This window comes from Lacibacter sp. (genome assembly GCF_057361365.1).
In genome coordinates, this window is the sequence record NZ_JBMQSG010000009.1 from 1 (window position 1) to 115343 (window position 115343).

Consider the following 115343-nt stretch of genomic DNA (forward strand, 5'->3'; position numbering starts at 1 on the left):
ATCCCCATTTGAATCAACAACAAATTGAAGAATACCTCATCAATTATTATGGTGTTGAACAAATACTCTGGATCGATGAAGGTATTGTGGGCGATGACACAGACGGTCATATTGATGACACAGTTCGTTTTGTAAATGAAGACACCGTATTAACAGTGGTTGAAGAAAATAAAGCCGATGAAAACTATGATCTTCTTCAACACAATTTAAAGCAACTTCAAAGCATGCGTTTACTGAACGGCAAACAATTGAATATTGTAGAGTTGCCGATGCCTGATGAATTGGTGTATGATGATCAACGACTCCCCTGCTCTTATGCAAATTTTTATATCTCCAATAAACATGTGATCGTTCCAACTTTCCGTTCTGCAAAAGATGACAAGGCTTTGCAGATCATTCAACAATGTTTTCCTGAACGAGAAGTAGTAGGTATTGATTCAACAGAGATTATCTGGGGACTCGGAAGTTTTCATTGCTTAAGTCAACAGGAGCCTGCATTATAATTATAAACCTAATTTCTATTATAAAGGAAACAATGTGTAATCGTTGTTTCCTTTTCTATTTAATAGTTGTGGCTAACATAGTCCCCCTATTTACACAGAACCAAATCTGGAACATCTGTGAAATCAGTGAGAAACAAATCTTCAAAAACGAAAAACCTCCCGTAAATACGAGAGGTTAATCGATTGCCCACTATAGAAAGAGCGGGCCTGCCATATATAAAAAAGGAAACTAAATAATATTAGGTCCTTCCTTAAAAACTTACTACGGCAGCTAAAATAAATGAACCCGTACTTTTTTGCGATGGAGCTAAAGGAGAATCGCTGTTCTTGAAATAGATCGGATTTTTTGCAGCATCTAATCTAAATTCAGGAATGATAGAGAGTCCAGGAACAGGTTTGATGTTGAATGAAAGCGTACCTGCGGTTACCGGACTTCCGCTTAAGTATCCTGTAACATCGTCTTCATCAGAAAAATGTTCTCCTCTAAGTGAAATACCAAATTTATCGGTAGGGTCGAAATTAACATACAATGCGGTACCCCACCATGATACATTAGAACCAGCTGCTGCAGGATCAACTGTTTTGTAAGCTGCATCCAGACCAAGTCCGAATTTGCTGCTAACTGGTGCCAACACCGTTAAACCAATTTGGTTAACATTGTTATCGCCCAAATCTTTACCACCAACATAATTGAGGTATGCGCTTACTACATCAGATGTTTTGCTCACTTGCGCAATAATGTTCTTTTTCGCAAATGGAGCAGAGATATAATCAGTTGGGTTTGCAACACCAACCATTAAACCAAAGCCGCCGCCTAATGTGAAATCAACTTTTAAACCTGTATGTGAGAAGGGGCCGTAAGAGAACAAATGGCTCATACTATAGTTACGGTTCAGTTGTGGATCGAGCAATTCGTAACCCATATGAGTTGCCCATTTACCCATGGTGAACTTTACTTTATCTGAAGGGGCGTAAGTAACATAAGCTTGCTTAATTGCAGCCAAAACTCCTGTTTCGTTATAAGAGAACTCGGTTGCACGTGTACCAAAACCAAGATCGGCAACAGCTCCAATTTTTCCCTTTGTGTAATCAAACTTTACAGAGGCCATACCCAACTCAAAAGAGTTATGTGAGTTCGTAAAGCTGGTGAAGTTATTGATAGAAGGAACATCTTTTGCGTTGTTAAAATTATAACGGTAGTAACCATCTACTGAGCCGGTAATTTTCAGTGTGCCTTGTGTAGAATCCTGGGCGTTTGCAGTTAGAAATAATGACGAACATACGATAGCGAATGCAGAAATTTTTCTTAACATTGTATATTGCTTTTAAGTGTTAATAAGGGTACAGCAGATATATTGCGTCAACAATACATCATGATGCTGTACCTTTTTTTTGGTTTGTGATTATTATACTATTTAAGGAAGAATATTAGTCTGCGGTATTTGCAACTTCTTCTTCTTTCATTGAACCGTTCTTAGATACCAACAACGTACCTTGTAAATATTTCTCGTTGTGTTGTGTTGCATCAAGACCAAGTTCTTCTTCTTCTTCAGTTACACGCAAAGGAAGAATGAAGTTGATGAATTTGAAGATGATGAATGAAGCTGTAAAACTGAATGCAACAACAATTCCTAATGCCTTTAATTGAGTAAAGAAGAATTCAGGATTGCCATAGAACAAACCGTCGTTACCGGCTGCGTTCACAGTTTTAGTTGCAAACAAACCTGTCATGATCATACCCACCATACCACCAATGCCATGGCAAGGGAATACGTCGAGCGTATCATCGAGACTTGATTTTTGTTTGTAATAAACAGCAATATTAGAAATAATGGCTGCTACTGCGCCAATGAAGATACTTTGTGGAACGGCAACAAAACCTGCTGCTGGTGTAATGGCAACAAGACCAACTACTGCACCAATACAGAAACCGAGTACTGATGGTTTTTTACCACGCACAACATCAAAGAACATCCAGCTTAAACCAGCTGCCGCAGCTGCGGTATTTGTTGTAGCAAAAGCAGATACTGCAAGACCGTTTGCACCTAATGCAGAACCTGCATTAAATCCAAACCATCCGAACCATAAAAGGCCTGTACCAATTAAAACGTAAGGAACGTTTGCTGGTGGAATCTCTTTATTTTCAATATGTGATTTTCTACGCTTCAACACTAATGCACCGGCAAGGGCAGCACAACCCGCTGAAATGTGCACGACAGTACCACCGGCAAAATCAAGAACACCCCATTTGAATAGGAAGCCATCAGGATGCCAGCTCCAGTGTGCCAATGGCGCATATACCAATAAGCTGAATAAAACGGTGAACAGGATGTAAGATGTGAAACGGATACGCTCTGCCACAGCACCTACTACCAGACCTGGTGTGATGATCGCAAACATCATTTGGAATAATGCAAACAATGCCAGCGGAATGCTTGGCGCTAAACTCCATGGTGCACCTGACACCACATCTTTAAAGAAAAGGAATGTTGTAGGGTCGCCAATGAAACCGCCTTTCGATTGACCGAAGGCAAGGCTGAACCCAACTACTACCCAAAGAACACCAACGACGCCTGCTGCTACCACACTTTTGATCATGGTAGAGATCACGTTTTTGCGGTGTACCATCCCGCCATAAAAGAAGGCCAGGCCTGGTGTCATTAAAAATACTAATGCTGTTGCTACAATAATCCAGGCAATGTCTGCCCCGTTGTAGACACCTGCTTTGTCTTCAAATGCTGAAACCGCAGGAATAAAGAGAGCTGCGATGGCCACTGCCGCCAAAATAAGGAAGGGGGCAATTTGCCTTGGGGTTACTTTTTTAATCATGGTCGATCGATTTTTGGTTTAGATATTAATTAATTTTTTAATTAATTATTATAAAACTAAACTACATATAAAAAAGAATAGCAACGGTTAGTTTTTTTCACATTTTATTTTTTATTATATTTACTGAATGACAATAAAAAAACAGGTGCAAATTTTTGTATTTCAACAACTTGCACCTGTTTATATGGTTTGGACGTCATTAAACGCCCTTTATAAATTAACTAACTTAGCACAGAAAAAGTGGCGGTTTGGTCTTTTGTTTCTAATAAAGACGTCCCGGAAAGGAATTCATCCACCTTTCTTGCACATTCTCTTCCTTCACTAATTGCCCAAACAACAAGTGACTGACCCCGACGCATATCGCCTGCGGCAAACACTTTGTTGATGTTGGTTTTATATTCCTTCTCTGTTGCTTTTACGTTTTTGCGATCATCTAACTCTACATCTAAATGTTCAAGTAACCCATCGTATTGAGGATTTACAAAACCCATTGCCAGTAAAGCCAATTCACATGGAATTGTACGTTCGCTGCCCTCTCTTTCCACAAAAGATGAAGGACGGCCATCTTCACTGCTTTTCCATTCAAGGTCAACGATCTTTAATGCTTTGAGATTTCCGTTTTCGTCACCAATAAATTCTTTTGTAGCGATGGCCCATTTACGATCGGCACCTTCTTCATGTGAAGAGGATGTTTTCAACGTCATTGGATATGTTGGCCAGGGCATAAATTGTGTGCGATCTTTTGGCGGGGTTGGCATTAATTCAAACTGTGTAACAGATGTTGCTTTATGACGATTACTGGTACCAACACAATCACTGCCAGTATCGCCACCACCAATTACCACAACATTTTTACCTGTTGCAAATACATCAGCAGGAAGAATATTGCTTTCAATTGCAGCATTCGCTAATGGATCAAGATTTGCATTGCGTTTATTCTGCTGTTTCAGGAATTGCATAGCGAAATAAACACCGTTCAATTCACGGCCTGGCACATTCAGATCACGTGGCACGGTTGAACCGCCAGCTAAAACTATAGCGTGATATTCACGCAGAAGATCATTCACACTTACATTCACACCTACGTTCGCATTGCACTTGAATGTTACTCCCTCATCTTCCAATACTTTCAAGCGACGATCGATCACCCACTTTTCCAATTTGAAATCGGGGATACCATAACGCAACAAACCACCTGCCTGGTCATCACGTTCAAATACGGTTACTGTATGCCCTGCATAATTCAATTGTGCAGCAGCAGCAAGTCCGGCAGGGCCACTACCAACTACTGCTACTTTTTTACCTGTACGTTTGTTGATCTTTTTTGGTTGAACAAAACCTTTATCAAAAGCGATTTCAATGATATGTTTTTCAATTTCCTCAATCGCAATAGCAGGTTGATTGATACCTAACACACATGCGGTTTCGCATGGTGCAGGACAGATCCTTCCTGTAAACTCAGGGAAATTATTTGTTGATGAAAGAATATCGTATGCTTCCTTCCATTCTTTGCGATATACTGCATCATTGAATTCAGGAATAACATTACCTAAAGGACAACCATTATGACAGAAAGGAACACCACAATCCATGCAGCGTGCACTTTGCTGGTTCAGTTTTTCATCGGGATAACGATTGACAAACTCATTGTAATCATTTACCCTTTCTTCCACACTTCTTTTTGTTGGAAGCTCCCTTGTAAATTCTAAAAACCCGGTTGGCTTACCCATGAGAACTTTTATTTTTTCCGTTTCTTAGTTAGTAATAATTATTTGCCTACTGTGATCGTTTGCTTATTCTTCAGCACTACTTTCTTATAATCACTTGGGAACACTTTTACAAAATGCTGCAATTGATTTTCAAAATCATCCAATACAAATTTTGCAACGGTACTGCCTGTGTATTCAAAATGTTTGCTGATCATTTGCTTTAACTCTGCAACATCGTCCTCGTCATTCACCGGATCAAGATCAACCATTTCCTTATTACAGTTAATTGCAAACTTCCCTTTTACATCATACAAATAAGCAATACCGCCGCTCATACCTGCAGCGAAGTTGCGGCCTGTATCTCCAAGGATTACCACTCTGCCACCAGTCATGTATTCGCAACCATGGTCACCAACACTTTCTACAACCACACTTGCACCTGAGTTACGCACTGCGAAACGCTCACCGGCTTTACCACGGATAAATGCTTCACCATCTGTTGCACCATAGAATGCAACGTTACCGATGATGATATTTTCTTCAGGTGTATAGGTAGAATCTTTTGAAGGATACACCACTAATATTGCACCACTCAATCCTTTACCGAAATAATCATTTGCATCACCTTCCAGTTCAAGTGTTACACCTTTGGTATTGAAAGCACCAAAGCTTTGACCAGCTGTACCTGTGAATTTGAAATGAATGGTATCAGCGGGTAATCCTTCTGCACGATATTTCTTCGTGATCTCGTTTGATAAGATTGTGCCAGCAGTACGATCTGTATTTTTTATTTCGAAGGAAGCATTTACTTTTTCCTTCGATTCCAATGCTGGTTTTGCAGCAGCTAACAATTTCCAATCAAGCACATCTGCTAAACCATGATCCTGTTCTTCTGTGCAATACAAACCTGTGAATTCAGAAGCTGGTTCTTTATATAAGATAGGTGACAGATCAAGTTTGCTGAATTTCCAGTGATTGATATTCTCTCTCATCTGCAAACAATCAACCTGGCCCACCATTTCATTCACGGTTTTGAAACCAAGTTCCGCCATGATCTCTCTTAACTCCTGCACCATGAAACGGAAGAAATTAACCACATGATCTGCATTGCCGGTAAAGCGCTTACGTAATTCAGGGTCTTGTGTTGCCACACCAACAGGACAAGTATTCAAATGACACTTACGCATCATGATACAACCTTCAACCACAAGCGCTGCTGTCGCAACACCCCACTCTTCTGCACCGAGTAATGCAGCAATGGCAATATCACGACCGGTTTTCATTTGACCATCGGCCTGCACCACCACACGGCTACGTAATTTATTTTTTACAAGTGTTTGATGTGCTTCAGCCAAACCAAGTTCCCAGGGAAGACCAGCATGTTTGATAGAAGAAATTGGCGATGCACCTGTACCACCATCATGTCCGCTGATCAACACTACATCAGCTTTCGCTTTTGTAACACCGGCAGCAATGGTACCAACACCTGCTTTACTTACCAGCTTCACATTAATACGTGCAGCACGGTTTGCATTCTTCAGATCAAAAATTAATTGTGCAAGATCTTCAATAGAATAAATATCGTGATGCGGAGGCGGAGAGATCAAACCAACACCAGGTGTTGAGTGACGTGTTTTACCGATCCAGTCATCAACTTTATGACCGGGCAACTGTCCACCTTCACCAGGCTTAGCACCCTGCGCCATTTTAATTTGTAATTCATCAGCTTCAGTGAGATATAAACTTGTTACACCGAAACGTGCAGATGCAACTTGCTTTATAGCCGAACGCATACTATCACCATTTGGCAACAGATCATAACGACGTTCATCTTCACCACCTTCACCGGTATTGCTCTTACCACCTAAGCGGTTCATCGCAATAGCCAATGTTGTATGCGCTTCCCATGAAATAGAACCAAAACTCATGGCACCTGTTGCAAAGCGTTTGTAAATAGCTTCAGCTGATTCTACTTCATCAATGCTGATAGCAGGACGATTGCGCTTAAACTCAAACATACTTCTGAGTGTTGCCGCTTTTTCGCTCTGATCATTTACATGCTTTGTATATTTTTTAAACGTTGCATAGTCATTCATCTTGGTTGCATATTGCAACAAGTGAATGGTGGTTGGGTTGAACAAATGGAACTCGCCTTTACGCTTCCACTGATAAACACCCCCAACAGGCAAACGATCAACAGGCACATCTTTTTTGCTGAAAGCAAAGTAATGTTTCACCAATGCTTCTTTTGCAATTTCTTCAAGACCGATACCTTGTATACGACTTGTTGCACCTGTGAAATATTTATCAACCACTTCCTGGTTCAAACCAAGAATTTCTAATATTTGTGCACCTTGATATGACTGCAATGTTGAGATACCCATCTTCGAGAATACTTTCAACAAACCATCACACACTGCTTTTACATAATTCTTACGCAACATTTCCCACTCAAGATCAGTTTCAAGTGATCCATTCACTTTCATATTGCGGATAGATGCCAATGCTAAATATGGATTGATAGCAGTTGCACCAAATGCAAGTAAACATGCAAAGTGATGAACTTCCCACACATCACCTGCTTCTACAACAATGCCCACCTGTCCACGTAATCCTTTACGGATAAGATGATGATGCACTGCAGCAGTTGCCAATAATGAAGGAATTGCAGCATGATCACTATCAACAGCACGATCACAAAGAATCAATACTTCAAATCCATCATTCACTGAATCTTCTGCATAACGACAGATACGATCAAGACCATCTTTTAATGAACCTGGTTTACCATCTGCACGGAAATAGATCTGGATTGTTTTTGCCTGGAACTTACCGGTATCAATACTCCTGATTTTTTCAAGATCGCTGCTGGTAAGTACCGGTTGCTTTAACGCAACAGTATGACAATGCATCGGATCTTCTTCTAACAAATTACCGTTGTTACCAACGAATGCAGCAAGACTCATAACCATGCGTTCACGAATAGGATCGATTGGCGGGTTTGTTACCTGTGCAAATAATTGTTTGAAGTAAGAAGTTAAATGCTGTGGCTGATCACTAAGTACTGCCAATGGCGTATCAGTTCCCATTGAACCAATTGGTTCTTTACCATCAATGGCCATTGGCTTAATGATGGTATCAATATCTTCAGTTGAATAACCAAACGCCTTTTGATACTTGTGAATGTTTTCATCGCTAAGATGAGTAAACGCTACACGTGGCTCCGGTAATTCTTCAAGACGAATTTTATTTTGATTCAACCAATCTGCATAAGGTTTTTGTGAGCAGATGGTTTGTTTCAATTCTTCATCACTAATAATGCGGCCTTGCTCCATATCCACCACAAACATTTTGCCCGGATGCAGGCGGCCTTTCTTTACAATGGTTTTTGGATCAACCCATACAGCTCCTGTTTCACTTGCCATGATCACACGATCATCAGAAGTAATGCAATAACGTGAAGGACGAAGACCGTTACGATCTAAAGTAGCGCCAATGATCTTACCATCAGTAAATGAAATAGAAGCAGGACCATCCCATGGTTCCATGATAGAAGCATGGTATTCATAGAATGCTTTCTTCACAGGATCCATCTGATCATTTGCATCCCATGCTTCAGGGATCAACATCATCATTACGTGCGGTAATGAACGACCTGTCATTGCAAGCAATTCGATCATGTTATCCAAACATGCTGAATCCGATTGTCCGCCGGAAACGATTGGCAATAACATCTCCATTTCTTCTTTTGTGAAGTTGGGAGATGAAAAACCATGCTCGCTCGACTTTAACCAGTTGAGGTTTCCCTGTAATGTATTGATCTCACCATTATGCGCAATAAAGCGGAATGGCTGAGCCAATTTCCACGAAGGGAAAGTATTTGTTGCAAAACGGCTATGTACCAAACCGAATGCACTCACCACACGTTTGTTGTTGAGATCAGGAAAATAACCACGAACCTGTCCGCTGGTTAATTGTCCTTTATAAACAACCGTTTTATATGAGAGTGATGCAATGTAAAAACCAATTGCATCTTTTTTAACCGTACTGTTAATTAAATGCGTTACATGATTACGTAACACAAACAACTTGCGTTCAAACTCATCAGGATTTGTAATATGATCGGGACATGCAACAAATACATGTTCCATCTCCGGTTCAACACTTAATGCAGTTGGACCAATGCCATCAGGATTTACAGGCACTTTACGGTACGTCAAAATTTCCAATCCAAGCTTCTCAGCTGTGCGGTTGAAAATATCACGACACTCTTCACGGAGTTTTATTTCTTTTGGGAAAAACAAAACACCCACACCGTACTTTCCAAATGAAGGAAGATGAACGCCAAGTTTCAAACATTCTTCAAAGAAAAATTCATGTGGAGTCTGGATCATAATACCTGCACCATCGCCTGTATTATTTTCACAACCACACGCACCACGATGCTCCATGTTTTCCAACACAGTTAATGCATCACTGATATGCTGATGTGATTTGTAGCCTTTGATACTAGCTACGAAGCCGATACCACAAGCATCGTGTTCAAATGCCGGGTTATATAAACCTTGGTTGCCTGCCATTCTACATGCAAGTTTTGATGAAAAAAATATTATTCAAGTCAGGTTTTGAAACCTGATAATAGCAAGCAATCGCTTAAAATTACCAAATAAATCAACTAACACCTGTTGTATGAACTGCCATATTTTTAACAGAAAGATCACACGAGATATCCAAACAGGTTATCGTTTTTATTCAGTTCAGTAAAATTAATCTGGTATTTTTTCATATTGGTTATGAGCGCATCATAGTCCGTCCTGCTCCGCAGCTCCACTCCCACCAATGCCGGACCTGTTTCTTTATTATGCTTCTGCATGTACTCAAAACGTGTAATGTCATCATTTTCACCAAGTACAAGATTTACAAATTCTTTTAATGCACCGGGTCGTTGTGCAAATCGTATGAGGAAATAATGTTTTAACCCCTCATATTGCAAGCTTCTTTCTTTGATCTCCTGCATGCGGTCGATATCGTTATTACTACCGCTAACTACGCAAACAACCGTTTTACCTTTTATCTCTTCTGCAAAATGATCCAATGCAGCTATACTTAAAGCGCCTGCGGGCTCAACCACAATGGCATCTTCGTTATACAATCTTAAGATAGTAGAACAGATCTTTCCTTCGGGCACAAGATGCATATCATCCAGTACATCTTTACAAATGTTGAATGTTATATTACCTACACGCTTTACTGCTGCACCATCTACAAAACGATCGATGTTTTCAACAGTTACAGGATGGCCTGCCTTTAATGCTTCTTTCATTGAAGGAGCACCTTCAGGTTCAAGCCCTACAATTTTTGTTTTGGGTGAATAGGTTTTGAAATACGAACCAATGCCCGCACTCAATCCTCCTCCACCAACCGGAATAAAGATGTAATCGATATCACTTTGCTCTTCCAGCATTTCAACACCAACGGTACCCTGCCCTTCGATGATGCGCAGATCATCGAAGGGAGGAATAAACGTCATACCGTTTTCTTCTGTATATATTTTTGCTGCCGCAGCACAATCATCAAACGTGTCGCCCACCAAACGTACTTCAATAAAATCTTCACCAAACATTTTTGTTTGGTTGATCTTTTGATTAGGCGTTATCACGGGCATAAACACAACACCTTTTGTATTCAACTTTTTACAACTGAAAGCAAAACCTTGTGCATGATTACCTGCACTTGCACAAACGACACCATTCTGCAATACTTCTGCGGGCAGGCTGCTCATCATATTATAAGCACCACGCAATTTGTAACTGCGTACAACCTGCAGGTCTTCCCGTTTGAGATATACTTTACAATCGTATCGCTTCGAGAGATTGCGGTTTAACTGCAACGGCGTTTTATGCACTACTTTTTTAATACGCAGTGCTGCACCGGTGAAATCAAGCTTAGTATCGTTGAGCGTTGAATGCATGTTATGCAGGCGTGTTGATCACTTTCATATCAGTCATTGCTTTACGCAACACCGTTCCTATTTTTTCAACTGGGTGTGAACGAAGCACTTCATTAACAGCGATTAGTTCTTTGTTATCAACGCCAGCATCTATACCATCGTTGAAATTTTTACCGATCACATCTGTATCGATCTTCTTCATAAAATCTGTCAGCATTGGTTTCGCTGCATGATCGAACAGGTAGCAACCATATTCTGCTGTATCAGAAATTACACGGTTCATTTCAAACAACTTCTTACGTGCAATTGTGTTTGCGATCAATGGCGTTTCATGCAATGATTCGTAGTAAGCAGATTCTGCTTTGATACCTGAAGCCACCATTGTTTCAAATGCGAGTTCAACACCTGCACGAACAAATGCTACGAGTAATAATCCATTATCGAAATATTCCTGTTCAGAAATTTTAGCTGATGTTGGTGCAGTTTTTTCAAATGCAGTTTCACCAGTTGCTTTGCGCCAGTTCAACAGGTTCTTATCATCATCAGCCCAGTCTTTCATCATAGTTGATGAGAATTCACCGCTTATGATATCGTCCTGGTGCTTCTGGAACAACGGGCGCCAGATATCTTTGATTTCATTTGACAGTTCAAATGCTTTGATCTTAGCAGGATTTGATAAACGATCCATCATTGCTGTAACACCACCGTGCTTCAACGCTTCGGTTACAACTTCCCAACCATATTGAATAAGTTTTGCTGCATAAGATGGTTCAATTCCTTTCTCTACCATTTTATCGAACGCAAGAATAGAACCTGTTTGCAATACACCACACAAAATGGTTTGCTCACCCATGAGATCAGATTTTACTTCGGCAACAAATGATGAACGTAAAACACCTGCACGATGACCACCAGTTGCTGCAGCGTATGCTTTTGCCTGTATCAATCCTTTTCCTTCAGGATCATTTTCAGGATGCACAGCAATAAGCGTTGGTACACCAAAGCCACGCTTGTATTCTTCACGTACTTCCGTACCAGGACATTTAGGTGCCACCATGATCACAGTAATATCTTTACGGATCTGTGTTCCTTCTTCCACAATATTAAAACCATGAGAATAAGACAAAGTAGAACCTTGTTTCATCAATGGCATAATTGCTTTAATTACTGAAGTATGTTGCTTATCGGGAGTAAGATTCAACACCAGGTCAGCAGAAGGAATTAACTCTTCATAAGTGCCAACATTAAAACCATTCTCAGTTGCATTTTTCCATGAAGCACGTTTTTCTGCAATTGCTTCTTTACGCAAGGTGTAAGAAATATCCAATCCAGAATCACGCATGTTCAAGCCCTGGTTCAAACCTTGTGCACCGCAACCAACGATGACGATCTTTTTTCCCAATAATGCATTCACACCATCCGCAAACTCGCTACGGTCCATAAATTCACATACACCAAGCTGGTTCAACTGTTCCCTGAGCGGAAGTGTGTTAAAGTAATTTGCCATTTTCTGTTCTTATTTTTTGTTTGATTTTAAATGTTTATTTTTTTGATAGATTTTTCCTGATCGCCATTGCATAACCCAGATGTAATGCATCATGCACCATCACAAACCGAACTGCATCATCAATACTATTTAATGCATAACCGTATGAAGTGGTGTAAGGCGTGTATTGCACAAACACATTTTCAGCCAGGCCTCTTTCGAGTTCATCAATGCAAAACACAGCGTACTCTTTAAACTGATCAATTGTTTCCTTGCTGATAAACCCTTCCGGCCTTGTGCCTTTGTTAAACGGTGCTGTTAATTCAGCCGGCACATCCGGTTCAACGCCTGATAGCCTATTACACAACCCTTGCTGAGCCGTTACAATATGGGCAAAATTCCAGGCAATATTATTATTCATGCCCGAAGGAATTTCGTTCAACTCCTCAATGGATAAACCGTTTACAAGATCAATGAAACGTGTCCTGGTTTGTCGTATCAATTCAAATTGTTCTTTCATTTAATTACATTGTAAATACTTCTTCGTTCTTATCCAGGTATTCGTTCTCTATTACTTCTTCGCTTGGTTCACGGTATTCAAACTCTTTCAGTTTTTTATGGAAGCCATCACTTGCCTTAATGATCGCTACTCGTGCACTACGCACAAATTCAATTAACCCGTACGGCTCAAGTACTTTTATGAAAGCATCTGTTTCGTCACGCTGTCCGCTTACTTCAAACACAGTGTAATCTTTACGTATTACAACTGCCTTCGCACCATATTGACTCAACAGGCGTTCTACCTTTACTTCTTCTGCAATAATTTCTGTTGGCACTTTGTATAGTGCAAGCTCCTGCCAAATGATCTCTTCATTAGTGTTGTAATATGCTTTCAACACTTCCACCTGCTTTTCGATCTGGCGGCAGAGTTTACGTACCACTTCTTCTGTTTCGTTGATCACAATCGTGAAACGATGCACACTGTCTACTTCGCTGGGCGATGTATTTAAACTGTCAATATTGATCTTCCGTTTTGAAAAGAGAATGGCGATACGGTTCAATAAACCGATCTGGTTCTCAGTGTATACCGTTATGGTGAATTCCTGCTTTTGCATATACTTTGTTTTTACTAAACCGTCTGCGGGTTTGCAACCTGCTGGCGGGGTTCTTTAGATTTCTTCTTTGCTTAATACGATTTCCGATACGCCTCTTCCCTGCGGTACCATTGGGAATACATTGTTTTCTTTACCAACCATTACTTCCAGCAAATAGCTGCCTTCATGATCGATCATTGTTTTCAATGCAGTTTTTAATTCTGAACGTTCGCTGATGCGTTGCCCATCAATATAATATCCCTTTGCCACAGCTACAAAATCAGGACTGGTGATATCAACAAACGAATAACGTTTCTCATGGAACAGTTGCTGCCATTGGCGCACCATGCCTAAGAACTGGTTATTTAATATCAGGATCTTTACGTTAGGTTTAAATTGCATGATGGTTCCCAACTCCTGTATCGTCATTTGAAAACCACCGTCACCAATAATGGCAATAGTTGTTCTCAATGGATCGCCGTATGCCGCACCAATTGCTGCAGGTAACGCATAACCCATTGTGCCCAAACCACCACTGGTAATATTACTTTTCGTTTGATTCATTTGTGCATAACGGCAGGCCACCATCTGGTGCTGACCAACATCAGTTACAATAATGGCATTGCCATCCGTTAATTCGTTCAATGCTTTGATCACTTCACCCATCGTAAGAATATCTGTTGATGGATTCATCTCCGGTTCAATGCACAATGATTTTTCTTTTTCCATACAGTCATGGAACTTCTGCAACCATTGCGGATATACTTTACTTTCAACCAATGCCGTTAGCATTGGTAATGTTTCTCTACAATCGCCCCAAACAGGAACAGTTGTTTTTACATTCTTATCAATTTCAGCAGGATCAATATCAAGATGAATCACTTTTGCTTGCTTGGCATATTTATCTAAACGACCGGTTACACGATCATCGAAACGCATACCAACAGCGATCAATACATCACATTCATTCGTCAATAAATTCGGACCATAGTTTCCATGCATACCCAACATACCCACGCCCAACGGATGATCTGTTGGAATTGCACTCATGCCCATGATGGTCCAAGCAGCAGGAATACCTGACTTCTCAATAAAGGCTTTGAATTCTTTTTCTGCTTTGCCAAGAATAACACCTTGACCAAAAATTACAAAAGGACGTTCGGCTTCATTGATCAGCTTTGCTGCTTCTTCAATATATTTTTTGCGTACGATCGGTTTTGGACGATAGCTGCGGATATGTTCACACTTTTTGTAGCCTTCATAATCGAATAACTGCATCTGTGCATTTTTAGTGATATCGATCAACACAGGACCGGGACGGCCACTACCAGCGATATAAAACGCTTTTGCTAAAGCTGCTGGAATTTCACTTGCATCAGTTACCTGGTGATTCCATTTTGTAACAGGAGTAGTAATATTGATCACATCTGTTTCCTGGAATGCATCTGTACCAAGCAAGTGAGCAAACACTTGACCGGTGATACATACCAATGGTGTAGAGTCGATCATTGCATCAGCCAAACCTGTTACAAGATTTGTTGCACCGGGACCACTTGTTGCAAACACAACACCGGTTTTACCACTTGCCCTTGCAAAACCCTGTGCTGCGTGAATAGCACCTTGTTCGTGACGAACAAGAATATGTTCTAAACGATCATTGTAATCATACAATGCGTCATAGATCGGCATAATAGCACCACCGGGATAACCGAAGATGGTCTTTACGTTTTCATTGAGCAACGCATCTAACACGGCTACACTTCCGGATACACTCCCCACCAAACCTGAGGCTTTCGAACTCTCCGATTTACTTTGAATATCTTTCTCTTTTATCGTCAACTCTGTTGTATTTGACATAACACGCTTTTTCGATTTTTAATGCTGTTTCATAAGCCCCTTTAGGGGTTGGGGTTTTAAGCCTCGTCTGTTACGCAACCTTGTGAAGCATCCTTCACACACATTGCATATTTATATAAGACACCTTTCTTTTCTTTTAATGCGGGCTGCTTCCAGTTCTTGCGTCTTTCTGCTATCACTTCGTCAGCTACTTTTAAGTTGATCTTATTGCTAGTTGCATCCAGTTCAATGATATCATCGTCCTGCACCAATGCAATCAAACCTCCTTCAAATGCTTCAGGAGTGATGTGTCCGACGACGAAGCCATGCGAACCACCGCTGAATCTTCCATCAGTGATCAATGCAACATCTTTACCCAAACCTGCACCTGTAATGGCTGAAGTTGGTTTCAACATTTCCGGCATACCGGGCGCACCTTTCGGTCCTTCGTAACGAATCACTACTACATCACCTTTCTTCACTCTTCCGCTTGCAATACCTGCTACTAAATCTTTTTCACCATCAAACACTCTTGCCGGTCCTTCAAAACGTTCACCTTCTTTACCACTGATCTTTGCAACACTACCTTTTTCAGCAAGATTACCATACAGAATTTGCAGGTGACCAGTTACTTTCAATGGTTGCTCTAAAGGAAAAATGATCTTTTGTGTTTCAAAGTTTATTTCTGTAATGTCCGCTAAGTTCTCCGCAACTGTTTTACCTGTTACAGTTAAACAATCGCCATGTAGCAAGCCTTTGTTCAACAAATATTTCATAACAGCAGGCACACCACCATGTGCATGTAACTCCTGCATCAAATATTTTCCACTTGGTTTAAAATCAGCCAACACAGGTGTATTATCACTGATGCGTTGGAAATCATCCTGCGTTAAATCAACATCCACACTTTTTGCCATAGCGATCAAATGCAACACAGCATTTGTACTTCCACCGAAGATCATAATCGTTACGATTGCATTTTCAAATGCCTTCTTCGTCATGATATCTCTTGGCTTAATATCTTTTTCTAATAATACTTTGATTGCTCTTCCTGCATCCAGGCACTCATTCTTTTTTTCATCGCTGATTGCAGGGTTTGATGAAGAATAGGGTAAACTCATCCCTAATGCTTCAATAGCCGATGCCATCGTGTTCGCAGTATACATACCACCGCATGCACCAGCACCCGGACAACTATGTTTTACCACTTCTTTAAAATCTTCAGGGGTAATACTGCCTGCTAATTTTTTTCCTAATGCTTCAAACGCAGAAATGATGTTGAGCTCCTCGCCTTTGTGATGTCCCGGAGCAATTGTTCCGCCATACACCATAATTGAAGGACGATTCAAACGACCCATTGCCATGATAGCACCCGGCATATTTTTATCACAGCCCGGTAATGCGATCAATCCATCATAATAAAATCCGCCGCACACACTTTCAATACTGTCTGCAATTAAATCACGACTCACCAACGAATAACGCATACCATCGGTACCATTACTGATACCATCGCTGATGCCGATTGTATTAAAGATCAAACCAACTAAATCATTCTTCCACACACCTTCTTTCACCACTTTTGCAAGATCATTCAGGTGCATGTTACAAGTGTTACCATCGTAACCCATACTTGCAATACCCACCTGTGCTTTTTTCAGATCATCTTCTGTTAAGCCAATACCATACAACATGGCTTGTGCAGCCGGTTGTGTTTCATCTTGTGTTAATACTTTCGAATACTTGTTTAATTCAGCCATTTTATTTTTTGTTGTCGTCTGTTATTATTCTATTTAGCTATTGTTGCGTCGCACTCTTGTACTACCTTAATTCTATTTTTCTTCTATGCTACTGCTTCGTGTTGCTTTGCGTCTTCCTGTCTTTGTGGTTTAAAATTTTCTACCACTAAATTCTTATACGCCTGTTGAATTTTTCTGCTCACACTATCACTCCATTTCAATGGAAACTTGTGATCATCCAAACTGTCGAACCCAATCACTTCTGCTGCAGTACCACAATAAAAAACAGCATCTGCATTTTTCAACTCATCGATTGTAAACACCTTTTCTTCTACTTGAATTCCCAGCTCCTCACATAATTCAAACACTGTTGCTCTTGTTATGCCGGGAAGAATATTTCCTTTTGCAGGTGTAAAGAGTTTACCATCTTTCTCATAAAACAAATTGGCGCCCGGCGCTTCTGCAACATTGCCATTCATATCGAGCAACAATGCTTCATCAAAACCTTTTGCTTTTGCTTCATGGCTGGCGAGTAATGAGTTTACATAATGACCTGCAGCTTTCGCTTCGATCTTGAATGCCTTCGGATTCGGACGTTCAAATGAACTGGTCATGATCCGCAACAACTTATCACCAAGAAACGGTTGCATGGCCCATACTTCAATGACAAGGAACGATTTTTCATTCTGCACAAAACTCATATTGGCCGGTGCATAAACCACGGGGCGTATATAAGCATCCTGCAGATCATTCAACTTCAACACTTCATAAGTAACGGCTGTCAATTCTTCCGTTGACCAGTGGTAAGGAAGGTTCACTGCTTCGGCTGATCGTTGCAAACGGTCGTAGTGTTCTTTGGCTTTAAAGATCTTCGTTTCGCCATTCTCTGTTCTGTAAGAACGAATACCTTCAAACACACTGTAACCATAATGAAAACTCTGGCTATAGAGATCCATTTTTGCTTCTGCTGCTTTTACATACTCACCGTTGAGATACAAGATCGTTTCACTGTTGTAATAAGTTGCCATACACTGTTTTTGTTTTTTAGCGGTAATAAAAAAACCCGCCTCTTTTGGAGGCGGGTTGTTATGTTTAATTCGTTTTGTCAGTTACATACAACTAGCACCTCCGTTGATAGCAGGAATAATAATGACTACCACAATGACGATTGTGTTTACAAGTAGTAGATTATTTAATTTGCTTTTCAACATAGTGCGTTGTTCGAAAAACGAATATACCGCCTAATTGAAAATAAACAAAGAACTTTTTTGACCTCACCCTCGTTCCCTCTCCAAAAGAGAGGGAGGCCAAACTCTATTTTTTAATTTAGTAGTTGTAATTAAACATTTAAACTGAATTTCTTTACTCTGCATCTACATCAACCGCTTCATAAACTACAACCATTTAAAATCTCCAAACTCTAAAGCCCCTCCTTCGGAGGGGTTTGGGGAGGTCTTATATTATCGTTGACTTACGCAACTCAATATTCTCTTGCTTTACCGTACCCGGAATTTTACCAGCAACATATTCACTGATGAGATCACCAATGGTACTGGTGAAATAAAAATTCATTGGGTCAATATCTTTTGTTACGAAGTTGTGTTGTAATGTCCAGTCGATTGCTTCACGAATTACGTGTGCTTCATCTGTCAATCCAAAATGATCAAGCATCATTGCAGCCGATAAAATAGAACCGATGGGATTGGCAATATCTTTTCCTGCTGCTTTTGGAAAAGAACCGTGTATTGGTTCAAATAACGCTGTGCTGTTGCCAACCGATGCAGAAGGCAACATACCCATTGATCCGTTGAGTACACTTGCTTCATCGCTGATGATATCGCCAAACATATTCTCAGTTAAGATCACATCAAATTGTTTGGGATTCAAGATCAGCTGCACGGCTGCATTATCAACATACATGTATTCAGCAGTTACATCGGGGTACTGTGCTGCAATTTCCTTTACCACTTTGCGCCAGAGACGTGAAGTTTCAAGCACATTCGATTTATCAAGTAGTGTTACTTTTTTCTTACGCCCCTGCGCATGTTTAAATGCGAGGTGTGCAATACGTTCTACTTCGGATCGTGTATAAACACATTCATCGCTTGCACTGTTTCCATCTTCACTGGTGCGTTTGCTGCCAAAATAAATACCGCCTGTCAGTTCACGAAAGATCACCAGGTCAACACCTTCGAGGTGCGATGCTTTGAACGGAGATAAATGCTGCAAACCGCTGTATGTAATTACAGGACGGATATTTGCAAACAAACCCAACGCCTGGCGGATACCAAATAAACCTTGCTCCGGACGAACTTTTGCAGAAGGATCATTATCGTATTTCGGATCGCCCACTGCACCAAACAAAACAGCATCACTATCCAGACAAATATCAATTGTTTCAGATGGCAATGCAGTTCCTGTTTTGTCGATTGCAACAGCTCCAACCAACGCTTCTTTATAATGAAAAATATGTCCGTATTCCTGCGCAATTGCATCCAATACTTTTATGGATTGGGCCGTTACTTCCGGACCAATTCCATCTCCGTTTAATATCGCTATCTTCTTTTCCATGATCAGGTGGTAGTGTTTTCGTAGTTTATTTTTTAGTTTTCAGATGGTTGACCGGATACGCTATTTATGCCAAATGCTCATCCTCTTCGGAAAGAGATGAGCATTTGATTATGCTGTGATAACAATTTGTTCTGCCAATTTCTTCAAATCAGCATCTTCTACTTCCTTCTTCGAATCGGCAAGCGCCACAAAACGCTCATACAATTCATCTACCTGGTTGCGATCAAAACTGTAGCCGAGGTTTTTGAAACGATAAGCCAAAGCACTTCTTCCACTACGTGCCGTCAATACAATTTTTGATGTATCGGCACCAACTTCTTCCGGCGCAATAATTTCATACGTTGTCGCTTCTTTCAAAAATCCATCCTGGTGAATACCTGATGAATGTGAGAATGCATTGTCACCAACTACAGCTTTGTTTGGCTGCACCACCATACGCATGGTGTCGCTCACCAAACGGCTCATTGGTAATAATTGCTTCGGATCAACATTGGTATACAATCCTAGTTCAGGATGTTTGCGAATGGCCATCACCACTTCTTCCAATGAAGTGTTACCTGCACGCTCACCAATACCGTTAATGGTACACTCGATCTGACGTGCACCGGCAATAGCACCTGCAATGGAGTTGGCAGTGGCTAAACCAAGATCGTTATGACAATGGCAGGAAAGAATAGCTTTATCGATATTGCTCACGTTGTTCATTAAGTAAGCCATCTTTTCTGCATACTGGTGTGGCAAACAAAATCCTGTTGTATCAGGAACATTCACGACTGTTGCACCTGCAGCAATTACAGCTTCTGTAAGTTTTGCCAAAAACTGCAGGTCTGCACGACCTGCATCTTCGGCATAAAATTCTACATCGGGCACATAATTGCGGGCAAGTCTTACGGCGTTAACGGCTCGTTCTAAAATCTCCTCCCTGGTGGAGTTGAATTTGTATTTTATATGATTATCGGATGATCCGATACCTGTATGAATGCGTGGACGAACTGCAGGCTTCAATGCCTCTGCAGCCACTTCAATATCTTTCTGCACTGCACGGGTTAAACCGCACACGGTGGCGTTCTTAATTACTTTCGATATCTGGTTAACGCTTTCAAAATCGCCGGGACTGGAAATAGGAAAGCCGGCTTCTATAATATCAACACCTAAGGCTTCTAACTTTAATGCAAGCTCAATCTTCTCTTTCGTATTTAACTTGCAACCTGGTACCTGCTCTCCGTCTCTAAGAGTGGTATCAAAAATGAACACTTGTTTGTCGGCCATAACAATCTTTAATAGTGTAAAAAAAGCAGGCTCAATTACTTCTTTCTTTGTCTCGGGAGCAGAAGTAACCTGCCTGCTTCATAAAATTATTTCAGATGGAAGGGGTTGGCAAACCTTATTTCATGTATTTTACGACAGATAAGTACGTCCCTTTTACCGAAAACCCTTGACAGGCAAGGATTTCAGCAGAAACGAATTACGATGCCCAACAGATCGACGGATACGACCTTTCAACTCATAAAATCGCTTGAAAAGAGCGAAAAGCGCAATTTTAAGCTTTATGTGAAGCGAAACTCAGCTGACCCCAACCTTAAGATCATTCAGCTGTTTGATGCCATGGACAAAATGGATGACTACGATGAGACCACTCTTTTGCGCAAAAACCCCAGCCTTGCGAAGCAGCAGCTGAGCAATTTAAAGGCTCATTTATACAAGTCGATCCTGAGCAGCCTGCGGCTGATAAAACAGGAAGATAATATCACCATTCAGCTGAATGAGCAGATGGATTTTGCCCGCATACTTTATAATAAAGGCCTCTACCTGCAAAGTCTGAAAGTGCTGGATAAGATGAAGGAGCAGGCGAGGCAATATGAGCAGATCACTTATATGGCCCAGATCCTGTTTTTTGAAAAGAAGATCGAGGCGCTTTATATCACCCGCAGTATGCAGAACAGGGCTGATAAGTTGTCGAAAGAATCAACCGTTGTTGAAGAACAGTTGACCAGCGTTTCACAGCTTTCGAATTTATCGTTGCAGCTGTATAGCTGGTATATTAAAAATGGTGTGGCCCGGAATGAGAAAGAAGGCGATGAAGCAAAAGAATATTTTGAAAAACACTTGCCGAAGAATGCCGATAAGCTGACGGGGTTTTATGAGCAGTTGTATTTATTCCAATCGCATTGCTGGGTAGCATTTATTCGCCAGGACTATTTGCTGTATTACCGATACACACAAAAGTGGGTTGACCTGTTTGAGAAATATCCCGCCATGATCGAAGCGGAAACGGCACACTATATTAAAGGCATGCACAACTTAATGAGTGCGCATTTCGATTTGAGCAATGAAGCGAAGCTGATTGAAAGCATTGAACAGCTGGAAAAATTTTCGCACAGGAAAGTTGCACAGCAAAATGAAAACTACCGCATACTTTGTTTTGTGTACCTCTCCATTGCCAAGATCAATAAACATTTTTTAGAAGGAACATTTACACAAGGGTTACGTTTGGTGCCGGGAATTGAAGAAAAGCTGGATGAATTCGGTTTGTATCTCGACAGGCATCGTGTACTTACTTTCTATTACAAAATAGCCTGTTTGTATTTCGGCAGTGGTAATAACGAAAAAGCGATTGAATATCTTAACAAGATCATTAACTGGAAAGTTGACCTCCGTACCGATCTGCAATGCTATGCACGGTTGCTGCACCTCATCGCTCATTTTGAATTAGGTAATTATGACTTGTTAGAATACCTCATTAAATCGGTGTACCGCTTTATGGGTAAAATGGAAAACCTCAGTGGTGTTGAAGAAGAAATGTTTCGCTTCCTGCGCAATGCATTACAACTATCACCCGGAAAAATTAAACCTGCATTTCAAAACCTGCTCGACAACATACGTAAATATGAAGGCAACCGTTTTGAAACAAGAGCATTTGTTTACCTTGATGTAGTGAGTTGGCTCGAAAGTAAAATTGAAAATGTGCCGGTGCAGGATATCATCCACACAAAATATAAGCGACAGAAGAAAACAATTGTTCAACAATAATTGTCAGCACTTACTTATGAAACATACACTTGCCTTATTCTCTTTTTGTGTCTTTCTTTTTTTACAAGGTCATGCACAACGCATCGATCCCAAAAAGATTGAGATCGTTCGTGACAGTTTTGGTGTACCACACATTTTTGCAAAGACGGATGCTGAAGTTGCTTATGGTTTGGCATGGGCACATGCCGAAGATGATTTCAATAGTATACAGGATGTAGTGTTACCTGCAAAAGGATTGATGGGTAAGGTGCAAGGCAAAGCAGGTGCTGCTGCCGATTATGCATTTGCCTTATTCCGTTGCATGGAAATTACCGAAGAGAAATGGCACACACTCACTCCTGCTTTTTTAAAATTGATCGATGGCTATGTGCAGGGTATTAATGATTATGCAAAAGCACATCCCGATGAAGTGCTGCACAAAAAAATATTTCCCGTTACTGCCAAAGAATATATTGCTTCATCGGTGCTGGCACTAACAGCTTTTAATGGTGCCGATAAAGCTTTGATGTCGATCTTTAACAATGTTGTTGAAACAGACCCGGAGTTGAATAAGAAAGGAAGCAATGCAATGGCTGTGCATTCTTCAAAAACTAATACAGGTGAAGCATTTTTATTGATCAATGCACACCAGCCCAACACGGGATCGCAGGCATTTTACGAAGCGCATATCAACAGCGAAGAAGGATTGAATGTACATGGTGGATTACTTGCAGGCGGGACATGTATTTTACATGGAGTAAATGAAAATTTGGGTTGGGCACACACAGTTAATTATGTTGACCGTGTTGATGTTTTTCAGTTAGAAATAAATCCTGCAAATGAAAAGCAATACAAGTTTGATAACGAATGGATCGATCTTGAAGAGAAAACAATTACACTGCATATTAAAGGAATACCAGTTGGCGTGAAGCGGAAAGTTTACTGGAGTAAGTATGGCGCAACGATGAAAAATAAACAAGGTTTCTTCTCGATTCGTTTGGGTGCCAATATGGATATCCGTGCATTGGAACAATGGTATTATATGGATAAAGCAAAAAACTTCACAGAATTTTATACAGCGATAAAAGATCAGCGTTTATCGATGTTCAACATTACTTATGCCGATAAACACGATACCATTTTTTATGTGAACAATGGATTGGTGCCGGTGCGAAATCCTGCACCGAAATATCATTGGAAATTGACAGTGCCAGGCAATACTTCAACTACATTATGGACATCATTCAGAAAATTCAGTGAACTGCCGCAGTATATCAATCCGAAAAGCGGCTATTTATTCAACACTAATCACTCTTCATTTTTTGCCACAGCAGCAACAGATAACTTACCTGCAACAAAATTTCCTGCAAGTGATGGTTGGGAAACCTGGCAGAACAACCGCAGCATACGTGTGCTGCAGCAAATGCCTGCTGCACAACTTGATTATACAACCTTCAAGAAAATAAAGTTTGATAAACAGCTGCCTGCAGTATTACATTATCCGCACAATATTGATACGCTGTTCCTGTTAAGTGAAACAGCATATCCGCAATACGCATCGCTAATCCAGACATTAAAACGCTGGGACAAACAAGGTACAGCCGATAGCAAAGGCGCTGCGGTGTTTTTGTTAAGCTATCTGCATCTGGCCAAAAAGTTAGGTGCAGGTGCTGCACGCACACTCACCACTGCAGAAGCAGTTGAAACCTATGCCTACGTGTATGAGTACATGATGAAACATTTCAACCGTACCGATCTTGCATTGGGCGATATACAAAAACTTGTGCGTGGCGATAAGGAATGGCCGCTCTGGGGTTTCCCCGATCTTCTCTCTCCGCAATGGACAGCCAATTATAAAGACGGCAAATTAAAATCAGTTGGTGGCGATGGACTCATCATGTTCATCCGCTTTGCAAAAGATGCACTACCGCAAATTGAAACAGTAAACATGTATGGTGCTTCAGCTAAAAAAGGCAACAAACATTTTGATGACCAGGTTGAACTATACATCAATCAACAAACAAAACGCATGACGTTGAAGAAGGAAGAAGTGTATAAAATGGCGGAGAGGGTGTATCATCCGGGAGAATAAAGTTACGGGAGAAAATCCCAACAGATTCCTCCTTCGTCGGAAAGACAGGTTTATTGAGCTTTGTACAACAGCTCATCTTTTTCACTAATCCCAACCTTCCTGTCATCCTGAGGCACGAAGGATCTGTTCAACATTCATTCATCAATTCCCACTGCTGTCCTTCTTCGGTACAATTTTATAATCAGCATCAGTTATACCTTTTACGCCTCTTCCCTTCTTTGTTGAATCAGGAACATTAGTTTTCGGCGGCGACACATTCGGTGGCGTAAACACAGGTGCAGTATTCGTAATTACTTTATTACTGTCGGGTTGCTGCACAGGTAATGTTACAGGAGCAATACTGTTACTGTCAACAGGCAAACCTGTGGATGTGTTTGCCGGAACAGTTGTATTGTTTACAGGTGCTATCGTATTGATTGTACCCGGCGAATTATTGCCTACAGGATTATCGTTGTTGTTAGGTGATGTTACAGGAGTGGTGATTGTTGGTTGATCGTTCGAGGTTGTTGTTTGTTTACGGTTGTTGAAGAAATAAATAAATACAATTGCAACAGCAGCAATCATGAATCCACGGTTGAGCCATGTACGTGGACCACTCGTTGGTGCAGGTGGCGGATTGGTTGAACCATCATCCGTCGGCAGATCAATATCGAGCTGTGCTTCGATACGTGCCCAGATAGCATCCACCATATCCGGTGCAGTTAACTGCTCAAGCTTTTCGGTAATGGTTAATTCGTATGTTGCTTTTTGATTCATCCGCTATGTTGTGCGACTGAGTTGTTGTTGTAATTTTTTCCGGGCTTCGCTGAGGTGCCATTTCGATGTGCCCTCGCTGATGTTTAGTTGTTCGGCTATCTCCCGGTGATTATAGCCTTCCACGGCATACAACACAAACACTGCATGTGTTGCGGGTGGTAACTGGTGAATGAGTTTCATAATTTCATCGGCACCCATGCGTTCCAACACCGTATTACTGATCTGCGGTTCTTCCACCGTTTCCAGTTCCATATCCTTACTGAAACGTTCTCTTGCTTTCAGGTGATCGAGCCCTTCATTCATCACAATACGTTTGATCCATGTTTGCAACGCACCTTTTGTTTTATCAAACGTGTGCATGCTTTTAAAGATCTTCACAAAGGCATGACTCATAATATCAGCAGCATCCGCTTCATCACGTGAATAACGCAGGGCAATAGTCACCGCATAGCTATAGAACTGCCGGTACAACTGTTCCTGTGCCCTGCGGTTATTGCGTTTGCAATCTTCCACCAACTGATCAATATCGAGTGCTTCTGCAATCACTTCCCTGCTTAGAAATTTGTGTCTTTATCTTTTTCAACATCCTGCATCCGCTTCAAAAGAATAGCCGATGAAATAGATGATAAAATGATTTTGTCTCTTGCATCTAAATTATTCGCAAACCAGATGCTGTTATCTAGAATATCAATAATGGCTACTACTCCATCATCCCAACGCAATTCGTAACCGGTAAGCATGGGGCCGCCCACTACTTTTGTTTCTTTACCAGCTTTTGTTGTTACTTTTTCCAAACGCAATGGACGAATAACAATATTCTCTTTGCCATTGGTTGCATAACCTTCTTCTTCTACATACGGACGATCGAAGAGACGGCGGGCAGTATCTTTCTTTGCATCATATTTATTCATCAACACTACAGACCATGGATCGTTTTCTTTTGCCATCAACGGAAGGATAGCCGCAGTGAATGCATATTCGTAACGTTGCGTTGCGTTCACCTGTCCGAGAAAAGGATTGTTGCTTTTGTACACAAGTTGATTTTCGCTGAACTTTTCAGTTGCAAAAACTTCGGTCATTAAATTTCCATCCTGGATCGTGTATTGAAATTTATTGCGTTGTTTCAGGTTGCGTACATCGGTATCGATGTTGAGAACACGCAGCAACATGGATTGCGGATCGAGACTGAATTTTGTGTATTGAAATGAACTGCTGAAATCCCATCCACGCTTTACTGCTGAAGTAGAAAATTCACCAAAGCTTAACCGCTGATTGATCATCCAGCCATTCAATCCTTTCACCTGCATTTTGGTTGCCTGCGAGCTGAAGCTCGCAGGAACCGATACTTTGGCTGCTGTACAAGAGATCATGAACAGCAGAAAGAGGTATGATAATTTTTGTAACATATCATTTCGTTTATGAAATTAATAAGAAATGCTTTTCTATCAATAATTGTAAATGGTCTTTGTTGTAAACAAATGTTGTCCGGTTATATATGATTTGTAGCGGCGGATGAGCTCCACAGGGTAACCTTCGCTATCATATTTGTATTCGAAACTGTAGACAACATTTAAAGGATAGTTACCAAAATAAGTACGTGCTTGCCAGTTAAGATTGTTTTTTGAGCTGTTGCTTAAAAACAAGTCGTGCCAGTTCATGTGTGCATAAGGGTTGATGTTGTTATCGTGCTGGTAAGTTCCTGTTTCGGTACTTCCGTTGCTTGTGCGGCTGTTATCGGAAAACAAGTTGCCATTTCTCCAACGCTGATAATATTCCATTGTAAGTGCAGTGTGCGAATAACTGAAACGGAAATTCACTTCATCCAAACCATCGCCGTTACGGCCATGATGTGCTACTTCCACTTCTGTTTTAGTTACGTTCAGCAAATCTTCTGTAATATGATCGATCTTACCTGAAGCATTATACCGAAAGCTTCTTGAACCTGCAAATGCATTCGTTTCATTATAAATATTTATTTTTTCTACACGGCCCTCAGTGTACTCAAAATTTTCTGTTCTGGCAATAAACGGCGTTCCATCTGTTGCACGCTTCTGCATAAATTCAATTTTTGCCAATCTTCCTTTACCATCATAGATGTAATTGTTTTTCGATTCGGCTTTGTACATATTGCCATCCCAACGTGCAATGATTTCTGATTTCAGTTTCTTTGCTTCTTTCTCTTCACCAAATTCGTACACAACATCTTTACGGATATCTGCCTTAGCCAAACGCTTCGTATAATCCTTTCCCCATTTTTGTACAATGAATTCGTGTTGCGCTGCATTTTTATCTAACTGCACAGTATTAACACCTGCAGCAAGACTGATAAATTTTACACTCAGCAATTCATTGTTCGCATTGAACATGCGATAGATCAATGATGATGGAATACTATCGTACAATATATCACCCACTTTGATACTTGTTTTTATTTTGATGCTGAGTGTTTCTTCTTCACCTGGATTTGATGCATTACCAAACGCATCAGCAGCATAACCAAAATCAACTGCTTTATCTGTCGGTTCAACTTTTAAAAATTCAGCAGGCACATTAAGCGTTACTGCCGATGGCAATACCATTATATAAGCTAAAGGTTTGCTTACTGCTGCGGCCTTTGCCGAATTAGTAACAGGCACGGCATACAATACATTACCTGTGCCCGACACAATCATGAGTTTGCTGATGCGGTAAGTACCAGCAGGCAATTCCAGTTCTTCGGTTGTAAATTTTCCGTTGTAACTGATAGCAGCGAGTTTATTGGTTACAACCAATTCGTCCTGCGCATTTTTAATATCAAACTTCGCAAACAGGTTGGCCATTGGCTGATTAGGTAAACCGGGTAAGGCTTCGGCAGTGATGCGGTACTTGTGCGAAAGGCCGGGCGTTGGACCGGGACCATCACCAGGTTTGTTAGGTTCTACGGGTTTCTTGCAGGAAACAAGGATGATAAGGCTTGCGAAAAAAAGCGTGAACACGCTGCGAAATGTCTGTTTCATGTTCTTTGATTATAAGGTTTAAAAAAGCCGCTGTTTGTGGCGGTATGATAGAGATACCCCACACGGGCACAAAAGGGTTGGGTAGAAAACGGGGCGTTAACGGAAGTTTAACATTTGGGAGAAACGGAGCCTTTTCTATCCGGAACACGCATTCAAAACTTGAGGATCTTGGTTTTAAATTTTTCGTTTTAGCAGCCGTTATTATATTGTAGCGTAATCTCAAGTATTAACTGACTTTTTGATGGGAGCTACATTTTCTGACATATCATTATATACGCCTATCCCTTTTGAAGCTGGCACACCCGAATATCTGGAAATAACATCTCTGGAGAACTTCATAAGTGATTTGTATGTGCAGAGCATGAAAGGCTACAAGCCAGTCGGCGCAACGAGGATAACAATTCAACCTGCATTTCATGGCATTTGGAAAAAACCACAAAAACTGGCTTCAATTATTTCAGTTGCCCCCTATTATAACTATGAAGAATATGCCCGACTAGAAAAAAAAGAAAAGTACAAGTATGTGCTTGACCTAATTCAAAATGCCATACTACAAGCAAGTGAAGAATTTAATTGGGATAGATCCATTTTTGAGAGAGCTTATGAGAACATCATTGCAACAGATTTTAAATTCCAAATTAATTACCCTGCAAAACAATCGAGAGACAAAAAAAAGTCGGGACATCTTTCTATTGAAAAGACAGAAACAGCAACATATGTTTATGTAAATATTATCAAAGAAGGCCATACTATTAAGCAATTGCTTTTTGCGAAAAAAAATTCCTGGTGTTATGATTGCGTATATATTCTATTAAAATACAGTAAATGGCTTGACTCTGATAAATTCGGCATTGCATATCGTAAAAATCGAATCGTCGTTTGGTTTTCTTTGGAACAAAACAAGATTGCTTTTATTGAAAAAGGTATTGAAGTAGAAAGCATCAATTTTACAAATCACTTCTTACTTCAATAATAACGGGCAAGTAGCATACTCATCAGATTCCTCCTTCGCCGGAAAGACAGCTTTGTTGAGCATTGTGTAAAAGTTCATCATAAGCACCAAGCCCAACCTTCCTGTCATCCTGAGGAACGAAAGATCTGCCTGGCTTAAAATATTAATTTACTGTTCGTTACTACGCAATCGTTCCCACACCTCCCCTTCCACAACTAACACCCGCAAGTTTCAAACAGTGTAAATTTGGGTCGCCCAACTGCAGCAGCAAACATGAACGAACGATTACAACAACTGGCACAGCAACTCGAAGGAGAATTTTATTTCGATACCACCATGCGTACCGTTTATGCCACCGATGCGTCGGCATACCGTGAGTTACCATTGGCCGTAGCTATTCCCAAAACCAAAGACGATCTTAAAAAGCTCATCGCTTTTGCACATACCAACAAAACCTCGTTGATACCACGTACCGCAGGTACTTCACTTGCCGGACAGGTGGTGGGCAACGGCATTATCGTGGATGTATCGAAATACTTCACAAAAATTCTTGAACTCAACAAAGAAGAGAAATGGGTGCGTGTGCAGCCCGGTGTAATTCGTGATGAACTGAACATGTTTTTAAAACCGCATGGTTTGTTCTTTGGCCCGGAAACTTCAACTGCCAACCGTGCTATGATTGGTGGTATGGTGGGCAACAATTCCTGCGGCAGTAATTCTGTTTTATACAGAAGCACACGTGAGCATTTGCTGGAAGTGGATTGTCTGCTGAGCGATGGAACAGAGACAACGTTTAAAGCATTAAACATTAATGAGTTTCATGCAAAGTGTGAAGGCGAAGGATTGGAAGCAAACATCTATCGTTCCGTAAGAAGCATGTTGAGCAACTATGACAATCAGGTGGAGATACGCAAAGAGTTTCCGAAGAAAACAGTAGAGCGCCGCAATACAGGTTATGCTATTGATTTGTTACTGGAAACCGCACCATTCACTGCCGGTGAAATAGATTTTAATTTCTGCAAACTTATTGCAGGTTCAGAAGGCACACTGGCGTTGATCACAGAAATAAAATTGAATTTAGTACCACAGCCTGCAAAAGAAATTGGTTTGTTGTGTGTGCATTTTAATTCGGTACATGAATCGTTGCTGGCAAACCTCATTGGTTTAAAATACAATCCTGGTGCAAGTGAACTCATTGATCATTATATTTTGGAATGCACCAAAGAGAACAAAGAGCAAATGAAGAACCGCTTCTTTGTACAAGGCGATCCCGGTGCTATTCTCGTAATTGAGTTTGCAAGAGAAACAAGAGAAGAGATCGTTGCTATTTGTGAAAAAGTGGAAGCTGACATGCGTGCAGCAGGTTTGGGTTATCACTTTCCTTTGTTGTTTGGTGAAGACAGTAAAAAGATATGGACATTGCGTAAAGCAGGATTGGGTTTACTGAGTAATTTACCCGGCGATGAAAAAGCAGTACCTGTTATTGAAGACACGGCTGTTGATGTAAATGATCTTCCTGATTTCATCCGTGACTTTAACGAGATATTGAAACAACATAATCTCTACTCCGTGCATTATGCACATGCAGGTTCGGGTGAAATTCATTTGCGTCCGATCATCAACTTAAAAACAGAAGAAGGTAACCGTCTTTTCCGTGTAATTGCAGAAGAGATTGCTACACTCGTCAAAAAATACAAAGGCTCATTAAGTGGTGAACATGGTGATGGCCGTTTGCGTGGTGAGTTTATTAAACAAATGGTTGGTGAAAAGAATTACCAGCTTTTGAAAGAGGTAAAGAAAACATGGGATCCTGCCAATATTTTTAATCCCAACAAAATTGTAGACACACCGCCGATGGATACCATGCTGCGGTATGTGCCCGGCCAGAAAACACCGGAGTTTAAAACTGTGTTCCGTTTCCACAACCAGGATATTCTGCAACATGCCGAGCAATGCAATGGCAGTGGCGATTGCCGTAAAACCCATTTATCAGGAGGAACGATGTGTCCATCCTTCATGGCTACACGTAATGAAAAAGAAACGACAAGAGCAAGAGCCAATATACTCCGTGAGTTTTTAACCAACTCAACAAAAGCCAACCGCTTTGATCATAAAGAAATTTATGAAGTGATGGATCTTTGTTTGAGTTGCAAGGGTTGTAAATCGGAATGCCCCAGCAATGTGGATATGGCCAAACTCAAAGCAGAGTTTATGCAGCATTACTACGATGCGAATGGTGTTCCTTTCCGTTCAAAACTCATTGCCAACTTTACCAACTCATCAAAGCTGGGAGCAATTGCACCATCGTTGTACAATTTTGTAATGACGAACAGTGCGATCAGTTCATTGGTAAAAAAAGCATCGGGCTTTGCATCCAAGCGTTCCATGCCGACGATGTATAGCACTACATTAAGTAAATGGTACAAGAAGGAAAATCCGAATTCCAAAATCCAAATTCCTAATTCCAAAAAGGTATACCTTTTCTGTGATGAGTTCACCAATTATAACGATACACAAATCGGTATCAAAGCTGTTGAGTTACTCAACAAGCTTGGTTACGAAGTGATCATTCCTGAACATATTGAAAGCGGTCGCTCCTGGTTATCGAAAGGTTTGATCAGGAAAGGAAAAGAAATTGCGAATAAAAATATTGAACTCCTCTATCCTGTTGTTACTGCAGAAACGCCATTGATCGGTATTGAACCTTCTGCTATTCTCACCTTCCGTGATGAGTATGTTGACTTGGCAACAGATGCCAACTTTGAAAAAGCAAAACAGCTTGCAGCCAATGTATTCATGATCGATGAATTTATTGCACGGGAAATCGACAAAGGCAATATCAGCAAAGAGCAATTTACATCTGCTGAAAAGAAAATTAAACTGCATGGCCATTGTCAGCAGAAAGCATTGGTGGGTACTGTAGCAACAGTAAAAGTATTATCGTTCCCCGAAAATTATAAAGTAGAAACTATTCCTTCGGGATGTTGTGGCATGGCAGGTTCATTCGGTTATGAAGAAGAACATTATGAACTCTCGATGAAGATCGGTGAAATGGTATTGTTCCCTGCTGTGCGAAATACAGCTGATGATGTGATTATTGCAGCACCGGGTACGAGTTGTCGCCACCAGATAAAAGATGGTACCGGCAAAAAAGCATTACATCCTGTGGAAGTATTGTGGCAAGCGTTGAAATAATTTGCCACCAAGGCAAAAAGACGGAAGCAGCACAAAGAAGAATCAATAAGCTTTCTTTTCCTTTCTTCTTTGTGCACCTTAGCGTCTTTGTGGCTACTTGCCTTGGTAAAAATCAAGCACTCTTGTACGGAAACTGTATTCGTATTGTGTTTGCACAAGATTGATCTTTGTTCGGTCAAGATTATTTTTAGCAATGAGAAATTCTGCAGCATTGATCACACCACTTTCAAAACGCACTTCAGCAGCACGAAATGATTCTTCAAAATTTGTCAACTGATCTTTTAATATCGAGTAGCGATTATACGATGCCTGCATATTCAACCATGCTTGTTCAATGTTTTGCGTTAACTGGTAATTGGTATTCTCAGCATTAAGCTGCGTATTCTTCAATTGCAACTTTGCCTGCTTCACCCTGTTCTTTATTTGCAGGTTATTGAAAATGGGAATCCGCATATTTACACCGGCAAAGAAACCAAGGTTGTTTTCCATCTGCTGAAAATAACCAACAGATGAAGTCGAAAAATTCTGCACTTCCCGGTAGACAAGTGTGCGTGCAGTTCCATTTTTAATGTAAGTGCCGGTTTCTACTTCTGCTATTGTTGTGGGTGTTAAACGTGTACCCAAACTTGAATAACTACTGCCTGCACTTGCGCCTAAACTGATCACGGGGTAATAACCACTCTTCGCAATTTGAATTTCCTTTTCAGCGCTCTTCACCCTGTATTCGTTTGCTTTTACCAACGACATATATTCCATTGCTGCAGCAATTACTTCAGGTGAAGTTTGCGCATACAATGTTTCACCTAATTGAACAGTTCTCTCCAATTGCAGTGCAGGTGCGTAAGGAATATTTATCAACTGGCATAATGCAAGCTTCGATTGCTGCAGATTATTTTCAAGCGTCACAATATTGATCTGTTCATTAGCCATTTGGCCTTTCATGTCTGTCAACTGGAAATTCCCTGCTGATCCTTCTTTCACCATGATCTCCATTCTTTCGATCTGCTTTTTTGTTACCAGCAATTGTGCACGGGAAACATTCAACACATCTTCTCCTACCAACACCTGCATATACGCAAGTATTACATTCAGCACGAGATTATCTTTCGCTTGCTTATAATCCAGCTCTGCAGCCTTGTGAGAAAAATTTGTTTGCTGAATTAAATTCTGCAAACGCATACCGTTGAATAAGATCACACCAGCATCTAATCCTGCATTGGACGATGACAATTGATTATTGGTATAAGTATTGGTGATAGGATCAACGTTACGACCAAAGTTGTTACCAAAATTCCAACGGCTGTTTACATTCGGCAACAGGTTCATCTTTGCCTGGTTTTTATCAATCGCTGCCGATTGCATTTGCAAACCTGTTTGCTGCACAAGAACATTTCTATTCAAAGCCGTATCAATACATTGCTTTAAACTATACTGCTGCGCCTTGACACTTATTGTCAAAACTAAAAGGCACAACACAAAACTGAATATCCGCATAACTGTTTTATTAATTTTTAACCTGTTGTTCAATACGTCCATCAAGTAAATGAATGGTTCTGCCGGCGTATGCTGCATTTTTTTCACTATGTGTAACCTGGATGATCGTTACACCTTCCTGGTTCAGCTGTTTAAATAATTCCATGATCTCCTCACCTTGTTTGGAGTTGAGATTACCGGTGGGTTCATCAGCAAGAATTAATTTTGGCTTAGCAATCAATGCACGTGCTACACCTACCAACTGTTGCTGGCCACCACTCAATTGTGTTGGAAAAAGATCTTTCTTACCAACAATATTGAAACGATCGAGCATATCAGCTACCATTGCTTTTCGTTCGCTGCCTTTCACGTCTTGGTACAGCAATGGCGTTTCGATGTTTTCATAAACCGTGAGCTCATCAATTAAATGATATTGTTGAAAAACAAAACCAATGTATTGCTTATACAATTGTGCCCGTTGCTTTTCTTTTAACTTATGTACGCTTTCGTTCAGGAAGTTGTATTCACCTTCGTCAAAGCCATCAAGCATACCAATTACATTTAACAAAGTTGATTTGCCTGAACCAGATGGCCCCATAATGGAAATAAACTCTCCTTCTGATACTTCCAGATTAATGTCCTTTAGTAAAAAAGTGCGGTTGCCGCCGACCGTAATCCACTTAAATAAATTTTTCAGTTGTAATAACATATCCTTTCGTTGTTTATTCTGTTCGTAAATTTTTAACAGGGTTCGCTGCTGCTGCCTGCATCGATTTATACATAATGGTGAATAAGGCAATACTAAAAATGATGCAGAAAAGTAAACATAACAACCAGATGTTTATCCCATCGTTATAAGCAAATAGCTTGATGAATACATAACCAGCCATATAACTGATAGGTAATGCAATTGCTGCAGAAATAATAATCAGCTTTACAAAACTTCTTGATAATTCTTTAATGATAGCAGGAACTGATGCACCCATCACTTTTCTAATACCAATTTCCTTTACCCGTCTTTCGGTATGATAAGTAACAATACCCAGCAATCCCATTACAGCGATCACCAGCACTACCACACAAAACATTCCCATAAACCGCATATCTCTTCCGGGGAAATAGCGATCATACAAATCTTTTTGATAGTTAGAAAAAGCCAGTTCTTCATGCGGATGATATCTTTTCCAAACGCTGTTAATCTCAGCTTTAAATAAGGCATCGTCCACCGGCGTTTTTGTTTTAATACTGATTACATGAAACTGCGATGGATTGTATTGCAATACCAAAGGCTTTGTTGTAAACTGGTACACATAGTAACAGAAATCTTTTACTACTCCCTGGATGGTTGCCTGCCGGCTATTATTTAATACGATCACTTTACCGATGGCTTCCTGTGCAGAACCTAAACCCAATGTTGCAAGCGCCTGTTCATTTACCAATATAAAATCAGAAACAGAATCGCTATTGGTAACTGGAAGATTTTTTCCTGCAATAATCTGCAGGTTCATGTTGGCAACAAAATCAGCATCGGCTGCGTAATAACTTGCTTCTATATTTTGCTCCTGGTTATTTTTTTTGATGGCACATTGTGCCGAGCTGCCGCCAAACGGAGTTGATACTAATCCAATCCGTTCTACCGATTTGTTAGCAGCAACATCATTCTTCAACAACCGATGGTCACCGTTAAATGAAATATTGTATATCTGCTCACGGTTAAAGTTTTCATTGTCTGTGGCCATGTATCTAAACTGGCTATACAAGCTTGCAGTGAGAAAAATAAAAAGGGAAGTGGCTACAAACTGAATTACAACCAGGCTGTTTCGCAATCCCATTCTTCCAAATGAAGATGGACTGATTGTTCCCTTCAACACTTTCGCCGGTTGAAAACGTGAAAGTATTCTTGCCGGAATAAAACCTGCCAGCATTCCAATAAAAACAGCAAACACAATGAACACTGCCCAGATAACGATCTTGTTATCTACTTCCCAGGTAAACCAGTTTACATAGCTAAATTGTTGCATTAACTTGAGCATGATAAACCCTACCAGCAAAGCAAGCAATGCAACAAGAATTGCCTCGCAAATAAATTGCCATACCAATTGATAACGTAACGCACCCGCAACTTTCCGCACACCTACTTCTTTCGACCGGCTGAGCGAACGTGCTAATGTTAGATTCACGTAATTAAATCCAGCTAGTAATAACAACGCTAATGCAAAACCAAAATTCACTGCAAGGTCGGGCAATGACTCTACATAAGAATTACCACGAAGATCATCGAAATCAGGAGCAAGTCTTGTGATGTACTGTTTACGAAAATTGAGTTTCTCTTTTAGCGATAGCGAAGCGGCTTGCCTGTTTATTTTTCCAGCAATTGCTCCTAACGCAGCATCCAGGTTTTTATCTTGTACCCCGGGTTTCAGTAACACATAAGTAAATCCGTTCAAAGATGTTAATACAGTATCTTTTGCAATTCGTTTGTAGGTGGCCATTGAAACCATAATGTCGCTGCGTAAATGCGTATTACGTTTGTAAGGCTTCAGTACACCTGTTATTGTAAACTCGCCATAGTCGGGATGACTGAGTGATTTACCCACCGGATCAACTGTTCCAAAAAAAACTTCTGCCTTTTCCTTTGTTAATACCAATGTATTTGGTTCAACTGGTCTTGTACCTTTCTCCAATTCAAATCCAAACAGATCGAAGAAAGCAGGTTCAACATAAATACTATTGACATCAATTGTTTTTAAGCGATTGTTTAACTGCCAACCAAAATCACGCACTACAAAAGTTGATTGCTCGATATAAGGATAACCTTGCTTTAACTGTTCTGCGGCAGCTACGGGTGATAATGCATATTTTGTTTTTGTGCCCACATTATCTGTTACGTCGGTGATAATTCTGAATGTGCGCTCAGGATGGGGATGAAAATTATCGAACTCATAAGCACTCTGCACCTGCATTAAACTCAACAATGCAAACGGAATTGCAAGTCCCAATCCCACAATATTGATAAAGGAGAACAACTTATTCTTCCACAAATTTCTCCACGCTACTTTTAAAAAATTCCTGATCATCGTTTAAATTTATTCTGTTCGTAAACTTTTTACCGGGTTTGCTATTGCCGCTTTAATTGCCTGGAAACTTACTGTAAGCAAAGCAATGCCAAAAGCCAGGGCACCTGCCAGTGCAAAAACCCACCAACTCATATTAATTCGATAGGTAAAATCTTCCAGCCATTTATTCATCATCCACCAGGCTACAGGAACTGCCAGCAACATAGCGATCAATACCAGTTTCAGGAAATGCTTTGAAAGCATTGTGGTTATGCTGCCAACTGAAGCACCGAGTACTTTACGAATACCAATCTCATGTACACGCTGCTGCGTGGTGTAAGCTGCTAAACCAAGCAAACCAATGCAGGCAATAAATATGGTGAGTGATGAAAAGAAAATAAATATCTTTTGTGTTCGTTGCTCAGCATGGTATTGGGCAGCAATTGTCTTATCAAGAAATTCATATTGAAATGGACGGTCTTTAATAAAGGTCTTCCACTTCTGCTCAATAGCTGCAACTGTTTCTTTAAAATTATCAGCCTTTACACGAACCGCAGTAAGAAACATGACGTCATTAAATCGTGCAGCATTGGTAAACACCAATGGCACTATTGGCTGATGAAGCGATTGGTAATGAAAATCCTTTACCACTCCTACAACGGTGTACACACGTTGCGATCCATCAGGCGCATTTAAAAATTGTTCCGGCGTAATTAATCTTGCTCCAATTGGTTTGGTCAATCCCATTTCCTTCACTGCTTTTTCATTCAGCACTACAGCAAGTGTATCTGTTGGAAAATCTTTGGAGAAGAAACGACCTTCAGTTAATTGAAGACCTAATACCGAATGATATTGGTCATCGGTCATAATACCTCTGCCGGTCATTGGCTCAGTACTGCTCATTTCCTGCCAGCTGATACCGAAATAATTTTCCATGCCGGGCACAGCTGTTGCGCCACTTACATTTTCAACACCAGCGATCTTTTTCACTTCGTTTTTAAATGCACGTGTATTTTCAGCAAGCAGATCGGTGCGTTGCAGGATAATTGTATGCTCTTTATTAAAGCCGAGTTTATCACTCGTCATGTAATTCATTTGCTGGTTCACAACAATAGTGCAAATGATAAGAATAACAGAAACAGCAAATTGAAAGATCACTAATCCATTTCGTAGTGCTAAGCCATACGAACCTGTTTTAAACTTGCCACGCAACACTTGTATTGGCTTAAATGAAGAAAGTACAAATGCAGGATAAAGCCCGCCAAGAATTCCTGTAAGCAATGTAATGCCCAAAAGTATAAGCAGGGAATTAACATTAATGATACCATTGAACGATAGATGCTTGCCGGATATTTGGTTGAACAACGGCAATAAGAGATAAGCGAGCCCGATGGCAATGAGCATGGCTGTGAAACTTAATAAGGCAGATTCAGCAAGGAACTGTGAAACAAGCGCCTTTTTTTCTGAACCGAATGTTTTACGTACACCCACTTCTTTCGCCCTTTCACCAGATCTTGCTGTAGAAAGATTAATAAAGTTTACACAGGCGATCAAAAGAATGAATACTGCAACGAGTGAAAAAATATAAACGGCTGTTAAACTGCCATTAGGTTTTAATTCTCCTTCAAGATGAGATATTAAATGAATTTTAGTTAATGGCTGCAGGTAATATTTGTAACCATTCCCTGCTTCCTGGAATTTTTTGAACGACACACCAAATTGTCTTTCGATATTTCCAGCTGCATACTTCTCAATCACCTTTGGCATTTTTGCTTCAAATGCTGCTACACTGGCATCTTTATTCAACAGCACATAAGTATGCGGACCAAAGTTGACGTAGTTAATGTTGCTGAAGTTTTCATTACCTGCTGTTGAAATGAGCATATCAAATCCAAAATGCGAAGTCTCTGGCCAGTTGCTGCAAACCGCTGTTACTTCCACCGGGGGATTATCACCTTCGGGTTGTAACGATTTGCCAATTGCATTTTCAACTGAGCCAAAATATTTTATAGCCGCCCTTTCAGTAATTACAATTGAATTCGGTTTATTCAATGCATGTTCTTTATTGCCTGCGAGTATGTCGGCCTGGAATACTTTGAAGAAATTAGAATCTGCAAACAGTGCATTCTTTTCTTCAAATTTTTTCTCTCCGTACTTTAACTGGAAACCCGCACCGGCACCAAAGTCAAAAATTCGCACTGCTTCTCTTACTTCAGGCATTTCCTGTTTTATCGCATGTGCATATGATTGCGGAATATTTGAATAAGATGTACTTCTTCCCGGATACTTTCGTTCAACTACCAGCCGGTAAATATTATCTCCTTCCTTATGAAATTTATCATAACCGGTCTCGCTTTTAATAAACAATACAATCAGCAGGCAAACCGCCATACCGATTGCAAGTCCTATAACGTTGATAAAAGAATAACCTTTTCTTTTCATCAAACTGCGGTAAGCGATCTTCAGATAATTCTTGATCATAATAAAGGTTTATTCAGTTCGTAAGCTTTTTACCGGGTTTTGCATAGCAGCTTTCACTGTGTTAAAACTGATGGTGACATAAGCAATGATTAAGGCCGTTGCCGCCACCAACAAAAACATCCATAATTGTATGGTGATCCGGTATGGAAATGACTCGAGCCATTTGTTCATGGCTAACCATGAAACTGGTGTAGCGATGAGTACCGCAATGAGCACCAGCTTTACAAAATCTTTCGAAATAAGAAATGACAACTGCGGCACATCGGCACCGAGAACTTTACGTACGCCAATTTCTTTTACCCGCTGCTGAATCATCAACAACACCATTGCCAATAAACCTAAACAGGAAAGCAGAATCGCAATTACTGCAGCAAGACTAAACAACAACGCCATTACCTTTTCCTGCTTATACCAGTTGTTCACGTTATCATCAACAAACGATCCTTTAAATTCACGACCCGGTTCAAGTATGGCCATTTCACGTTTCAATGCATCCATCACTGCAATCCTGTTCTGCGCATTTGTTTTTATGAAGGCATACTTCACAGGATTTCGTTTATTCAGGATCAGGGCAATGGGTTCCGTTTTTTCATGTAATGAATACATATGAAAATCAGGAATGATAGCAACGATGTTCCATGCGGCTTCTGAACTATCCACGACTATTTGCTGACCAGTCAATTGTTTTTCTTTGAACTGCTTTGCGGCGCTTTCAGTGAGGATAACCTGTTGCACTGTATCAACCGAATAACTCATATCAATATCATTTCCCTCAATAGGTTTGATGCCAAATGTTTTCAGAAAATCGTAGTCAATAAAATTAATATTGGTGTTGATCTCTCCGCCCTTGTAACCAAAACCGTTGCTCAGCTTGGTTGTACTTCTGTCGAGACCAAGCCCAATATTGATATGACTTCCCGATACCGATAGCACACCCGGGTTAGAAGCAAGACGTGTACGCAATTTTTCAATATTCCTTTTTCCATCATTAGGTTTATGAAAAGGAATGCTGATGAGGAATTCTTTTTTGATACCGATATCTGCTGTTTGTAAATATTTAAACTGCTGGTAGATGATGAGTGTGCAGCTGATCATGATACATGCAATTACAAATTGCACAACGATCAACCCGCTACGTACAATACTTTTACGTTTTAATGCAAGTTTTCCTTTTAAAGTTTCTACAACTTTAAATTTGCTCATTAACCAGGAAGGATAGCCACCTGCGATAAACGATACAAATAAAAGCAAGCCCAAGGCCATGAGAAGGAAAGATGGTTCCAGCATCATTTTCCCTAACGGCATATTACTTCCATTTTGGCGTTGAATAAACGTAAGGATGATTTTCGAAGCACCCATCGATAGCAGGAACGCAACTAAACAAACTAAAAAACTTTCACTCCATAGTTGTGTAAACAAACGACTCTTGGCTGCTCCTAAACATTTACGTACTCCAATTTCTTTACTGCGTGTAAATGCATTGGCAAGGTTAATATTTACAAAATTGAAGCAGGCGATCAATATGATCAACAGCCCAACAAGCAATACCACCAACATCTCGGCCTTATTCACCGAATTACCTAACCCACTGATGCGTGGACTGAAATGCACATCCGGCAAAGGCAATAATCTTGTAGCAAAAATATCCCCACGCTTATCTTGTTTTGCGCCATCACGTTTCGCATTTTCATACCAGGAAGGCAAATACTTTTTATTCACCGCTATCAATTGCTGCTCTGCCTGTAATTGTGTAGCACCATCTTTTAACATCACAAATACAGAATGATGCTGATTATCCCAATTGTTTTTTTCGTTTGCATAGCTCCCGTTGTTTTCAATTCTGGCCAATGCATCAAAACGAATACTTGTGTTATTTCCGAAATCCTTCAACACAGCAACTACTGTCATCTCCTTTTCCTTACCACTGTATGAGGATCTTATTGTTTTGCCAATAGGATCTTCGTTGCCGAATATTTTCTTTGCTGTTATCTCTGTAATAACTATATCCGATAAACTTTGTAAAGGGCTGGCTTTATTCCCTCTTACAACGGGGAATGTGAACATCTTTAAAAAATCCTCGTCCACCAGCATTGTAGAAATATCTACCTCCTTGTCGTTATACTTGACGGAATTACTGCCGTAAAGAAAACGAGTTGCTTTATCAATGGCCGGCACTTCTGCTTTAAATGTAGGCGCTGCAGGATAACCAAATACATTGCCTATCTCCTCACCTGCTGGCTTATTAAAAAACTGGTAAGCCATGAATATTTTTCCACGATTTGCATGATTCCGGTCGTAACTGAACTGACCATACACAGCTAGCAATACCAAAATACCAATGGTGAAGCCAATAAACAAACCAACCAGGTTTATAGTAGTATGTAATTTATTTCGAAAAAGTCTGCGTATGCTGATGCTGATATAATTCTTAAACATGATGTAAGGTTTTATTCGGTGCGTAAACTTTTAACGGGATTAGCAACGGCCGCTTTTATTGCCTGGAAACTGATCGTGATCACTGCAATAAGTAATGCTGCAGCACCAGCTAACACAAATACCCACCACGATAAATTAATCCGGTAAGCAAAATCCTGCAACCATTTGTTCATGGCAAACCACGCAACAGGTGTTGCAATTACAAAAGCAATAAGCACGAGGCGTAAAAAGTCTTTCGATAATAATTGTGCAATGGTGAGTACGCCTGCGCCTAATACTTTGCGTACACCAATTTCTTTTGTTCTTGATTCCACAGTGTGAGTTGCTAAACCAAATAAACCAAGGCAGGCGATGATGATAGCCCACACCGATGCAGTTGTAAACAAGCGGCTGTATTGTTGCTCAGAGATATACTGCTTATTAAAATTCTCATCAGCAAAAAAATATTCAAATGGATTGTTGATGAAGTAAGACTTAAACAGCTTCTCAAGCTTTGCGACATTCTCTTGTATTTTATCTGAACTTAACCGAACAGTAAAATAAGCACTGTTGCTTTGCGGATAGAAGATGATGGGCTCAATTGCCTTTTGCAAACCTGTATGATGATAATTTTTTACTACTCCTATCACCTGTAGCTTGCGTTCATCCCACTGCACTTTTGTATTGAGTGCATCTTCAACCGATTTAAAGCCGAGTTCTTCAATTGCTTTTTCGTTGAGTAGCACTTTATCATTATCATTCCATTCAACCATTGTTTCCGCTTGCGTAAATGTTCGGCCACCCGCTAAACTTACCTGGTAAGTGTTGAGATAACGCTCATCGATCAATGCAAATGAAAATGATTTGAATTCATCCCCTTTGCGTGAACCGGGTTGACTAAACCCTGATGTAGCAAAATTGAACCCGTTCCCCGGCACACTCCCACTAAGCGTATAATCTTTTACAAAACTTTGCTGTGCGAGTATGTTGATAAATGCATTACGCCGATCCCGATACGTACTATCTCTGCCAACCTGTGGCCCACGAATAACCAGCAATTCTTCGGTATTAACACCAAGATTTTTGTTCTGCATATAATTCAGTTGCTGATAGATAAATGCAGTGACAAGTAATAAGCCGATGGAAATTCCAAACTGGAAAACCACTAACGATTTACGCAACACCACTCCCTTTGTTGTTTTCACCAACTTTCCTTTTAGTGTTTCAATAGGATTGAAACCGGACAAACTGTAAGCAGTATATGCGCCAGAAAGTAATGAACCTGCAATAAGTAATAGCAATCCAACGATCCATGCTTTTGTATATAACAAAGAAGACAGCGTCAGTTCTTTGCCAACAATGTCATTAAACAACGGTTGGATGAGCTTTACGATCAGCAAACCCAATCCAAAGCCAATAATGTTTACCAGTAAGGATTCGCCGAGGAATTGCATCACCAATGACTGACGGGATGCACCAACAACTTTACGTACACCCACTTCATTTGCACGCTTCAAAGAATTGGCTGTTGATAGATTAATATAGTTGAACCAGGCGATGGCAAGGATGAGCAATGCAATGACACCAAGTATATAAACATATTTCAGGTTGCCGCTTGTTTGATAATAATCGCTGAACGAAGCCGGCAAATGCACATTGGCAAATGGCTGTAGCCGAAACAACAATCCATCCTTATCTTTCTTTAGTTGCGTTCTGAGAGCAGTTAGTTTTTGTTCCGTTTTTTTATGATCAGCACCTTCGCTTAAGCGGAAATAAGTATTGATGTATTGAGAATTTAGATTATCGAGCTGGGCCCAATCATTATCGCCGAGATTTGCAGGGTTGCGTAATGTTTCCAAAGAAAATACCATGTCAAACTGTATATCAGAGTTTGATGGTATTTCATAAACACCTTCTACAATATAAGGAGCGTTACCAAACTGGTTGTATAATGTAAGCGACTCGCCGATTGGATCATCGCTGCCAAAATATTTTTTTACTGCAGCTTCAGAAAGAAATACAACATTCGATTTTTTAAACGACGCTGCCTGTCCTTTCAATAATTTAAAAGAGAAAAACTCGAAGAAATTTCCTTCAGCATAACCAACAGATGTTTCCCTGAATGGTTCTGCTTTATCTTCATTACGACGAACGATACCTTGACCAACTCCTTCTTCAAACCTGCAATAATCTTTTATCTCGGGGAAGGTTTCTTTTGCTCTTTGTGCCCACCCCGGTTCAACCTGCGGCCATGTTGTGCCTTTCTGATCTTCATTGAGCAAACGATAAGTGGAAGAAAGATTTTTATGAAAACCATTTACACTTTTTTCAAAACTTACATATTGCAGAATGAGAAGGAATGCTGCAATACCCATTGCCAAGCCACAAATGTTTATGAAACTATATAGCTTGTTGCGCCATAAATTTCTGAAAGCGATCTTGAAATAGTTCCTGAGCATACAAAATGTTTTATTCTGTTCGTAAACTTTTTACCGGGTTAGCAACGGCAGCTTTTATTGCCTGGAAACTTACAGTTAAGATAGTGGTGACAATTGCAAGACCGATAGCAATTGCAAACACCACCCAGTTAATATCGGTCCTGTATTTATAGTTCTGTAACCAATTACTCATATAGTAGTAAGCAATGGGAATGGCAATTAAGCAAGAGATAACAACAAGCATCAAAAAATCTTTTGATAACAACTTGCACAAGCTGAACACAGATGCTCCTGATACTTTACGAATGCCAATTTCTTTGGTGCGCTGTTCAGCAACAAAAGAAGCAAGCCCAAATAAACCCAGGCAGGAAATAAAGACAGCGAGTCCTGCAAAAAATGCAGTCAACTTACTTACACGTTCTTCACTTTTAAATTTTTCACCAAAAGATTCATCAGCAAATTGAAAATCAAATGGCGCCGAAGGAATATGTTTTTTTAGTACGCTTTCAATTCCAGCCAGTGATGCCTGAACTGGTTTTGCGGGATTTAATTTTGCATGAATGAAACTGAAGTTTTTATTGGTGATCAAATAGATTGCCTGGCGAACAGGTTCGTAAGGCGATTCCATTAGCATGTCTTTAATTACACCAACAACAACATATTTCCTGTCATTCCAATCAATCACTGTCCCTACTGGCTGCTTTACATTCATAAATTTTACAGCCGCTTCATTGATAACTACTGCAAGTGAATCTGTTTTAAATTCTCTTGAAAAATCTCTGCCTTGTGTAAATTCCCATCCCACTGTTTTGCCATATTCATGTGTAACCCAAATGGTAGAAAACTCAGCATCGAGGTTTGGATCCATGCCCTTCCATTTAAAGCCACCATTATTGCTCCATATTCCTGTTAAAGGACTGGATGATTGTGTCATTTCAGTGATAGCACCAATGCTTTTCAATTCATCTCTCAGTAAATCATATTTGCCGGCGTAATCGGGTGTTGACATTGGGATCATGACGAGACCCTTGTTATTATAACCAAGCGGACGGTTTTTTGTATGCTGCACCTGGCGATTCACCATAATAGTACCAATGATCAATGCAACAGAAACTGTGAATTGAAGCACAACCAATACTTTTCTTGGTACAGATGCAAACCTGCCTGCACGGAATGTTCCCTTTAATACTTTAACGGGATTGAAAGAAGATAAATAAAATGCGGGATAACTACCTGCGAGTAAACCGGTGATTAAAACAAATGCAATACTTAATACCCAGAACAATGGTTGACTGAAGGGATACAATATTTTTTTCTCCGTTACCTGGTTAAACCAGGGCAATAATAACAATACAAAAATAGCTGCGCCGATAAATGAAATAACAGAAACCAAAACTGATTCGCCCAAAAACTGTTTAATGAGTCTTGACCGATCGGAACCTACAGTTTTACGAATACCAACTTCCTTCGCCCTTTTCTCTGAACGGGCTGTACTCAGGTTCATAAAATTGATACAGGCAAGCAGCAATACAAAGATGCCAATGATACCAAACATCCATACATACTGAATAAAGCCACCTGTTTGAACACCATTTTCCCAATTGCTCCTTAAATGCCAATCTTTCATTGGAAAAAGAAAAATCTCCGCTTTAAACTTTTTTTCATCAGCCGGAACTTTATTCAGTTTTGCCCATAATATCTTTTTATTAATTGCTTCAACATTACTGTTGTCGGCAATCTCTGTAAACAATTGAAACGAATTGTTACCCCATTGACTTTCTTTTAATGCATTTTGCACCCACGGCCGTGAACTTACATACAAATCCCAGGGCGCTATAAAATGCAGATCTCTGAAACGGGTGTTGTAAGGCAAATCTTCATATACTCCTGCTACTTTTACCGTTAGCTCATTATCAATCTTCACAGTTTTATTCATTGCATCATTATCACCAAAAAGAGCTTTAGCGGTTGATGCTGAAAGAATAATTGAATTGGGATCTTTTAGTGCATCATAACGACCCTGCAACATTTTTAATGTTAATATCCTCGTGATGTCTTCGCCCATGAAGTTTCCTTCAATAGTTATTTTCTTTTCGTCATGTGACAAAATGTGGTCACCCTGCCAGGAAGCCATGGCGAGGTATTTGAAATTGCTGGCATAATTTGTTTTCAGCTCATTAATCAACGGCATTGGTATTGATCGCTCTGTTCCTTTATTACCATTAAAGGTTTGATGTTGCATTACCTGTGCAATGCGAGCATAGTTTTTATGCCATTTATCGTAGGTCAATTCATCAAATATCCAAAGTGCAATAAGCATTGCTACAGCCATACCAACAGCAAGGCCACCAATGTTAATAGTACTGTACCCTTTATTTTTAATAAGGTTACGCCATGCTATTTTAAAATAATTTGAAAACATAGATGTAAGGTTTATTCTGTCCGTAAACTTTTTACCGGGTTGGCAATTGCAGCTTTTATTGCCTGGAAACTAATGGTAATAAAAGCTATTGCTATGGAAACAAGTGTTGTTAATGCAAACACCTGCCATGTGATTGTGGTCTGATAAGCAAAATTCTGCAGCCATTTATTCATAAGATACCATGCAAGAGGCGATGCAATTAATACAGCAACTGCTACCAGTTTCAGAAAGTCCTTTGACAACAACGCTACCACACCATATACACTTGCCCCTAATACTTTTCGAATACCTACTTCTTTGGTACGTTGTTCGGCTGTGAATGTTGCAAGCCCAAATAATCCTAAACAGGAAATGATGATAGCTACGAATGTGAAATAGTTGATAAGTGTTGCTTGTCTTTGCTCCGCTTCATAGTTTTTTTGAAAATCCTGGTCGAGGAAACTATACTCAAATGGTTCATTGGGATTCATCTTATTCCACGTAGTCTCTAAAGTTGTTAATGCTGCTTTTAAGCTGGTGGCCTTTGTTTGTGCGATCATGTAATTAAAGCCTACTGACGCATCATTATAAAAACGAAATGCAAATGGTTCGATGGTTTCCTGCAACGCTTTAAAATGAAAATCCTTTACCACGCCAATAATGTTGAACCGATACTGCTCGCCATCAATATCAAAAGCAAGCCATTTGCCCACAGCTTCCTGTGCATTTGAAAAACCAAATTCTTTCACAGCTTTTTCATTCACCACAAAGCTGGTGAGTGTATCTGCAGCAAATTGTGAAGAGAACAAACGACCAGCCAATAACTTTACACCAAGTGTTTGCAGGAAACTGTTGTCAACCATATTAATGAACACCTGCTTTGAACTATTCATGTTCTCTCCCTGGCGGTACATTAACCAATCCTGCGGATTGAAAATGCCGGGATAAGCCATAGAAGTGCCAACCGAATTAATGCTTGTTGTGTTAGCTATCTCCTTCTTAAATGACTCTACATTATTCTTTGCATTGGATGTGCGTAACGGAATAACGATCTGCTGATCTTTTTTAAAACCAAGATCTTTATCCTGCAAGAAAGACATCTGGTTTGCAATAACAACTGAAGCAACAATCAGCACAATGGAAATGATAAATTGGAACACTACTAATCCCTTGCGCAGTGAAACGGCAGAAAGCGAATTGGATAATCTTCCTTTTAAAACCTGTATTGGCTTAAATGCAGAAAGATAAAATGCAGGATAACTACCAGCAATTAAACCAGTAAAAAGAGCGAGAGCTAAAAATAAAAATCCAAGCTGTATCTTTTGTTCGGTTGGTATGATCAGTGTTTTACCCGACACCGTTTCAAACAATGGAAGAAGCAGAAACATAAATGCAGTTGCAAACAACAATCCTATTGCTGCCATTATCATTGATTCTCCAATGAACTGTCTTAACAACGATTGTTTTTGTGCACCTAATACTTTTCTTACACCTACTTCCGCAGCACGCTTGGCTGAATTAGCAGTTGAAAGATTCATGAAGTTGATGCAGGCGATCAAGAGTGTGAGCACAGCAATTGAACCAAGGATAAATAACGACGTTTTACTACCGCCTTTACTTACACTATTAGTAACGCCTGATAAATAGATATCTGAAACGGGGGTTAGATAATACCTGCGTTGCTTCCCCATTTGCTTTAACCTGTCGCCAAGATGTTGTTGAACAAAGGCCGGAAATTTTGCTTCAAGCTTTGCAATATTCGTTCCCGGTTTCAGCAACACATATGTGTTAAACATATTATTGTTAACTACGCTGGGGTTGTTGTTGGCAAAATTGTTCATGTCTCCGCCTTTGAACGAAAGAAAAAATCTTGCTTCAAGATGCGAAGGTCCGGGAGCGTCAGTAAACACGCCGGTAACTCTGAAACTTGTATCACCATTTGTACTGCTGCTTACACGAATGATCTTATTCAATGCGGGCTCACTACCAAAAAGTTTTTCTGCTATTGACGAATGCAATACAACCGTATTCGGCTCCTGCAAAGCAGTTACAGGATTTCCTTCTTTAAAAGGGTAACTTAATACTGAGAAAATATTTGAATCGGCCAGCAAGCCTTTCGTTTCATAGATAGAATTTACCGCACCATTGGCCTCTTTTACCTGAAGCAACGTTTTATCATCACGAAACAGCTGAAGGATGCGGGCCGAAGTTTCAATTTCAGGGTAGGTCTGTTGCATCATTCTTCCCACAGGGGCAGCAGTTGTTGTACCCATATCTTCTACTCCATTATCAATAAACACAGTACCTAACCTGTAAATGCGATCTCCATTTTTATGATACCTGTCGTAACCAGTTTCATGAAAAATGTATAAAGCAATCAGCATGCAACAGGTAAGCCCAACCGACAAACCAAATATGTTAATGAAAGAAAACACTTTATTCTTCATTAAAGAACGCCATGCTATTTTAAAATAATTTGAAAACATAGATGTAAGGTTTATTCGTTGCGTAAACTTTTCACAGGGTTACTTAATGCAGCTTTTACAGCTTGTGAACTCACCGTTAATACTGCAATGATCAATGCAATAATTGCTGCTGCAGCAAACACCCACCACCCAATGCTCACACGGTAAGCAAAATTTTGCAACCATTGACTCATGGCCCACCATGCAAGTGGCAACGCAAATACACAGGCAATCAAAACGAGTTTCACAAAATCTTTACTGAGCATTTGCACAATACCCGATACTGAAGCGCCTAGTACTTTACGTATACCGATTTCTTTGGTGCGCTGCTCAGCCATATAAGTTGCAAGACCAAATAATCCAAGGCACGCAATAAGAATAGCCAGGAAAGAGAATGAAAAAGCAACTTTACCAATGCGTTGTTCATCACGATACATTCTGTCGAACGACTCATCAAGAAAATTGTAGGAGAACGGCATGCCCGGTGCCATTGTTTTAAATTTAGCTTCCACCTGCGCCAGCAGGTTTTTCATGTCTTTTGTATCAACACGAAAAGCAGCAGCCCACCGGTTGTTACCCAGCCTGAAACTAAGCGGTGAAACATTTTTACGAAGCGACTCATAGTTGAAATTCTTCACCACCCCTATTACAGTGTAAACAATTGGCGTTTGCCCGTTAGATGAATAAAGTTTTTTTCCTACAGGGTCACCTCCGCCGATTAATGCAGCGGTAGCTTCGTTAATAATTAATGCTGTTGAATCTCCTCCATATTCAGGTGAAAAATTTCGGCCCTTGATAATTTCCATTCCCAGCGTGGGTATGTAATCATAATCAATGCGCCAGTTCTGCATATTAAAGCCTGTCTTCTCATTCATCACTGCTTCGGTCGACCATGTATTATCGTTGCGTGATGAATTACTGACCGGTAAAAAACCTGCAAAAGAAGATTTTTTAACACTGCTTAGTTTTGAAATTTCTGTTTTAAAAGATTCAGCAGTTGATCTGCTCATGGAAGGAATATCAACTACCAATACCTGGTCTTTGTTAAACCCGATTTTGGTTGATTGTATATAACTGAGTTGTTTATAAATAACAATGGTACCAGTAATTAAGAGGATGGTTGTAAAAAACTGGAACACCACTAACGTACTACGCAAGTTGCTTTTTGAAAAACCAGTATGGATTTTTCCTTTCAACACGCTGATTGGTTTGAAGGAAGAAAGAAAGAAAGCCGGGTAACTTCCTGCAATAAGACCCACCGCCAGCGGCAACGCCAATAAAAAAACAAGGAAACCTGGTTTCAGCAAATCAGTAATCCTGAATTCTTTTGCAGCAAGATCATTAAACCAGTTTAATGCAAGCCATGTGCAGGCAATGGCAATTAATAAGGCGATAAGACTAGTTAGCGTAGACTCGGCAAGAAACTGTCGGATCAATGATTTTTTTTCTGTACCCAGCACTTTTCGAATACCTACTTCTTTTGCTCTTGAAGCCGAACGTGCTGTAGACAAATTCATGAAGTTGATACATGCAATGAGTAATATGAACAAAGCCACTGCACCAAAAATGTACACATACTGCATGCTGCCATTTACACCTAACTCTACTCCTCTTTCGGAATGGAGGTGAATGTCAGTTAATGGTATCAGCGAGTAGGAAAGCCTGTTGCCTGTCTTTTCAAAATCTTTCATGCTTTCAATCTGCATGAATTGTTTTGCTTCAGGTAAAATGTATTTATCAATTACCTGTACAAAATTTTTTTCGAATGCTTTATAATCTGAGCCCGCCTTTAGAACAATGTAAGTATGAAAATTATGACTGAGGAAGGTATTAAAGTTATAATCCGCATTATCCATCGATAAAAACATATCGAAGATGAAGTGAGAATTTTTCGGAATATCTTTTATGACTGCAGTTACTTTATAAAGTCTGTTTCGCTCATCATTACATTCCATTGTTTTTCCCATTGCAGCTTCAACCGATCCGAAATATTTTTTTGCTGTTGATTCAGAAATAACAACTGTGTTAGGTTCATTCAACGCTGTTTTAGTATTTCCGGCGATGGCGGGAAAAGTAAATACATCAAACAATGTTGAATCAGCATACACCACCCTGTCTTCCGTGATATAAGCATTTTCTTTCTTAAACAATTTTGAACCTTCGCTGGCATAAATTCTTGTAAACTCTTCAACCTGGGGATAATCTTTCTTCAGCGTTGCGCCCATTGGATCAGCACTTACAGCCATGTTGAGATCAGTACCGCCAAAACGTATATCGGAGTTGATACGATAAATTCGATTGGCTTTTTCATGATACCGATCGTAACTCAATTCATCGGTAATATAAAGTGTGATGAGAATGAAACAGGCCAGTCCCGAAGCAAGGCCAATAATATTAATCAATGAGAAGGTCTTATTCTTCAGCAGGTTTCGCCACGCAATTTTCAAATAATTACTGAACATGATAACAAGGTTTAATGGTTGGCAAAAGACAACGAATGATTGTGGTTAATGGCTATTTGGCTAATGACTTTCTCAAACCAGTATATTCTCAGTAACCGAATGTCCATCGAGCATACGAATGATCCGGTGACTGTATTTTGCATCGTGTTCACTATGTGTTACCATAATGATAGTAGTGCCCTGCTCATTAAGATCTGTAAGCAATTGCATTACTTCATTACCATTTGATGAATCAAGATTACCAGTAGGTTCATCGGCCAAAATAAGCTTAGGACTATTCACCACTGCCCTTGCAACAGCTACACGTTGCTGCTGGCCACCACTCAACTGTTGGGGATAGTGATTACGCCTGTGCATAATCTGCATCTTATCCAGCACTTCTTCTACTTTCTTCTTACGATCTTCTGCTTTTATATTGCAATAGATCAATGGCAATTCAACATTTTCGTAAACGGTTAACTCATCAATAAGGTTAAAACTCTGGAACACGAAACCGATATTACGCTTACGCAAATCGGCACGTTTTCTTTCGTTGAAGCCTGCAACTTCAATACCGTTGAACATAAAACTTCCACCATCGGGATCATCAAGCAAACCAAGAATATTCAATAAGGTGGATTTGCCACAACCACTTGGGCCCATTACAGCCACAAACTCTCCTTCCTTTACTTCCATTGACAGTTTATTCAATGCAACAGTTTCTACTTCTTCTGTGCGATAAAATTTTTCTAGATTGGTGATCTTTATCATTGATGTGATTTTTTTACAATTGGAAATAGTTTAACGGGCCAGGCACAACAAACTCGCTGGGCTGTTGCCGTTGTGCATCTTTTTGTTCAAGCCTGCATGTGCGATGGTTACTTACAACAGCTGATGTTGTTGCCAGCAAACAAACCAGCAAGAAGGCGATAAATAAAATGAATTGCTTTTTCATTGTTACTTCTTTAAAATTAATTCCTGCATAGTACCATAGTTCTCATAACTGCTTGTCACTACTTTGTCACCGGGTTTCAATCCACTCAATACTTCATAGTAGTCAGGATTTTGACGACCAAGTTGAATATCTACCTTGTAAGCAACAGTTCCATTTTCATTCAGCTTAAATATCCAGTTACCACCTGTTTGTTGATAGAAGCCACCTTTCGGTAAAAGAATTGCCTGTGTTTCTTCACTCAATGCCAAACGCACCTGCAATGTTTGTCCACGACGGATACCTTCAGGCACCTTGCCATTAAATTCCATATCAACCTGGAAACGACCATTGGTTACTTGCGTGTATACCTTTTTAATTTTGAGTTGGTAAGTTTTCCCTGCAACATCACAATTCCCAAGCAACCCAGCAAACACTCTGCTGATATAATGTTCATCAATATCAATACGAACTTTATAGCCACTCATTACATCAATCTGACCTAGACGCTGACCTTTGTTTTTATTCTCACCAATCTCTGCATCAAGTGACGTTAACTGACCATCAACAGGTGCACGAACAATAAGATCACCCACTTTTCTACGCATCAATGCAAGCGTACGCTTCATTTGCTGGTAACTTTCACCCATCTGCCCAACCTGCTGCTTCATACTCGTTGCATCAGTCTTCATAATCTGCTCAGTTAACTTTTTCCGACGTAATTGGTAATCGTATAAATTCTTACTGCTTTGATATTCCTGCATGCCAATAACTTTCTGTTCATACAATTTCTTATTCAGCACATACACACGTTCTGATTCTTTTAATGCATTGTCAACTTCTGCATCCTGGTTCTGGCGGTTAATAGAATTTTGCTCTGCATTATTTTTACTGATCTGCATTTGGGTTAACACATTAAACACCTGTGTTTCCTGGTTGGCGAGCTGCAGTTCAAGGTCAGTATTTGATAAGCGAAGAATAGGTTGACCTTTGGTCATCATGGTTCCATCTTCCACATATTTTTCTTCTACCCTTCCGCCTTCCATGGCATCGAGGTAAATAGTGCTTTCGGGTAACACCACACCATTCAACGTAATAAATTCCTGGAAGGCTGCTGTTTTAATTTCACCAATGGTGATGCGTTCTGTATCTACATTCAACTTCGATTTCCCTGATGTGAAATAAACACTTGCAGCTATCAATGCAACAATAGCTGTAATACCCGCAATTGTAAGTATGCGTTTCGAATTCCATTTCTTCTTTTCAATAACTCTGTCCATGTAAAAATATTTCCTGTAATGTTTTTAAAAACTGTTCTCTTGACGTTGAAAGTTACCCCGATGTTACAACCAGGGTAACTTTTAAAACCAAAGAAATCAATTGAGAACAGGCATTAACCTATAACACCGTGCCAATGGCTTAAGACATTGGTTTTCATATAACTTCCGGAATCAACAATTTAAAAGTGTCCGGTTTTGATACAACCACTGTCCGGTTTCGATACAGTAGGTACTTGACAGGATTTTTGTTTAGAATTAGTTGTCAATACTTTACGAATATGGTAAACTTGTGGTGGTGAACGTACTGCTATGGAAATAAAGAGTACGATCGAAACAAAAAGAATGAATTTAAAAAACGCTCGCATACTGATCATTGATGATGACACGGATGTTCTTACGGCCGTACGCTTGCTGTTGAAAACAGAAGCAAAAGAAGTGGTAACAGAGAAGAACCCCGAAAATATTCGTCACTTGCTGGCGAAACAAATCTTCGACCTAATCATGCTCGACATGAATTTCAACAGTACCATACACACAGGTAACGAAGGATTGTATTGGTTGAAAAAAATTAAAGAGCAAACACAACACCCTGCGGTGATCATGATCACGGCATATGGTGATATTGATCTTGCGGTTCGCTCATTAAAAGAGGGCGCTGCCGATTTTGTGATAAAACCCTGGCACAACGAAAAACTTATCACCACTATTCGTGAAGCATTAAATAAAAAAGAAGCGAGCAAATCTGCTGATAATCTTATTTCACCCGCCACTGCAGGTAAAGCAGTTATTGGTGAAAGTGCAGCGATGAAAGATATTTTTTTGAAGATCGAAAAAATTGCACCCACAGATGCCAATGTGCTGATACTTGGTGAGAACGGTACTGGTAAAGATTTGGTGGCACATGCTATTCACCAACAATCTTTAAGAGCAAACAAACCATTTATTAAAGTTGATGCAGGTGCATTAACAGAAACTCTGTTTGAAAGTGAATTATTCGGTCATAAAAAAGGAGCATTTACCGATGCAAGAGAAGAACGCATCGGTCGCTTTGAAGCAGCAAATGGTGGTACATTGTTCTTAGATGAAATTGGCAACATCAGTTTGCAGCAGCAGGCAAAATTGTTATCTGCTTTACAAAACAGGCAGATCATTAAATTAGGAAGCAACGAACCAATACCTGTTGATATTCGTTTGATTTGCGCCACTAACCTTCCTTTAGCTGAACTGGCCAACGAAAACCGTTTCAGGAAAGACCTCGTGTATCGTATCAACACCGTTGAAATTACATTACCCCCATTACGCAAACGAAAAGAAGACATTCCATTGCTGGCGCAGCATTATGTAACAATGTATGCAGAAAAATATATTAAGCCCAATATTCAGTTAGATAAGAAAGCAATTGATAAACTGGTGGAACATCCTTTCCCCGGCAATGTGCGTGAACTGCAATACAGTATTGAACGGGCAGTGATCATGACAGAAGGCGATACCCTTTCTGCAAGCGATCTGATTTTTTCGCCTATTGAAACAGCACGCATGCAGGCTGAAGAAGAAGAACAGGATATGAAACTGAGCAGTATGGAAAAGAACACCATTCTTCGTGTTATCGAAAAACATAGCGGCAACATAACGAAGGCTGCAAAAGAACTTGGCTTAACAAGAACAGCATTGTACCGGCGATTAACAAAATATGATATTTAAGCAACGATTGTCTGGAAGAATTAAACACTGATCAAAAACAAATGTTTAAACGTTACGAATCAAGATTAGCAATTAGGATCGTTTTACTTTTTGTAACGCTCTTTCTTTTGAGTTGGCTGTTGCTGAAAGACTATTATATATACGTTGCTTTGCTTGCACCGGTACTCATTTACCAATTCTACGATCTCTATCAATTGCTTAACAAAGCACAGAATGAAGTAAAAGAATTCGCAGAGTCTATTCACTACCGTGATTTCTCCCGGTACTTTAACGTAAAACAAGCACCTGCTGAATTACAACCGCTGCGTGAAGGATTTAATGAGATCAACACTACCTTCAAAGTCATCAGCAGGGAAAAAGAAACGCAATACGTTTACTTACAGAAAATACTTGAGCTTGTTGATACCGGCATTCTTTCTTACAAAACTGATACGGGTGAAATTGTGTGGATGAATGAATCATTTAAACGGATGATGGGCATTCCCTATTTAAAAACCATTCATTCATTGGAGAAAAGAGATGAAGGATTATACAAGGAAGCGATCAATATTAAAACCGGCGATAGCAAACTGGCAACTGCAACAACCGATAAGACCAGTTTTAAAGTTTTACTTTCTGCCACTGCTTTTCAAACCGATGATCAAACATTTAAACTGATCGCCTTTCAAAACGTAAATGAAGCCTTGGATGAAAATGAAGCAGAAGCATGGCGCAAATTGTTGAGTGTGATGACACATGAGATCATGAATTCTGTTGCGCCGATTTCATCGCTTGCAGAAACATTAAAGAACAGGTTGCATGAAAGTGTTGCACATCTTCAAAACAAAGAAGGTTCAGTTGATGATCTTGCATTGGGCATTGAAACGATTCAACGAAGAAGTGAAGGCTTGCTCAAGTTTGCAGAAACCTACCGCAACCTGAATAAGATCACCACACTCAACAGTAAAAAAATACTGGTGAGAGATTTGTTTGAAAATCTGAACCAGTTGATGCAGCCAACTCTCGAGCAAAAACAAATTGAACTGGATATTATTCTAAAAGATCCTGCCATCACCTTAGAGGCCGATGTTAATTTATTGGAGCAGGTATTGATCAATTTACTGGTGAATGCGATTGAAGCGGTAAAAGATAAAACTGATCCGCAGATCATACTTACCGCCAGCGCTTCTTCAACAGGTAAAACCGTGATAAAAGTATCGGACAACGGCAGTGGTATGTCGGCTGAAATATTAGACAAGATCTTCATCCCCTTCTTCAGCACAAGAAAAAACGGAAGCGGCATTGGGTTGAGTTTGTGCAAACAGATTATGTTACTGCACAAAGGGAATATTCGGGTACAAAGTAAAGAAGGCGAAGGAAGTTCGTTCCTGCTTGTGTTTTGATTTCTTCTCCGCAATTGTAAGCTGCACGACCTTTTCATTCTGATGAGCCATGTAGATTTGTTCAAAATTTCTGAACAATGAAAAAAATTCTTTTGCTAACCACCTTTGGATTATTTCTTTCAACATACGTAACGGCTCAGCAAAAACAGATCTTTTCCAAAAACAATATTGCTGTTAATGGCTATGATGTAGTGGCTTATTTTACAGAAAGTAAACCCGTAAAAGGTAATGAAGATTACAGCGTAACCTGGAAGGAAAACAAATGGTTTTTTTCTACAAAAGAACACGCTGCATTGTTCAAAGCAAACCCCGAGAAATATGCACCACAGTATGGTGGCTATTGTGCCTATGGTTCATCACGTGGTTACAAAGCAAAAACAGAACCTGATGCATGGAGCATTATTAACGGCAAACTTTATCTGAACTACAACTTACAGGTAAGAGAGGTGTGGAATAAAGATGTAGAGAATTATATCAAAAAAGCAGACGCCAACTGGCCTGCAATAAAAGAGAACTGATTGTATAATTGTTAACATTCAGTTCATGCACAACACACAACTTCGCTAAAAATCCTCTTGCACTTACCCTCCGCTTCTTCATTTGGTAAAGATTTTTTATGGGGTGTGGCTATTGCGGCTGCACAAAACGAAGGTGCCTGGAACGCCGGCGGTCGAGGCCCTTCCATCTGGGATGTGTTTGCACGAAGACAGGGAAAAATAAAAGGCAGTGCTAAACCAACAGAGAATTGTGATTTCTATTTTCGCTACAAAGATGATCTGCTGTTGGTAAAAGCATTAGGCTTTTCTGTTTTTCGTTTTTCCTTTTCATGGAGCAGGATATTTCCTGATGGTATTGGCAAGGTGAATAAAGAGGGTGTTGCTTTTTATCATCATTTGATTGATGAATGCCTGCAACTTGGTTTGATTCCTTTCGCTACACTTTATCATTGGGATTTGCCACAAACTTTGCAAAAAGAAGGCGGCTGGACCAGCGTGCACATGCAAAAATGGTTTACACGCTATGCTACATTTTGTGCTGAAGAATTTGGTGACAAAGTAAAACACTGGATGATCCTTAATGAACCCATGGGCTTTACCTCGCTTGGTTATATGCTTGGTAAACATGCGCCGGGCAAGACAGGACTTGAATATTTTTTTCCGGCGATACACAATGCTGTGCTTGCACAGGCAGAGGGCGGAAGGATAGTTCGCAAGCATGTGAAACATGCAATCATCGGAACAAGTTTTTCCTGCAGCGAAGTAGTACCACTCTCAAATAAAAAAGAAGATGTGGAAGCAGCAAAGCGGTTAGATATCTTGCTCAACCGTTTGTTTATTGAACCAACGCTAGGTCGCAATTATCCAAATGAAGATTTTGCTTTGATCGATAAGCTCCACCTGAAAACAAAAGCATGGCGCTATACAGAGCGCATGCAATTCGATTTTGATTTTATTGGTTTGCAGAACTATTTTTCTATAACGGTAAAGCACAATGCACTCATACCATACGTGCAGGCAAATGAAGTAACGGCCAAATCAAGAAAAGCACCGCATACAGCATTGGGTTGGGAAATTAATCCTGATTCATTTTACCGTTTGTTGAAACGTTACTGGAATTATGGAAGTGTAAAATCAATTATTGTCACGGAGAATGGTGCCTGTTTTAAAGACATGTTGAAAAACGGATCTGTTCATGACATGGAACGCATTGCCTATTTTAAACAATACCTCGCTGCTGTTTACAAGGCCAAACAGGAAGGTGTAAAGATCAACGGCTATCTTGCATGGACGCTCATGGATAATTTTGAATGGAGCGAAGGCTTCAATGCAAGGTTCGGGTTAATACATGTTGATTTTGATACACAACTACGTACTATCAAAGACAGCGGTTATTGGTGGCGTGACTTCTTATTACAGCAACAAAAAAGGAGCATTGTTTGATGCTCCTTTTTCTTTTATTTCTTCAAATACTTTTTACTCATCTCATCATAAAGCAATAAGTATTTATTTGATTTACCATCCCTGTCAAAAAATTGTTCCCATGTGCTGAGGGGCTCCCAAATACAGGTGCCCTTCCCTTTTCCCTTTGGCAAGCTGAAAGCGATCTTGTTTACTTCTTCTTTTAATGCTGAGTATTCTACGACAATTATATCTTTATTATAACGACGAATAAGATCATTAAGATTATTCTCCAGGTCAGCCAATGTACCGTGCCATTTCGGATAATACGACTGACCAATCACATCAAAATGAACACCACGTGCAATCATGTTGTCAATAAAGAAAACCGATTCGTTGTTTTGTCCGCCCAGTGCTACATGCAACATCATTTGTGTTTTGGGTTCAACCGCTTTTACTGCAGCTGTACCTGCACAAAGTAATTGCGCCAGCTGATCCATATTGGCCACATTTCCATCGGGCCATACAATGCCGTGATTGATCTCGTTGCCCACCTGCACCATATCAGGTAATGTGCCTTGTGCTTTCAATTCTTCCATCACCATCTTCGTATAATCGTACAAGGCTTTCTTTAACTCTTCAAACGAAAGGTTTTTCCATGCAGCAGGTTTGTACTGTTTACCGGGATCGGCCCAGTAATCACTGTAATGAAAATCGAGCAACAGTTTTAATCCTGCAGCTTTTACACGCTTCGCCATTTGCTTGGTGTAATCCAGATTGCAGAAACCTTTCTTCGGTGAATAACCACTGTCCTGTGCCGGATCATGAAAGATGCGCAAACGAACATAGTTGATACCATGATCTTTGATGATCTCGATCGCATCTTTGGTCACACCTTTGTCGGAAAACTTCATACCTCTTGCTTCAAGCTCAGGTAAGAATGAAATATCAGCACCAATCATCTGATCAACTACTCTTGGCTTAGCAGCTTCTCCTTTCAGTTTATATTTTTCATCAATGGTAACAGTCGCTGCCTTAACCGGATCAACAGTGATAACGTCGGTTGAACCGGTAAATAAACTCTTCGCACTTGCTTCCACTTTAAAAATACCTGCCTTTTTACCTGATTGAATAATTACCTGGCATTTACCATTAAACAAACTGCGTTGCCATAAACCATCTGCACATTTATCTGGTTCATGACTGCTGGGATCACCATTACCCACACCAATAATTTTTGCATCGCCTTCCACTTTAAAATAGATCATGTTGTTGGCATCGGGCACTTCTCTTCCTTCACGGTCAACAACAGATACATTCATCACCGCTGCATCTTTACCATCAGCAAGCATCGTTGTTTTGTACGGTGTCAATACCACTTCAACTGGTACACCTGTTGTTTCAACCTTGCTTGTCAATCTTCTACCATTCTTAAATGCAACAGCTTCCAGTTTGCCGGGTTCAAATTCTACTTTCCATTGCAGGTGACTGTTACGTGGCATATCTTTTTTACCTAAACTTTTTCCGTTGAGGAATAACTCCACGTTATCAGCATTGCTGTTTACCCAAACATCAATTTGTTTTTTCGGTTGTCCCCACTCGTTACGATGATTCCAGTGCGGAGAGATATGCAGCACATCTTTATCTGTCCACCAGCTTTGATAGTAGTAATAAATATTTTTCGGAAAGCCGCACACATCCATCACACCAAAATGCGAATTGATGTTCGGCCATTTGTAGGGCGTTGGTTCTCCACGGTAATCGAAACCCGTCCATATAAAACCACCGAGCCAGAAATCATTGGGAGCCGCAAGCTTCCACCAATCTTCTGCTTTACTCGCCCACCACGGTGCACTGATATCCTGGTCTGGTACGTAAGCACGAATGGAATCTTTTTCCAATGCACCACGTGTGGTTACCGTACTTCCCATCTCAGTACCAAGTATCGGTTGATCGGGATGATCTTTATGATAATCTGCAACAGCAAAATGACGATAGTTAAAACTGCGTACAGGAATTACTTCGTTCACTCCTTTATAAACATTCGGTAAATCAGCTGCGTAAGTACAGGTGCGTGTAGGATCGAGTTGCTTTTGTTTAGCAATGAATGTTTCTGCAATACGCTTACCGAAAGAGTTGGTATGTATCCAACCTTCTTCATTACCGATGCTCCACATAAACACAGAAGTGCGACTGCGGTCACGTTTTACCAAACGTTCAAACTGATCCATGTATTCGGCACCACTGTTGAGCAAACGTTGTTCATCCATCACCAGCATTCCCAAACTATCACATGCATCAAGCAATTCAGGTGTTGGCGCATTATGACTCGTACGATATGCATTTATGCCCATCTCTTTCAATAACCCAATGCGATAGTATTGGAGATAATCGGGCAGTGCACTACCAACACCTGCATGATCCTGGTGATTATTGGTGCCGTAAATTTTTATGTGTTTGCCATTGAGAAAAACGCCATTCGTTTTTATATCAATGGTGCGGAAACCAAAACGCAGCTTCTGCTGATCGATGATTTTTCCATTTTGTTTTAACTCTACTATTACACGATAGAGATATGGATTCTCCAACGACCAAAGAGTTGGATTGTTGATTGCAATAGTTTGCTTGATCGACTTTTCTTCGAGCATATTCAATGCGACAGCCTGCTCTTTTGCAGCAGCAATTTTATTTCCTGCTCTGTCGGTGAGATAAGTTGCGATTGAATAATTGCCTGCAGCACCATATCCGTTGATGATACTTGTTTCAACATTCAATGTTGCCTTGTTGCCATTGATGCTTGCGTAAGCAAACACTCCATCCGTTGCAATATGTGATGAAGGAAAACTGTTGAGCCACACATGCCGATAAATGCCGGCACCTTCATAAAACCAACCTTCATATTGTGTAGCATCTGCACGAACAACAATCACATTGTTACGATCGAAGTGGAGGAAATCAGTTACATCATAATTCACACCCACATAGCCACTCTTATTATTACCAAGATAAAATCCGTTGATCCACACATTGGCGTCACGAAAAATTCCATCGAACTGTAATTGATATCTCCGTCCTGAATCTGCTCTTTCCAGTTTGAATTGTTTGCGATACCAGCCAACACTTGTTGCAGGAAACAAACCACCCACAGGTTTAAAACCATGACTTTCCACATCTGCATTATCAACATTCACAAATGGCAACTCTACTGCCCAGTCATGGGGCAGATCAAGTGTGCGCCAACTGCTGTCATTAAAGCGTGGATCGATAGCGGTACCAAAAGCGCCACCCGATTTAGAGAAGATGGTCTTGATACTGTAGTTAAAATCTTTTTCAGGATTAGAGGCATGCCCGAAAGCAAACTTCCAGTTTTCATCAATGTTGATTTGTTTACGTTGTGCGGAAGCGTTGAATAACGTGCATACAGTTAGTGCGGCAAGAATAAATACCCTCATCATTTTTGATTGTTTTGCTAAGCAAAAAATTGAACGAGGGTAAAGTTATTGCTCTTCGGGTTACGAAGTCCACTATTGGACAAACCGATTAATGATATTCATCATTGTTTGATCCCTTGTACCGTTTCTTAACCCGGCCAACCTAACTGAATGTTAGTTTATGTTTAAAGGGCGTTGTGCCTGTAATGTACACATGCTCACCTTTAGTGCGCAATGTTCCAAAATGCGTGCTGTAGCGCTCGCCTTCCAGGTTCGTTACTTGTTTATGCGTTACAGCTCCGGGCCCGAATGTAATTACATCATTACCCGAACGATATTCACCCGTACCCTGCTCAAGAAAGCGATTGCCGTTTGCATCAGCAGCAGTAACGCCGGTCAACTTTCCGTCTTCTTTGAAACACAATTCAATCGTTACAGGAACCCCTTTCATTCCTTTAATATCAAACTCAAGCTCAACCGTTCCGTTTGTTTCTGTTAAGCGGATGGTTGTATCTAATGTTTTTACATTGCTTACCGGACGATTACTGAAATCCATTTTATTCCAGAAACGGTCATCGATACTTGGTGATAGTTTATAATCGCCATTTGCTTTGCGTTTCTCTTTAGGCAATGGCTGATAGTAGGGAATTTGCAATTTTTTACTTAGTACATAACTGTGCCCTTCTTTACGCAAACCATCGCTGTAGAAATAACCCATGCTGAAAAAACTCGATGACAGGCGCATGTACTTTAAGATGGCATCACCTTTTCTGTACGAAAAGAAATCCGGTGAGTTAGAACGACCAGATGCAATAAGCAATGGCTGATCGGTGCCACCAAACAATGTAACTGCTGTATTCTTTTCCTTAATGCGTAACAGGTGCGATGTGGTAAATAATTTTTCGTAACGAACAGGAAGGGCCTCTGCTGTTGGCAATTGCTGCTGCAATGTTTCATCTTCAAGAAAATAAAACAAGGAACGTGTGAGTATATCTTTTTCAAAATCTTTTGTTGATTCGATCAGTTTGCAAATTGATGCAAATAGTTTGTTGTTTTCATGATTAGCCATAAAACGGTATTGCAGGTAAAACAAAGTGCTTGTTCTTGCTGCATATTCGTACTGATCCTGTCGTCTTGAATCATTACGTACCAAGTCGCCATTCAGTTCGATGTAGTATTGATACATCGTAAGATTTTTTCGGACAGGTGCATACAACTGAGACTTATTCACTAATCTCGCCACAGTGATAAATGCAGAAGTCTCAACACCTGAATAAATTCCACTCCGTTCAGGAAAATGACCATCTGCATCAATAAATACGCCTTCGCCTAACCAATCATTAATGCGGTTGATGTATTTTTTGTCGGGATATAAATGATTGATCTGTGCCAACGCTGCCGAAATAACCCAACGGTGATTGGGTGTGTGAATACCACCCGTAGTTAATCCATCACCTGCTTTCAACAGCACTTGTTTTAACTGCTGCTGTACATCTTTCAATTCGCTGCTGTTATCTTTCCGCATGATGGTTGCTGCAGGTCCGAGTATTTCAATAAGAAATGCAGTATCCGGTGGTGATTCAAGATTACCCACATTCACCGTTCCATCTTCCGATTGTGCAGAGGCAAGGAATTTTACAAGAATATCCAGCTTATCCACTACTGCAGCATTGTGATAATAGGTCGAACCTTTAGCACAATATGCTGCTGTAAGCACTGCAATATCATAAGCGATCATACGACCGAAACGCAGGTTACCCTGCTTCACCGTTTCCATCAGTTGCGCTGCTGTTTTATTATTTGCAGCAATCAAACGATCCATGAACGCAGTATCAATGGGCGTTGTAAAATCATTTGCTGATGCTTTCACAAACAGCGGACTCAGCGCAGCCATTGTTCCTATTTTTAAAAAATCATTTCTGTTCATCTTCATTTCAGTTTAAAGATTAAATATCGTTACCAGAACACAGTGTATAATGCCACCAATACACCACAAATAATTACCGAACCAATTATAAACTCAGTTGATACTTTGAACCAACTCTTATCCACTTCAATTGAATGAGTATCGCCTGGTTTATTTGGTTTCAATAAACTTATTACAATCATCATTATGGCAATGAGGAAAAATGTAATCGTCATACGATCGAGGAATGGATAATCGGGGAATTTACCGTTTGTCCATGTTGGTAAGAATTTCAACACGGTAGAAATCGGGATTGTTAACACCGCTCCTGCCAGTGCGGCCGCAGCTGTTGTACGTTTCCAGAACATCCCTAATAAAAATATCGCCAATACACCGGGCGAAAAGAAACCAACATATTCCTGTATGAATTGATAAGCCTGGTCGAGTGATTTTAACGCTGGTGTTACAATCGCTGCAACCAGCATCGAAATAATTACAGCCCAACGACCCACACGCACCACTTTCTTCTCTGATGCATCTTTATTAAAATATTTTTTATAAATATCCAATGAAAAAATAGTGGAGATACTGTTTGCTTTACCTGCGAGTGATGCAACAATAGCAGCTGTTAATGCTGCAAATGCTACACCTTTTAAACCTGCAGGTAATAAATTCATCAACGTTGGATAAGCATGGTCGGGCTTGATAGCTCCTGTTGTTGCATCGACCATTTCCTGCTGAAACATACCATTCTGATGCATCACATACATGGTAATACCCGGCAACACAGCAATAACAGGAATGAGTAGTTTTAAAAATGCTGCAAATAAAATTCCATTGCGTGCAGTTTTAAGGTCTGCACCCAATGCACGCTGAACGATGTATTGATTACATCCCCAATACGCAAGATTGTTAATGAGCATACCACCGATCAATACCGACATGCCTGGCAATTCTTTGTAATGCGGATTTGATTTATCAAAGATCATATGGAAATGATCGGGCGCTTCTTTACGCAATACACCCAATGCTTCAAGGATATTTCCATCAAAGCCAAACTTATCTGCAAGTAACGACAACGCTAAATAAGTTGTTACCAATCCGCCGATCAACAATACGATCACTTGTATCACATCGGTGTAACCAATCACTTTCATACCACCAAGTGTAACAATAATGGAGAACACACTTAAACCAACAATACTCCACTCGAAACTGATAGGTGAAATAGAAGAGATCGCCAACGCACCGAGATAAATGATGGAAGTCAAATTCACAAACACATACACCAGCAACCAGAACACAGCCATGATGGTACTCACGCTATCGTTATACCTTTTTGCCAAAAACTGCGGCATAGTATATATCTTATTCTTGAGATACAGCGGAATAATGAACACCGCAACAATAATCAACGTTGCAGCCGATGCCCATTCGTAGGTAGAGATAGCAAGCCCCAATGCAAAACCGGAGCCACTCATGCCAATAAAATGCTCAGCAGAAATATTCGAGGCGATGAGTGATGCACCAATAGCCCACCATGTGAGCGAACCTTCTGCAAGAAAAAAATCGTTGGTGCTCATGGTTGCCGATTTCTTTTTATGGTAGATATAGTAACCATAAGCAGATACAGCAATGAAGTAGATAAAGAAGACAATATAATCCGCTGGTGATAATTTATGCATTTGGCAAGTACGTTATTCGTTTTATAGTTTTAAAAACAGCTTTCGTTTATATAGGAAATACAAAGCAGCAAATTGAATAAGTGCAACGCCTGTCCACAACAATGCTTCGCTCCATTGCGGAGAAAATTGTTTGATGACGCCTCCAAATACAAATTTGGAAGTGGATAGAAAGTTTACCACACCATGCGCTGCCATGTAAATTAAAATAGAGTTGCAGCCCAACCATACAAAGGGCATGCTCCACGTTTTGATTTGCTTTACATCAATTACGAAATAAAAGATCGCAAGCAGTAAAAGACTCCATCCACCGGTGAACAGTACAAAAGAGCTGGTCCATACATTTTTATTGATGGGAAAAATAAAACCCCAAATCCAACCTGTAAGTATAAGCAACAATCCTGCTACTGATAAATACAACGCTTTCTTTTGCGCTGTGTATTGTTGCAAACGCAGGAACTCGCCAGTAAAAATTCCCAGCAATGCAGTTGCAATAGCTGGGATAGTAGAAAGTAATCCTTCAGGATCATACACAGTGCGGTGCAGTTTACCTGGTAAGAATAAACGATCGATATAGCCAGCAAAATTTCCTTCGGCAGTTAAATCGCCTGCACCAAAACCGGGAACGGGAATTAACAGCAACATCAACCAATAACCTATCAATAAAAATAAAACCCACGCTATGCGCCAGCGAAACGAAGCATTGAGATAAATGATGGCTGCAAAAAAACAACTCAGCGCAATACGTCCAAGCACACTGGCAAAACGTGTTTCATCATACGGCTTGAATTGCAGCAGACCATTTACGATCATACCTAATAACAATAAAATAAGCGTTCGTTTAATGAGTGAGCGATAAATCTTCTTCTTTGCATCAGCCCCTGCCCCTAATTGCTTACTGTAAGAAAAAGGCATGCTTACTCCTGCAATAAAAATGAACAGCGGAAAAATGAGATCGTAAAACGTAAATCCATTCCACACTGTATGATGTAGTTGGTTGCTGATGCCCACCAGTATGCGTTCAAAAAAACTCAACTGATCGGTTGCTGCAATTTGCCAGCTTGTTTTATCCTGTATTAACCCGTATTTGTTTTTGATGGCAGCAGCTAATCCATGAAAAATTCCTTCACCGCTTACGATCCAGAACATATCAAAGCCACGCAATGCATCAAGTGATAAAAGCCTGTTGCTTGCTGTAGTTGGTTGGTTATTTGTTACGGCCTGGTTCAAACAGAATTTATTTTTTGATCGTATAGCTGTAAATGATCTTTCCTGTGTCGTTCAAAGCTTGAAATAACAATTCGTTTCCGGTAACTGAAAATACAAAGAAGCCATAATCTGAAGCAGATAGCAAACTGTTTTCAATTAAACGTGCAGGTGTTCGTTCCGAAGCTGCACCCGAAATAATGTGGTGCATATTGCCAGCACTTTGCATATGTTGCAAACTGTGTTCATGCCCTGCGAGGTACACATCTACTTTATATTTATCGAACATCGGTTTTAATGTATTACGGATAGCTTTCGTATCATAACCTTCTGTACGGCTGCCACCGCTATACATTGGATGATGCCCAATAACAATTTTCCATTTAATATTGGGTGACTTGTTGCTGAGCAATTTTTCCATCCATCGTTTTTGCTTGGTTGAATCCTGCCCTTTTACATTCGGACCATATTCTGCATTTTTATAAAACTCAGGGATCAACGGATTTGTATCAATGAACAGCAATAACACTTGTTGTGTTGTATCTCCATTAATGGAGAGTGTTTTCGAGTAGTACCGTGCCGGCATTTTCCATCGCCTGCTGATGGTTGAATATTTTACCTGTGCATCGGGATTGCTTTTGTAATCATGATTGCCAAGCACCGGGTACCAATCCCACTGCAAATGAAAATCAGTATAAATATCTTCAAAGGAATATTTCCATAATGGATCCCATTCGCTAATAACACCACTGGGATAAAAATTATCACCTGTTGCAATCGTAAACATCGAACCTATTTCCCTGGCAGTAATTCCCATTTGCTTTGCAACCTGCAGTTGATGATCGGCACCATTGCGTCCCCAATCGCCCATGGCAATAAAATGCAGAGCACCCACTTTCCTTATCAGTTTTGTATTTGCTTTTGGTAATGCCGTTGAATCTTTTACCAACACCTGCCCTTGCAACAATTGACAAATCAATAGAATTGCAATTAATAACACAGATCGTTGAAGGAGTGATTGCATGTATAAATATAAAAGATAGAAAAATCCCGGGGCTTGAGAACCCCGGGGTGATTAACTATTGATTATTAAACTAACGACTGAGAAAATTAATTTGGATAACCTGGGTTTTGCGTAAGTTTTGGATTTGTGTTCATTGCTGCCGTAGGAATTGGGAATATGCGACGATAAGTATCTGCATTGGTTTTGAAACCATAAGAAGTTTCATATTTGCCAAAACGGATCATATCATTTCTGCGCCAGCACTCCCATGTAAATTCACGTGCACGCTCAGCATACAAATCATCAAGAGTAACTGTAGTCCATGCTGCTGAAGTTGTACGACTACTGCGTACCATATTCACCAACGAAAGAGCAGTGTGACCACTTGTTGCTGTACCACCTCTTAAAATTGATTCAGCTTTCATCAACAAAATATCTGAATAACGGAAGATCGGTGCATCATTACTTTGGTTACGGCTTGATGAATTTGGATCGGGAGCAAACTTGATATTGCGTATGCCCATGTTCCATGCAATTTCATCGTTACCCATATCCAAGGAAGCTGCATCCAGACGGGTAGAAAAGACAGAATCGATATACAGTTGATAAGTGTAAGCGGTACCTCCATCGGAACCCGTATAAAACTGATCATACCCTTTCTTTGTTGTACTCACCATCAACGGGCTGCCATCGGGCCAAAACTGATTTCCTACTAACCATTGATTATTCCTGATGTCATTTGCATCGGCTTTGAAATAAGCATTGTAAAAGCTTGATAATGTTGCACGGGGACCGCTGGGTCTTGCATTCACCAAACCATTGCCTGATGTTTGGTTCATGACGATCTGATTGAATGAATAGCTGCCCGGTGTACTTCCTGAATAACGATACTTGATACCAAGATTACGATTAAGATCATAACGGCCATGATATAAATATCCGTTGCTTGTAGAAGGATCGTAAGGAATAGCAAAAATGAATTCTTTAAATGACGGTCCGTTTGTAGGAGAAAACTGGTTGAGATATGTACTTCTGCTTTCAACTGCAAAGTTACCGGAGGCTATGACAGCATCACAGGCAGCTATCGCTTCATTATACTTAGGCGTACCTGCATACACTTCTGCATTCAGATACAATTTTGCCAATAATGCATTTGCCATCCATTTTGTTACTTTTCCATATGTGGTACTACCTGTGGCAGTTTTTAAATATGGAAGTGCAGCTTTTAATTCTGATTCAACAAAACTGAACACCTGCGCACGTGTAGCTTTTGCCTGTACACCAGGGCTTGGATAAATTGTATCCAAAGGCACATTACCAAACATATCCAACAGTTCCCAATAAGCAAACGCTCTTAACGTTTTTAACTCCGCAATGGCTGTATTTTTCGAATCACCATCCGGTGCATTTTTGAAAATATACATTGTTTGATTGCAAAGACCTGCTATTGAATTGGCATCATTCCACACAGTTGTTATCCAACCATGATCTTTGTTCCAGTTATGACGGTGCAATTGAATATAACCTTGTCCATCGAGCCAGTTACCACCATATACCGGTAGTATTGATTCATCTGAACTGAGTTCCTGTGCAAACCAGTAACCGAGTGAATAATGTCCACGCAAACTGGTATAAATAGTACCCATCACCGACTGAAATTCTGCATCGGTTTTAGGAAATACATCTTCTGTGTAAAGTGAATTTGGTTTCACCTCAATTTTATGGCAGGAGCTTATCGCTAAGCCAGCTGCTATCACTATTAGAAATTGTTTGAAATACTTCTTCATAAAATGTTTTTTTAATCGTTAAAAACCAACTGATACACCTAAAAGAACAGTGCGTGTTTTAGGATAGAAACTGTTATAATCCACACCTAATGATGCACCACCCTGGTTAATTTCAGGGTCAATTCCCTTGTACTTTGTTACTACAAACAAGTTGTTTACAGTAGCATAAAATCGAAGGTTAGTGATGTATTCATTTTTGATATTGAAACGATAACCTAAAGTCGCATTATCGAAACGGAGGTAAGAACCATCTTCTACGTAACGTGATGAGAAGAGATTGTTACGTGTATCGGTTCTTTTATCATCTGTTGCATAAGGAGTGATATTGGTTTGACCGGCTGTAACAACATAAGAAAGATCGGCACGTGTTGCATTAAAGATCTTGTTGCCCAACACACTTCTTACAAAGAAATTAAGATCGAAGTTTTTATAACGGAGCGTGTTGTTCCATCCAAACATCAGCTTGGCGTGCGGACTACCGAGTGAAAAGTAATCCGTTACATTCGATGGATTTGTGGTTGTTGTTTTATCCTTTTTATAGAACAGTGAATTACCTGAGGCGTCTTTACCTGCATACTGGAACGAATAAAACTGACCTAACGCACCACCTACTGTTAAAATCTGGAGACGGCTGCCTGAAGTACCAGGACCATCAATTTGTGTGTAATAAGTAGAGTCAGCATTTACACCATATTGTTCCGGTCCTTTTAAATCCAGTATTACATTTTTGTTGCTGGCAAGGTTAAAGCCGGTATTCCAGCTAAAATTCTTTTTGCTTACAGCATTTATATTTACACTAAACTCCACACCACGGTTTCTGATCTTACCAACATTCAACCATAAGAACCCACTTGGGTCAATTGATTGTGCAACGGCATAAGGGAATACCATGTTCGTTGTGGTTTTTTCATACAGATCGATAGACCCACTGATCTTTCCTCTCAGGAAGCCATAATCTAAACCAATGTTTTTGGTTGCTGTAACTTCCCATTGCAGATCAGGATTAGAACCTTGTGATGATCTGAACGACGCAGCAAACACACCGTTGTTATAATAAGTACCGGATTTGCTGTAAAGGCGTTGCGCATTGTATGCACCTAATCCAAACGCATTTCCTGTTTCGCCATAACTCACTCTTAACTTCAGATCATTGATAAAAGAAATATTCTTCATGAAATTTTCTTCTGAAAGACGCCAGGCCACACTTGCTGCAGGGAAATAACCCCATTCTTTGTTTTTTCCAAACACAGAACTACCGTCTCTTCTGATAGAAGCCTGCACAAGAATTTTTTCGTTGAAATCGTAGTTAAGACGGAAGAAGTCGGAAATGAAATTTGTTTCTTCATAAACAGATCCACCATAATCTACCGCAAAACCAGTTACTGTTTGATAGTTACCAAGACCCAAATTAGTATAACCTGTATAGTCGTTTACAAAGTTGGTCTGGCTGGTTTGCAAACCATCATTGTTGGTATTCTTTTGCCAGCTGTAACCTAACACCGCTTTGAGGTTATGTGCTCCAAACTTTTTAGCCCATGTTAAATAAGATTCCAATGTTTTTGAACTGCTTTGATAGTAACCTCTGTATGCAAGACCATTGGAATAAAAATTACGCAGGCTGCGGCCACCACCTGGGTCGCCATTGGTATAAAAACTTCCGGTGCTGTAGTTACGTGAATAGTAACTATTATAATATTCACCATGCAACCATGTACCACGCAGGTAAGCAAGGTTTGTATTGAATGTTAAGTTAAAAGGAAGTTTAGCTTCAACAGTAAAGTTTCCTTGTAAAGAACCATACTTGGTATCATCAATCGCATTTTTAACAATTGAAACAGGATTAAAATACTGCGTATTGTTTGGGTTTTCAAAAAAAGTACCATCAGCATTATAAATGGGTGACATTGGATTGAACTTTACAGCTTGCTGAAACACCATGTTCTGTAAAGGCACATTTGAAGCTTTGCTGTTGCTGCTCATCATGTTCAAGCCCAATGTTAAATGATCGTTTAATGCATGATGCTCCGCACTGATTCTTCCAATCACCCTTTCCAAACTACTTTGCAACATGATACCATCTTTTTTCAGGTAGTTCAAACTTGCGCTGTAACTGCTTTTATCTGTACCGCCACTAAAAGAAAGATTATGATTGTGAGATAAGGCTGATTCTTTTTGTACCGCCTTCATCCAGTTTGTATTTGCACCTTTATCATCATTAGTACTAGGTGTAAAATTATTTTTTTGCGCATAAGCTCTTAGCTGAGCTGCATCCAGCAAATCTAAGCTGCTGCTTACTGTTTCAAAACCTACATAACCATTATAAGCAGCTTGCAGTCTGCCCTTTTTACCTTTCTTGGTCGTAACCATAATAACACCGTTCGATGCCCTGTTACCATAGATAGCCGTTGCAGAAGCATCTTTCAAAATGTCCATTGAGGCAATATCATCAGGTGCCACTGCATTAATATCTGCACCAGGAATTCCATCAATCACATAAAACGGACCTTGCGGACTGTTTACAGTTGATGCACCACGAAGAATAACTGCAGCTGGACGATTTGGATCACCGCTTGCAGTAACATTTAAACCAGGCACTTTACCTTGTAATAATTGCCCAACGTCACCAATTGCACCACGATTAAGATCTTCAGGTTTAATTGACGTGATGGCGCTCGAAAGTGTTCTTTTAGAACTGCGGCCATAACCTACCACTACCACATCTGTTAAAGCAACAGATGAAGCAGAAAGCGTAATGTCGTAAGAACCGGCTGATGTAACCCGCACTTCCTGAGTTGTAAAAGAAACAGCACTGATCTCAAGTACATCGTTTGCTTTTGCAGCAATGGTAAATGTTCCGTTTGCTGAAGTTGTTGTTGAAACGTTTTTGCCTTTTACAGTTACTGTGGCTGCGGCAACCGGTTCGCCTTTTTCATCTTTTACAGTACCACTCACTTGCGATTGTTGCCCGCTTGCATTTGTTGTAATAAATGCAAGGAAGAAAACCATTATGGCAGGCAATACATAATGACCTAACAAGCCTCGTTTAAAAATTTGCATCATAGCAGTTTGTTTTAGAGTTATAGTAAGAAGCGGCTTAAAGAATATTGAATTGAAATGTATTGTTCAAATGGTTTTTAAAACTTAAGTGTTGCAGGCAGGTACTTTGCAACGAGTTCTTCATAATAGGGTCGGAGTTTTTTCCAATCTGGTGGTTCAGGACTTTTTGAATACAGATCGTAAGGATTAAAGAGTTGCACCCATTTCAACATTTTGCGATCATGATCATCAAGCAGATGATCATAAGCACCTTCTCTATGCCATGCGTAAAATGAATGATAACGGAGCATGTACAATCCCTCTTCAGGAATATGATCTTTCAACATATGATAAACATACTCATCGTGCCCCCAACTCATATCTACCTTACGCAAACCACAGTTGGGTTCATATACACCATGTTTGCTTTGGTAAACAGGATTATTTGCATCGGGGTTTGCAGCAAAATATTCGGGGAATACAACTTTATCAGAATAAGCACAACCAACCGGGAATGTATCGCCAACAACAGCCCATTGTGGTTCGCCAAAAAGGCAAAGCACTTTACCCATATCGTGCATTAAACCAACCAACACCATCCAATCGGGATGGCCATCACGACGGATTGCTTCTGATGTTTGCAGCAAGTGTTGCAATTGGTCGAGATCAGTATCAGGATCAGAATCGTCAACAAGCTGGTTAAGGAAATCAAACGCATCCCAAACCGTCATCTCTTTTTTATTGAACTGGAGAAACTCTTTGCGCTTCTGCTGCACAAAATCATAAGTCTGGTAAGTATGGTTCAAACGGTAAAATTCTTTTACCGTATCTCTTGCAGGCTCCTCGTAATTGCGGTATTCCTCTGTTGACTTTGCAGTAGCAATAGCTTCCGGATCGGGGTAGCGCCTCAGCAGGTCATCTTCCCATTCATCAAGGTTATTGAGCGGCACTGCCTCAAAATTGTTTTTACTCATAAAACTTATTTGAAGTGATTAATGTTTGATTGAAACAAAAGACGAATTGTAGTGGAGACCTTCTTTTCGCTGTAGTAAAAAGCGACGACAGAGAAGACAGGAATAAGCAGAAAATGCTTACTTGTTTCATATGCATGCAATTCGTTAGTGATTGTTAAAAGTTAAAATGACACTTTTTTGTTGGATAATGCCGTTAGTTTAATGCACTTTATTTACGAAACCGTTTTCGGTATCTGCACTAGTTCTTATATTGCAGCAGCAGCGTAAACCCAACCACGAGACATGATAGAGGTATGAGTAAGATTACAATTAAAACCTTGGCAAAAGAGCTTGGATTATCTATTGCTACTGTTTCAAAGGCGTTAAAAGACAGCCATGAAATAAGCAGTGAAACCAAGAAAAAAGTGTTGGCGATGGCGCAACAACTCGACTATGTGCCAAATCCATATGCCAGTAGTTTACGCAAACAAAAAAGTAAAACCATCGCTGTTATATTACCCGAGGTAGCCGATAACTTTTTTTCTTTAGCTATTAACGGAATACAGGCAGTAGCTGTTCAAAAAAATTACCATGTGCTCATTTATCTTTCACATGAAAGTTTTGAAATAGAAAAAGCAGTAGTGAATCATTGTCTTAGCGGAAGAGTGGATGGTGTGTTGATCTCTGTATCAAGTGAAACAAAAGAGGCCACACATTTACAGAAACTAAAAGATGAAAACATTCCTTTTGTTTTCTTTGATCGAGAGTTTAAAGATTTTTTGGCACCCAAAGTTGTGACCAACGATTATGAATGCGGTTACCAGGCAGGGAAACATTTAGTAGCGCAGGGATGTAAACACCCTGTGTTTCTTTCAACATCCGATGCTTTATCAATCTGCAGTAACAGATCGGCTGGTTTTGTGGCTTCACTTGAGGATGCAGGTATCAATATTAAAAAGCCGGAGTATGTGATCGATTGCAACACGAGTCTTGAAGATATTTTCGAACAAGTGAAAACAATGTTGGAGAAAAATAAAAAGATCGATGGCATTGTTGCTTCAGTGGAGAAATTAGCCATGCAGATCTATCTTGTTTGTCTTGAAAAAAAAATCAGCATACCAAGAGATCTGAAGGTGCTGGCATTTTCTACTTTGGAGACAGCACCTATCTTAAATCCGTCGCTCACTACTATCACGCAACCTGCATTTGAAATTGGACGCAACGCAACGGAAATTCTTTTCACATTGATTGAAAAGAAAAAGCACAGCATTGCATCTAATACAACGCTTGTGCTTCCTTCGAGTTTGATTGAACGAAATTCAACGAAGTGATTCCTGCGACGGATTATTGAATTGGGATATTCAACGATTTCAAAAATGCTGCAATAGTTTTATTCAATTCAGAATTTTGTTCTTTGTCAAACTTACCATGCTCACCTCCCTTCACTGTAAGAAATTCTGTTTTTACGCCGGCCTGTTTTAATTCATTATGCAGGTCAACTGATTGCTGGTAAGGAACAACAGGATCAGCATCGCCATGCACAATAAATACCGGTGGACTATTTTTATTTACATAAGTAATTGGTGAAACAGATGCAGCAAAAGCCTGATCAGTTGCTTTATTGCCCAGCCATCGCTTTGCCGATGTACTGGTTATACGTGAACCATATCCCCAGTCCCAAACATCAGTAATTCCATACTTATCGATAATAGCTGCTACTTTAATATTTTCAACGCCCGGGCAATTACCATCAAAACGATGATCATTGCCAAGTAAGCCTGCCATTAATGCAAGATGACCACCAGCACTTCCGCCCATCACCACAATTTTATTTACATCGATGTTCAATTCTTTTGCATGTTTTATCAAATAGATCAAAGCACAGCGTGCATCTTCAACAGCAGCGGGCGCTGTTGAATGCCCGGTTAAACGATAAGAAATATTTGCAACGGCAAAACCCATTTTAAAAAATGTATTGAAACCCGTTTGCGATTCCCGTACACCTTTGTTCCATCCACCACCATGTATATTTATTACCACAGGTGATGGCCCTTTATCTTTTGGTGGAAGATAAATATCCATCTTGCCTTCCCAATTGGGAGCAGTTGTGTATAGCACATTCATCTGCGATGTAAATCCTGCAGGAAGTTCAACAGGTTTATAAGTGAGTGTGTCAGCACTTTGAGCATTTATAAATACCGGCAGGCAAATAGCCATGAAAAGAATGTTCAGCTGTTTCATAAATAATGGTAAGGGCGAGTTCAATAACTTGGGTTTTGTGTTATCTGCAATTGAGTATTTGTATCAATTTCACGTTGCGGAATAGGCAACAGTAACCTGTCGGTTGTTATATAACTGTGTAATTCTGCCAGCGTTGGTGTTGGTGGAATATAACGGCTGTAATGCGCATCATACTCATCGGTATAATGATCTTTGATTCGCTGAATTACCTTGATGGTCGTAAGCGTTGTATTAAAACGGATAAGATCGAACCAACGCTGGTTTTCAAACGCAAACTCAACTCTTCGTTCCTGCGACAATGCTTCTTCAAACGCCGCAACATTGGGAACGGTTGCTAATGTAAGATTTGGCAATCCTGCTCTCGGTCTTACGGCATTAATTAAATCAAGACTCGCTTGTGAATAGCCCTGTGCTTCTGCCAGCATCAATAAAATATCAGCGTAACGCAGCACCGGCCAATCGCTTTCGCCATCATCTGTTAACACAACAGGAAATAAATATTTTTTTACATAAAGTTGTTGTCCATTCACCGTGCGACCAATAAGTGTGGGTTTACGCAGATCGCCATTGGTTAACGTATCAAGTTCCGCAGTTGGATAATTCAAACCATCCCCATCGCCATTTATAACCGTTGAACCAGTACCAAGTGGACCAAATGTATTTCCGAAATTAGAACCCAACCCAAAACCACCTGCTTTAAACCTTACTGCAAAAATAATTTCGCTATTCATTTCATTCGTGATAGAAAACACATTTGCATACGTTGATTGCAATGAATAACCACTGTTGCTGATAACATCCTGTAACAGTGTAACCGCCTCTGTTTTACGGTTAAGTGTGAGATAGACTTTTGCCAGTAACCCCTTTGCAGCCCAGCGTGTAGCCCGTCCAAGATCGGCAGCCGCAATCTGACTAAAGCGCAAACTGTTCATTGAGGTTACAGCAGTTGACAGATCAGCTTCAATGAGCTTATATATATCTGCAACGGATGAGCGGTTCATTGTTTTTGATTCATCGGGAGTAACAGGCTTATGCACGAGAAAAACACCACCAAACAAACGGACCATATTAAAATAATGATAAGCTCTTATGAACATTGCTTCGCCGGCCAATTGTTTGCGATCTGTTTCGCTTATTGGAATATTGATATTTTGAAATGTGAGTGCGCCGGTAGCAGGATCGTATACAACTCCTAATTTCTGTAACACAATATTGCAGTTACGGATATTATTATAAGTTGCCAGCCAGTAAGTATATAATGCCTGGTGTGCAGTATTCGGGATGAAAATATCAAGATCACTTAAATCACGGTTATTAACCGCCGTACTTCCCGGCGAACCCATCTTTGAATTATCGCTACGCAATTCTGTGAACTGCCACTCGGTATTGAGAGGACGTTGCATACCGTTGTAACAGCCGGTCAATGCAGCTTTTACTTCTGCATAGTTTGCATAATAAGTACCCGTATTTAGATTCGATTGCGGGTAAAGATCAATGATCTTTTTACAAGCTGCAACATTCATACAGCAAGCTATTAACAGGAATAATTTTAATTGTTTCATATTGTTGCTGTTAAAAAATTAAAAGTTGATGTCGATACCAAACAAAATCGTTTTTGGCATTGGGAATGATCCACGTTGGTAACCATCAACCAATGGTGTGTTATATGGTCCTGAAGTAAATCTCCCCTCCGTGTTAATACCCCTGTAGCCGTTTGCTGCTTTAAAAAACAGGTTCTGTCCAGAGAAATAAATACGCATGGAACTTAAACGAATGGCAGATGCAAATTTTGCCGGCAATGTATACCCAACGATCACTTCTCTTAACGCATAATAAGAAGCATCTTCCACCACATAATCCGTAAGCATCCAGTTAAAACCAACTGTTGAATAAGGTGTTTTACCGTCGCCCGGATTTGCAGGACTTAACCAACGATTCTTTGTATAATTTTTATTGTAACGTTTTGTTTCGTTATAATTAGGATCACCATTGATCAACTCACCACCTTGTACTCCCTGGAACATAAAGCTCAGGTCAAATGCTTTGTAGGTAACTGTGTTGCTGATGCCCCAGGTGAAATCAGGAAAAGGAGAGCCGATCACTACACGATCATCAGGATCTAATACATTGTCGCCGTTCACATCAACCAACTTTAAACCACCAGGTACAAACACATTACTTAAACCACTTGTTAAACCGGCAGTTCTTGCAGCATCTATCTGCGCCTGTGAAAGCCAAACGCCATCGGTTCTGTAGCCGAAGTATTGGATCAACGGATCACCTACCCTGTTCATATAAATCTCTGTACGTTCTCCCTGGTTCAATAAAAATGCTTCTTCACCTAATTCAAGTAATTTATTTCTTGAATGCGCAAGATTGGCTGTGGTTGTCCAGCGTAGATCTTTCTTGCGAATATTGTTTGTTGTTAATTCAAACTCAATTCCCCTGTTACGTAACTGTCCAATATTATTCCAGGTAAGTGGAACACCCGTAAAGCCCATTGTTGACTGGCGCAATAACAATTGATCAGTTTGCGATTGATACATATCAACAGAAAGATTGATGATGCTTTTGAACAACGATAGATCAATACCTCCATTATACTGGAACGTACGTTCCCAGGTAATGTTTTCATTTGACAAAATATCTCGTGAAGGAACCTGGCCGATGTTCACCGCACCTGTTCCTGCACCCAGTGGATAATTTGCTGCATACAACAGATCAACAAATGCGAAATCTACAATACGATTGTTACCAGTGGCGCCATAGCTTGCACGCAGTTTTAAATTACTTAGCCAACCAACATTGCTGAGAAATTTTTCTTTTGATGCCACCCACCCCAATGAAACAGAAGGGAATTTGCCCCACTTATTACCGGGCGCAAAATAAGAACTGCCATCTTCACGAAAACTTGCAGAAAGCAGGTACTTGTTTTTATATGCATACGATACACGACCTAAATAAGATAACAAGCCGATCTGGTTTGAAAGGTTAAACGTACCAGGTTGGTCAAGTTGCAACGCAGTGTTCAACGTAGTAATGTTATCACTTGGATAATCAAGACCCACTGATTGTTCTTCACGAATTCTAGTTTGCTGTGCTGTAAAGCCAACTAATACATTTAAAGAATGATCATTAATGTTTTTATTGTAAGTGAAGGTATTCTCCGATAATACATCAACAAACAAGCGGCTGTTATATTGTCCCCTGTTAACATCACCATCACGATTTGAATTTCGTTTAGCAAAGTCAAGCGAATGTGTATAGTTTACATAAGCACTTGCCATTGTTTTAAAATCAAAACCAGGGAAAATATTGATGGTGAGATCGCCGGAAGTTTGTAAACGATAGTCGTTTGAATTGATCGATCTTGTTTCCATCACCGATTTGGGTGTGTTATTGGCCGTGTTAAAAGGGCTTGTTAATGCAGTGGTATTCCAGGTACTTCCATCGGGCATTAAACCGGTGTAGAGCCGGTTATTAAAATGTCGGGCCTGCACAAAATCTCCTGCTTTTACTCCCGCCCACAACGGATCCTGGTTCACAAAAGCAGCTGTTTTTTCATTGTGATAAACAGGCAGGAATGATTGAAAGCGAACAAAGTCAATGTAGTTTACTGAAGGCCGTTCACGTTTGATAAAAGAAGGATTCATATTAAAGGTGAACTTGGTACGCTTGCCCAACTGTGCATCAACTTTAGTACGCAGACTGAAACGATCATATTCACTGTGATACATCATACCCTGGTCTTTCTGGTACGCTCCCGACATAAAATATTTTACATTACGTGTACCGCCCGATACATTTAGTTGAATGTTCTGCACTGTTGCATTTCGCAATGCTTCGCTTTGCCAATCGGTACCACGGCCTTCCATGATCACATTCTCTACGATATAAGCAGCACGTTCATTGTTAGCAATAATGGCTGTACCTGTCGGCGCCGGTATAGATGGATCTTTTGCTTTTAAAGATGCTTCATAAAACAAAAGATTGGTGTACTCTGTTGTACTCATCATTGGGTAACGTTCATATGCTGTTTTTGCACCACTTGAAACTTTCAATGAATACTTGGGTTTATCGGCTTTGCCGCTTTTTGTTGTAATGATGATAACCCCACTTGCACCACGTGAGCCATAGATAGCAGCTGATGCCGCATCTTTCAACACTTCAACAGATTCAACATCGGCCATGTTTACAAATGCCAATCCATCAGGAACAGGATGACCATCTACTACTACTAACGGATTTGCACCAGCGTTAATGGAGCTTACTCCACGCACTCTTATTTTTGGATCGGAACCTGCTTCTGACGATGTATTTTGAATCTGCACACCTGCAATTTTTCCCTGTAAAGCCTGGTCTAATCTTGATACCGGTGTTTCATCGAGCCGTTCATTTTTAAACTTCGACACTGCGCCTGTAAGATGAGACTTCTTTTGCGTGCCATAACCGATTACTACTACTTCTTCGCCGGATATTGGTGCTGCTGAAAGCGATACATCGATCTTACTCTTATCACCAATAGTGATTGTTTGCGGAAGAAAGCCCACATACGAAAAAATAAGGGTTGTTGCTTTTGCATCTACGCTAATAGAATAAGTACCGTCTTCTTTTGTAGTAACACCTCCCTTTTGCTTTTCAACCAATACATTCACGCCTTGTAACGGCTCATTGTTTTCTGCATTCACCACTTTACCCGTAATGTTCTTACGCTGCGCAAGCGCAGCACCCGTTGTGATAAGGAGTAAGAATAACAAACATTTCAACTTTTTCATAACAGCAAGTTTTTATGTTTTAAATCGTTTTAGTAAATAAGATTAATGCGTAATCGTTTTGCTTTGTCGCCAGCAATGGTTCTTACCGATTGTTCACAGCTTTTACAGTTGTATTGCTTTGCGCCATCCATTAATAAGGCGTAGCCATCTTCATATTCAAATGGCTTGATCTGTGTACCTGCCCATTCTTTTTCTTTTGCGATGTAAGGCTGCAATGCATTAAATGCTTTCTTTAATGATTTGCCCGACGCTGTTGTATGATTCCAAAGATCGATGCCTGTATGCTTTGCCATGGTGGCGATATTGAAAAATGCATTCATCACAAATGTGCTGTAGTGCAATGAAATAGTTCTTTCCAGTTCTTTGGGGAATAAACCTTCATCATTCAACTGCTGATCAAGTCTTACTGCAGCATTTTTTACAATACGCTTTGCAAGATCAATACTATCGATATACAGTGCCAATGACAAACGTTGTGCATCGTACCAGGCACCATGATTATTATTTGCATTCATTTCATCAATGCCGATCTTACTTGTCTGCATCCAGTTTAAAAAATCAGCCGACCATTGTTTCATTTTTTGCTGATCTTCTTTTGTCAATGCTTTTGCACCGCTGATCAATCCAATGGCATCGATCAATTTTACAAAATGACGTGTATCGATCATGCCCGCACCTCTTCCTGTTGTTACACCTTTGATGGCTTGACCAAAATTCAAGTTTGGATTCATGCGTGTAGCTGCATCAAGAAACCAAACACGAATAAGCTTCGCTGCATGTTCGGCATACATTTTTTCACCGGAGAAATAATAAGCCAGTGCAAGCGTATGCACATCGCCGCAAAGTTTTGGCAGGTATTCCTTGTCTTTATAATCTTTTACTTCTGGATTTGTTTGCCCGTCTTTACGGATGTACGGAAGACCATCAGGCTTGTTTGGATCGGGCCAGAAATAAGGTGCAAGACTCATGTAATCATGTTTATCTCCGCTCGGTGGCTTATTTGTTTTTTCCATTACACTCACTGGCCCGAATTTCAAGGCTGCATCCGCATCCTTCAGCAATTGCTTATAAGCAGGCATCAACGCTTCATCCTTTGCTGCAATACGACTGCGGTTCTCTTTCAATGCATCCATGTTCATGGCAAACACAAACTGTTTTGTTTTTTGTGCGTGCAAGGTTTGCACTGCGAGAACTGCTACACAACTAATGATGACTAAACAAACGATCTTCTTCATGAAATTCATTATTGTTTTAACACATAAATCATACGTTTCAGATCAACCCCATCTCCTTTAACAGTTACCACGTGCATACCCGTTGTAAGTGTTGGAATAAATACTTCCACCTGTATAAATCCTACAGGCATAAACACATTCCGTTGCACAAGAGGCCGGCCATTCATATCGTAGACCATGATGTCACCCAACCTTGGCTCAGGCGAATAAATACGTACAAACAAATTTCCGGTGCTGTTTACATATGCATTGAGATACTGTTGATCAGTTCCTTGTTTGGGAAGAATAGTAAGACGGCCGGAAACATAATTCAGATTATAATTCTGTGATGCTGCGCCTTGTACAGTAATGGTATAATATCCGGGTATTGAACTATTGCCTGCCGTAGTTACCGCTTCAGCAGCGGTTGTTAGATTGGTAACCGTTTCACCTAGTACAAATCCTGTGTATGTAATGGTGAATGTTGGATTAGCAGTTCCTTCAACCTTACTTGTATCTAATGCACGAATAGTAAGATTGACTTTGTTTACCGTTAATGTTCTTGCAACAGCAGTAGCAGGAAAATAACCGTCGTTACCTGCTTGTGATGCAGTAATTGTTGTAGTGCCTGCACCGGCAATATGAATTACACCAGATGTGTTGATCGTTGCGACAGATGTATTAGTGCTTGTGTACGTAATAGGAATAGTATTGTTGGTGCTGGATGCATTTGCATTAAAGTCTGCGTTGCCATAGGTTTTCAAGGCTGGCTGATTGAATGTGATGGTTTGGTTTTGTTTTGGCTGAACAGTAAGTACACCTGCCTCGAATGTGATTGTATAATTGTTTGATATTGCTCCGCTCACTGTTATTGGATAAGTACCCGGTGCTGAACTTGCGGTTGCTGTAGTAGTAATAACAGCAGGCGTTAATAATACTGTTGCTGTTTCGTTCAATACAAAACCAGTGTAGGTTGCTGTTAACGTGGGAACAGCCACTCCTTCAAATTTTGTTTTATTATCCGCTTTAATGAGCAATGAAGCTTTAGTAACTGTCAACGATTGTGTAACACTTGCAGCAGGATAAAATCCATCGCTTGCCTGCGATGCAGTAATGTTTGTTGTGCCCGCACCAGTGATATGAATCTTTCCATTTACAATTGTTGCAACTGAAGTGTTGCTGCTGCTGTACATGATGGTCTGCGTTGTGTTCAAACTTGTGGCGCCTCCATCGAAATCAGCATCGCCATATGTTTTCGCAGGGAGCGGATTAAAAACAAATGGATCAGATTGTGGTATTGCACCAACACTGAATGAGCCAAAACTGCCAACCGAAGTTGTTGCTGTATTAGTTGTATTATTTGCAGTACCTGAAGGCAAACTCCAGCTGCTGCCATTATTGCTGATAATACCAATATCAGTATTAGGCAATGTTGTAAATGTTGCACCTTCCAATGCGCTGTTCCAATTTAATTGCAGATCTGCATTACCTGTTCCGTTAAATCGATTGACTTGCCATACCGCATTTACAACAGTTAATTTTTCTGAACCGATCAAGGCAGTGCCGTTTAGTGTTCCCTCTTTTGTTATTCCTTCAAATACCGAAGCAGTATAATCGGCCGTAACCGTTGCTGTAATAGTTACAGGTAAATAATATTGTGTCGTACCAATTGGCAAGATGGCACCGTTGTTTGCGGCATCATATTTAAACAATGACTGCTTGTTGTTCGCAAGATCAACATCAGTTGCGATGTAATTGTTGCTATTAAAATTCCCATTCAACATAGCACCGCTTAATAAATGCAAAGTATCGGTTGAGCGAAGTGTAAATTTTCCATTGAGCATAAAATGATCATGAACTGCAACACTAATGTTTGCAGTTGCAGCCGCATTCAGCTCAACAAACCCTGTTTGTATCATGGTTGCTGATGAGTTTGTGCTTATACCAAACGGAGTTGTTGTCGTTCCATTGATGATATAATTCAACTTATCTGCAAATGTTTTACTTCCGGTTGTGATTACAGAACCGGTTGCAGCATCGAAGCCTCTTGCAGTTGCAAGCGTTGCCGCTGAAGTGGAAATCGTCAAAGCAATACCAGTAGCTGTTGCCTGCAACGGATGCGAAATATAGATGCTGTCGTTGGTTGAAGACAAAGCAATCACAGTTGTACCTGTTGCAATACCTGCGCCGCTGATAGTTTTTCCAACGGCAGCCGTTGTTATGCCTGTATTACCTGTAATGATGTAAGCGCCTGTTGATGTATTGCCGGTACCGGCGGCTGCCGTTTCATTTCCACCTGCTATGAAAACAGCATCGCCATTTATTTGGTTTGAGTTGAAATTAAGTTTGCCATATACTTCAACAGAAGAAGCAACAGTCATGTTTGTATTCAATGTTACATCTGCTGCATCTGCAAGTTCAAATGCGCCAACATTTATTGAACCGGAACCAGAAATAATTTGTGCAGCATTATTACACAGCAATAATTTGTTGATACCTCCAGCTGGCGAAGAAAGTGTTCCGTTAACAGTTACATTGCCAAGCACCGCTGTTTGTCCTGATGTATGTGTGATGAAAGTACTTCCTGCGTCAATTGTGAGATTAGTCATGCGGTAAATCGGACCATCTGCCGTAAGGGTTGAATTGTTTGTAACGATGATGTTGCCAAAACTTCTGCGAACGAAAAAAGAACCAAAGCCTGTTGTTGGATTATTAGCACGATGATGCCATGTACTACCTGGTTTCATTTCAATAGCAGAAAAAACAGAGTTATTTCCCATAGGACTGAATCCACCATTATAGTAAAGGTTTGATCCATCTTCAAACACAACCCATTTTTCTGATGATTGTGAGTTACTTCCAAATGCATAGGAAGAAGAGGCCGAAGTAATATTGGTTGATAAACTTGATCCGCTTGTGAAACGAAAAGTACCGGGAAGACCGCTTGGTGTGTTATCGAATCTTGCCTGCAATGTTGTATTCATCAAAATATCCCCATTCACAAGACCTGTTGTTGTTGTGCCCATGGCCATACGCACGCTGCCAATTGTTGACGTAAATGAAAGTTTTGATCCTGCAGCTACAAAAAAATCATCACCATCACCGCCACTGAATGTGACCGTACTTGTTCCGGTTGTTGTACGTATGAAACTAATATCAGCATTGTTTACAAATTTCATTTGCGCACAAGTGATACTACCATTTGCCAAAACGATGGTAGCACCGGTTGCCGGTGAAGTACCGCCAACATTTGTTCCATCAAAAACAAGCACGTCTGTTGCACCGGTTGATGATGGCCGAGCAGTACCTGATCCATCAAGTGAGGTGTTCCAGTTGGCACCGGTTGAAATACTTGTGGTGGCAGCTTTTCCTCCCACCCAATAATAAGTTGTTTGGCTGTAACCTGCTCCGGTAATTATGAGCAGTGATAATATGAGTAGAAATTTTTTCATACAGCTTATTTTAAATCGTTTTGGTTTCTTTGAGCAATCGTTATTTCTTTTTTGATACAATGAATGTGATACACAACCATGCAACCGGTACAAGCAATGCCGCCAGTATAAAAAAGGAAGTGTAATTTGTTTTTGTAAGTACGGGAACAAGCCAGGTAACGATCAATGTGCCTGCCACTGCCGATGTACCTCCCATGCCTGCAACAGTGCCTACATTCTTTCCATGGAAATAATCGCTCGGTAATGTTTGCAGGTTGTTGATGAGAAATTGAAACCCAAACAGTGTAATACCGATCAATGCAATAGCAACTGCAGGTTGTTCTTTCAATTGATCAAGATAAACAGCTACTGCTGCCAATGCAATTAACATGATGATGCTGCCAACAGTAATAGCGTTCTTTCTTGCTTTTGTTGCTGCCATTCCGCTTTTTATTTTTCTTGCGGAATAAAAACCACCAGTGATCCCACCAATAGCTGCAAACAGAAACGGTACCCATGCAAATGCTCCTACCTGTTTAATATCAAATCCAAAATTTTCTTTTAAGAAGAAAGGAAGCCAGGTAACAAACATCCACCAAACAGGATCGATAAAAAACCTTGAACTGATGACACCCCATGTATTTTTAAATTGCAACAATTGTTTCCATGAATAAACAGTAACAGCAGTTGTTGCTGCATTACTAGTAGCAACTTGATCTTGCAGGATATGTTCCTGTTCTTCTTTTGTGATCCATGGATGTTTATCAGGTGTATTTCTGTTAATGAGTAACCAGGGAATGATCCACAACACACCCAACACACCAATGCCAACAAATGTCATCTTCCAACCAAAGGCAAGATATAAGTATGCAATGAACGGCGCCGAAACCACCGAACCAAGTGATGCGCCCGCACCAAAGATCCCTTGTGCAATGGCTCTTTCTTTTGCCGGGAACCATTCTGCATTACTCTTTGCAGCACCGGGCCAGTTTCCAGCTTCACTAATTCCTAACAGAAAACGAAAGACGTTGAACGAACCCAATGTTTTTGCCACAGCATGTAATGCAATGGAAATACTCCACCCTGCAATGGAAAGCACAAAGCCCAGTCGTGTACCAATTGCATCCATCAACTTTCCTGTAACAGTTTGACCAATTGCATAAGCGATCATAAAAAATGTAGTGATGAGTTTCAATGCATCTTTACTATCGGCTTCTGCAATGCCAAAATCTTTATGGATATAAGGCCACAGGATATTTATTGCTGTACGGTCAATATAATTAATGATCGTTGCCAGCGCAATCAATCCAATGATATACCACCTGAGACCTTTGATCTTCATAATTTATAAATACTATTTGCTCTGAATAAAATCTTCACGCATGGGGCTGAATACATCGATCAGCACTCCTGCTTCTAAACAAACAGCACCATGAGTGATGTTTGGTGGAATATAAAATGCATCGCCTGCCTTTAACACCCTCTTCTCTCCTGCTATCTCTACTTCAAACACACCACTTTCAACATGTGTGATCTGTGAATGATAATGATGATGCAATGTGCCCACTCCACCTGTTTCAAATTCCACACGCACCAACATCAGTTTATCATCATAAGCCATGATCTTTCTGCGCATGCCTTTATCTACATCTTCCCACGGTATTTCATTGCCTTCAATAAATACCTTAACAAATTCGGTTGTTCCCATGTGTCTGTTATTTAGTTCGTTTTAAATTTTTATAATTTCTTACCGTCGTACAACACTGTAAATGGCCCTACCCAATTGATGCCGGAAGCAGTGTGCGTTTGCTTTGTATCAAACTGGTTGTTGCATTGTGCAATGACCAGCATCTTTCCGTTTACTTTCATTTGAGCAATGGTATATTGATCATCGTTGTGCAACAGCATGATGTCTTTTACTGTTGAATAAGCCTCTGTTGAAAATTCTGCGATGGGATCAAACTTGCCATGTACTTCTACAACGTTTACAAATGTTTGATCCTTTCCATTTTTGCGGATGATGAATGATGGTTCATGTCGCAGGTTGAAGTTTGGATCATTCGCACCCAGCCTGGTAAAGAATAATTTTGCCTGTCCTGTTATCATTGATGATACGGTGTAGTAAGTACGGTCGTTGAGAAAAGTTACGCTTGCGGTGGTATCATTTACTAACGCTTCTGCTTCCTTCCATAAATATTGATAGCCGTTGTTATTGCCTAATGCTTCCTGTGAATTTGTATATGCTTTGTATTTAGCCGAAGTGCTGATCAAATGACCATTGTAATGAAACGGCAGATCGTATTGATGATCCTCTTTTGAAGCAACATAAAAAACATCCGCTACGAGTTTTTTCCTTCCAGGCAATTGCAACAGGTAAACTGCACGCTGCATACGAACTCCTTTATAAGCATTTGAATCAGCAGCCATCACTACCTGCACCGCTTCATTAGTTGTACTGCTGAATATTTTTTGCGGATGAAATTTCTCGGCCACATTTTCCTTTCCATCAAAATGACTTTTCTCATCAACCACAATTGTGTTATGGGCAATTGTTTGTGAAGCGAATGTTTTGTTCTCCGGTAAATAACGTCCACCAAATTTTTGTTCAACACCAATGAAACGCACAGAACCATAATCAGTCAATATTTCATTTCCCCGATCGAAAAAATTAATATTCAGCTTATCGTAATGCCCATGCGATAAACCATGTGATGTGTATTTGAAAATTAATGTCGACAGATCAGCACCCTTTCCATTTCTTAATAAACTGATGCCACCTTCGTTACCTTTTACACCATCCGTAAACTCAATTGTTTTGTAAGGATAGAATGCTGAAATAGTTTTGTTGTTGACTAAAGCAGCAGCTACGGCAGCTCCTCCTTTGTGCAACATCACTCTTCCCTGTTTCTTCGCTACAACCAGCAAGCCATCATCTTTTCCATACACATCAAATGCAATGTTGATAGCTGTTACCAATTCATTACTTGTGTAATCTTTTTCTTTCAAGGCATCATTCAACGGGAAGAATGAACCATTCAGATTTGTTTGTTGTAAACCAGCTAGCAGTGCTTTTTGCAAAATGCGGTTACGATGTTCAAAAATTTTCAATCCGGGTTTTGCACGATGCAAAGCATTTGCAAAAAGATAATACGGAAGAATCGCATACCTCACATAGTAAGGGCCTTCAGTGTAATAACCATCTGGTGCAAACAAACCTTCGAGCTGTGCAAGAAAACCACTCTTGCCATCTTTCTTTGTTCCGTACAAAGCCATGTCAACATACTCTTTGTTGTTTGTTGCAATGCCCACAATTCCAACCCCGGCACAAGCCCACACACCATGATTATGTATAAGATCGAACCATGTTTGCAGATCTTTTGTTACAAAATCAACTTCAGGTTTAAATGCGCCATCTTCTATGGTTTTGCGTTCAGTTACAGTGAGTGAATTATAAATAAGATCATATGCCATACCCGTGTACACTAACCAATTAGCATCATTCAATGCCTGCCAAAAAATTCGACCGGGTGAACTGCTTGTTGCCTGCGGATGATTTTTTAATGTAGGATTGAGCGCCGCATATTTCATAAACATATCTTTTACCAGCTTTGCATATTTTGCATCACCTGTAAGATTGTAAAGAATGCCTGCATTAAACATCAAAGTATAATTGGCTTTATGCTTATCATGGGTGTAACCGCCTGCAGCTTCTTTTGGAAACGGCACATCAACATCCTTACCGATCCATTGATCCACTTCATTTTTAATTTCACTGTACGATTGTGTAAGAACAGGATATCTAAAAAGATTTGCTCTAACCTGTGCTGCTTCTGCTTTTGTAAAAAAAGTAACAGGATGCTGTGCAGCAAGCAAAACGGGAGCAACTATAAGAATAACTATTTTCAACAATCGTAACATGCAAGAATCAATTTACTTTTAAAACCTGTTCATCTGTTATGCGAAATAGGTACCGCCGTTAATCTCTACACTTTCGCCATTAATAAAAGAAGAAGCGTCACTTGCCAAATAAACAACCAGGTCGCCCACTTCACGTGCCTCGCCTTCTCTTCGTAATGGAGTGCCTGCAGCCACGTTTGTTCTTATTTCGGGTTTGGTAAACGTGTTGTGAAACGTAGTGTTGATCATACCCGGCGAAACACAGTTTACACGTATGCCTTTCGGGCCAAGTTCTTTTGCCAATCCTCTCGTCATAGTAAGAATACCTCCCTTTGCAGTTGCATAAGCCAGTGCACCACCACCGCCACCATCTCTTGCTGCCTGCGATGAAAAGTTTACAATTGCTCCACCTTCCGTCATATGCGGAACAACAGCACGAGTGACGAGATACGCTGATTTAAGATTTACGTTGATCACAGCGTCCCAAAATTCTTCATCAAGTTCTGCTAAAGGTTTGCGACCCATTAAACCACCGGCAACATTCACCAACACATGAATCGTATTTCCAAATGCAGCAGTACATGTTGCAATTATATTTTGCACATCGGTAGCTTTTGTTACATCACCCTTAGCGATCACAGCTTCACCACCGGCAGCTTTGATCAACTGCAATGTTTCATTCGCCTGCTCATCATTATTTAAATAATTGATACAAACTTTTGCACCTGCTTCTGCAAGTTTTAATGATACCTGCCTGCCAATATCTCTTGCACCTCCTGTTACCAGCGCAACTTTTTCGTTGAATGATGTCATAACTGAATGCTTATAATTTAGATGAAGGGTGTGTTAAATGGGGATAGCAAAAAGAAGTGAACTGATAAGAAGAATAAGCCCTGCAATCAGCATGGAGAGTACTGTCAAGAGCCCTTCGTTTTCTCATATAGCAAACTTCTGATTGTAATATTAAACCGAAAATCGACCGGAGCTCAAAAACCGTCACTTTGAAAATCTTAAATATTTCGACCATTCATTAGAATATCATCATCATTATTCAATTTTATTGAACAACTTTCCAAATTTTAACTGCCGAGAACGTTACCGGCAACGCTACCGGCATTTCCGTAATGTTGTTTACTTTAGTTTTACTAAATCATTTCAAACATGGATAAGCCTGCCACCATAAAAGATATTGCCAAGCGATTGAATATCTCACTCTCTACTGTTTCACGTGCAATGCGCAATGCACCTGATGTAAATGCCGACACAAAAAGAGCGGTGCTTGCATTGTCGGATGAACTTAACTACCAGCCAAATAAACTGGCGTTAAGCTTAAAACAAAAACAAACGCACAACATTGCAGTGATCGTTCCTAATCTTGATTATGTGCTTTCAACAATGGTGAAAGGAATTGATGAAGTGGCATTGGAAGCAGGTTACACAGTGATGGTGTGCCAGAGTAATGAATCGTTTGGTAGAGAGATCGTAAATACAAGACGCATGATGGACAGTCTTGTTGATGGGTTTATTATTTCTGTATCAAGTGAAACAAAAGTATTCGATCATTTTAAAAAGATACTCGATAAGAAATTGCCAATGGTTGTGTTCGATCGTGTAACGCCATTTTTAAAAGCACCCGGTGTGCGCATTGATAATGAAGATGGCGGTTTCCAGGCAACAGAACATTTAATTGAACAGGGATATAAACGCATTGCTATTCTTGCCGGACCAAAAAATCTCGGCATCAGTAATCAGCGACTTGATGGTTACCTGAAAGCATTGAAAAAATATGGTATGAAGCCGGAAGACGATCTTATCATCAATTGCGATTTCAATCAACACTATGCTTACTTGGCCACGCAGGAATTACTGAATATGAAGAAAAGACCCGATGCAATATTTACCATCAGCGATCGTATGGCTATTGGAGCAATGTTAGCGATAAAGGAAAAAAAATTGAACATGCCGAATGATATTGGTTTGGTTGGTTTTAATAATGAACCGGTGGTAAGTCTGGTATCGCCAAGCATTTCAAGTGTTGATCAACCAGCATTTGAGTTGGGTAAACTTGCTGCCAAACTATTTATTGAAACCGTTCACCAGGATAAAGACATGAGTGATGTGGAAGAAGTACTGAAACCTAAACTGATGATACGAGAATCATCCTTGCGAATTCCGATAAAAAAGTAAAGCCTTAAAATAATGTACATGACACGATTGCTTCTCCTCTCTTGTTTTCTTCTGCTAAGTTTTTTTGCCTCGGCCGACAGCACATTTGTAAAAACGATCGACGAATTAAATGCTGCCACAAAAAAAGCAAAAGCAGGCGACAAGATCATTTTAAAAAATGGAGAATGGAAAGATGTTGTCATTAAATTAAAGTGTAAAGGCACCAAAGAAGACCCCATAATCGTCAAAGCACAATCTGCAGGCAAAGTTATTATCACGGGTAATTCACAATTAAGACTTGGTGGCGCTTACACAATTGTTGATGGGCTCTACTTCCATAATGGATATGCAGGCAAAGATGCGGTGATCAATTTCAGGGCAGATAAAGACGACCTGGCTAATAACTGTCGTGTAACAAATACGGTTGTGGATGATTTTAATAACCCAAAACGATTGGATGAAAACAACTGGGTTTTGTTTTACGGAAAAAATAACCGTTTAGATCATTGCAGTTTTAAGGATAAGAAGAACATGGGGGTGCTCATCGCAGTGATACTTGATGACGAACGAAGCCGTGAAAATTTTCATTCAATCGATCATAACTATTTTGGCAGAAGACCACCGCTTGCTTCCAACGGCGGAGAAATAATACGAGTGGGCGTATCACAACATTGCCAATTCAATTCCAATACACAGATCACAGATAATTTTTTTGAACACTGCAATGGTGAAACAGAAATTGTTTCCATTAAATCGGGCAGTAATGTAGTACGTGGAAATGTATTTAAAGAATCACAAGGAAGTGTGGTGCTGCGTCATGGTGATAACAACACAGTTGAGAATAATTTGTTTTTAGGAAATGGAAAAGTTGCTACAGGTGGTGTGCGTGTAATCAATAAAGGACAATGGGTAGTGAATAATTTTTTTTACAAATGCAGGGGAACCGATTTCCGCTCGCCATTAGCAATCATGAATGGCATTCCTAATTCACCGGCGCACCGGTATGTGCAGGTAACCGATGCGGTGATCGCTAACAATACATTTGTTGATTGCAGCCCCATTAGCTTTGGTGAAGGAAGTGATGCAGAGCGAACTTTGCCACCTGCAAATGTTTTGCTGGCCAACAATGTTTTCTACAATTCAATTGATAGTATTATTTATCATGTATATGATGCGATCAATGGCTTTCGTTTCTCTGGTAACGAAGTGAGTTCACAGGTGAAGCAAAAACTCTCTCCTGGCTTTAAGTCTTCTTCATTAATAGTGCAGAAAAACGACAATAAGCCATTTCCTGTTTCAGCTCATAACAACAAATTTGTTGCAATAGATTCTATTCAGAAGGTAGCAACAACACGTCTCAGTCGACCGCTTGCAACAAAAGCGGGTTTTACTGATATTAATCTTATCAAACAAATTCAGGCAAATGCTTACAGCAAAACGGGCGCAAAATGGTTTAAGCAACCAGGAAGCAATGTACCTGTATTATTAAAAACTGTGAAGTGCAGTACTGCTAATGAAGTGTACGCACAGCTTGAACATAATGGTCCGGTAATAATTGAATTGACTGGTTCTGTTTATGAAATATCGAAAACAATCGTTGTAAACAAGCAAGTACAGTTTATTACAAAGCAAACAAAGCCTATCAGGTTCTCTAGCGGCAGTATGTCAGCTGCAATTGTACTTTCGGGAAATGGCCATCTAACTTTAAAGGATCTTCCAATCGACGGTAAAGAAATAAAAGCTACACATTTTATTGCAAGCGATAATGCCGGGTATAGCAATCATTACAACCTTGTTATGAGTAATTGTTCGATACGTGGTCTTGCATTACAAGCTGGTTGTAAAAACTTCTTCTACGCCTACAAATCAATGATCGCCGATAGTATTATCATTCGCAACAGTATATTCAAAGACAATATAGTCAATATGATCAGTATGGCTGATGAGAAAGATGATAAAGGTTATTATAATGCTGAGGAGATCGACATCAGCCACAATACTTTTATAAATAACAATGGTGTACTGTTGAACATTTATCGTGGCGGTAACGACGAAAGTACACTTGGGCCTAACCTTACATTCCGCCATAATAAGATTGAACAATGTAATACCGTAGATAGTATTGCTTTGATCAATTTAACCGGCGTGCAGGTAAGCAGGTTTATTTCAAACACATTTACCTCCAGCAATACAAACGAAAGTCTGTTCTATTTTAAAGATATTGTGAGAGCGAATCACCGTGTTGAAAAAAATGTTTTTCAATCGTCAGGTTCAATTACAGCAAACCAATTTGTAATAGAAAAAGAAAATAAAAAACGTTAACCCATTGAATGGTGGAAAATAAAAAAGGCAACATCACTGTTGCCTTTTTTGTGGAGCTGAGCGGATTCGAACCGCTGTCCAAACATATTCGCCAAAAGCTTTCTACATGCTTATTTCATGATTGTTTGTCGGCACTGCGCAGGACATGAACATACCAACGCAATACTTAGCTGAATAGTCTTTTGCAACAGTCACAGCCTTCTGTTGCAGCAACCTGTTTTGTTTTTATGTCGGCGGCGGAACTTGGTAACAGATCAACCTGTTCGGCGGCCCTAATGACTACCTAATCACTGATTAAGCGGCCATGGCATACTGTGTATTGCCATTTGAGTTTTTGAATATTCAGATTAAAGTGCTAATTATCCAACGCACTGCATGCTTACACCTTCAAAGATCTATGCTGTCAAAACCAGGCAGCCCCATTAGCAAGTACGAAGTACAAAGTGAAAAGTACAAAGTAGATGCGGACAGCAAAAATACATTTATTTCTGTTGACAAAATGCAAAAGAAACCCGATCGTTCATTCTTTCATAGATTTACAGCATGGCAGAAACGATGAAACCGGAGATATTTTATAATCAGCAGATCAGTGATCTTACAACCAAACTCAATCGGTTGTTAAAACGTAAACAGCTACTTGGCTGGATAAGGTTTGGGATTTTAGCAATAACCGTGTTGCTCACCTGGTTCTTTTCCCCTTCCGGAATTCTTGTGTCGGTTTTTATCTTATTCATTGGATTGGCGACCTTTTTGTTTGCTGTAAGAAAAGACCTCGTAAACAAAGAAGCTATCAGTCATCATGAACGATTGATTGAACTTAACAAGCAGGAAATACTTTACCTGCAACACAACTACACACATCAAAAAGATGGCGGTGAATTTTATAAAGATGAACATGCTTACGCCGGCGACCTGGATATTTTCGGGCGTGCTTCACTTTATCAATACATCAACAGAACCCATTCAGAACAAGGAAATCGCCTTCTTGCCGATTGGTTGCTTGCACCTTCGGCTGCAGCAACTATACAGGCAAGGCAAAAAGCTGCACAGGAATTAGTTGAACAAACAAACTGGCGACAGGAGTTGCAGGCACATGGTTCTTCTTCCACCATTACAATTGCAACAGAAAAGAAAATGGAAGAATGGCTGAAAGAAGAAAATCAATTCATTGATAAAAATATATGGCAGATCATTCGGTATATTTTCCCCGTTATTGCTATTGCCATTTTTGTTTGTTTTTTGTTTGATATAATTACTTACCAGCGTTTTCTTCAATCGCTGCTTGTGTTTACAATCATTGCATTTGCTATTACACGAATGATTGTTCCTCTTTATCGTAAGCTCAATAAGATAACTGGTCAAATGGAAGTGCTTTCAAACAGTATTGCCTGTATTGAGCTGGCAGCCTTTGAGGACCCCTTACTTGTTGAATTGAAAAATCAATTTAATTCTGGTTCAAACAAAGCCTCGCAGCAAATACTTGAACTGAAAAATATCTTTAATCGTTTTGATTATCGTATGAACCCGGTTGTATTTATTCCTTTAAATATTTTTCTGTTATGGGATTTACAACAGGTACTTCAACTGGAGAAATGGAAACAAAAAAACAATCAACAGATCAACCATTGGTTTGCAGCCTTGGCTGAACTGGAAGCGTTGACCAGCATTGCCACACTCGCCTTTAATCATCCGCATTGGAGTTTCCCTCAATTAAAATCCGACCAACCAACTTTTATTGCTGAACAATTAGGACATCCTTTGATTGAAGAACATAAAAATGTACTGAACGATTTTTCTACAGTTGGCAAAGAACAGGTGAACCTCATCACCGGTTCAAACATGGCGGGCAAAAGTACCTTCCTTCGAAGTGTGGGTGTAAACATGGTGTTAGCGGGAATGGGCGCTCCTGTTTGTGCGAAGCATTTAACCGTTACTCCGTTAAAAGTTATGAGCAGCATGCGCATTAAAGATAACCTCGAAGAAAGCACTTCCACTTTTTATGCAGAGTTGAAAAAACTGAAACAAATTATTGATGCCGTAAATAACAAAGAAGCAGTTTTTATTTTGCTCGATGAAATTTTAAGGGGTACTAATTCAAATGATCGTCATTCAGGCTCAAAGGCGTTGATCAAACAATTATTGCATCATAAAGCCACAGGTATACTAGCAACGCATGATCTCGAGTTAGCAAAGCTGGCTGATGATTACCCTGCCTTAATCCACAACTACCATTTCGACGTGCAGGTAAATAAAGAGGAGTTGTACTTCGACTACAAATTAAAAAGAGGTATTTGTCAAAGTATGAATGCTTCTATCTTAATGAAAAAGATCGGCATTGAACTTTAAGCAATAAAAAAGAGAAAGCGTTTGCTTTCTCTTTTTTTAATGATGTAAAATGATCCGCTTACCTGTTCCAGCCAAACAAATCATTACCGTTTGCGTAGATCAACAATCCAAACAATATTACCATACCAACGATTTGTGCATACTCCAAAAACTTCTCGTTTGGTTTGCGTCCAGTGATCATCTCAATTAATGTGAACAATACATGTCCGCCATCCAAAGCAGGAATGGGCAATAAATTCATGAATGCAAGTATGATGCTGAAGAAAGCAGTAATACTCCAGAAATTTTCCCAATCCCAAACAGAAGGGAAAATTGAACCCATCGATTTAAAACCACCTACACCTTTATAGGCGCCCGTTTCAGGACGAAGAATGAGTTTAAACTGTTCAATATAATCGCCCAGCTTACCAAATGTCTTCTTAATACCTGCAGGGAACGATTCAAAGAAAGAATATGAACGATGATTGATTTTAAAATCACCTGCGGCTGCATATTGCTCAAACTCTGCAAGACCAAGCCCCGTTTTACCTTCAGGTCCAACCTTCGACACAACAGCAACTTTTTCTCCGTTACGGTCAATTGTAAATTCAACTGTTCCGTTTTTCTTCTTCGCCACTAACGGAATCAATTCATCAAAATAATTAACCGGTACAGAATCTACAGCTACAATTTTATCGCCGCTCTTCAAGCCTGAACGACTTGCAAAACTCGTATCTTTTTTGTCGAACTCACCAACCAGTGGTACTACACGCATTTCAACCAATCTTCTCCTGCGTTTGCTTTCAACCAGCTTTCCCACAAGATCTACGGGGAAGATGATATTTTTTTGCTCGCCGTTTCTATCAACTACCATCTGTTTAGCAGTAAGGATGTTCTTGTTTACATCGTCGAAATATGCAACAGGTTTTCCACCAATTGAAACAATTTTATCGCCATTTCTTATGCCCGCTTCATACATTAAACTATCGGTGATCCACACACCATTTTTCACACTGTCCATCGGTATTTTATCTTCACCCCAAACAAACAGGATCATTGCATAAATAATGAAGGCAAGGATTACGTTTACTGTAACACCGCCAATCATGATGATCAAACGTTGCCAGGCTGGTTTGCTGCGGAACTCCCAGGGTTGTGCAGGTAATTTCATGGCTTCTTTATCCATGCTCTCATCGATCATGCCCGATATCTTTACATAACCACCAAGCGGTAACCAACCGATACCATATTCCGTTTCGCCAACTTTCTTTTTAAATAAGGAGAACCATGGATCGAAGAAGAGATAGAATTTTTCTACACGGCATTTGAACCAGCGAGCCGTAATGTAATGACCGAATTCATGAAAGACGATGAGAATTGAAAGCGACAGTAATAATTGTGCGGCTTTGATTCCGAAATCGGCCCAGTTAATTGCTAATAACATAGTTAATAAATTAGTCCTTGTTTTTCATTTTTTGATATGGAATCAGCAAATATCGCTGAAAAAAGGAAGGTTACTGAGAATTTTTTGTGAATGTTAGAGTTGAATAAGAGAGGCTGTATAGTTCCTTGCTTCCGCATCACTTTCGAAATATTCTTCAAGTGTCGGTTTGGCAATAAAGGGAACATGGTTCATTGTTTTTTCAATGATGTCAGTCATATCTAAAAACCCTACCCTGTTTTTCAGAAAAGCCCATACAGCAATTTCATTTGCTGCATTCATGATGCATGGAAGATTGCCGCCTTTTTGCAAAGCGTCAATGGCCAATGCCAGGTTGCGGAAAGTTTTAAGATCGGGTTCTTCAAACGAAAGGGTATTGATCTTTTTAAAATCGTAACGTGGAAAATTATTTGCAAGACGTAGCGGAAATGCCATGGCGTATTGAATGGGCAACTTCATGTCGGGCAAACCCATTTGAGCTTTAAGACTTCCATCTTCAAACTGCACCATGCTATGAATAATACTTTGCGGATGAATGACAACCTGTATTTGATCGGGAGCAAGATTAAACAACCATTTTGCTTCAATCATTTCCAAACCTTTGTTCATCAACGTAGCTGAATCAATGGTGATCTTCGCACCCATGCTCCAGTTAGGATGTTGCAATGCATGATCACGCTTTACATTCAAAAGAAAGTTTGGCTTGCGACCTCGAAACGGACCGCCACTTGCGGTTAGAATAACCTTATCTATTTTATTGCGATGCTCACCAACAAGGCATTGAAAAATAGCTGAGTGTTCACTATCAACCGGAATGATTGGCACACGATTCTCAACTGCTTTTTGCATTACAATATCACCAGCCACCACCAGTGTTTCTTTGTTTGCTAAAGCGATTGCTTTTTTATTTTCGATAGCTTTCAATGTTGGTTTTAAACCTGCAAAACCAACAATGGCAGCCAGCATCATATCATAAGTATCAAAGGCCGCTACTTCTTCTAAAGATTGTTCACCGGTAAACACTTTTACATCAGTTGATGAAAGTGCCTGTTTTACTTTCTCGTATTTCTTTTCGTCAACAATTACGACAGCATTAGGATTAAACTGCAGTGCTTGTTTAACCAGCAATTCATCATTGGTATGTGCGGTGAGAATTTCTACTTCAAATAACCCGGGATTGGCTTCAATTACATCAAGCGCCTGCGTTCCTATAGAACCGGTTGATCCAAATATTGCGATGCGTTTCTTTTGTTGTTCCTGCATAATGTGGGTGTGGATGCTAACTGCAAACCTATTGGAAAAAACAGTCAGGTTATTATCCTGTTCAATCGTTTAATTATCGGCCCATCTCATCAACTCATCAGCAATCTTTCGATCATTGCTGAGACGTGGCACTTTATTTTGTCCGCCCAATTTACCGATACTTTTCATGTAATCGATAAATCCGTTCTTTTTAACAGGCGTGATCTTTAAGGGTTGTAAAATATTACCAACAATAAGATCATCATAATAAATATTCTTGTCACGGAGATTATTGTTTAGACGTGTTGCGAATTGCTCAAGATTTTGTGGTTGACGTTCAAACTCGATAAACCATTCGTGGTAACTTTTACCTTCACCCTGCTGTATCATTGGCGCCACAGTAAACTCAGTGATGTGAATGTTTTCTTCACTGGCAGCCTTTAGCAAGCTTTGTTCTACCTCTTCACCAATAACGTGCTCACCAAATGCAGAGATATAATGTTTGGTTCTGCCAGTAACCACCAAACGGTAAGGCTCAGTTGAAACAAACTTTACGGTGTCACCAATATTATACGCCCACAAGCCCGCATTGCTACTAATAATGAGTGCATAGTTTTCACCCACCTTCACATCCCGCAACGATAAACGAGTGGGGCTTTCGTTATGAATTTCAGCAGCAGGCACAAATTCAAAGAAAATTCCATCGTTGGTATTTAATAATAAGCCCTCCGCTTCCTGCGAATCCTGGAAAGCGAAGAATCCCTCACTTGCAGGGAACACTTCTATGCTGTCCACTTTTCGCCCGATACTTTCAAAAAGCTTAGCCTTGTAGGGTTCAAAATTTACACCTCCCTGGATCATAACCTTAAAGTCGGGGAAAATGTCTCCTACTTTCTTGCCTGTGCGATTCATCAGTTCATCAAAGTACATCTGCATCCATGGGGGAATACCGCTAATAAGCGTCATATTCTGGTTAAGCGTTTCATCCACAATCCTGGCCAGCTTGGTTTCCCAATCTTCAATACAATTGGTTTCGTAAGAAGGTAACTGATTGGTGCGGAGATATTTGGGAATAAGATGGTTTGAAATACCGCTTAACCGGCCCGTAGGGATACCACCCACCCTTTCCAATTCCGGTGACCCCGAAAGGAAAATAAGTTTACCATCAAAAAAACGGGTGTTGCCCGTTTCAGCCGCATAACAAAGAGCGGCGTTACGGGCTGTACCGAAATGATTTCCAACTGATTCTTTGGTGATGGGAATGTATTTTACACCGCTGGTGGTGCCGGAAGTTTTAGCAAAGTACATGGGAAGACCTTTCCATAAAACATTGTGCTTGCCTTCAATTATCTTGTCGATCCAGGGACGAAAATCTTCATAATCCCTGATAGGTACAGCCTGTTTATATTCATCATAGCCATTGAGCTTTCCCAAATCCTGCATCTTTCCATATTCGGTGTCCTTGCCGGCTTTCAGAAGCTGTTTCAGGATCTGGTCCTGGTCGGCAATAGCAGTAAGCTTATTTTTTTGGATCGATTTATAGATGTAGCCTGCAAATGGTTTAGCAAGCACTGATTTAATTTTCATTCCGAAACCCAGTTTGAGCCCACAAATGTAGCTTTACAAGCTCAAAGGAACCCGTTAAAATAGGGGCAAATTTTTTAGCTTGAAACTTGTTTTCAAAGCAATTTTATCCCTACCTTTGCAGCCCTAATATTGGAAAGTTATGTTTGCAGTAGTTAAAATAGCCGGTCAGCAGTTTAAAGTTTCAGAAGGTCAGAGCCTGTACGTTCCTCATATTGAAGGTAACGCTGGTGACCAAGTTGAGTTTTCTGATGTATTATATGTTGACACGGATGGAAAAATCAGTGTTGGTGCTGATGCGAAAGTAAAAGTGAAAGCTGAGATCGTTGCTGAAAGAAAAGGCAAAACTGTGATCGCTTTTAAAATGAAACGTCGTAAAGGTTTCCGTAAAAAGAAAGGACACCGTACGCTTTACACTCACATTAAAGTAACCGGTATTGCGTAAAATCTGAAGTTGCACTTCATATTTTCAAATTCTATAATTTTCAAATTCTTATAAAATGGCACATAAAAAAGGTGAAGGTAGTGTAAAGAATGGTCGTGATTCACAAAGCAAACGCCTTGGTGTAAAGATCTATGGTGGTCAACCTGCAACAGCTGGTAACATCATTATTCGTCAGAGAGGTACTCAGTATCATCCTGGTAAAAACGTAGGCGTTGGTAAAGATTATACAATTTTTGCATTAGCTGATGGTGTTGTTGAATTCAGAAAAGGAAAGAACGATAAGACTTTCGTTTCTGTTGCCCCCGTTGAAGCAGGTGCTTAAAAAAATTTTTTTAAATAAAAAATTTTTTTATTTTTACCCTGTTAAGTTTTTTACTAATCATTAAATTCTAAGAAAATGGCAACAAAAAAGAAAGCCGCTAAAAAAGCTGCTCCTAAAAAAGCTGCGAAAAAAGCCGCTCCAAAAAAGAAAGCTGCTAAAAAAGCTGCTCCTAAAAAGAAAGCTGCTAAAAAAGCTGCTAAGAAAAAATAAGATTCTAACGAATCGAAAAAGAAACCTCCTGATTACAGGAGGTTTTTATTTTTAAGGAAGTTCGCAGAATTACTTTGTAAGATTGAAAAGACTATCGGCAAACTCATGTTTATCGAACACAAGCAGATCTTCCACTTTCTCTCCCACCCCAATAAACTTTACCGGAATTTTGAATTGGTGAGCTATTGCCAAAACAACACCACCTTTGGCCGTTCCATCCAGCTTGGTGATCACTAAGCCTGTTACATCAGTTGCGGCAGTAAAATGTTTTGCCTGTTCAATAGCGTTTTGACCCGTTGATCCATCCAGCACAAGCAATACATCATGTGGCGCATCAGGGATTACTTTTTGAATCACACGTTTGATCTTACTCAACTCTTCCATCAGGTGAGTTTTGGTGTGGAGACGACCGGCGGTGTCAATAATCAATATATCAATGTCTTTTGCAACCGCACTGCTAACTGCATCAAACGCAACTGATGCAGGGTCGCTTCCCATTTCACGTTTTACAATCGGCACACCTGCACGATCACTCCAGATGGTTAACTGATCAACCGCCGCAGCACGAAATGTATCTGCCGCCCCGAGCATTACTTTTTTGCCAGCCTGTGTAAAATGGTGAGCAAGTTTACCGATGGTTGTAGTTTTACCAACACCATTTACTCCAACAACCATCAACACAAATGGTCTCTTACCTGCCGGCAAATCGAAGTTGGAATAAGTTGTATCTGCAGGAGCATCAACCAAAATATTTTCGATTTCGTGTTGCAATATTGAATTAAGCTCTGAAGTATTAATGTATTTATCTCTAGCTACACGTGCTTCAATGCGCTCAATAATTTCTACTGTTGTTTCAATTCCCACATCAGCACTAACCAAAGCTTCCTCCAGGTTATCGAGCACTTCAGTATCAACGGTGGCTTTACCTGCAACAGCTCTTGCAATTTTTCCGAGAAACCCTTCCTTGGTTTTTTCCAATCCCTGGTCCAGGCTTTCTTTCTCTTTCTTTCCGAATAGCTTACCAAAAAATCCCATTGTTTGTGTTTTACATTACAATATTACAATGAACCATGAAGAGTATAAAAACAACAAAGCCGCTCCATGTTTATGAACTTGGAACAGCTTTGTAATATACTGATCAGGTATAAGTTATTTTTGAGCGAGGTAATCTTTCACTTTATCCTTGTGCACAATTTGCTCTTTGAAAGTGTATGCACCAGATTTAGGACTGCGTACGGCCCTGATTACTTTAGTCCAGTTTTTAGATTCTGCCGCTGCTTTGGCATCCTTAATCTTTGCGTTCTTTGAAGCTGCTTTTGCCATGACTTCTTAATTTATAATCCCTGCGGATTGTTTGAATAATTCAAATGTGCGTTAAACACATTATTTAATTTCTTTGTGCGTCGTTACTTTTTTAAGAATAGGGTTGAATTTTTTCAACTCCAGACGCTCCGGTGTGTTCTTTTTATTCTTGGTGGTGATGTAACGACTTGTACCAGGCTGACCTGAAGTCTTGTGCTCTGTACATTCGAGGATCACCTGAACACGATTACCTTTCTTTGCCATTTTAGCTCAGTTTAAATATGCTTATTAAATATGTTCTCCTTTTGCTCTCAATTCCTTCACCACGTTGTACAATCCTCTTTTGTTGATTGTACGAATCGCTTCTGTAGAAACTTTAAGTGTTACCCACTTATCTTCTTCAGCCAGGAAGAAACGCTTTGTTTGCAAATTGGGTAAAAAACGACGTTTCGTCTTAATATTTGAGTGCGAAACCTTGTTTCCACCAACCGGCACTTTTCCTGTAAGCTGACAAACTCTAGCCATGATACTAATTTTTTGGACGGCAAAGGTAGGAGAATTCGGCTAAAAAACTGAAATAAAATCTGTTTTTTCTTTACCAGATTTGGCGATCAGCTCAACTTGTGCAAAACTCGGGCATATTTGCATAGGTTTGCAGGCCAAATAACAGAATTTCATGGCAGATCATAAAGTAGTTACCCGTTTTGAAGGGGGAATGCGCTTCAGTAGTAACCTCGATAATCATACCATTATAATAGATACCCCGGAAAACGACGGTGGCACCAATATGGGACCACGTCCTAAAAAACTCATGCTCTCCTCCCTTGCTGGTTGTACGGGTATTGATGTGGTAGGAATGCTCAATAAAATGCGGGTTGAATTCAGCGACTTTAGTATGGATATTGAAGCCGACCTGAGCGAAGATTCTCCTAAAACTTATACCGATGTAAAGATCACTTACATCATTAAAGTGAAGGAAGACGACCAGGAAAAGGTAAAGAAAGCTGTTACCCTATCGAAAGAAAAATACTGCGGCGTAAGTGCCATGTTCAGCCAGTTTGCTGATATGGATTACGAGATACTTTTTCTCTGATAAAAGTCTGAACAATTAATCCCTAACTGAACTGACTGCTTCCTTATTTTTGCCGCCATGGCAAAGGCAGGCTCAGAAACTCCATTGATGCAACAGCACCGGGCGATCAAAGCAAGATACCCCGATGCGATCCTTTTATTTCGTGTTGGCGATTTTTATGAAACTTTCGGACAGGATGCAATCACCACATCACGCATTCTTGGTATAACCTTAACCAAACGGAATAACGGATCAGTTGACAGTAACGAACTGGCTGGGTTTCCTCATCATGCCTTAGATACTTACTTGCATAAACTGGTAAAGGCAGGGCTTCGTGTTGCTATTTGCGATCAGCTGGAAGATCCAAAACAAGCAAAGGGAATTGTAAAACGTGGGGTAACTGAACTACTCTCCCCTGGTACTGCCACCAGTGATAAATTACTAGAACACGACAGCAATAATTTTCTTGCAGCCATTCACGAAGAAAATGAACGGTATGGTTTGGCATTTGCAGATATCAGCACAGGCGAGTTTTTTATTGCAGAAGGCAACAAAGAATATGCTGATAAACTATTGCAGAGTTTAAAGCCTGCCGAAGTTGTTTTTCAACGTAACAAGCAAAAACAATTCAAAGAAAACTTCGGAACCAAGTTCTATACTTACCATTTAGAAGAATGGATTTTTGCAGAAGCATATGCTACAGAATTATTGCTGAAGCATTTTCAAACACATTCACTAAAAGGTTTTGGAATAGAGGAATTAAAACTTGGTTCTATTGCAGCAGGTGCTGTTCTTCATTATTTAAGAGACACAGAACATCCGAACCTCAACCATATCACTTCTATTCAACGTTTGGATGAAGCTGATTATTTGTGGATGGATCGCTTTACCATTCGCAATCTTGAACTGCTGGGCAGCAATGCTGATGGTGGACATTCATTGTTAAAAGTGCTTGATAATACTGTATCGCCCATGGGTGCACGTTTGATGCGCCGCTGGATGTTGTTGCCGTTGAAAGATATGGAACGCATCAATGAACGCTTAGATGCAGTACAATCTTTGATTCTTGAAACTGACCTGCGTAAACAATTGCAATCACTAGTGAAACAAAGTGGTGATGTAGAAAGATTGGTGGCGAAGCTTCCGTTAAAGAAAATTAACCCAAGAGAAATTCTGCACTTGGCAAAAGGCCTGGGCTTTGCAGAAAAAATAAAAGAGCAATGTGCTGCATCCACTAATCCATACTTAAAAAGATTAGGCGACACGATTAACCCTTGTCATTACATTGCTGAAAAAATATTAAACGAGATTGTCGATAATCCTCCCGTGATTATCAGTAAAGGAGATGTAATAAGAGATGGCATTAATAGCGAATTAGATGAACTCCGTCGCATTGCTCATCATGGAAAAGAATATTTAGTTGAAATACAGCAGCGTGAAAGTGAAGCAACAGGCATTCCATCTTTAAAGATAGCTTTCAACAATGTGTTTGGTTATTATCTAGAAGTAACAAATACACACAAGAATAAAGTCCCACCTGAATGGACAAGGAAGCAAACGCTTGCCAACGCTGAACGCTATATCACTCCGGAATTAAAAGAATACGAAGAGAAGATCACCGGCGCTGAAGAAAAAATTCTGAAGATTGAAAGCGAACTGTTTGAAAAAATATTGATCGAGTTACAGGAATACATTGGCCCTATTCAAATAAACGGGCAGGCAATGGCTATTCTCGATTGTCTAAGTTGTTTTGCAGAAAATGCTTTGCAATGTAAATACGTTCGTCCGCAGATGCAGAACGAAGCAACGCTTGAATTGAAAGATGCACGTCATCCAGTAATTGAACGAAATCTGCCGGTGGGTGAATCATACATTTCAAATGATCTTGTGCTTGACAAAGAGGAGCAGCAAATCATTATTCTTACGGGGCCAAACATGAGTGGTAAAAGTGCCTTGCTTCGTCAAACAGGTTTGATCGTTTTGATGGCACACATGGGAAGTTTTGTTCCAGCCACTGCAGCAACAATTCCTTTAACCGATAAAATTTTTACACGTGTTGGTGCCAGCGATAATTTAAGTGGCGGCGAAAGTACCTTCATGGTGGAGATGAATGAAACAGCAAGCATCATCAACAATCTCTCATCACGCAGTTTAATTTTGCTTGATGAGATTGGCCGAGGCACATCAACTTATGATGGCATTTCTATTGCCTGGAGTATTGCAGAATTCCTGCACCAATCCGGTCATCAGCCAAAAACATTATTCGCTACACACTATCATGAATTGAATGAGCTGGAAGAAAAATTTTCCCGCATTAAAAACTACCATGTAACCAATAAAGAAGTTGGCAACAAAATCATCTTCCTGCGAAAACTGGCGCCGGGTGGCAGCACCCACAGCTTTGGTATACATGTTGCGAAAATGGCCGGCATGCCCGTTTCTTTGATTAACCGTGCCAATGAAATTCTTAAACAACTCGAAGAGCAACGCAGCAGCGGCGACATTAAAGAACAATTAAAGCAACTGCCCACGCAAAAAATGCAGTTGAATATTTTTGATATACACTCTCAAACGTTTGATGAAATCAGAACCATGCTCGATGGTATCGACATCAACCGACTTACACCTGTTGAAGCATTATTAAAACTACAGGAAATAAAACAACGGTTGAATTGATGACGGGATTTTGACGTATAAAAAATTATCATATTTCGTTCTACATAAAGTAATATCAGTAAATTGTAGTTTAGCCCCGAATGTATTTTCGTTTTAAACAAAAGAACTTTAAATCCTGGATTCAGGAACTTAGCGAGGATTCCGGCATTAAAGCAAAAAACAATTTGCTCAACTTAACCGAAGCCTTGGGAAATGGTTATTGTTTTTCTGACAGCATTGACCGTACATTTTCTTATGTAATGATGAATGTGGAACTGAACGACGATTGTACTCTTCACCGTGTCAGCAATAATCAGATGGGTCTGTTGATTTATTTTAACCAGACACAGGTGAGCGATTACATCCGTCTCCGTCATAAGAAAGATTCTCTCACCGATAGCCTGAATAAAAACAGAAGCAACATTTTTGTTTCCTCAACCAATACAGAACTGGAAGTGAATTACCGTGCCGGTTCAAAATTGAAGAGGCTGGGTATTTACCTCACTCCCCAATGGATAGCCGATCACTTTGATGCAAATACAAAGCTCCAGGTTGAATTACTTACCAGCCAGGGACTGGAATTAATTGAAAAACTTCCCATTAATCAGGAAATTCAAGAAAAGCTGAACCGCATTTTTGATACAAAATTGACCAGTGAACCCGACAGGCTTGCATTAAAAAGCAGGATCATTCTTTTGCTTGAATATTTTTTCAGCACATACCTTAATGAGTCGTTGGTAATAAAAAACAAGAAGATTATTCCTGATGAAGATATTACCCGTCTCAGAAATATTGAAGAATTGTTATTGAATGAGGAAACAGAAAAATTTCCTTCCATTGTTAAGCTTGCCCGTATTGCCCAAATGAGCAGTACAAAACTGAAACAACGTTTTAAGCAGGTGTATGGTTATCGTTTGTATGAATTTTACAACAAACAACGACTAGAGAAAGCAAGAGAATTAATAACAAAAGGCATTACACCAAAAGAAGCAGGTTACAGCATTGGTTTTAGTGATGTATCAAATTTTACAAAAGCATTTAAAAAAGAATACGGGTATACACCCGGCATATTATTCGAAAAATCGACAAAGACCCCGCAATAATGCAGGGTTTGTTATTTATAGGTATTTGTTAGCAGAGAAAAAGAATTTTAAAAATCGTCCCAACAAAATAAAAATCCCCGCACTTTGTGCAGGGACTATCTAATTTGGGAGATTGAAGGGTTTCGAACCCTCGACCCTCAGAACCACAATCTGATGCTCTAACCAACTGAGCTACAACCTCCGTATTATTGGACTGCAAAAGTAATGGAATTCAGTTTTACAAGCAAATCACTTGGCCATAATTAAAAAAATAAAACGTTCTTTGCAGCCCAATTACAATCTATGAATCTTTGGTTAATCTTAATTCCTGTTATTTCTGCTTTTATTGGTTGGGTTACAAATTGGGTAGCCATCAAAATGCTGTTTCACCCCCGCAACCCGGTAAATGTGCTGGGTATTAAAATACAAGGCATTTTTCCAAAGCGCCAGGAACAGTTTGCCGAAAAGCTGGGCAAACTGGTAAGTAATGAACTTCTCTCCTTCTCCGATATTGAAGCAAAAATCAGCAGCCCCGAAAATGTGAAGAAAATATTGCCCATGGTTGAAACCCATATCGATCATTTTCTCCGGGTGAAGCTGGGCGAAACAATGCCCATGATCAGTATGTTTATTGGTGACAAAACCATTGAAAAACTCAAGGGTACGTTTATGGACGAACTGGAGATTCTTTTCCCGAAAGTAATGAAGGATTACAGCAGCACCCTTAAACAACAACTGGATCTTGAGCATATTGTAACCGAAAAAGTAAAAGCTTTTTCGGGCGATAAACTCGAAGAAATTCTTTACCAGGTGATGGCCAAAGAGTTCAGGTTTGTAGAGATCATTGGTGGCGTGCTTGGTTTTCTCATCGGTATACTTCAGGTGGCTATCACCCTTCTTACGCAATAGTTTCCACTCATCACAAACAAAAAGGGGCTGGCAGAACTTTTGCCGTCTAAAACGGTTAATCAGTCATTTATACTAATTGACAGGTATCATTAACCAATTACGCAGAAATTTGCGCCTCATATTTAAAATGCACGACATGAAGCTGATCTTCAGTTTGTTTTCTTTGCTACTTACTTTATCATTATTTGCACAACCTCCTGGCGGACGTCCGGGCGGTGGTGGTGGACAAATGAACGTTGGTCGTTTTTACGGCAAAATCATTGATACTAAGACCAACAAACCAATCGACGCTGCTTCGGTGCAACTTTATCAAAACAGGGTTGATACTGCTACCAAACAGCGTAAAGATGTATTAGTAACAGGGCAATTAACCCAGGCAAATGGCGATTTTAGCCTTGAGGGTCTTAGCCCAATGGGTAATTATAAATTGTTGATCACCGCTATTGGTTTTAAAACTGTTGAAAGAACAATCAACTTTGGTTTAAAGCCCGGTTTGTCAGGTGAAGAAATGATGAATCTTGTTGATAAGGACCTCGGCAATATTAAACTGGAAGCAGATGTGCAGCAATTAAGCGAAGTAGTTGTAACTGCTGAAAAACCAACATTGCAATTAGGTATCGATCGTAAAATATTTAACGTTGATAAGAACATTGTGTCGCAAGGTGGTACCGGTGTTGATGTAATGCGTAATGTACCAACCGTAAATGTTGATATTGATGGCAACATCACCATGCGTAACAGTGCACCACAAATTTTTGTTGATGGTCGCCCTACTGTTTTAACGCTCGATCAAATTCCTGCTGATGCAATTCAAAGTATTGAATTAATCACTAACCCATCTGCAAAATATGATGCAAGCGGTGGTCAGTCGGCAATCATCAATATTGTGTTGAAGAAAAACCGCCGTGTTGGTTACAGTGGTAGTGTTCGTGTTGGTGTTGATATGCGTGGACGTTTCAATGGCGGTGGCGATCTTAATATTCGCCAGGGCAAAGTAAATTTCTTTGCGAATATTGGTTTAAACCAACGCCGCAGTATTGGTTTTGGTGAAACAGATCGTAACAGTTTTGGCGATAAAATTCCTAATACCTTGTTTACTCGTAACCGTAGCATAAGTGAAGGTATGTTCAACTTTGGTCGTGCAGGTTTTGATTTCCTCATTGATAACAGGAACACCATTACCATTGCAGGCAATTTCGGTGGCGGTAATTTTGATATGCTTAACCAGGATTATATCCGTTACGATTCAGCTTACTCCACTCCAAAAACTATCTGGAGCTATCGTGAAACAGATGGTATGAGTAAATTCAGAAATGCTGGTGCATCTGTAAGCTATAAATACAATTTCCCACGTGCAGGTAAAGAATTTACATTCGATGTAAACTATAACAAGAGCCGCAGTGACAATGATCAGTTCATCAACGATTCAAAATGGTACGATCAAAACTGGACAAACCTTTACCAGAAGCAAACACAATCCATTATCTCTGGAGGTAACAACTCTTTCATTGTTGCCCAAGCCGATTATGCTGACCCCATCAATGAAAATATTAAGTTCGAAGGTGGTGCCCGCACACAAATACGTTACTTCGAAAGCTTTCAACGCAACTCATTTAACGGTGGCCCCGTAAACACTGCATTGAGTAACGATTTTAAATACGTTGATTATGTGCACGCAGCTTATGGTACATTCTCACAAAAGATCAAAAAGGCGAATTTGAATTACCAGGTTGGCTTGCGTGTTGAAAGTTCGAAATATGATGGCGAACAAATTGGCAAACCTGGTCGTTTTCAAAACCAGTTTCCGCTTGCATTGTTCCCAAGTATCTTTTTATCAAAAACATTTGAAGCAAAGCAGGATCTTCAGTTGAACTATAGCCGTCGTATTAACCGTCCTAGCTTTTTCCAGTTATTACCTAATACAGATTACAGCGACATCTTCAACTATCAAACGGGTAACCCTAATTTGAAACCTGAGTTCACCAACTCATTGGAATTAACTTATCAAAAAACATACGGCGAAAAGAACAATACATTCCTCGCCACATTGTTTGGCAAGCAAACCAATAATTTGATTTCACGTTATCTCTACAAAGGAAAACTGGGCGAAAGTTCTGATAGTGCAAATATCAGTACATGGGTAAACGCAAACCGTAGTTATGCTGCTGGTGTTGAATTGGTTTTCCGTAATACCGTTTCAAAATGGTGGGAGATCAATTATAACGTGAACGTTTACTATTCTAAGATTGATGGTTCAGATATTTCACCTGACCTTGCAAACGAACGCACCAGTTATACTGTGAAATTGAATAACTCGTTCCGCTTGGGTAAAGGCTGGAGCATGCAGTTAAGCGGTGATTACAACTCACGTTCGATCCTGCCGGTTTCATCTGGTGGTGGTGGTCGTGGTGGTGGTGGCCGTGGTGGTGGTTTCATGGGCGGCGGTGGCTTTGGTGGTGGTAGCGTTTCTACCACACAAGGTTACATTGATGATAACTATTATGTTGATTTTGGTGTGCGCAAAGAATTTAAAATCAAAAAGAATACTGCGTTTGTATCCTTAAACTGGAGCGACGTATTCAGCACACGACGTAACAATGTATTTTCTCAATCAAGTATTCTCGAGCAATATAGCTGGAGAAGAAGAGACCCCACATTTGTACGTCTTAACTTCAACTACCGTTTTGGTAAGTTTGATGCAACACTCTTCAAACGTAAGAACACACGTAGTGAAGGTGGTGGCGACGAAATGCAGATGCAATAATAAAAGATTGATGATTGATTATACGCTGATCCCCTCCGCAAACGGAGGGGATTTTTTATTGTCTGAACCATGACTTCTACGATTCAAAGATTTATTCCTTACTTGCATAAAAATTTCTTGGGTTAAAAGCAAACCAGGTTTACTATTTTAAAAAAACTAAAGTAAATTAAACTGGCAACCGTTCTTTCTTTCATCAGTTCATTCATAACTTGATCTATATGCAAACAGCCGCAATACCCATGCGTGTAATTGTAACCGGAGCCAGCGGAATGGTTGGAGAAGGTGTATTACACGAATGCCTCAACAGCAATCTTGTAAAAGAAGTTTTGGTATTGGGCCGAAGAAGCTGCGGCACTACGCATCCAAAGATGAAAGAATTACTGCACAGCAATTTTCATGATCTCTCCCCCATTGCAGATCAGTTGAAGGGTTATGATGCCTGTTTCTTTTGTGCAGGTGTTTCATCAGTTGGCAAAAAAGAAGATGACTTTTATCATCTCACTTATACACTTACCATCCATGTAGCTGAAACGTTAGCCAAACAAAACAGTAACATGACCTTTTGTTACGTGTCAGGTGCAGGTACTGATAGCAGTGAAAAAGGACGCTTGATGTGGGCACGTGTAAAAGGTAAAACAGAAAATGATTTAACGAAACTGCCTTTTGCCCAAGTGTACAATTTTCGCCCGGGATTTATCATCGCCATTAAAGGCATGAAGAATACACTTTCGTACTATAAATATTTTTCGTGGTTGATACCTCTTGTTAAAACACTTGCACCAAACATGATCGTACGCTTACAGGATATTGGCCAGGCAATGCTGAAAGCCGCAACAAAAGGTTACAAAAAACAAATACTGGAAGTGAAAGATATTAAGGAACTTGCTGAATCTTAAATCAGCAGCATGAAGAAATTATTTCTTTCCTTTTTTATTATTCTCACTTGTATAAATGCTATAACCGCACAAAATACATTGCGTGTAATGACCTTTAATATAAGGTTGAACACAGCATCGGATAGTTTAAACGCATGGCCTTACCGTAAAGACAATGTAGCATCACAAATCCTCTTTCATAAAATTGAATTATTGGGTGTGCAGGAAGCATTGCATGATCAGATGATGGACCTGCAGCAGCGTTTACCACAGTTTAAATACGTTGGCGGCGGCAGGGACGATGGAAAAACAAAAGGCGAATACTCCTCTATTTTTTACGACAGCACTAAACTGCAATTACTCAGCAGCAACATGTTTTGGTTAAGCGAAACAACAAACGTAGCAGGCAGCAAAGGTTGGGATGCCGCCATTACACGTATTGTAACGTGGGCAAAATTTAAAGACAGACGATCAAATAAAATTTTCTTTGCTTTTAATACTCACTTCGATCATATGGGAAAAATTGCCCGCCGGGAAAGTGCAAAACTGGTGTTGCAAAAAGTAAAAGAAATTGCCGGCTCCACTCCTGCTGTTATCACCGGCGATTTTAATGCTGAACCTACTGACGAACCAATACAAGTGATCGTTGATAAGAACAATCCACTTCACTTAAGCGATAGTAAAGAACTTTCGCAAACACTGCATTACGGACCTACCGGTACCTTCACCGGCTTTCAAAGCAAAGAGCGTAATGATCAACCCATCGACTATATTTTTCTAAAGGGTAACTGGAAAGTATTAAGCCACGCCACTATTTCGCAAACGTGGATGGGCCGTTTTGCAAGCGATCATTTTTCGGTGATGGCAGAATTGTTGATGAAATAGCATTGGTTGGTCGTGCGTCCATCAACTACATCAATCGCCAATAATTTTTTGCACAAATCAAAACAAACACACATGAAGCCATACGTTATTTGCCACATGCTTGGTTCGGTCGACGGACGAATTAAACAAAATATCTGGGGATTGAAAGATCATCATAAATACTTTGAAGAACCTGCTTCGAAGATAAAGGCCGATGCCTGGCTGGTGGGCCGTAAAACTATGCAGGAGTTTTGCAGTAAAAAGAAATACAAGCTTGAAAAAACAAAAGAAAAAATCCCTAAGAAAGATTATGCAGCTCCTAAAATTGCAAAACAATATGCAGTTGTGATCGATCCCTCGGGCAAATGTTTTTGGGATATCAATATGGTTTCTACCGAACAGGTAATTGAAGTGTTAACAGAAGAGGTGGGCAGCAGTTACCTTGCTCATTTGCGCAGTAAAAATGTTTCATACATTTTCGGCGGTAAAAAAGAACTTGACCTTGCATTGGTGCTGAAAAAACTAAACAAGCAGTTTGGTATTAAACGAGTGCGAATTGATGGTGGCGGACATGTAAATGGATCGTTCCTGAAAGCAGGATTAATTGATGAATTCAGTTTGGTGCTTGCACCCTTAGCAGATGGAACCATTGGAGCCCCAACTGTATTTGAAGCTGAAGAAGGTTACGGCAAACGAAAAGCAACTCACTTCACGTTAAAATCGGTGAAGCGTATTTATAAAGATTTTTTGTGGCTGCGGTACACTACTTTGAAAAGTAAAAATGTAAAACGCTGATTCATTTTTACAAATGCTTGAGCCACGTATCATCCAACTACAACCAAAAACGCTTGCTGGCAAACAGCTGCGCATGAGTCTTGTTAACAACAAAACAGGATTATTGTGGCAAAGCTTTATGCAGCAACGCAAGCAACTTGATGCGGTGAATAATCTGCTTTATTCATTACAACTTTACGATGCAGATTATTTTACGGCATTCAACCATGCAAATGAATTTACCAAATGGGCATTAACGGAAGTAAACGATGTAAACAATTTACCGGAAGGCTTTGAAGCATTTTATTTACCCGGTGGTTTGTATGCTGTGTTTCATCACACAGGAAGTGATACGGAAATCTTTCAACAAATATTTACACAATGGTTACCAAAGTCGGGCTATTTGTTAGATAATCGTCCGCATTTTGAATTGCTTGGCGAAAAATACAAGAACAACAGCAACGATTCGGAAGAAGATATTTGGATACCGGTGAAAAATTATTAAACATCATTTCCTTTTTATTCCTCATGGTTTTACAGGTACCATTTCACTGTTGTTGAGGGACCCATTCTCCACGAGAAGTTTACTATTTTTGTAGCCCTTGATCAACCGGTTAGTGTAACGGGATCGTGCTACATTTTTTTTACAGTTGTTTCAGTTGTGCATGAGTGCGCACTGGTTTACAAACAACTTAACTTTTTAAGCGAGATTAAATGAAATTACTTCTTCAGTGGGCAACTATTATTCCTGTGCTTGGATGGATCCTGTTTTTTTCAGGCATGATCGACAACAACGGCATTTTCCAAATAGTTGCAGTTGTTTTATTACTTCTATCTGTAATGTCGGCAGTTCATCACTCTGAAATTATTGCACATCGTGTGGGCGAGCCTTATGGCACCATAATACTTGCCGTTGCTGTAACCATCATTGAAGTATCCATCATTGTATCGCTAATGATGTCGGGCGGTGAAGAAACTGCAGCACTTGCAAGAGATACAGTTTATTCTGCAACTATGCTTATACTAAATGGAATTGTAGGATTAAGCCTTTTTATTGGCGGATTGAAATTTCACGAACAGAGTTTTTCGAAACATTCTGCAACAATAGCCTTGGTATCACTTGTTGCCATCATTGTTCTTACATTGGTATTTCCAACATTTACATCGAGTATTAAAGGACCCTACTACTCTACACCACAATTGATTTTTGTTTCCATTGCCTGCCTCGTGATCTATTCCGTTTTCTTGTTTGCACAAACATCCCGGCACAGGGAATATTTTCTTTCAGAAGGAGAAGAAGAAGAGAATGCCTCAGTGAAGATTAGTAACCCCGTTCTGTTTATCAGTC

The 115343-nt window shown here is 40.0% G+C and carries 79 protein-coding genes, 1 tRNA gene and 1 other RNA gene (1 of these 81 running past the window's edge); 26 read left to right on the plus strand and 55 right to left on the minus strand.

Annotated features, from left to right (window positions below; translation table 11 throughout):
• On the plus strand, positions 1–503 hold a 503-nt coding region (locus tag ACO1QW_RS07775), incomplete at its 5' end, for an agmatine deiminase family protein (protein ID WP_486257287.1).
• A gap of 251 nt (positions 504–754) precedes the next feature.
• Here ACO1QW_RS07775 and ACO1QW_RS07780 read toward each other — a convergent pair.
• From ACO1QW_RS07780 to ACO1QW_RS07840, 13 genes are all read right to left on the minus strand, one after another.
• On the minus strand, positions 755–1816 hold the full coding sequence (locus ACO1QW_RS07780) for a porin (RefSeq protein WP_486257289.1): 1062 nt from the start codon (positions 1814–1816) through the stop codon (positions 755–757).
• Positions 1817–1931: 115 nt separating this feature from the next.
• Positions 1932–3332 (minus strand): ammonium transporter, encoded by a 1401-nt coding sequence (locus tag ACO1QW_RS07785; protein WP_486257291.1) that lies wholly within the window; start codon positions 3330–3332, stop codon positions 1932–1934.
• A 221-nt stretch (positions 3333–3553) separates the two neighbouring features.
• A complete protein-coding gene (locus ACO1QW_RS07790) occupies positions 3554–5062 on the minus strand; it encodes a glutamate synthase subunit beta (protein ID WP_486257293.1) in 1509 nt (502 codons plus the stop codon).
• A 38-nt stretch (positions 5063–5100) separates the two neighbouring features.
• Positions 5101–9621, minus strand: a complete 4521-nt coding sequence (gltB, locus tag ACO1QW_RS07795; RefSeq protein ID WP_486257294.1) for a glutamate synthase large subunit — start codon at positions 9619–9621, stop codon at positions 5101–5103.
• A gap of 137 nt (positions 9622–9758) precedes the next feature.
• Positions 9759–11012 carry a threonine ammonia-lyase gene (gene ilvA / locus ACO1QW_RS07800; RefSeq protein ID WP_486257296.1) on the minus strand — a complete coding sequence of 418 codons (1254 nt, stop codon included), beginning with the start codon at positions 11010–11012 and terminating at the stop codon, positions 9759–9761.
• A gap of 1 nt (position 11013) precedes the next feature.
• Positions 11014–12498 carry a ketol-acid reductoisomerase gene (gene ilvC / locus ACO1QW_RS07805; protein WP_486257298.1) on the minus strand — a complete coding sequence of 495 codons (1485 nt, stop codon included), beginning with the start codon at positions 12496–12498 and terminating at the stop codon, positions 11014–11016.
• A 34-nt stretch (positions 12499–12532) separates the two neighbouring features.
• Complete coding sequence (locus tag ACO1QW_RS07810) at positions 12533–12997, minus strand: DinB family protein (protein WP_486257300.1); 465 nt, start codon at positions 12995–12997, stop codon at positions 12533–12535.
• 4 nt (positions 12998–13001) lie between these two features.
• Positions 13002–13592 carry an acetolactate synthase small subunit gene (gene ilvN / locus ACO1QW_RS07815; RefSeq protein WP_144888515.1) on the minus strand — a complete coding sequence of 197 codons (591 nt, stop codon included), beginning with the start codon at positions 13590–13592 and terminating at the stop codon, positions 13002–13004.
• A gap of 54 nt (positions 13593–13646) precedes the next feature.
• Complete coding sequence (gene ilvB / locus ACO1QW_RS07820) at positions 13647–15428, minus strand: biosynthetic-type acetolactate synthase large subunit (protein ID WP_486257302.1); 1782 nt, start codon at positions 15426–15428, stop codon at positions 13647–13649.
• Positions 15429–15484: 56 nt separating this feature from the next.
• Complete coding sequence (gene ilvD, locus ACO1QW_RS07825) at positions 15485–17167, minus strand: dihydroxy-acid dehydratase (protein ID WP_486257304.1); 1683 nt, start codon at positions 17165–17167, stop codon at positions 15485–15487.
• An 83-nt stretch (positions 17168–17250) separates the two neighbouring features.
• Positions 17251–18174 carry a branched-chain amino acid transaminase gene (locus ACO1QW_RS07830; RefSeq protein WP_486257306.1) on the minus strand — a complete coding sequence of 308 codons (924 nt, stop codon included), beginning with the start codon at positions 18172–18174 and terminating at the stop codon, positions 17251–17253.
• A 427-nt stretch (positions 18175–18601) separates the two neighbouring features.
• Positions 18602–19717 carry a 3-isopropylmalate dehydrogenase gene (leuB, locus tag ACO1QW_RS07835; RefSeq protein WP_486257308.1) on the minus strand — a complete coding sequence of 372 codons (1116 nt, stop codon included), beginning with the start codon at positions 19715–19717 and terminating at the stop codon, positions 18602–18604.
• Between the two features lie 108 nt (positions 19718–19825).
• Complete coding sequence (locus ACO1QW_RS07840; protein WP_486257310.1) at positions 19826–20986, minus strand: 2-isopropylmalate synthase; 1161 nt, start codon at positions 20984–20986, stop codon at positions 19826–19828.
• Between the two features lie 201 nt (positions 20987–21187).
• Here ACO1QW_RS07840 and ACO1QW_RS07845 point away from each other — a divergent pair, with 201 nt between their 5' ends.
• Entirely contained in the window at positions 21188–22747 is a 1560-nt protein-coding gene (locus ACO1QW_RS07845) for a hypothetical protein (protein WP_486257312.1), read from the plus strand.
• A gap of 16 nt (positions 22748–22763) precedes the next feature.
• Complete coding sequence (locus ACO1QW_RS07850; protein ID WP_486257314.1) at positions 22764–24818, plus strand: penicillin acylase family protein; 2055 nt, start codon at positions 22764–22766, stop codon at positions 24816–24818.
• Positions 24819–24959: 141 nt separating this feature from the next.
• Here the strand turns inward: ACO1QW_RS07850 and ACO1QW_RS07855 are convergent, their stop codons facing one another.
• The 4 genes from ACO1QW_RS07855 to ACO1QW_RS07870 are packed head-to-tail and all read right to left on the minus strand — an operon-like array spanning position 24960 to position 28570.
• Positions 24960–25574: a hypothetical protein gene (locus tag ACO1QW_RS07855; RefSeq protein WP_486257315.1), complete on the minus strand. Its 615-nt coding sequence runs from the start codon at positions 25572–25574 to the stop codon at positions 24960–24962.
• A 3-nt stretch (positions 25575–25577) separates the two neighbouring features.
• Entirely contained in the window at positions 25578–26120 is a 543-nt protein-coding gene (locus ACO1QW_RS07860) for an RNA polymerase sigma factor (protein ID WP_486257317.1), read from the minus strand.
• 8 nt (positions 26121–26128) lie between these two features.
• The gene (locus ACO1QW_RS07865; RefSeq protein ID WP_486257319.1) at positions 26129–26980 is read right to left on the minus strand and encodes a hypothetical protein; all 852 of its coding nucleotides are present in this window, start codon (positions 26978–26980) and stop codon (positions 26129–26131) included.
• A gap of 39 nt (positions 26981–27019) precedes the next feature.
• Complete coding sequence (locus ACO1QW_RS07870; RefSeq protein ID WP_486257321.1) at positions 27020–28570, minus strand: hypothetical protein; 1551 nt, start codon at positions 28568–28570, stop codon at positions 27020–27022.
• Positions 28571–28811: 241 nt separating this feature from the next.
• Between ACO1QW_RS07870 and ACO1QW_RS07875 the strand changes: the two genes are divergently transcribed.
• Entirely contained in the window at positions 28812–29543 is a 732-nt protein-coding gene (locus tag ACO1QW_RS07875; protein ID WP_486257323.1) for a hypothetical protein, read from the plus strand.
• A 252-nt stretch (positions 29544–29795) separates the two neighbouring features.
• The gene (locus tag ACO1QW_RS07880) at positions 29796–32717 is read left to right on the plus strand and encodes an FAD-binding and (Fe-S)-binding domain-containing protein (protein ID WP_486257324.1); all 2922 of its coding nucleotides are present in this window, start codon (positions 29796–29798) and stop codon (positions 32715–32717) included.
• A gap of 93 nt (positions 32718–32810) precedes the next feature.
• Here ACO1QW_RS07880 and ACO1QW_RS07885 read toward each other — a convergent pair whose 3' ends face one another.
• The 12 genes from ACO1QW_RS07885 to ACO1QW_RS07940 form a co-directional block, all read right to left on the minus strand.
• A complete protein-coding gene (locus ACO1QW_RS07885; protein ID WP_486257326.1) occupies positions 32811–34118 on the minus strand; it encodes a TolC family protein in 1308 nt (435 codons plus the stop codon).
• Positions 34119–34221: 103 nt separating this feature from the next.
• A complete protein-coding gene (locus ACO1QW_RS07890) occupies positions 34222–34899 on the minus strand; it encodes an ABC transporter ATP-binding protein (RefSeq protein ID WP_486257328.1) in 678 nt (225 codons plus the stop codon).
• Between the two features lie 13 nt (positions 34900–34912).
• Positions 34913–37267 carry an ABC transporter permease gene (locus ACO1QW_RS07895; protein WP_486257329.1) on the minus strand — a complete coding sequence of 785 codons (2355 nt, stop codon included), beginning with the start codon at positions 37265–37267 and terminating at the stop codon, positions 34913–34915.
• Between the two features lie 9 nt (positions 37268–37276).
• Positions 37277–39727: an ABC transporter permease gene (locus ACO1QW_RS07900; RefSeq protein ID WP_486257331.1), complete on the minus strand. Its 2451-nt coding sequence runs from the start codon at positions 39725–39727 to the stop codon at positions 37277–37279.
• A 9-nt stretch (positions 39728–39736) separates the two neighbouring features.
• Positions 39737–42163 carry an ABC transporter permease gene (locus ACO1QW_RS07905; protein WP_486257333.1) on the minus strand — a complete coding sequence of 809 codons (2427 nt, stop codon included), beginning with the start codon at positions 42161–42163 and terminating at the stop codon, positions 39737–39739.
• An 11-nt stretch (positions 42164–42174) separates the two neighbouring features.
• A complete protein-coding gene (locus ACO1QW_RS07910) occupies positions 42175–44601 on the minus strand; it encodes an ABC transporter permease (protein WP_486257334.1) in 2427 nt (808 codons plus the stop codon).
• A gap of 10 nt (positions 44602–44611) precedes the next feature.
• Positions 44612–47002, minus strand: a complete 2391-nt coding sequence (locus ACO1QW_RS07915; RefSeq protein ID WP_486257336.1) for an ABC transporter permease — start codon at positions 47000–47002, stop codon at positions 44612–44614.
• Positions 47003–47013: 11 nt separating this feature from the next.
• The gene (locus ACO1QW_RS07920; RefSeq protein ID WP_486257338.1) at positions 47014–49467 is read right to left on the minus strand and encodes an ABC transporter permease; all 2454 of its coding nucleotides are present in this window, start codon (positions 49465–49467) and stop codon (positions 47014–47016) included.
• 11 nt (positions 49468–49478) lie between these two features.
• Complete coding sequence (locus tag ACO1QW_RS07925; protein ID WP_486257340.1) at positions 49479–51908, minus strand: ABC transporter permease; 2430 nt, start codon at positions 51906–51908, stop codon at positions 49479–49481.
• 72 nt (positions 51909–51980) lie between these two features.
• Entirely contained in the window at positions 51981–52658 is a 678-nt protein-coding gene (locus ACO1QW_RS07930) for an ABC transporter ATP-binding protein (RefSeq protein WP_486257341.1), read from the minus strand.
• A 13-nt stretch (positions 52659–52671) separates the two neighbouring features.
• Positions 52672–52842, minus strand: coding sequence for a hypothetical protein (locus ACO1QW_RS07935; protein WP_486257343.1), 171 nt, complete (start codon positions 52840–52842; stop codon positions 52672–52674).
• Positions 52843–52844: 2 nt separating this feature from the next.
• Positions 52845–54098 (minus strand): efflux RND transporter periplasmic adaptor subunit, encoded by a 1254-nt coding sequence (locus ACO1QW_RS07940; RefSeq protein ID WP_486257345.1) that lies wholly within the window; start codon positions 54096–54098, stop codon positions 52845–52847.
• Between the two features lie 342 nt (positions 54099–54440).
• On the opposite strand from ACO1QW_RS07940, the gene ACO1QW_RS07945 reads away from it, so the two are divergent.
• From ACO1QW_RS07945 to ACO1QW_RS07960, 4 genes are all read left to right on the plus strand, one after another.
• The gene (locus ACO1QW_RS07945) at positions 54441–55799 is read left to right on the plus strand and encodes a sigma-54-dependent transcriptional regulator (protein WP_486257347.1); all 1359 of its coding nucleotides are present in this window, start codon (positions 54441–54443) and stop codon (positions 55797–55799) included.
• A 41-nt stretch (positions 55800–55840) separates the two neighbouring features.
• Positions 55841–57181: a sensor histidine kinase gene (locus tag ACO1QW_RS07950; protein WP_486257349.1), complete on the plus strand. Its 1341-nt coding sequence runs from the start codon at positions 55841–55843 to the stop codon at positions 57179–57181.
• Positions 57182–57258: 77 nt separating this feature from the next.
• Positions 57259–57699, plus strand: a complete 441-nt coding sequence (locus ACO1QW_RS07955) for a YHS domain-containing (seleno)protein (RefSeq protein WP_486257351.1) — start codon at positions 57259–57261, stop codon at positions 57697–57699.
• Between the two features lie 57 nt (positions 57700–57756).
• Positions 57757–59121: a GH1 family beta-glucosidase gene (locus ACO1QW_RS07960; RefSeq protein WP_486257353.1), complete on the plus strand. Its 1365-nt coding sequence runs from the start codon at positions 57757–57759 to the stop codon at positions 59119–59121.
• A 14-nt stretch (positions 59122–59135) separates the two neighbouring features.
• Here ACO1QW_RS07960 and galA read toward each other — a convergent pair whose 3' ends face one another.
• The 8 genes from galA to ACO1QW_RS08000 form a co-directional block, all read right to left on the minus strand.
• A complete protein-coding gene (gene galA, locus ACO1QW_RS07965; RefSeq protein ID WP_486257355.1) occupies positions 59136–62534 on the minus strand; it encodes a beta-galactosidase GalA in 3399 nt (1132 codons plus the stop codon).
• 139 nt (positions 62535–62673) lie between these two features.
• Positions 62674–64437 carry an META domain-containing protein gene (locus tag ACO1QW_RS07970; protein ID WP_486257357.1) on the minus strand — a complete coding sequence of 588 codons (1764 nt, stop codon included), beginning with the start codon at positions 64435–64437 and terminating at the stop codon, positions 62674–62676.
• Positions 64438–64466: 29 nt separating this feature from the next.
• Complete coding sequence (locus ACO1QW_RS07975) at positions 64467–66101, minus strand: sodium/sugar symporter (RefSeq protein WP_486257359.1); 1635 nt, start codon at positions 66099–66101, stop codon at positions 64467–64469.
• Between the two features lie 21 nt (positions 66102–66122).
• Positions 66123–67328 (minus strand): acyltransferase family protein, encoded by a 1206-nt coding sequence (locus ACO1QW_RS07980; protein WP_486257361.1) that lies wholly within the window; start codon positions 67326–67328, stop codon positions 66123–66125.
• A 7-nt stretch (positions 67329–67335) separates the two neighbouring features.
• A complete protein-coding gene (locus ACO1QW_RS07985) occupies positions 67336–68328 on the minus strand; it encodes a metallophosphoesterase (RefSeq protein ID WP_486257363.1) in 993 nt (330 codons plus the stop codon).
• Positions 68329–68414: 86 nt separating this feature from the next.
• A complete protein-coding gene (locus tag ACO1QW_RS07990) occupies positions 68415–70094 on the minus strand; it encodes a RagB/SusD family nutrient uptake outer membrane protein (RefSeq protein ID WP_486257365.1) in 1680 nt (559 codons plus the stop codon).
• A gap of 18 nt (positions 70095–70112) precedes the next feature.
• Positions 70113–73154 carry a SusC/RagA family TonB-linked outer membrane protein gene (locus tag ACO1QW_RS07995; protein ID WP_486257366.1) on the minus strand — a complete coding sequence of 1014 codons (3042 nt, stop codon included), beginning with the start codon at positions 73152–73154 and terminating at the stop codon, positions 70113–70115.
• 74 nt (positions 73155–73228) lie between these two features.
• Positions 73229–74104, minus strand: a complete 876-nt coding sequence (locus ACO1QW_RS08000) for an inositol oxygenase family protein (RefSeq protein ID WP_486257368.1) — start codon at positions 74102–74104, stop codon at positions 73229–73231.
• A gap of 293 nt (positions 74105–74397) precedes the next feature.
• Between ACO1QW_RS08000 and ACO1QW_RS08005 the strand changes: the two genes are divergently transcribed.
• Entirely contained in the window at positions 74398–75414 is a 1017-nt protein-coding gene (locus ACO1QW_RS08005; RefSeq protein WP_486257369.1) for a LacI family DNA-binding transcriptional regulator, read from the plus strand.
• Positions 75415–75427: 13 nt separating this feature from the next.
• On the opposite strand, the gene ACO1QW_RS08010 is transcribed toward ACO1QW_RS08005, so the two are convergent.
• The 9 genes from ACO1QW_RS08010 to ACO1QW_RS08050 are packed head-to-tail and all read right to left on the minus strand — an operon-like array spanning position 75428 to position 90454.
• Positions 75428–76324, minus strand: coding sequence for an alpha/beta fold hydrolase (locus tag ACO1QW_RS08010; protein WP_486257372.1), 897 nt, complete (start codon positions 76322–76324; stop codon positions 75428–75430).
• A gap of 20 nt (positions 76325–76344) precedes the next feature.
• The gene (locus tag ACO1QW_RS08015) at positions 76345–77886 is read right to left on the minus strand and encodes a RagB/SusD family nutrient uptake outer membrane protein (RefSeq protein WP_486257374.1); all 1542 of its coding nucleotides are present in this window, start codon (positions 77884–77886) and stop codon (positions 76345–76347) included.
• An 18-nt stretch (positions 77887–77904) separates the two neighbouring features.
• Positions 77905–81099, minus strand: coding sequence for a SusC/RagA family TonB-linked outer membrane protein (locus ACO1QW_RS08020; protein WP_486257376.1), 3195 nt, complete (start codon positions 81097–81099; stop codon positions 77905–77907).
• 29 nt (positions 81100–81128) lie between these two features.
• Positions 81129–82334: an alginate lyase family protein gene (locus ACO1QW_RS08025; RefSeq protein WP_486257378.1), complete on the minus strand. Its 1206-nt coding sequence runs from the start codon at positions 82332–82334 to the stop codon at positions 81129–81131.
• Between the two features lie 8 nt (positions 82335–82342).
• The gene (locus ACO1QW_RS08030) at positions 82343–85765 is read right to left on the minus strand and encodes an MBG domain-containing protein (protein WP_486257380.1); all 3423 of its coding nucleotides are present in this window, start codon (positions 85763–85765) and stop codon (positions 82343–82345) included.
• Positions 85766–85805: 40 nt separating this feature from the next.
• Positions 85806–87086 carry an MFS transporter gene (locus tag ACO1QW_RS08035; protein WP_486257382.1) on the minus strand — a complete coding sequence of 427 codons (1281 nt, stop codon included), beginning with the start codon at positions 87084–87086 and terminating at the stop codon, positions 85806–85808.
• Between the two features lie 12 nt (positions 87087–87098).
• Positions 87099–87452: a cupin domain-containing protein gene (locus tag ACO1QW_RS08040; protein ID WP_486257384.1), complete on the minus strand. Its 354-nt coding sequence runs from the start codon at positions 87450–87452 to the stop codon at positions 87099–87101.
• A 29-nt stretch (positions 87453–87481) separates the two neighbouring features.
• The gene (locus tag ACO1QW_RS08045; protein ID WP_486257386.1) at positions 87482–89662 is read right to left on the minus strand and encodes an alginate lyase family protein; all 2181 of its coding nucleotides are present in this window, start codon (positions 89660–89662) and stop codon (positions 87482–87484) included.
• Positions 89663–89698: 36 nt separating this feature from the next.
• Entirely contained in the window at positions 89699–90454 is a 756-nt protein-coding gene (locus ACO1QW_RS08050; protein ID WP_486257388.1) for an SDR family NAD(P)-dependent oxidoreductase, read from the minus strand.
• Positions 90455–90802: 348 nt separating this feature from the next.
• Between ACO1QW_RS08050 and ACO1QW_RS08055 the strand changes: the two genes are divergently transcribed.
• Positions 90803–91828, plus strand: coding sequence for a LacI family DNA-binding transcriptional regulator (locus ACO1QW_RS08055; protein ID WP_486257390.1), 1026 nt, complete (start codon positions 90803–90805; stop codon positions 91826–91828).
• Positions 91829–91846: 18 nt separating this feature from the next.
• Positions 91847–94129 (plus strand): polysaccharide lyase 6 family protein, encoded by a 2283-nt coding sequence (locus tag ACO1QW_RS08060; RefSeq protein ID WP_486257392.1) that lies wholly within the window; start codon positions 91847–91849, stop codon positions 94127–94129.
• Positions 94130–94177: 48 nt separating this feature from the next.
• Here the strand turns inward: ACO1QW_RS08060 and ssrA are convergent.
• Positions 94178–94550, minus strand: a transfer-messenger RNA (tmRNA) gene (ssrA, locus tag ACO1QW_RS08065).
• 122 nt (positions 94551–94672) lie between these two features.
• On the opposite strand from ssrA, the gene ACO1QW_RS08070 reads away from it, so the two are divergent.
• Positions 94673–96475: a MutS-related protein gene (locus ACO1QW_RS08070; RefSeq protein WP_486257394.1), complete on the plus strand. Its 1803-nt coding sequence runs from the start codon at positions 94673–94675 to the stop codon at positions 96473–96475.
• 58 nt (positions 96476–96533) lie between these two features.
• On the opposite strand, the gene rseP is transcribed toward ACO1QW_RS08070, so the two are convergent.
• The 3 genes from rseP to ACO1QW_RS08085 all read right to left on the minus strand — a co-directional run bounded on the left by rseP (position 96534) and on the right by ACO1QW_RS08085 (position 100724).
• Positions 96534–97898, minus strand: coding sequence for an RIP metalloprotease RseP (gene rseP / locus ACO1QW_RS08075; protein ID WP_486257396.1), 1365 nt, complete (start codon positions 97896–97898; stop codon positions 96534–96536).
• 93 nt (positions 97899–97991) lie between these two features.
• The gene (locus ACO1QW_RS08080; RefSeq protein ID WP_486257398.1) at positions 97992–99158 is read right to left on the minus strand and encodes a 1-deoxy-D-xylulose-5-phosphate reductoisomerase; all 1167 of its coding nucleotides are present in this window, start codon (positions 99156–99158) and stop codon (positions 97992–97994) included.
• A 69-nt stretch (positions 99159–99227) separates the two neighbouring features.
• Positions 99228–100724: a GH3 auxin-responsive promoter family protein gene (locus ACO1QW_RS08085; RefSeq protein WP_486257400.1), complete on the minus strand. Its 1497-nt coding sequence runs from the start codon at positions 100722–100724 to the stop codon at positions 99228–99230.
• Positions 100725–100863: 139 nt separating this feature from the next.
• On the opposite strand from ACO1QW_RS08085, the gene rplU reads away from it, so the two are divergent.
• From rplU to ACO1QW_RS08100, 3 genes are all read left to right on the plus strand, one after another.
• Positions 100864–101166 (plus strand): 50S ribosomal protein L21, encoded by a 303-nt coding sequence (gene rplU / locus ACO1QW_RS08090; RefSeq protein WP_182801766.1) that lies wholly within the window; start codon positions 100864–100866, stop codon positions 101164–101166.
• A gap of 55 nt (positions 101167–101221) precedes the next feature.
• A complete protein-coding gene (rpmA, locus tag ACO1QW_RS08095) occupies positions 101222–101488 on the plus strand; it encodes a 50S ribosomal protein L27 (RefSeq protein ID WP_486257403.1) in 267 nt (88 codons plus the stop codon).
• 75 nt (positions 101489–101563) lie between these two features.
• Positions 101564–101698 (plus strand): hypothetical protein, encoded by a 135-nt coding sequence (locus ACO1QW_RS08100; RefSeq protein WP_340439051.1) that lies wholly within the window; start codon positions 101564–101566, stop codon positions 101696–101698.
• A gap of 69 nt (positions 101699–101767) precedes the next feature.
• Here ACO1QW_RS08100 and ftsY read toward each other — a convergent pair whose 3' ends face one another.
• The 4 genes from ftsY to rpmB form a co-directional block, all read right to left on the minus strand.
• Entirely contained in the window at positions 101768–102733 is a 966-nt protein-coding gene (gene ftsY, locus ACO1QW_RS08105; RefSeq protein ID WP_486257406.1) for a signal recognition particle-docking protein FtsY, read from the minus strand.
• 114 nt (positions 102734–102847) lie between these two features.
• Positions 102848–103021, minus strand: a complete 174-nt coding sequence (locus tag ACO1QW_RS08110; protein ID WP_129132649.1) for a DUF4295 domain-containing protein — start codon at positions 103019–103021, stop codon at positions 102848–102850.
• 60 nt (positions 103022–103081) lie between these two features.
• Positions 103082–103264, minus strand: coding sequence for a 50S ribosomal protein L33 (rpmG, locus tag ACO1QW_RS08115; RefSeq protein WP_129132648.1), 183 nt, complete (start codon positions 103262–103264; stop codon positions 103082–103084).
• Between the two features lie 24 nt (positions 103265–103288).
• Complete coding sequence (rpmB, locus tag ACO1QW_RS08120) at positions 103289–103525, minus strand: 50S ribosomal protein L28 (protein ID WP_486257409.1); 237 nt, start codon at positions 103523–103525, stop codon at positions 103289–103291.
• Between the two features lie 151 nt (positions 103526–103676).
• Here rpmB and ACO1QW_RS08125 point away from each other — a divergent pair, with 151 nt between their 5' ends.
• From ACO1QW_RS08125 to ACO1QW_RS08135, 3 genes are all read left to right on the plus strand, one after another.
• Positions 103677–104093: an OsmC family protein gene (locus ACO1QW_RS08125; protein ID WP_486257411.1), complete on the plus strand. Its 417-nt coding sequence runs from the start codon at positions 103677–103679 to the stop codon at positions 104091–104093.
• 57 nt (positions 104094–104150) lie between these two features.
• Positions 104151–106748, plus strand: coding sequence for a DNA mismatch repair protein MutS (mutS, locus tag ACO1QW_RS08130; protein ID WP_486257413.1), 2598 nt, complete (start codon positions 104151–104153; stop codon positions 106746–106748).
• Positions 106749–106828: 80 nt separating this feature from the next.
• Positions 106829–107830, plus strand: a complete 1002-nt coding sequence (locus tag ACO1QW_RS08135; protein WP_486257414.1) for a helix-turn-helix domain-containing protein — start codon at positions 106829–106831, stop codon at positions 107828–107830.
• A 107-nt stretch (positions 107831–107937) separates the two neighbouring features.
• Here ACO1QW_RS08135 and ACO1QW_RS08140 read toward each other — a convergent pair.
• A tRNA-His gene (locus ACO1QW_RS08140) sits at positions 107938–108011 on the minus strand.
• A 101-nt stretch (positions 108012–108112) separates the two neighbouring features.
• Here ACO1QW_RS08140 and ACO1QW_RS08145 point away from each other — a divergent pair.
• From ACO1QW_RS08145 to ACO1QW_RS08175, 7 genes are all read left to right on the plus strand, one after another.
• Positions 108113–108718 carry a DUF445 domain-containing protein gene (locus ACO1QW_RS08145; RefSeq protein ID WP_486257416.1) on the plus strand — a complete coding sequence of 202 codons (606 nt, stop codon included), beginning with the start codon at positions 108113–108115 and terminating at the stop codon, positions 108716–108718.
• Between the two features lie 136 nt (positions 108719–108854).
• The gene (locus ACO1QW_RS08150; protein WP_486257418.1) at positions 108855–111482 is read left to right on the plus strand and encodes a TonB-dependent receptor; all 2628 of its coding nucleotides are present in this window, start codon (positions 108855–108857) and stop codon (positions 111480–111482) included.
• 218 nt (positions 111483–111700) lie between these two features.
• Positions 111701–112378 (plus strand): NAD-dependent epimerase/dehydratase family protein, encoded by a 678-nt coding sequence (locus ACO1QW_RS08155; protein WP_486257420.1) that lies wholly within the window; start codon positions 111701–111703, stop codon positions 112376–112378.
• A gap of 9 nt (positions 112379–112387) precedes the next feature.
• Positions 112388–113242, plus strand: coding sequence for an endonuclease/exonuclease/phosphatase family protein (locus ACO1QW_RS08160; RefSeq protein WP_486257421.1), 855 nt, complete (start codon positions 112388–112390; stop codon positions 113240–113242).
• Between the two features lie 72 nt (positions 113243–113314).
• The gene (locus tag ACO1QW_RS08165) at positions 113315–114016 is read left to right on the plus strand and encodes a RibD family protein (protein WP_486257423.1); all 702 of its coding nucleotides are present in this window, start codon (positions 113315–113317) and stop codon (positions 114014–114016) included.
• A gap of 13 nt (positions 114017–114029) precedes the next feature.
• Positions 114030–114500: a GyrI-like domain-containing protein gene (locus ACO1QW_RS08170; RefSeq protein WP_486257425.1), complete on the plus strand. Its 471-nt coding sequence runs from the start codon at positions 114030–114032 to the stop codon at positions 114498–114500.
• A 209-nt stretch (positions 114501–114709) separates the two neighbouring features.
• Positions 114710–115343, plus strand: partial view of a calcium:cation antiporter gene (locus ACO1QW_RS08175; RefSeq protein ID WP_486257427.1) — the 5' portion only. 434 nt of this gene lie beyond the right edge of the window; the window shows 634 of its 1068 coding nt (coding positions 1–634); the start codon lies at positions 114710–114712; its stop codon lies beyond the right edge, outside the window.

What these genes read in the sequence shown, in the direction of transcription:
- ACO1QW_RS07780 (WP_486257289.1), bottom strand. Translation starts at nt 1,816, where the DNA reads ATGTTAAGAAAAATTTCTGCATTCGCTATCGTATGTTCGTCATTATTT.
- ACO1QW_RS07785 (WP_486257291.1), bottom strand. Translation starts at nt 3,332, where the DNA reads ATGATTAAAAAAGTAACCCCAAGGCAAATTGCCCCCTTCCTTATTTTG.
- ACO1QW_RS07790 (WP_486257293.1), bottom strand. Translation starts at nt 5,062, where the DNA reads ATGGGTAAGCCAACCGGGTTTTTAGAATTTACAAGGGAGCTTCCAACA.
- gltB (WP_486257294.1), bottom strand. Translation starts at nt 9,621, where the DNA reads ATGGCAGGCAACCAAGGTTTATATAACCCGGCATTTGAACACGATGCT.
- ilvA (WP_486257296.1), bottom strand. Translation starts at nt 11,012, where the DNA reads ATGCATTCAACGCTCAACGATACTAAGCTTGATTTCACCGGTGCAGCA.
- ilvC (WP_486257298.1), bottom strand. Translation starts at nt 12,498, where the DNA reads ATGGCAAATTACTTTAACACACTTCCGCTCAGGGAACAGTTGAACCAG.
- ACO1QW_RS07810 (WP_486257300.1), bottom strand. Translation starts at nt 12,997, where the DNA reads ATGAAAGAACAATTTGAATTGATACGACAAACCAGGACACGTTTCATT.
- ilvN (WP_144888515.1), bottom strand. Translation starts at nt 13,592, where the DNA reads ATGCAAAAGCAGGAATTCACCATAACGGTATACACTGAGAACCAGATC.
- ilvB (WP_486257302.1), bottom strand. Translation starts at nt 15,428, where the DNA reads ATGTCAAATACAACAGAGTTGACGATAAAAGAGAAAGATATTCAAAGT.
- ilvD (WP_486257304.1), bottom strand. Translation starts at nt 17,167, where the DNA reads ATGGCTGAATTAAACAAGTATTCGAAAGTATTAACACAAGATGAAACA.
- ACO1QW_RS07830 (WP_486257306.1), bottom strand. Translation starts at nt 18,174, where the DNA reads ATGGCAACTTATTACAACAGTGAAACGATCTTGTATCTCAACGGTGAG.
- leuB (WP_486257308.1), bottom strand. Translation starts at nt 19,717, where the DNA reads ATGGAAAAGAAGATAGCGATATTAAACGGAGATGGAATTGGTCCGGAA.
- ACO1QW_RS07840 (WP_486257310.1), bottom strand. Translation starts at nt 20,986, where the DNA reads ATGGCCGACAAACAAGTGTTCATTTTTGATACCACTCTTAGAGACGGA.
- ACO1QW_RS07845 (WP_486257312.1), top strand. Translation starts at nt 21,188, where the DNA reads ATGCCCAACAGATCGACGGATACGACCTTTCAACTCATAAAATCGCTT.
- ACO1QW_RS07850 (WP_486257314.1), top strand. Translation starts at nt 22,764, where the DNA reads ATGAAACATACACTTGCCTTATTCTCTTTTTGTGTCTTTCTTTTTTTA.
- ACO1QW_RS07855 (WP_486257315.1), bottom strand. Translation starts at nt 25,574, where the DNA reads ATGAATCAAAAAGCAACATACGAATTAACCATTACCGAAAAGCTTGAG.
- ACO1QW_RS07865 (WP_486257319.1), bottom strand. Translation starts at nt 26,980, where the DNA reads ATGTTACAAAAATTATCATACCTCTTTCTGCTGTTCATGATCTCTTGT.
- ACO1QW_RS07870 (WP_486257321.1), bottom strand. Translation starts at nt 28,570, where the DNA reads ATGAAACAGACATTTCGCAGCGTGTTCACGCTTTTTTTCGCAAGCCTT.
- ACO1QW_RS07875 (WP_486257323.1), top strand. Translation starts at nt 28,812, where the DNA reads ATGGGAGCTACATTTTCTGACATATCATTATATACGCCTATCCCTTTT.
- ACO1QW_RS07880 (WP_486257324.1), top strand. Translation starts at nt 29,796, where the DNA reads ATGAACGAACGATTACAACAACTGGCACAGCAACTCGAAGGAGAATTT.
- ACO1QW_RS07890 (WP_486257328.1), bottom strand. Translation starts at nt 34,899, where the DNA reads ATGTTATTACAACTGAAAAATTTATTTAAGTGGATTACGGTCGGCGGC.
- ACO1QW_RS07895 (WP_486257329.1), bottom strand. Translation starts at nt 37,267, where the DNA reads ATGATCAGGAATTTTTTAAAAGTAGCGTGGAGAAATTTGTGGAAGAAT.
- ACO1QW_RS07900 (WP_486257331.1), bottom strand. Translation starts at nt 39,727, where the DNA reads ATGATCAAGAATTATCTGAAGATCGCTTACCGCAGTTTGATGAAAAGA.
- ACO1QW_RS07905 (WP_486257333.1), bottom strand. Translation starts at nt 42,163, where the DNA reads ATGTTTAAGAATTATATCAGCATCAGCATACGCAGACTTTTTCGAAAT.
- ACO1QW_RS07910 (WP_486257334.1), bottom strand. Translation starts at nt 44,601, where the DNA reads ATGCTCAGGAACTATTTCAAGATCGCTTTCAGAAATTTATGGCGCAAC.
- ACO1QW_RS07915 (WP_486257336.1), bottom strand. Translation starts at nt 47,002, where the DNA reads ATGTTTTCAAATTATTTTAAAATAGCATGGCGTAACCTTATTAAAAAT.
- ACO1QW_RS07920 (WP_486257338.1), bottom strand. Translation starts at nt 49,467, where the DNA reads ATGTTTTCAAATTATTTTAAAATAGCATGGCGTTCTTTAATGAAGAAT.
- ACO1QW_RS07925 (WP_486257340.1), bottom strand. Translation starts at nt 51,908, where the DNA reads ATGTTCAGTAATTATTTGAAAATTGCGTGGCGAAACCTGCTGAAGAAT.
- ACO1QW_RS07930 (WP_486257341.1), bottom strand. Translation starts at nt 52,658, where the DNA reads ATGATAAAGATCACCAATCTAGAAAAATTTTATCGCACAGAAGAAGTA.
- ACO1QW_RS07935 (WP_486257343.1), bottom strand. Translation starts at nt 52,842, where the DNA reads ATGAAAAAGCAATTCATTTTATTTATCGCCTTCTTGCTGGTTTGTTTG.
- ACO1QW_RS07940 (WP_486257345.1), bottom strand. Translation starts at nt 54,098, where the DNA reads ATGGACAGAGTTATTGAAAAGAAGAAATGGAATTCGAAACGCATACTT.
- ACO1QW_RS07945 (WP_486257347.1), top strand. Translation starts at nt 54,441, where the DNA reads ATGAATTTAAAAAACGCTCGCATACTGATCATTGATGATGACACGGAT.
- ACO1QW_RS07950 (WP_486257349.1), top strand. Translation starts at nt 55,841, where the DNA reads ATGTTTAAACGTTACGAATCAAGATTAGCAATTAGGATCGTTTTACTT.
- ACO1QW_RS07955 (WP_486257351.1), top strand. Translation starts at nt 57,259, where the DNA reads ATGAAAAAAATTCTTTTGCTAACCACCTTTGGATTATTTCTTTCAACA.
- galA (WP_486257355.1), bottom strand. Translation starts at nt 62,534, where the DNA reads ATGATGAGGGTATTTATTCTTGCCGCACTAACTGTATGCACGTTATTC.
- ACO1QW_RS07970 (WP_486257357.1), bottom strand. Translation starts at nt 64,437, where the DNA reads ATGAACAGAAATGATTTTTTAAAAATAGGAACAATGGCTGCGCTGAGT.
- ACO1QW_RS07975 (WP_486257359.1), bottom strand. Translation starts at nt 66,101, where the DNA reads ATGCATAAATTATCACCAGCGGATTATATTGTCTTCTTTATCTACTTC.
- ACO1QW_RS07985 (WP_486257363.1), bottom strand. Translation starts at nt 68,328, where the DNA reads ATGCAATCACTCCTTCAACGATCTGTGTTATTAATTGCAATTCTATTG.
- ACO1QW_RS07990 (WP_486257365.1), bottom strand. Translation starts at nt 70,094, where the DNA reads ATGAAGAAGTATTTCAAACAATTTCTAATAGTGATAGCAGCTGGCTTA.
- ACO1QW_RS07995 (WP_486257366.1), bottom strand. Translation starts at nt 73,154, where the DNA reads ATGATGCAAATTTTTAAACGAGGCTTGTTAGGTCATTATGTATTGCCT.
- ACO1QW_RS08000 (WP_486257368.1), bottom strand. Translation starts at nt 74,104, where the DNA reads ATGAGTAAAAACAATTTTGAGGCAGTGCCGCTCAATAACCTTGATGAA.
- ACO1QW_RS08005 (WP_486257369.1), top strand. Translation starts at nt 74,398, where the DNA reads ATGAGTAAGATTACAATTAAAACCTTGGCAAAAGAGCTTGGATTATCT.
- ACO1QW_RS08010 (WP_486257372.1), bottom strand. Translation starts at nt 76,324, where the DNA reads ATGAAACAGCTGAACATTCTTTTCATGGCTATTTGCCTGCCGGTATTT.
- ACO1QW_RS08015 (WP_486257374.1), bottom strand. Translation starts at nt 77,886, where the DNA reads ATGAAACAATTAAAATTATTCCTGTTAATAGCTTGCTGTATGAATGTT.
- ACO1QW_RS08020 (WP_486257376.1), bottom strand. Translation starts at nt 81,099, where the DNA reads ATGAAAAAGTTGAAATGTTTGTTATTCTTACTCCTTATCACAACGGGT.
- ACO1QW_RS08025 (WP_486257378.1), bottom strand. Translation starts at nt 82,334, where the DNA reads ATGAAGAAGATCGTTTGTTTAGTCATCATTAGTTGTGTAGCAGTTCTC.
- ACO1QW_RS08030 (WP_486257380.1), bottom strand. Translation starts at nt 85,765, where the DNA reads ATGAAAAAATTTCTACTCATATTATCACTGCTCATAATTACCGGAGCA.
- ACO1QW_RS08035 (WP_486257382.1), bottom strand. Translation starts at nt 87,086, where the DNA reads ATGAAGATCAAAGGTCTCAGGTGGTATATCATTGGATTGATTGCGCTG.
- ACO1QW_RS08040 (WP_486257384.1), bottom strand. Translation starts at nt 87,452, where the DNA reads ATGGGAACAACCGAATTTGTTAAGGTATTTATTGAAGGCAATGAAATA.
- ACO1QW_RS08045 (WP_486257386.1), bottom strand. Translation starts at nt 89,662, where the DNA reads ATGTTACGATTGTTGAAAATAGTTATTCTTATAGTTGCTCCCGTTTTG.
- ACO1QW_RS08050 (WP_486257388.1), bottom strand. Translation starts at nt 90,454, where the DNA reads ATGACATCATTCAACGAAAAAGTTGCGCTGGTAACAGGAGGTGCAAGA.
- ACO1QW_RS08055 (WP_486257390.1), top strand. Translation starts at nt 90,803, where the DNA reads ATGGATAAGCCTGCCACCATAAAAGATATTGCCAAGCGATTGAATATC.
- ACO1QW_RS08060 (WP_486257392.1), top strand. Translation starts at nt 91,847, where the DNA reads ATGACACGATTGCTTCTCCTCTCTTGTTTTCTTCTGCTAAGTTTTTTT.
- ACO1QW_RS08070 (WP_486257394.1), top strand. Translation starts at nt 94,673, where the DNA reads ATGGCAGAAACGATGAAACCGGAGATATTTTATAATCAGCAGATCAGT.
- rseP (WP_486257396.1), bottom strand. Translation starts at nt 97,898, where the DNA reads ATGTTATTAGCAATTAACTGGGCCGATTTCGGAATCAAAGCCGCACAA.
- ACO1QW_RS08080 (WP_486257398.1), bottom strand. Translation starts at nt 99,158, where the DNA reads ATGCAGGAACAACAAAAGAAACGCATCGCAATATTTGGATCAACCGGT.
- ACO1QW_RS08085 (WP_486257400.1), bottom strand. Translation starts at nt 100,724, where the DNA reads ATGAAAATTAAATCAGTGCTTGCTAAACCATTTGCAGGCTACATCTAT.
- rplU (WP_182801766.1), top strand. Translation starts at nt 100,864, where the DNA reads ATGTTTGCAGTAGTTAAAATAGCCGGTCAGCAGTTTAAAGTTTCAGAA.
- rpmA (WP_486257403.1), top strand. Translation starts at nt 101,222, where the DNA reads ATGGCACATAAAAAAGGTGAAGGTAGTGTAAAGAATGGTCGTGATTCA.
- ACO1QW_RS08100 (WP_340439051.1), top strand. Translation starts at nt 101,564, where the DNA reads ATGGCAACAAAAAAGAAAGCCGCTAAAAAAGCTGCTCCTAAAAAAGCT.
- ftsY (WP_486257406.1), bottom strand. Translation starts at nt 102,733, where the DNA reads ATGGGATTTTTTGGTAAGCTATTCGGAAAGAAAGAGAAAGAAAGCCTG.
- ACO1QW_RS08110 (WP_129132649.1), bottom strand. Translation starts at nt 103,021, where the DNA reads ATGGCAAAAGCAGCTTCAAAGAACGCAAAGATTAAGGATGCCAAAGCA.
- rpmG (WP_129132648.1), bottom strand. Translation starts at nt 103,264, where the DNA reads ATGGCAAAGAAAGGTAATCGTGTTCAGGTGATCCTCGAATGTACAGAG.
- rpmB (WP_486257409.1), bottom strand. Translation starts at nt 103,525, where the DNA reads ATGGCTAGAGTTTGTCAGCTTACAGGAAAAGTGCCGGTTGGTGGAAAC.
- ACO1QW_RS08125 (WP_486257411.1), top strand. Translation starts at nt 103,677, where the DNA reads ATGGCAGATCATAAAGTAGTTACCCGTTTTGAAGGGGGAATGCGCTTC.
- mutS (WP_486257413.1), top strand. Translation starts at nt 104,151, where the DNA reads ATGGCAAAGGCAGGCTCAGAAACTCCATTGATGCAACAGCACCGGGCG.
- ACO1QW_RS08135 (WP_486257414.1), top strand. Translation starts at nt 106,829, where the DNA reads ATGTATTTTCGTTTTAAACAAAAGAACTTTAAATCCTGGATTCAGGAA.
- ACO1QW_RS08145 (WP_486257416.1), top strand. Translation starts at nt 108,113, where the DNA reads ATGAATCTTTGGTTAATCTTAATTCCTGTTATTTCTGCTTTTATTGGT.
- ACO1QW_RS08150 (WP_486257418.1), top strand. Translation starts at nt 108,855, where the DNA reads ATGAAGCTGATCTTCAGTTTGTTTTCTTTGCTACTTACTTTATCATTA.
- ACO1QW_RS08155 (WP_486257420.1), top strand. Translation starts at nt 111,701, where the DNA reads ATGCAAACAGCCGCAATACCCATGCGTGTAATTGTAACCGGAGCCAGC.
- ACO1QW_RS08160 (WP_486257421.1), top strand. Translation starts at nt 112,388, where the DNA reads ATGAAGAAATTATTTCTTTCCTTTTTTATTATTCTCACTTGTATAAAT.
- ACO1QW_RS08165 (WP_486257423.1), top strand. Translation starts at nt 113,315, where the DNA reads ATGAAGCCATACGTTATTTGCCACATGCTTGGTTCGGTCGACGGACGA.
- ACO1QW_RS08170 (WP_486257425.1), top strand. Translation starts at nt 114,030, where the DNA reads ATGCTTGAGCCACGTATCATCCAACTACAACCAAAAACGCTTGCTGGC.